The 110414-nt window shown below is 60.2% G+C and carries 115 protein-coding genes and 2 tRNA genes (2 of these 117 cut by a window edge); 50 read left to right on the top strand and 67 right to left on the bottom strand.

Going from position 1 to position 110414, the window contains the following annotated elements; translation table 11 throughout:
• On the top strand, nt 1-19 hold the end of the coding sequence (locus AC1DK3_RS13975; RefSeq protein WP_477192783.1) for an SDR family NAD(P)-dependent oxidoreductase. The gene continues 827 nt to the left of window position 1, outside the view; only the last 19 of its 846 coding nucleotides appear in the window; the start codon falls outside the window, past its left edge; its stop codon occupies nt 17-19.
• A gap of 68 nt (nt 20-87) precedes the next feature.
• Here the strand turns inward: AC1DK3_RS13975 and AC1DK3_RS13970 are convergent, their stop codons facing one another.
• From AC1DK3_RS13970 to AC1DK3_RS13950, 5 genes are all read right to left on the bottom strand, one after another.
• A complete protein-coding gene (locus AC1DK3_RS13970) occupies nt 88-348 on the bottom strand; it encodes a hypothetical protein (protein WP_477192782.1) in 261 nt (86 codons plus the stop codon).
• Nucleotides 349-652: 304 nt separating this feature from the next.
• Nucleotides 653-1888, bottom strand: coding sequence for a GGDEF domain-containing protein (locus AC1DK3_RS13965; protein ID WP_477192781.1), 1236 nt, complete (start codon nt 1886-1888; stop codon nt 653-655).
• Nucleotides 1889-2225: 337 nt separating this feature from the next.
• Nucleotides 2226-3488: an MFS transporter gene (locus AC1DK3_RS13960; protein ID WP_477192780.1), complete on the bottom strand. Its 1263-nt coding sequence runs from the start codon at nt 3486-3488 to the stop codon at nt 2226-2228.
• Between the two features lie 44 nt (nt 3489-3532).
• Nucleotides 3533-3820: a hypothetical protein gene (locus AC1DK3_RS13955; RefSeq protein ID WP_477192779.1), complete on the bottom strand. Its 288-nt coding sequence runs from the start codon at nt 3818-3820 to the stop codon at nt 3533-3535.
• Nucleotides 3821-3840: 20 nt separating this feature from the next.
• Nucleotides 3841-4428: a hypothetical protein gene (locus AC1DK3_RS13950; protein WP_477192778.1), complete on the bottom strand. Its 588-nt coding sequence runs from the start codon at nt 4426-4428 to the stop codon at nt 3841-3843.
• Nucleotides 4429-4617: 189 nt separating this feature from the next.
• On the opposite strand from AC1DK3_RS13950, the gene AC1DK3_RS13945 reads away from it, so the two are divergent.
• Complete coding sequence (locus AC1DK3_RS13945) at nt 4618-4749, top strand: hypothetical protein (RefSeq protein ID WP_280140530.1); 132 nt, start codon at nt 4618-4620, stop codon at nt 4747-4749.
• Nucleotides 4750-4947: 198 nt separating this feature from the next.
• Nucleotides 4948-5070: a hypothetical protein gene (locus tag AC1DK3_RS13940; protein ID WP_477192777.1), complete on the top strand. Its 123-nt coding sequence runs from the start codon at nt 4948-4950 to the stop codon at nt 5068-5070.
• Nucleotides 5071-5152: 82 nt separating this feature from the next.
• Here the strand turns inward: AC1DK3_RS13940 and AC1DK3_RS13935 are convergent, their stop codons facing one another.
• Nucleotides 5153-6187: an energy transducer TonB family protein gene (locus AC1DK3_RS13935; protein WP_477192776.1), complete on the bottom strand. Its 1035-nt coding sequence runs from the start codon at nt 6185-6187 to the stop codon at nt 5153-5155.
• 217 nt (nt 6188-6404) lie between these two features.
• Here AC1DK3_RS13935 and AC1DK3_RS13930 point away from each other — a divergent pair, with 217 nt between their 5' ends.
• The gene (locus AC1DK3_RS13930; protein WP_477192775.1) at nt 6405-7259 is read left to right on the top strand and encodes a DUF72 domain-containing protein; all 855 of its coding nucleotides are present in this window, start codon (nt 6405-6407) and stop codon (nt 7257-7259) included.
• A gap of 109 nt (nt 7260-7368) precedes the next feature.
• Nucleotides 7369-7716 carry a hypothetical protein gene (locus tag AC1DK3_RS13925; protein WP_477192774.1) on the top strand — a complete coding sequence of 116 codons (348 nt, stop codon included), beginning with the start codon at nt 7369-7371 and terminating at the stop codon, nt 7714-7716.
• Nucleotides 7717-7754: 38 nt separating this feature from the next.
• Here the strand turns inward: AC1DK3_RS13925 and msrB are convergent, their stop codons facing one another.
• Nucleotides 7755-8192 carry a peptide-methionine (R)-S-oxide reductase MsrB gene (gene msrB / locus AC1DK3_RS13920; RefSeq protein WP_477192773.1) on the bottom strand — a complete coding sequence of 146 codons (438 nt, stop codon included), beginning with the start codon at nt 8190-8192 and terminating at the stop codon, nt 7755-7757.
• A gap of 622 nt (nt 8193-8814) precedes the next feature.
• Here msrB and AC1DK3_RS13915 point away from each other — a divergent pair.
• The gene (locus AC1DK3_RS13915; RefSeq protein WP_092865184.1) at nt 8815-9099 is read left to right on the top strand and encodes a hypothetical protein; all 285 of its coding nucleotides are present in this window, start codon (nt 8815-8817) and stop codon (nt 9097-9099) included.
• Between the two features lie 98 nt (nt 9100-9197).
• Here AC1DK3_RS13915 and AC1DK3_RS13910 read toward each other — a convergent pair whose 3' ends face one another.
• A complete protein-coding gene (locus AC1DK3_RS13910; RefSeq protein ID WP_477192772.1) occupies nt 9198-9635 on the bottom strand; it encodes a hypothetical protein in 438 nt (145 codons plus the stop codon).
• 294 nt (nt 9636-9929) lie between these two features.
• On the opposite strand from AC1DK3_RS13910, the gene AC1DK3_RS13905 reads away from it, so the two are divergent.
• Nucleotides 9930-10385, top strand: coding sequence for a hypothetical protein (locus tag AC1DK3_RS13905; protein WP_477192771.1), 456 nt, complete (start codon nt 9930-9932; stop codon nt 10383-10385).
• A 4-nt stretch (nt 10386-10389) separates the two neighbouring features.
• On the opposite strand, the gene AC1DK3_RS13900 is transcribed toward AC1DK3_RS13905, so the two are convergent.
• Entirely contained in the window at nt 10390-10671 is a 282-nt protein-coding gene (locus AC1DK3_RS13900; protein WP_477192770.1) for a hypothetical protein, read from the bottom strand.
• Nucleotides 10672-10855: 184 nt separating this feature from the next.
• Between AC1DK3_RS13900 and AC1DK3_RS13895 the strand changes: the two genes are divergently transcribed.
• Together AC1DK3_RS13895 and AC1DK3_RS13890 are read left to right on the top strand one after the other, a co-directional pair.
• Entirely contained in the window at nt 10856-11266 is a 411-nt protein-coding gene (locus AC1DK3_RS13895; protein ID WP_092865173.1) for a thioesterase family protein, read from the top strand.
• A gap of 80 nt (nt 11267-11346) precedes the next feature.
• A complete protein-coding gene (locus tag AC1DK3_RS13890; protein WP_477192769.1) occupies nt 11347-12552 on the top strand; it encodes an EipA family protein in 1206 nt (401 codons plus the stop codon).
• Between the two features lie 63 nt (nt 12553-12615).
• Here AC1DK3_RS13890 and AC1DK3_RS13885 read toward each other — a convergent pair whose 3' ends face one another.
• The 3 genes from AC1DK3_RS13885 to AC1DK3_RS13875 all read right to left on the bottom strand — a co-directional run bounded on the left by AC1DK3_RS13885 (nt 12616) and on the right by AC1DK3_RS13875 (nt 16883).
• Nucleotides 12616-13476, bottom strand: coding sequence for a L,D-transpeptidase (locus AC1DK3_RS13885; RefSeq protein ID WP_477192768.1), 861 nt, complete (start codon nt 13474-13476; stop codon nt 12616-12618).
• Between the two features lie 208 nt (nt 13477-13684).
• Nucleotides 13685-15166, bottom strand: coding sequence for a cryptochrome/photolyase family protein (locus AC1DK3_RS13880; protein ID WP_477192767.1), 1482 nt, complete (start codon nt 15164-15166; stop codon nt 13685-13687).
• Nucleotides 15167-15206: 40 nt separating this feature from the next.
• Nucleotides 15207-16883 carry a tetratricopeptide repeat protein gene (locus AC1DK3_RS13875; protein ID WP_477192766.1) on the bottom strand — a complete coding sequence of 559 codons (1677 nt, stop codon included), beginning with the start codon at nt 16881-16883 and terminating at the stop codon, nt 15207-15209.
• A 181-nt stretch (nt 16884-17064) separates the two neighbouring features.
• On the opposite strand from AC1DK3_RS13875, the gene AC1DK3_RS13870 reads away from it, so the two are divergent.
• On the top strand, nt 17065-17625 hold the full coding sequence (locus tag AC1DK3_RS13870) for a thioesterase family protein (protein WP_477192765.1): 561 nt from the start codon (nt 17065-17067) through the stop codon (nt 17623-17625).
• Here the strand turns inward: AC1DK3_RS13870 and AC1DK3_RS13865 are convergent.
• Nucleotides 17622-19187: an NAD(P)H-hydrate dehydratase gene (locus AC1DK3_RS13865; protein WP_477192764.1), complete on the bottom strand. Its 1566-nt coding sequence runs from the start codon at nt 19185-19187 to the stop codon at nt 17622-17624. The two genes, AC1DK3_RS13870 and AC1DK3_RS13865, sit on opposite strands and share 4 nt — an antisense overlap.
• A gap of 305 nt (nt 19188-19492) precedes the next feature.
• On the opposite strand from AC1DK3_RS13865, the gene AC1DK3_RS13860 reads away from it, so the two are divergent.
• The gene (locus AC1DK3_RS13860; RefSeq protein ID WP_045838054.1) at nt 19493-19831 is read left to right on the top strand and encodes a P-II family nitrogen regulator; all 339 of its coding nucleotides are present in this window, start codon (nt 19493-19495) and stop codon (nt 19829-19831) included.
• A 101-nt stretch (nt 19832-19932) separates the two neighbouring features.
• A complete protein-coding gene (gene glnA / locus AC1DK3_RS13855; RefSeq protein ID WP_477192763.1) occupies nt 19933-21342 on the top strand; it encodes a type I glutamate--ammonia ligase in 1410 nt (469 codons plus the stop codon).
• A 66-nt stretch (nt 21343-21408) separates the two neighbouring features.
• Here the strand turns inward: glnA and AC1DK3_RS13850 are convergent, their stop codons facing one another.
• Nucleotides 21409-21717, bottom strand: coding sequence for a hypothetical protein (locus AC1DK3_RS13850; protein ID WP_477192762.1), 309 nt, complete (start codon nt 21715-21717; stop codon nt 21409-21411).
• A 69-nt stretch (nt 21718-21786) separates the two neighbouring features.
• Nucleotides 21787-22983, bottom strand: coding sequence for an MFS transporter (locus AC1DK3_RS13845; RefSeq protein WP_477192761.1), 1197 nt, complete (start codon nt 22981-22983; stop codon nt 21787-21789).
• A gap of 310 nt (nt 22984-23293) precedes the next feature.
• Between AC1DK3_RS13845 and AC1DK3_RS13840 the strand changes: the two genes are divergently transcribed.
• A complete protein-coding gene (locus tag AC1DK3_RS13840) occupies nt 23294-23749 on the top strand; it encodes a TetR/AcrR family transcriptional regulator C-terminal domain-containing protein (protein ID WP_477192760.1) in 456 nt (151 codons plus the stop codon).
• 5 nt (nt 23750-23754) lie between these two features.
• Here the strand turns inward: AC1DK3_RS13840 and AC1DK3_RS13835 are convergent, their stop codons facing one another.
• The 3 genes from AC1DK3_RS13835 to AC1DK3_RS13825 all read right to left on the bottom strand — a co-directional run bounded on the left by AC1DK3_RS13835 (nt 23755) and on the right by AC1DK3_RS13825 (nt 25937).
• Nucleotides 23755-24861 (bottom strand): pyridoxal phosphate-dependent aminotransferase, encoded by a 1107-nt coding sequence (locus AC1DK3_RS13835; RefSeq protein WP_477192759.1) that lies wholly within the window; start codon nt 24859-24861, stop codon nt 23755-23757.
• A 26-nt stretch (nt 24862-24887) separates the two neighbouring features.
• Nucleotides 24888-25325 (bottom strand): DUF1489 family protein, encoded by a 438-nt coding sequence (locus AC1DK3_RS13830; protein WP_477192758.1) that lies wholly within the window; start codon nt 25323-25325, stop codon nt 24888-24890.
• A 69-nt stretch (nt 25326-25394) separates the two neighbouring features.
• Entirely contained in the window at nt 25395-25937 is a 543-nt protein-coding gene (locus AC1DK3_RS13825) for a hypothetical protein (RefSeq protein WP_477192757.1), read from the bottom strand.
• Nucleotides 25938-26006: 69 nt separating this feature from the next.
• On the opposite strand from AC1DK3_RS13825, the gene AC1DK3_RS13820 reads away from it, so the two are divergent.
• The 5 genes from AC1DK3_RS13820 to AC1DK3_RS13800 all read left to right on the top strand — a co-directional run bounded on the left by AC1DK3_RS13820 (nt 26007) and on the right by AC1DK3_RS13800 (nt 30218).
• Nucleotides 26007-26465 carry a hypothetical protein gene (locus AC1DK3_RS13820; RefSeq protein ID WP_477192756.1) on the top strand — a complete coding sequence of 153 codons (459 nt, stop codon included), beginning with the start codon at nt 26007-26009 and terminating at the stop codon, nt 26463-26465.
• A 51-nt stretch (nt 26466-26516) separates the two neighbouring features.
• Nucleotides 26517-27002 carry a methyltransferase family protein gene (locus AC1DK3_RS13815; RefSeq protein WP_477192755.1) on the top strand — a complete coding sequence of 162 codons (486 nt, stop codon included), beginning with the start codon at nt 26517-26519 and terminating at the stop codon, nt 27000-27002.
• A 13-nt stretch (nt 27003-27015) separates the two neighbouring features.
• Nucleotides 27016-27729, top strand: a complete 714-nt coding sequence (locus tag AC1DK3_RS13810) for a hypothetical protein (RefSeq protein WP_477192754.1) — start codon at nt 27016-27018, stop codon at nt 27727-27729.
• A 95-nt stretch (nt 27730-27824) separates the two neighbouring features.
• Complete coding sequence (locus AC1DK3_RS13805; protein ID WP_477192753.1) at nt 27825-29165, top strand: hypothetical protein; 1341 nt, start codon at nt 27825-27827, stop codon at nt 29163-29165.
• An 81-nt stretch (nt 29166-29246) separates the two neighbouring features.
• Nucleotides 29247-30218 carry a DUF6232 family protein gene (locus AC1DK3_RS13800; protein ID WP_477192752.1) on the top strand — a complete coding sequence of 324 codons (972 nt, stop codon included), beginning with the start codon at nt 29247-29249 and terminating at the stop codon, nt 30216-30218.
• 8 nt (nt 30219-30226) lie between these two features.
• Here AC1DK3_RS13800 and AC1DK3_RS13795 read toward each other — a convergent pair whose 3' ends face one another.
• On the bottom strand, nt 30227-30667 hold the full coding sequence (locus tag AC1DK3_RS13795) for an N-acetyltransferase family protein (protein WP_477192751.1): 441 nt from the start codon (nt 30665-30667) through the stop codon (nt 30227-30229).
• Between the two features lie 239 nt (nt 30668-30906).
• Here AC1DK3_RS13795 and AC1DK3_RS13790 point away from each other — a divergent pair, with 239 nt between their 5' ends.
• Nucleotides 30907-32016, top strand: a complete 1110-nt coding sequence (locus AC1DK3_RS13790) for a polysaccharide deacetylase family protein (protein ID WP_477192750.1) — start codon at nt 30907-30909, stop codon at nt 32014-32016.
• A gap of 116 nt (nt 32017-32132) precedes the next feature.
• Here the strand turns inward: AC1DK3_RS13790 and AC1DK3_RS13785 are convergent, their stop codons facing one another.
• Nucleotides 32133-32690: a DUF1269 domain-containing protein gene (locus AC1DK3_RS13785; RefSeq protein ID WP_477192749.1), complete on the bottom strand. Its 558-nt coding sequence runs from the start codon at nt 32688-32690 to the stop codon at nt 32133-32135.
• A 341-nt stretch (nt 32691-33031) separates the two neighbouring features.
• On the opposite strand from AC1DK3_RS13785, the gene AC1DK3_RS13780 reads away from it, so the two are divergent.
• Nucleotides 33032-34552 carry a Do family serine endopeptidase gene (locus tag AC1DK3_RS13780; protein ID WP_477192748.1) on the top strand — a complete coding sequence of 507 codons (1521 nt, stop codon included), beginning with the start codon at nt 33032-33034 and terminating at the stop codon, nt 34550-34552.
• Between the two features lie 150 nt (nt 34553-34702).
• Here AC1DK3_RS13780 and AC1DK3_RS13775 read toward each other — a convergent pair.
• Nucleotides 34703-34789, bottom strand: a tRNA-Leu gene (locus AC1DK3_RS13775).
• A gap of 148 nt (nt 34790-34937) precedes the next feature.
• Between AC1DK3_RS13775 and lipB the strand changes: the two genes are divergently transcribed.
• Nucleotides 34938-35747 (top strand): lipoyl(octanoyl) transferase LipB, encoded by an 810-nt coding sequence (gene lipB, locus AC1DK3_RS13770; protein ID WP_477192747.1) that lies wholly within the window; start codon nt 34938-34940, stop codon nt 35745-35747.
• A gap of 102 nt (nt 35748-35849) precedes the next feature.
• On the opposite strand, the gene AC1DK3_RS13765 is transcribed toward lipB, so the two are convergent.
• Nucleotides 35850-36227, bottom strand: a complete 378-nt coding sequence (locus AC1DK3_RS13765) for a hypothetical protein (protein WP_477192746.1) — start codon at nt 36225-36227, stop codon at nt 35850-35852.
• A 243-nt stretch (nt 36228-36470) separates the two neighbouring features.
• Between AC1DK3_RS13765 and AC1DK3_RS13760 the strand changes: the two genes are divergently transcribed.
• On the top strand, nt 36471-37319 hold the full coding sequence (locus AC1DK3_RS13760) for a LysR family transcriptional regulator (protein ID WP_477192745.1): 849 nt from the start codon (nt 36471-36473) through the stop codon (nt 37317-37319).
• 173 nt (nt 37320-37492) lie between these two features.
• Here AC1DK3_RS13760 and AC1DK3_RS13755 read toward each other — a convergent pair whose 3' ends face one another.
• The 11 genes from AC1DK3_RS13755 to rpoZ form a co-directional block, all read right to left on the bottom strand.
• The gene (locus tag AC1DK3_RS13755; RefSeq protein WP_477192744.1) at nt 37493-39511 is read right to left on the bottom strand and encodes an acetyl-CoA carboxylase biotin carboxylase subunit; all 2019 of its coding nucleotides are present in this window, start codon (nt 39509-39511) and stop codon (nt 37493-37495) included.
• 215 nt (nt 39512-39726) lie between these two features.
• Nucleotides 39727-40704, bottom strand: a complete 978-nt coding sequence (locus AC1DK3_RS13750) for a hypothetical protein (RefSeq protein WP_477192743.1) — start codon at nt 40702-40704, stop codon at nt 39727-39729.
• 639 nt (nt 40705-41343) lie between these two features.
• Nucleotides 41344-42063, bottom strand: coding sequence for a DNA repair protein RecO (recO, locus tag AC1DK3_RS13745; protein ID WP_477192742.1), 720 nt, complete (start codon nt 42061-42063; stop codon nt 41344-41346).
• 21 nt (nt 42064-42084) lie between these two features.
• Entirely contained in the window at nt 42085-43023 is a 939-nt protein-coding gene (gene era, locus AC1DK3_RS13740; protein WP_477192741.1) for a GTPase Era, read from the bottom strand.
• Nucleotides 43016-43723, bottom strand: a complete 708-nt coding sequence (gene rnc / locus AC1DK3_RS13735) for a ribonuclease III (protein WP_477192740.1) — start codon at nt 43721-43723, stop codon at nt 43016-43018. Before rnc ends, era begins: the two co-directional genes overlap by 8 nt.
• A gap of 21 nt (nt 43724-43744) precedes the next feature.
• Nucleotides 43745-44503, bottom strand: coding sequence for a signal peptidase I (lepB, locus tag AC1DK3_RS13730; RefSeq protein ID WP_477192739.1), 759 nt, complete (start codon nt 44501-44503; stop codon nt 43745-43747).
• A 199-nt stretch (nt 44504-44702) separates the two neighbouring features.
• Nucleotides 44703-45119, bottom strand: a complete 417-nt coding sequence (gene acpS / locus AC1DK3_RS13725; RefSeq protein WP_477192738.1) for a holo-ACP synthase — start codon at nt 45117-45119, stop codon at nt 44703-44705.
• Nucleotides 45116-45931: a pyridoxine 5'-phosphate synthase gene (locus AC1DK3_RS13720; protein WP_477192737.1), complete on the bottom strand. Its 816-nt coding sequence runs from the start codon at nt 45929-45931 to the stop codon at nt 45116-45118. Before AC1DK3_RS13720 ends, acpS begins: the two co-directional genes overlap by 4 nt.
• A gap of 49 nt (nt 45932-45980) precedes the next feature.
• Nucleotides 45981-46535 carry a DUF2062 domain-containing protein gene (locus AC1DK3_RS13715; RefSeq protein ID WP_477192736.1) on the bottom strand — a complete coding sequence of 185 codons (555 nt, stop codon included), beginning with the start codon at nt 46533-46535 and terminating at the stop codon, nt 45981-45983.
• Nucleotides 46536-46592: 57 nt separating this feature from the next.
• Nucleotides 46593-48818, bottom strand: coding sequence for a RelA/SpoT family protein (locus AC1DK3_RS13710; protein ID WP_477192735.1), 2226 nt, complete (start codon nt 48816-48818; stop codon nt 46593-46595).
• 101 nt (nt 48819-48919) lie between these two features.
• Nucleotides 48920-49384, bottom strand: coding sequence for a DNA-directed RNA polymerase subunit omega (rpoZ, locus tag AC1DK3_RS13705; RefSeq protein WP_339083127.1), 465 nt, complete (start codon nt 49382-49384; stop codon nt 48920-48922).
• 396 nt (nt 49385-49780) lie between these two features.
• On the opposite strand from rpoZ, the gene AC1DK3_RS13700 reads away from it, so the two are divergent.
• Nucleotides 49781-50422, top strand: coding sequence for a LabA-like NYN domain-containing protein (locus AC1DK3_RS13700; RefSeq protein WP_477192734.1), 642 nt, complete (start codon nt 49781-49783; stop codon nt 50420-50422).
• Between the two features lie 30 nt (nt 50423-50452).
• A complete protein-coding gene (locus tag AC1DK3_RS13695) occupies nt 50453-51115 on the top strand; it encodes a uracil-DNA glycosylase (RefSeq protein ID WP_477192733.1) in 663 nt (220 codons plus the stop codon).
• Here AC1DK3_RS13695 and AC1DK3_RS13690 read toward each other — a convergent pair.
• Genes AC1DK3_RS13690 through dapA form a run of 4 tightly spaced genes read right to left on the bottom strand, consistent with a single transcriptional unit; the run spans nt 51096 to nt 53614 of the window.
• Nucleotides 51096-51647, bottom strand: a complete 552-nt coding sequence (locus tag AC1DK3_RS13690; RefSeq protein WP_477192732.1) for a peroxiredoxin — start codon at nt 51645-51647, stop codon at nt 51096-51098. The genes AC1DK3_RS13695 and AC1DK3_RS13690 overlap by 20 nt on opposite strands.
• A complete protein-coding gene (locus AC1DK3_RS13685; RefSeq protein WP_477192921.1) occupies nt 51647-52204 on the bottom strand; it encodes a peroxiredoxin in 558 nt (185 codons plus the stop codon). Before AC1DK3_RS13685 ends, AC1DK3_RS13690 begins: the two co-directional genes overlap by 1 nt.
• Nucleotides 52205-52226: 22 nt before the next feature.
• On the bottom strand, nt 52227-52700 hold the full coding sequence (gene smpB, locus AC1DK3_RS13680) for an SsrA-binding protein SmpB (protein WP_477192731.1): 474 nt from the start codon (nt 52698-52700) through the stop codon (nt 52227-52229).
• Between the two features lie 23 nt (nt 52701-52723).
• A complete protein-coding gene (dapA, locus tag AC1DK3_RS13675) occupies nt 52724-53614 on the bottom strand; it encodes a 4-hydroxy-tetrahydrodipicolinate synthase (protein ID WP_477192730.1) in 891 nt (296 codons plus the stop codon).
• A gap of 283 nt (nt 53615-53897) precedes the next feature.
• On the opposite strand from dapA, the gene AC1DK3_RS13670 reads away from it, so the two are divergent.
• Both AC1DK3_RS13670 and AC1DK3_RS13665 read left to right on the top strand, forming a co-directional pair.
• On the top strand, nt 53898-56105 hold the full coding sequence (locus AC1DK3_RS13670; RefSeq protein ID WP_477192729.1) for a lytic transglycosylase domain-containing protein: 2208 nt from the start codon (nt 53898-53900) through the stop codon (nt 56103-56105).
• 30 nt (nt 56106-56135) lie between these two features.
• Nucleotides 56136-57119 (top strand): alpha/beta fold hydrolase, encoded by a 984-nt coding sequence (locus tag AC1DK3_RS13665; protein WP_477192728.1) that lies wholly within the window; start codon nt 56136-56138, stop codon nt 57117-57119.
• Here the strand turns inward: AC1DK3_RS13665 and AC1DK3_RS13660 are convergent.
• The 7 genes from AC1DK3_RS13660 to AC1DK3_RS13630 form a co-directional block, all read right to left on the bottom strand.
• Nucleotides 57059-58897 (bottom strand): hypothetical protein, encoded by a 1839-nt coding sequence (locus AC1DK3_RS13660; protein WP_477192727.1) that lies wholly within the window; start codon nt 58895-58897, stop codon nt 57059-57061. The genes AC1DK3_RS13665 and AC1DK3_RS13660 overlap by 61 nt on opposite strands.
• A gap of 198 nt (nt 58898-59095) precedes the next feature.
• A complete protein-coding gene (locus AC1DK3_RS13655) occupies nt 59096-61198 on the bottom strand; it encodes an OmpA family protein (RefSeq protein WP_477192726.1) in 2103 nt (700 codons plus the stop codon).
• Nucleotides 61199-61602: 404 nt separating this feature from the next.
• Nucleotides 61603-62625, bottom strand: coding sequence for an NAD(P)-dependent oxidoreductase (locus AC1DK3_RS13650; protein WP_477192725.1), 1023 nt, complete (start codon nt 62623-62625; stop codon nt 61603-61605).
• Between the two features lie 146 nt (nt 62626-62771).
• Nucleotides 62772-64106: a c-type cytochrome gene (locus AC1DK3_RS13645; protein ID WP_477192724.1), complete on the bottom strand. Its 1335-nt coding sequence runs from the start codon at nt 64104-64106 to the stop codon at nt 62772-62774.
• Nucleotides 64103-66256: a xanthine dehydrogenase family protein molybdopterin-binding subunit gene (locus tag AC1DK3_RS13640; RefSeq protein ID WP_477192723.1), complete on the bottom strand. Its 2154-nt coding sequence runs from the start codon at nt 66254-66256 to the stop codon at nt 64103-64105. Before AC1DK3_RS13640 ends, AC1DK3_RS13645 begins: the two co-directional genes overlap by 4 nt.
• 11 nt (nt 66257-66267) lie before the next feature.
• Nucleotides 66268-66720 (bottom strand): (2Fe-2S)-binding protein, encoded by a 453-nt coding sequence (locus AC1DK3_RS13635; protein WP_477192722.1) that lies wholly within the window; start codon nt 66718-66720, stop codon nt 66268-66270.
• 164 nt (nt 66721-66884) lie between these two features.
• Nucleotides 66885-67808, bottom strand: a complete 924-nt coding sequence (locus tag AC1DK3_RS13630; RefSeq protein WP_477192721.1) for an alpha/beta fold hydrolase — start codon at nt 67806-67808, stop codon at nt 66885-66887.
• Between the two features lie 373 nt (nt 67809-68181).
• On the opposite strand from AC1DK3_RS13630, the gene AC1DK3_RS13625 reads away from it, so the two are divergent.
• The 4 genes from AC1DK3_RS13625 to AC1DK3_RS13610 all read left to right on the top strand — a co-directional run bounded on the left by AC1DK3_RS13625 (nt 68182) and on the right by AC1DK3_RS13610 (nt 72160).
• Complete coding sequence (locus tag AC1DK3_RS13625) at nt 68182-68847, top strand: DedA family protein (protein ID WP_477192720.1); 666 nt, start codon at nt 68182-68184, stop codon at nt 68845-68847.
• Nucleotides 68848-69037: 190 nt separating this feature from the next.
• Nucleotides 69038-70498: a phenylacetate--CoA ligase family protein gene (locus tag AC1DK3_RS13620; RefSeq protein WP_477192719.1), complete on the top strand. Its 1461-nt coding sequence runs from the start codon at nt 69038-69040 to the stop codon at nt 70496-70498.
• 92 nt (nt 70499-70590) lie between these two features.
• The gene (locus AC1DK3_RS13615; RefSeq protein WP_477192718.1) at nt 70591-70860 is read left to right on the top strand and encodes a hypothetical protein; all 270 of its coding nucleotides are present in this window, start codon (nt 70591-70593) and stop codon (nt 70858-70860) included.
• 292 nt (nt 70861-71152) lie between these two features.
• Nucleotides 71153-72160: a zinc-dependent alcohol dehydrogenase family protein gene (locus AC1DK3_RS13610; protein WP_477192717.1), complete on the top strand. Its 1008-nt coding sequence runs from the start codon at nt 71153-71155 to the stop codon at nt 72158-72160.
• On the opposite strand, the gene AC1DK3_RS13605 is transcribed toward AC1DK3_RS13610, so the two are convergent.
• The 9 genes from AC1DK3_RS13605 to ccoN are packed head-to-tail and all read right to left on the bottom strand — an operon-like array spanning nt 72157 to nt 80693.
• Entirely contained in the window at nt 72157-72852 is a 696-nt protein-coding gene (locus tag AC1DK3_RS13605) for a sulfite exporter TauE/SafE family protein (RefSeq protein WP_477192716.1), read from the bottom strand. The genes AC1DK3_RS13610 and AC1DK3_RS13605 overlap by 4 nt on opposite strands.
• Nucleotides 72845-73030 carry a cbb3-type cytochrome oxidase assembly protein CcoS gene (gene ccoS / locus AC1DK3_RS13600; RefSeq protein WP_477192715.1) on the bottom strand — a complete coding sequence of 62 codons (186 nt, stop codon included), beginning with the start codon at nt 73028-73030 and terminating at the stop codon, nt 72845-72847. The genes AC1DK3_RS13605 and ccoS overlap by 8 nt, the downstream gene beginning before the upstream one ends.
• Entirely contained in the window at nt 73027-75222 is a 2196-nt protein-coding gene (locus tag AC1DK3_RS13595; protein WP_477192714.1) for a heavy metal translocating P-type ATPase, read from the bottom strand. The genes ccoS and AC1DK3_RS13595 overlap by 4 nt, the downstream gene beginning before the upstream one ends.
• On the bottom strand, nt 75207-75695 hold the full coding sequence (locus AC1DK3_RS13590; protein WP_477192713.1) for a FixH family protein: 489 nt from the start codon (nt 75693-75695) through the stop codon (nt 75207-75209). Before AC1DK3_RS13590 ends, AC1DK3_RS13595 begins: the two co-directional genes overlap by 16 nt.
• Nucleotides 75692-77170, bottom strand: coding sequence for a cytochrome c oxidase accessory protein CcoG (gene ccoG, locus AC1DK3_RS13585; protein ID WP_477192712.1), 1479 nt, complete (start codon nt 77168-77170; stop codon nt 75692-75694). Before ccoG ends, AC1DK3_RS13590 begins: the two co-directional genes overlap by 4 nt.
• Nucleotides 77167-78090, bottom strand: a complete 924-nt coding sequence (gene ccoP, locus AC1DK3_RS13580; protein WP_477192711.1) for a cytochrome-c oxidase, cbb3-type subunit III — start codon at nt 78088-78090, stop codon at nt 77167-77169. Before ccoP ends, ccoG begins: the two co-directional genes overlap by 4 nt.
• Nucleotides 78087-78263: a cbb3-type cytochrome c oxidase subunit 3 gene (locus AC1DK3_RS13575; RefSeq protein ID WP_477192710.1), complete on the bottom strand. Its 177-nt coding sequence runs from the start codon at nt 78261-78263 to the stop codon at nt 78087-78089. The genes ccoP and AC1DK3_RS13575 overlap by 4 nt, the downstream gene beginning before the upstream one ends.
• A gap of 13 nt (nt 78264-78276) precedes the next feature.
• A complete protein-coding gene (gene ccoO, locus AC1DK3_RS13570) occupies nt 78277-79014 on the bottom strand; it encodes a cytochrome-c oxidase, cbb3-type subunit II (protein WP_477192709.1) in 738 nt (245 codons plus the stop codon).
• A gap of 14 nt (nt 79015-79028) precedes the next feature.
• The gene (gene ccoN / locus AC1DK3_RS13565) at nt 79029-80693 is read right to left on the bottom strand and encodes a cytochrome-c oxidase, cbb3-type subunit I (protein ID WP_477192708.1); all 1665 of its coding nucleotides are present in this window, start codon (nt 80691-80693) and stop codon (nt 79029-79031) included.
• Nucleotides 80694-80840: 147 nt separating this feature from the next.
• Between ccoN and AC1DK3_RS13560 the strand changes: the two genes are divergently transcribed.
• Together AC1DK3_RS13560 and hemN are read left to right on the top strand one after the other, a co-directional pair.
• Nucleotides 80841-81473, top strand: a complete 633-nt coding sequence (locus tag AC1DK3_RS13560; protein ID WP_477192707.1) for a hemerythrin domain-containing protein — start codon at nt 80841-80843, stop codon at nt 81471-81473.
• 4 nt (nt 81474-81477) lie between these two features.
• Entirely contained in the window at nt 81478-82812 is a 1335-nt protein-coding gene (gene hemN / locus AC1DK3_RS13555) for an oxygen-independent coproporphyrinogen III oxidase (protein ID WP_477192706.1), read from the top strand.
• Between the two features lie 71 nt (nt 82813-82883).
• Here the strand turns inward: hemN and AC1DK3_RS13550 are convergent, their stop codons facing one another.
• Nucleotides 82884-83657: a hypothetical protein gene (locus tag AC1DK3_RS13550; RefSeq protein ID WP_477192705.1), complete on the bottom strand. Its 774-nt coding sequence runs from the start codon at nt 83655-83657 to the stop codon at nt 82884-82886.
• Nucleotides 83658-84001: 344 nt separating this feature from the next.
• Nucleotides 84002-84093 (bottom strand) — tRNA-Ser (locus AC1DK3_RS13545).
• 183 nt (nt 84094-84276) lie between these two features.
• On the opposite strand from AC1DK3_RS13545, the gene AC1DK3_RS13540 reads away from it, so the two are divergent.
• Nucleotides 84277-84882, top strand: a complete 606-nt coding sequence (locus tag AC1DK3_RS13540) for a hypothetical protein (protein WP_477192704.1) — start codon at nt 84277-84279, stop codon at nt 84880-84882.
• Between the two features lie 46 nt (nt 84883-84928).
• On the opposite strand, the gene AC1DK3_RS13535 is transcribed toward AC1DK3_RS13540, so the two are convergent.
• Nucleotides 84929-85198, bottom strand: coding sequence for a sel1 repeat family protein (locus AC1DK3_RS13535; RefSeq protein WP_477192703.1), 270 nt, complete (start codon nt 85196-85198; stop codon nt 84929-84931).
• A gap of 406 nt (nt 85199-85604) precedes the next feature.
• Between AC1DK3_RS13535 and AC1DK3_RS13530 the strand changes: the two genes are divergently transcribed.
• Nucleotides 85605-85874 carry a hypothetical protein gene (locus AC1DK3_RS13530; protein WP_477192702.1) on the top strand — a complete coding sequence of 90 codons (270 nt, stop codon included), beginning with the start codon at nt 85605-85607 and terminating at the stop codon, nt 85872-85874.
• Nucleotides 85875-85893: 19 nt separating this feature from the next.
• Here AC1DK3_RS13530 and AC1DK3_RS13525 read toward each other — a convergent pair whose 3' ends face one another.
• Nucleotides 85894-86538 (bottom strand): glutathione S-transferase family protein, encoded by a 645-nt coding sequence (locus AC1DK3_RS13525; RefSeq protein WP_477192701.1) that lies wholly within the window; start codon nt 86536-86538, stop codon nt 85894-85896.
• An 8-nt stretch (nt 86539-86546) separates the two neighbouring features.
• Nucleotides 86547-87515, bottom strand: coding sequence for a quinone oxidoreductase family protein (locus tag AC1DK3_RS13520; RefSeq protein ID WP_477192700.1), 969 nt, complete (start codon nt 87513-87515; stop codon nt 86547-86549).
• Nucleotides 87516-87672: 157 nt separating this feature from the next.
• Here AC1DK3_RS13520 and AC1DK3_RS13515 point away from each other — a divergent pair, with 157 nt between their 5' ends.
• The 5 genes from AC1DK3_RS13515 to AC1DK3_RS13495 all read left to right on the top strand — a co-directional run bounded on the left by AC1DK3_RS13515 (nt 87673) and on the right by AC1DK3_RS13495 (nt 90858).
• A complete protein-coding gene (locus tag AC1DK3_RS13515) occupies nt 87673-88131 on the top strand; it encodes a hypothetical protein (protein ID WP_477192699.1) in 459 nt (152 codons plus the stop codon).
• A 132-nt stretch (nt 88132-88263) separates the two neighbouring features.
• Entirely contained in the window at nt 88264-88794 is a 531-nt protein-coding gene (locus AC1DK3_RS13510) for a DedA family protein (RefSeq protein ID WP_477192698.1), read from the top strand.
• Between the two features lie 135 nt (nt 88795-88929).
• Nucleotides 88930-89094 carry a hypothetical protein gene (locus AC1DK3_RS13505; RefSeq protein WP_177228042.1) on the top strand — a complete coding sequence of 55 codons (165 nt, stop codon included), beginning with the start codon at nt 88930-88932 and terminating at the stop codon, nt 89092-89094.
• 64 nt (nt 89095-89158) lie between these two features.
• Nucleotides 89159-90526: a cytochrome P450 gene (locus tag AC1DK3_RS13500; RefSeq protein ID WP_477192697.1), complete on the top strand. Its 1368-nt coding sequence runs from the start codon at nt 89159-89161 to the stop codon at nt 90524-90526.
• A gap of 185 nt (nt 90527-90711) precedes the next feature.
• On the top strand, nt 90712-90858 hold the full coding sequence (locus AC1DK3_RS13495; protein ID WP_477192696.1) for a hypothetical protein: 147 nt from the start codon (nt 90712-90714) through the stop codon (nt 90856-90858).
• A 27-nt stretch (nt 90859-90885) separates the two neighbouring features.
• Here the strand turns inward: AC1DK3_RS13495 and gatB are convergent, their stop codons facing one another.
• Genes gatB through gatC form a run of 5 tightly spaced genes read right to left on the bottom strand, consistent with a single transcriptional unit; the run spans nt 90886 to nt 94807 of the window.
• A complete protein-coding gene (gene gatB / locus AC1DK3_RS13490; RefSeq protein WP_477192695.1) occupies nt 90886-92367 on the bottom strand; it encodes an Asp-tRNA(Asn)/Glu-tRNA(Gln) amidotransferase subunit GatB in 1482 nt (493 codons plus the stop codon).
• The gene (locus AC1DK3_RS13485; protein WP_477192694.1) at nt 92364-92672 is read right to left on the bottom strand and encodes a hypothetical protein; all 309 of its coding nucleotides are present in this window, start codon (nt 92670-92672) and stop codon (nt 92364-92366) included. The genes gatB and AC1DK3_RS13485 overlap by 4 nt, the downstream gene beginning before the upstream one ends.
• Nucleotides 92665-92979, bottom strand: coding sequence for a chorismate mutase (locus tag AC1DK3_RS13480; RefSeq protein ID WP_477192693.1), 315 nt, complete (start codon nt 92977-92979; stop codon nt 92665-92667). The genes AC1DK3_RS13485 and AC1DK3_RS13480 overlap by 8 nt, the downstream gene beginning before the upstream one ends.
• Before the next feature lie 37 nt (nt 92980-93016).
• A complete protein-coding gene (gatA, locus tag AC1DK3_RS13475; RefSeq protein WP_477192692.1) occupies nt 93017-94516 on the bottom strand; it encodes an Asp-tRNA(Asn)/Glu-tRNA(Gln) amidotransferase subunit GatA in 1500 nt (499 codons plus the stop codon).
• Nucleotides 94517-94519: 3 nt separating this feature from the next.
• Nucleotides 94520-94807 carry an Asp-tRNA(Asn)/Glu-tRNA(Gln) amidotransferase subunit GatC gene (gatC, locus tag AC1DK3_RS13470; protein WP_477192691.1) on the bottom strand — a complete coding sequence of 96 codons (288 nt, stop codon included), beginning with the start codon at nt 94805-94807 and terminating at the stop codon, nt 94520-94522.
• Nucleotides 94808-95011: 204 nt separating this feature from the next.
• On the opposite strand from gatC, the gene ruvX reads away from it, so the two are divergent.
• From ruvX to dprA, 5 genes are all read left to right on the top strand, one after another.
• Entirely contained in the window at nt 95012-95506 is a 495-nt protein-coding gene (gene ruvX / locus AC1DK3_RS13465; protein WP_477192690.1) for a Holliday junction resolvase RuvX, read from the top strand.
• Nucleotides 95507-95659: 153 nt separating this feature from the next.
• A complete protein-coding gene (locus AC1DK3_RS13460) occupies nt 95660-96634 on the top strand; it encodes an aspartate carbamoyltransferase catalytic subunit (RefSeq protein ID WP_477192689.1) in 975 nt (324 codons plus the stop codon).
• On the top strand, nt 96631-97962 hold the full coding sequence (locus AC1DK3_RS13455; RefSeq protein WP_477192688.1) for a dihydroorotase: 1332 nt from the start codon (nt 96631-96633) through the stop codon (nt 97960-97962). Before AC1DK3_RS13460 ends, AC1DK3_RS13455 begins: the two co-directional genes overlap by 4 nt.
• A 52-nt stretch (nt 97963-98014) precedes the next feature.
• Nucleotides 98015-98647 (top strand): glycerol-3-phosphate 1-O-acyltransferase PlsY, encoded by a 633-nt coding sequence (plsY, locus tag AC1DK3_RS13450; protein ID WP_477192687.1) that lies wholly within the window; start codon nt 98015-98017, stop codon nt 98645-98647.
• Nucleotides 98631-99818 carry a DNA-processing protein DprA gene (gene dprA, locus AC1DK3_RS13445; protein WP_477192686.1) on the top strand — a complete coding sequence of 396 codons (1188 nt, stop codon included), beginning with the start codon at nt 98631-98633 and terminating at the stop codon, nt 99816-99818. Before plsY ends, dprA begins: the two co-directional genes overlap by 17 nt.
• On the opposite strand, the gene AC1DK3_RS13440 is transcribed toward dprA, so the two are convergent.
• A complete protein-coding gene (locus AC1DK3_RS13440; protein ID WP_477192685.1) occupies nt 99815-100138 on the bottom strand; it encodes a hypothetical protein in 324 nt (107 codons plus the stop codon). The two genes, dprA and AC1DK3_RS13440, sit on opposite strands and share 4 nt — an antisense overlap.
• 87 nt (nt 100139-100225) lie before the next feature.
• On the opposite strand from AC1DK3_RS13440, the gene topA reads away from it, so the two are divergent.
• The 5 genes from topA to rpmG all read left to right on the top strand — a co-directional run bounded on the left by topA (nt 100226) and on the right by rpmG (nt 106757).
• Entirely contained in the window at nt 100226-102994 is a 2769-nt protein-coding gene (gene topA / locus AC1DK3_RS13435) for a type I DNA topoisomerase (RefSeq protein ID WP_477192684.1), read from the top strand.
• Between the two features lie 20 nt (nt 102995-103014).
• Nucleotides 103015-105288 (top strand): ribonuclease R, encoded by a 2274-nt coding sequence (gene rnr / locus AC1DK3_RS13430; RefSeq protein WP_477192683.1) that lies wholly within the window; start codon nt 103015-103017, stop codon nt 105286-105288.
• Nucleotides 105289-105347: 59 nt separating this feature from the next.
• A complete protein-coding gene (locus tag AC1DK3_RS13425; RefSeq protein WP_477192682.1) occupies nt 105348-105800 on the top strand; it encodes a DUF983 domain-containing protein in 453 nt (150 codons plus the stop codon).
• A 12-nt stretch (nt 105801-105812) separates the two neighbouring features.
• A complete protein-coding gene (locus tag AC1DK3_RS13420; protein ID WP_477192681.1) occupies nt 105813-106514 on the top strand; it encodes an NUDIX hydrolase in 702 nt (233 codons plus the stop codon).
• A gap of 75 nt (nt 106515-106589) precedes the next feature.
• Entirely contained in the window at nt 106590-106757 is a 168-nt protein-coding gene (gene rpmG, locus AC1DK3_RS13415) for a 50S ribosomal protein L33 (protein ID WP_045836778.1), read from the top strand.
• A gap of 578 nt (nt 106758-107335) precedes the next feature.
• Here rpmG and AC1DK3_RS13410 read toward each other — a convergent pair.
• On the bottom strand, nt 107336-108706 hold the full coding sequence (locus AC1DK3_RS13410) for a PleD family two-component system response regulator (RefSeq protein WP_477192680.1): 1371 nt from the start codon (nt 108704-108706) through the stop codon (nt 107336-107338).
• Between the two features lie 22 nt (nt 108707-108728).
• Nucleotides 108729-109163, bottom strand: coding sequence for a response regulator (locus AC1DK3_RS13405; RefSeq protein ID WP_339083012.1), 435 nt, complete (start codon nt 109161-109163; stop codon nt 108729-108731).
• Nucleotides 109164-109304: 141 nt separating this feature from the next.
• Here AC1DK3_RS13405 and AC1DK3_RS13400 point away from each other — a divergent pair, with 141 nt between their 5' ends.
• Nucleotides 109305-109577, top strand: a complete 273-nt coding sequence (locus AC1DK3_RS13400) for a DUF3572 domain-containing protein (protein ID WP_477192679.1) — start codon at nt 109305-109307, stop codon at nt 109575-109577.
• Between the two features lie 54 nt (nt 109578-109631).
• Here the strand turns inward: AC1DK3_RS13400 and AC1DK3_RS13395 are convergent, their stop codons facing one another.
• Nucleotides 109632-110414 carry the 3' portion of a cell envelope integrity EipB family protein gene (locus tag AC1DK3_RS13395; RefSeq protein WP_477192678.1) on the bottom strand. 87 nt of this gene lie beyond the right edge of the window, so 783 of the gene's 870 nt are visible here — the last part of the coding sequence; the start codon falls outside the window, past its right edge — the gene reads right to left on this strand; it ends in the stop codon at nt 109632-109634.

Raw genomic sequence — 110414 nt, 5'->3', positions numbered from 1 at the left:
GAATAAGGTCCGCTGGTGATCCGGACACAGCAACCCGCCGCCCGCTGACAGCAGGCGGCGGTCGTCGAATATCTTCGAACCAGCTAACTATTGGTGCTCGCGCTTGTAAAGCTCGATGTCGGCCTGCGTGACTTCGCTCGACTTACCGAGCGCATGAATGCAACTCTCGGTCAGCATTTTGCGATGTTCGCGCATGCACTGTCTCGCGGCTTCCGAGCCGACTTTGTTCTGGCTGCAATAGGCTGCGTAGTCGGAACTACACGCATCCTTGACAGCTTGGCTCACCGCGAAAGCACAACCGGACGACAAAGCAAGCGTCACCGCCGCAAAAATTGCGAGCCTCTGCATCTTCGATCTTCCTTCAAAACTATTCCCCAGAGGCAACGCAAATGACGTGACGTTGTTCCGCGGTCAATAGCGACAAACAGAAACGCAACATGGCAAGAGGGATGTGAAGAAAATCGCACGCGTCACACGCATGTTAGAAAACGGCTGATGCATGAAGAATGCGCATATGCATGCATGGAAGTTTAGCATGACGCCGCGAAGGCAGCACACGCCGGTTAGCTATCGCGCATTGGAGTAGGCAGTCTCTTCGAATTCAATTCGATGCAAATGCGCGCGGCCTGGACTTATCGGCACAAGGAGAATTTCACTTCGAACGAAGTTTGCGATCCGGCATCTCGACGATGTCTGCGCTCGGCAGACGTGGCGAAACCTGATTGCGCCCGTTGCGCTTCGCCGCATATAGCGCCGTGTCTGCAGCGGCAATGATAACGCCAACTCGGATCTCGCGGCTGACAAAGGCGGACGCGGCGCCCATGCTCACGGTCACGACTTCGCCCAATGGCAGCGCAGGATGCGGAATTGCGGCGTCTTCGATCGCGCGCCTGATGCGCTCCGAAATTCGGACGGCTGTGGCAAGATCTATCCCGCGCAGAACGAGAATGAATTCTTCCCCGCCGAACCGGAACGCCGCATCGACGTAATCGCGAAGCTCACTCTGAATGATGCCGGCGACGCGCTTCAGGCAAACATCCCCTGCCTGATGACCTGCGGTGTCGTTGAATGACTTGAAGCGGTCGATGTCGACCAGCACGATGGCGAGTTCCTGCCCGGCAGCCTTGCTCTGGTTGCAAGCCTCTATCACTTCGTCGAGCGAGCGGCGGTTGCGAAGACCGGTCAACGGATCGCGACGGGTCTCGAGGTCGAGATCGCGGCGCTGCAGACGTCCGCGCAGAGACAGAAGAAAGTTCATCCGCATTTCACGTTCGAGCACGTACGAGGCGAAGATCGACAGGACGACGGCACAGCCGAAAACGGCATTCGACGAGATCTGATATTCCAGGGGGTAGGCGGGAAGCATCGCCAAGGCGGCGGCGTGGATTGCGAAACACCCGAGACACGCCGCGACCGCGTACCAGAAGCGAACCCGCTCAACCATCGTCACGAAAAGCAGGATCAGGATGATGACTTGGTGCTGAGCGTCGTGGTGCTGACCGTGCGCGACCTGCATCAAATAGAAGTTGCTCCCCGCTCCAAGGATGACGGCGCCTCCCACCACGAGCAATTCGCGCACGGCGACGGGTGGATTGAGGTAGAGAGCCGCGATTATGAGCAATGCAATCGGCGTAACGACCCCGAGACGCACCCACACCGCTATTTGAAAAGTATCGGGCACCGTCAGCCGGTCCGATATCAAAAACAGATTGTAAAGTACGATGCCGAACAAGCCGCCGATAGCGAGTTTCCGGCACCGCTCGGCGGCGCCTTCGCGTTCGAATGCGGTCTCGAGCCGCCGGGGGAACATCAACAACGGGAAGCCAGAGTCAATCGTCCGCTCGACGATCGTCGAGTCGATGCCGGCAGGGATAGAATCGCCCGTCACTCGGTCCACCACACGCAAAACTCTGCCCGGCTCATCAGCATGAGCAAAACCAACGGTAAGACCGGCGCATTAATAGGAGGTACACAGAAGAGCTAAGCCTGGAAGCCGGCGAGCGCCAAGCGGCCTCATTTACGAAATATCGGAACTTAGCTGAAGCCGGTTCAGAACTGGCCCCGCCGATGGCGCCAGAAACTTATGATGTCTTTCAATACGTTGAGAAAGCCAACACCGCGTTCCGCTCCAACTGCCGCGGCCGCTTTCCACTTATCGCTGTTCAGATTACATCGCCGCAACCGCAGGGTATTTTTGGAATAATGCTTGCGCGAAGCTTAAGGTCCTAGCGAGCCACGGCTTCATCAACCGCGGTGCCGGAGGATTGCTGCCGCCGCCCTGCCGGCTTGACCATCAAAAGTAAAAGACCCGCTACCAGGATCATCCCGCTCGCATACTGAAACGTTGCGCTGAACGGAACCTGCTGCTCCTTCAACCGGCCCCCGACGTACGTCATGACACCGCCCGCAGTCGTCCCGGCGAAGTTCAAAAGCCCGTACGCCGTGGCTCGAAAGCGAAAATCGACGACCGTGCACACGGCCGGCATCAGGTTCGCATCGAGAAACCCTTGCGACATGCCCGCGACGACGATGCAGGCGAGAATGACAGGAACATATTCGACGGCTCCCATCAAAAAGAGGAAGGGCGCCGCAATGATAAATCCGATGGCCGGGACAAGTGCACGTGCCCGCACATTCCGACCCGCCCACCAGTCGGAAAGATTGCTCGCAATCAGCATTCCAAAGAACGCCGCGCCGTTGAACGTCATCGGACCATAAACGCCCGCCCACGCCGGTTCGACACCGAGTTCCGCGCGGAAGAATTCTGCAAGCCAATTCCGTACCGGCCAATAAGCGGCGCCATCGAGCACGTTCATCGCAAGGAGCAGCAGAAAACCCGGCGTCGACAGCAGCGTCGAGAACGCGGCGCCGCCCTTCGAAGGAACGTCCACATCCTCAGGCGCCGTCGACTGCGCGCCGTCGGACGAAGCCGGGAAAATGATCGTCAGCAAAAGCGCGTACGCGACGCCGATGGCTCCGATAACGAGAAAGACCGCGCGCCAGCCGAACGCTTCCGCCATGAAGCCGCCAAGGCCCCCGAGCACCGATCCCGCGTACACCCCGCTGAGATGCAAACCCGTTGCCCGGCTGCGTGTCGGTCCGCGGTGATATTCGACGATCAACGCCACGGCGGCAGGCATGTAGAAGGCTTCGCTGACCCCAAGCGTCGCGCGCGCTAGAAGCATGCCTTCGAATGAACTGACGAGCCCGCTGGCAACCGTGGCGACCGACCAGACAACGAGACTGGCCAAAATAACGGGCTTCTTCCCGACCCGGTCGGCGACATAGCCCGCGACAGGCGAAAAGATTCCGTAGACCCAGAGAAAGACGGACGACAGCAGGCCGAATTTCTCGTCACCCAGCCGAAGATCGGCCTTGATCGGACCGGGCATCGTCACGACGAGCTGCCGGTCGAGATAATTGAGCAGCGCGACAGCCCACAGCATGCCGACAATCGCCCACGCTACGCGGCTTGCTTTTGCTGTCATTCCCCACGCCCAAGACCCCGCAGCGACTTACGCCGAAGCCGCCCTCACCGCAACCGGTAGCAGTTATGGAATACGCGGGGCGATCGCGTGACGTCGTACCCGGCGAGGCATTGGACGAGGTAATTTTCGTTGGGCTTCTTGAACAGAATGAAGGTCGACCGGTTGTCGAAATTGCTCGCGTAGCCCGCGATCTCCCAGCCCGACTTCAGGAGCTCTTCAATTGATCCGGCGGATTCTTCCGAGACGGCATCGGCGTAGGCCGCAGTAGCAGACACGACCGGCGCGATCAGAATTCCCGCAATCAATGCGGCGCACGTCATCCGAGCAAACATTGAACACCCTCCCGGCTAGGTCAGCCGTCGGAAGCAAATACCGCGGGTGAGCCCCGGCTCCGGCCACCCAAAGGTAGCATATTGAGACCAAGCAATCCCGCGACCGCGGTCTGCCATGGGACCAATAAGACCGCGCCGCTGTCATATGTATTCGTCATCGGCAACAACAAGCCGAGAACAGCACCCGCCGCGACAGTGCTGAGGAATGCGAGCTTGGTTCTTAGCGAAGGCACGTGGAATGCTGCTCCGGTCCAGGTGATCCCGGCGCCGACAGCACCCGCGACGAAGCCCGCAACATAGGACTTCAGCGCACTGGGCCCCGTCGCCTCGAACAACGGCCCGTCGATCTGGATGGCGACGTTGACCGCCGCTTCCCACGCGATCCACGTTGCCAGGACGACAGTGAGCGCGCCGGCGACGGATGCCGTGCTAAAGCGCCAGACGCCAAAACCCACGACCAGGCCGAACCACAGTCCGGTGAGAACGAGGTAGATGCCGGGGTGCGGAGCCGCGCCGTAGTTGCCACCGATCAGCTGGCTGCCGGTCAGCCCGGACAACAATCCGAGAACAGATAGAATGAAGGCGGGATGGCGAAGAAGCACTGACATGCAGAGCACTCGCGACGATGAGAACGGATCGGATTAAACCGAGCCACAATGGCTGGAGCATGGTCGAGAGAAGGCGGACGCCGGTTATTCAGCGCACTTGGTAACCTGGGAACAACCTTAATCGACTAGACGTTAGTCGACTGCATTCATTCACCTACCCACCGCAGTCAGCACACCGGGAGAAGACCAATGAAAGTCGCCGCTCTTGGAATATGCATTGCCGCGTTGATGCTTGGAGCCTGCCGTCGCGAGACGCCGGAATACACACCGATGAAGCTCGGTGGACCAGCATCGGTTTCTCAAGACGCCCCGCAGCGCTAATCGCATTTTGAAATCGCATAGTGCAGCGCCGGCGCCACGCGTTGAGCGTATCGTCGACGCTGCTTCACTTTGACTATTGAGACCAAGCCTGAGTCGAACTTACCCTTGTCTCAACGTCTGAAGAAACTTTTCGAGGTCACGCACAAGTTGGATCGACGGCGGATTATTCGCTGCATCGATGAACGATTTGGAGCGATCATGACGGAAAAGACCGACGCTATCTTCCTCCTTGCTCTCCTCATTTTGACGATTGTCGGATTGGCCGTTTCGTCGGCCACGCACGCAGAGAACGCAAGCTTCCCGACGGAATATCTTCGCTGATCAATTCTTATTGCAGCGCATGACCGGAAGCGCGAACGGCGCCCCGTGCTTCGTCGTCAAACCGCACGACGAATGAACGATCTCAGTCGTAGATATACGTGACCATGAACGTGCGGTCGGCGAGATTGGAACCGGCAGGCGGTATCGGATAGCTCGTCTGCTTCGCGGCGAACACGACGTCCTGGCTGAGCGACGGATCCTTCGCGCCGGACAGCAGCTTCACCTCGACCACGTTCCCGCTTTCCGAAAGCAGAATCCTGACCGTCACGCGGCCGAGCGCCCCTGTGAGCTGCGGCATCGTCTGTTGCAACGCGCGGATAACTGCCCGGGCAAACGCATCATTGAGGCCCGATCGCGTGATGCCGGGCGGCCGCTGGAATGCGGCTCCGCCCCCGCCCCCGAATGACGGCGCCATCGGTGTCGAAAGATCGAGAGCCGCGAGGTTCTTCTTTTGTGGCTTCACGGGCGGTTTGGACGCCGATTTGTTGGGCGTCGGCTTTTTGGTCTCGGGCTTGGTTTCGGGCTTAGCCTCCGGCTTCGGCGTCGGCTTATCGTTGCTATGCGCCTTCGAAGGATCTTCCGTCTCCAGCGAGAAGAGCTCCGGAGGGATGCTATCGGGACTGACTTCTTCCGGCTTGGCCGCCGCCTCCTCAGTGGGCTTCACCGGGTCCGGCTCCGCAACCTCCTCCGGCACATCCGGAGGCGTCTCAGGCTGCGGCTTCTCCTGCTTTTGCGGCGGAGGGGGAGGTTCAGGCTGAGGCTCTTGCTTGGCTTCTTCCGGCTTTGGAGTTGGAACCGGCTGCGGCGGTGGCTGAGCTTCCTGCGTGGGTGCCTGCGGCCCGGGAGGCGGCGTCACCGGCTCGTCGGCCATCGCGCGGCTCTTGAGATCGGCTTCCGTCACCAGCGAAACGCTGATTGCATCGTCGGCGCCTTTTTCGCTGCCCAGACGCTTGGCATTGCCATTGTGGACGGCGCTGATGAAAAACGAAGCGTGAAAGATCAGAGCGCAAACCAGCGCGATGTAGAAATTGCGCTCGCGATTCGACGTGCCCGTGCCCCAGCGCGTGAAGCCCGCAACAGAAAGACCAGCCGTTTGCGCCACATCCTCGGCAGTCATGTTTCTAAGTTTGATCCCAACGGTAGCAAACTCTTCTTGCCCCGGCCCGAACCAGGAATGATAATTGATCGGCGGAAAAACGCCGAGATGGCATATCCGCGATTATCTTTGATGCGCCCCGAGGTCGCGGGAAAAACCGTTCCATCCAAACTAGGCGATTCGCTGGACCCGATGATTGACGTTCCTTACATCGAGAAAACGGCACGGGCCTCGCTCGATGCCCCGTAAAAGCGCAACCGCCAGTATTCGCGCCAGTATCCGCGCCGGTATCGGCGGATGGACATTCGAACGGTGGCGCGGCGTGTTCTACCCTGACGGCCTTCCACATTCAAAAGAGCTGCCATACGCCAGCCACCATCTCGCCACGATTGAGGTCAACGGCACCTACTATCGCACGCAAAAACCGGCGACGTTCGCAAGCTGGTACAAGGAAAGTCCCGATAATTTTGTCTTTTCCTTGAAGGGCCCCCGTTACACGACGAACCGCCGCGTCCTGGCGGAGGCGGGGGAGTCGATCTCGCGTTTCATCGATTCCGGCATAACCGAACTCGGAGCGAAGCTCGGGCCCCTGCTCTGGCAATTCGCGCCAACAAAAAAGTTCGACGAAGCGGACTTCGGCGCTTTCCTCGATCTCTTGCCAGCGAAGATCGGCGGGCTCAAGTTGAGACATGCGGTCGAACCGCGCCACCCTTCGTTCTGCACGCCCGAATTCATAGAACTCGCGCGGAAGAAATCCGTCGCCATCGTCTTCGCCGATCACGCGACTTACCCCGCGATCGCCGACGTCACGGCCGATTTTGTTTACGCGCGGCTACAGAAAGGCAATGACACGATCCCGACGGCATACAAGCCGAAGGCGCTCGGCGAGTGGGCCGAACGCGCGAAGGTTTGGGCATCCGGCAGCGTGCCGCAAGATATTCCGACGATCGATCCGAAGAACAAGCCCCCGCAGAAATCGCGCGACGTCTTCGTCTACTTCATTCACGAAGGCAAAGTCCGCGCCCCGGCTGCGGCAATGGCCTTTCAAGAGTTGGTCTCGCCATCAGGCAAAGCTGGAAAGCCTCGCGCCTGATCCCGAACGCTATCGGTCGTTCCTCGAGGAACAGGCAGATAATGGTCCTCCGCCCATAACCGCTTGCGCGCAGCTGAGGCTGCTGCCGTGGCGGTCAGGAGATTACCCGATGCTCAGCAACTTCGAAGTCGCGCTTTATTCGTTTTCATTCGTCCTGTTGCCGCTCGCGCTTTACTCGCTGGCGACCGGCTCGGCGCCGCCCGAAAACACTCGGCTGAGAACGTACTACCGCGCCGAGAAGTACCTTGGTCCCACAGGAAACGTCATGCTCGTGGCGCTATGCGGCGCCAATCTCACAAAGCTTGCTATGAATTTCGGGTTCATCCCAGAAGCCAGTCCGGATCTCGACGGACTGATAGCCACGCCCTTCTTGATACTGATGGTCGCTTATTTGGTTCTCTGGATCCGGGCGATAAGGAAAGTTCGCCGGCACGAACACGACGACACGCACGCGTAAGCGGGAACACGCACAAGCGGAAGAAATGCCCGCGCGTTTTACTTCTTTCCCGTCGCTTCGGTTCCACCGGCGCTGCCGTCGCCGGCCTCGTCGAGATTGAGGCAGACGGAGTTGATGCAATAGCGCTTGCCGCTCTCGGTCGGGCCGTCGTCAAAAACGTGGCCGAGATGCGAGCCGCAACGCGCACATGTGATCTCGGTACGAACCATGCCGTGAGTGGAGTCGGTATGATATTCGACCGCGCCCGGAAGCGCCTCGTCGAACGACGGCCAACCCGTGCCTGAATCGAATTTCGCGTCCGACGAAAACAGCGAGTTGCCGCACGCCGCGCACGTAAACGTGCCGTCGCTGTCGACTTCCAGATACTCGCCTGTGAATGGCGGCTCCGTACCCTTTTCGCGCAGCACCCGATACTGCTCGGGAGACAATCGCTTCCGCCACTCAGACTCGTCCATCGGCATCGTTTTCTTGTCCATGCGCCTATATCGTCCAACCACTGTTGACCTTCAAGTGCATACGCTTGGACGTTGGCCGCCGTTACCGGCGGGCTCGCCAATCCGGGCGGCGAACGTAGAAAGGTCTGTCCGGAGGCGGTGTCGCGAAACAGGGGCGCGAATAACAGCCGCTCGGCCAACCCCACCGGTCCATGAGATCCGCATTTTCAGGCGTCAGTCGACCGGAGCGGTACTCCGCACGTGCGTGCTCGACGTCAAATATCGAATCCCCGCTCGCGGCGGCATTCGAAAGCAGTACCGGAAGCACCAACGCGGTCGCGATACGAACAGCGGTCCTCATAGCTCACCCATTCACCTGGTTGTTTATCAGCGAAAATGCCCCTCGTCGCGAGCATCACAATGAATCTAGCGCGACCGCCGCAAGCCCCGCTGCCGCAAGCCGAAACATGGTGAGCAATTCGTTTCGCCGGGACGTTACAGGGGATGAAAACATCAGGATTGGCATAAGCCCACCGCCGTGGAACATCGGTAAATGCCTCGCCTATGCCACGTTGAGGGAGCGAATCTGGTAAATAGGGAGAATAAATCCGGGGCTCCGTGGCGAACGCCGTGCCCCTTCGCCGAAACTCAAGAGGAGCACATAATGTCGGACCGGACCCAACTCGCGATTGGACGCAATTCGATATCCGTACCTCGAATGACGAAAAGGCTCGTTGAAGCCGTCATTGCAACGGGACTGACATCGCTGGTCGCGTTCGCCATTCTGGTATTGAACAACGTGCTGACGAACCGGGGCGGATGGCTCGAAGGGTTCGATGTCTGGCGCGCGTTCATGCGTCAGCCGGCAATCCTGGGAACGATGTTTCTGACGGCCCTCGTCACCGTGATGTTTCTCACTTGGCAGCGCGACCGCCTCACGAAGCGCTGAGACCGGCCGCACAATCGTCAGAAAACAAAAACGGCGAGATTTGATCTCGCCGTTGCCGTTTCAGGAGAATTGTTCGTCAACAGAAGCTGCGGCGTTGATTACTTCTTCAGCGACGCGTTGCACTGGCTGTAATAGCCGCCGCCCTTCTGGATCCACTTGAGCCCACCATTGCCGTTGTTCGCCTTGTTGGCCCTGTATTGATCGAGGCAGGTGTGCATACGGGCCTTGCCCGCCGTTTCCTTGGAATACTTTGTGTCGATTGCCTTGGGGAAGACAGCAGCGCCGCCTGCGGCCGGTGCAGTCGTCTCGGTTTTGGCTGCGGGCTTTTCCTCGGTCGTTGCCGGAGCAGCCGCGTCAGCCGCGGCGCATTCCTTCTTGCGGAATTCGCTCCAGGTCTCGCCGTTCAAAGTGCCGGCAGACTTCGCTGCCTGGTACTTCACGCTGCATTCTTTGGTCGATAGTGCAAAGCTCGGGCTCGCGCCCACGGCGACGAACGCCGCGAACACTGCTGCCGAAACCAGAAAGCGTGACGTCATCTGAATTCTCCTTGGACGGCGCGATGAAGAAGCCGGCCCGCAAAAAACTATATCCCCGCCCAGCAGCAAAGACAAAGACAGGTGTTGCGCTTTCGCATGCCCGGCCACGATATAAGCATTCGGCGATACTGCGGAAATGCGGATTCGGGTCTACTTACTAAAAAGTATAGGCGTAGCCCTCATTTTCGGACAAAGGGAAACTGGTCGAGCCTGTGCCAAACCGTTCCCATGCCGGGATGCGGATCAGGTGCGGAACACCATCAACTTGCCGATACAATTGACGTGGAGGAAGCGATGTCCCTTGGGCGTCAAAAGGGCCTGGGATCTCTAATCGGTGCGATAGCGGCGAGCATGGTCTGGGGGAGCATGTGCTGGGAAGCGGCTGCCGCCGAGCCTCCGGAGGACATCGTGGGCACCACCCGCGCAGCCGTTGCTACCGCCCGCTTGACGCCGCGAGACACCGGGTCCCGCTACGGTCAGGCGTTGGGCGCCTCTGAACTCTGCACGGGTGCAAAGGTAACCGACAAAGCGTCGGCGCTCCCCGCCCTCTATGCGGACGCCGAACTCGAGGAATTCAAGGCGCAGCAAAAGAAGATCTACGACGCCTGGATCAGGGTTAAACATTGCGTTCGCGAGGAAGATCCGAACCAGTGCAAGGTCATCATCGATGAAAGCTGCGCAGCAGCCTTGACGGAGATCGGCCCCAAGGGCACGGCCTTCCCGGGATTGTTGGAATTTTCCCGGCCTTGATAGGCTATCGCCGGAAAAGAACGCATGCGCTCTCGACAACGGCCCATAACATCAGAACGGCGGCTAAAGCCGGAAGCGTGATATTGCCGAGCGCCCCAGTCATCGACAGGCTGGACAACCACGGGCCAAGGTCGACACCGAACGCAAAGCAAGCGTTTCTCACAGCGTCATTGATCTCGCATCGGGCGACCAGCGCGAGGAGAGCGGCCCCGGCAATGCCGGCGAATGGCGCGAGAGCCAGCACCATCGAAAATGCGATCACGAACCAGCGAAAGCGGTGAAGCACGCGTCTCCCCTGAGGTCAGGCAAAACCCTTCTAGTCACCGCCGCATCTTGATCGGGCGAGGGAGCGTTGTGCACCGCATCGGCCAAACGAGGTTAACGTCGCATATAGCCTGTCACTCATCCTCCCTATTGATCTGGCAGATTTCGCGCCTTATGGCCTGCGGGGTGAATAGGAGCGGGCTGAAATGGCTGATTTATCATTGTTGAAAGTGGGCCTTGAAGGATCGGCAAGCGCCCTTGTCACGGAAGAGCGCCTCGCAACGAAGGTCGGCAGCGGTGACGTCCCCGTCTTCGCAAGTCCGATGCTCATTGCCTTGATGGAGGCAGCAGCCGTCGACTGTCTCGACGGGCATCTGCCGGATGATCACCAGAGCCTGGGCGTCCATCTGAACGTAACCCATTCTGCACCCACCCCGATCGGCTTCACCGTTACCGCGAAGGCAACCTTGAAAGCAGTCGACGGACGCAAGCTGACCTTCGATGTCTCTGCCAGCGACGGCGTCGAACAGATTGGATCCGGTGTGCACACGCGAATTGTCGTCGACACCCCTCGCTTTATGGCGCGTCTCGCCGCCAAATCTCTGCCACGACGTTAGAGGAAGCCTGCAGCACTCGTCCCGCTCGCGCTAGTCGCCTTGAGTGCGCCGCACGGCAACACCACCGGAGTTTCTGACTTATGCGATTGTTGCCAGCTCTCTTTGCTCTTGCCGCCTCGCTGGCTGTCGCCGGACAGGCTGCGGCTGCCGAGCCCTGCACCACGAAGGATTTCGCGGCCGCAATTGACCAATCGGGAGCGAGCCTCAGAACGCTGACGCTTGAGGCGCAGCCCAAACTTCAAGAACGGATGCAACGCTATCGGGCCGCTCTCAACCTCAGCGATACCGATTACGAAAACGTGGCGCTGGACGCGATCCAGGACACAACGCTCGATGACCTCGACCAGAAGAGCAGCGCGCTGTTGCTGCGCGTGGATTCGCTCGGCCGCGTGCCGGAGGGCGTACAGCCCGATTGCGCGAAGCTGCAGGAATTGCACGCCGCCGCCGACGAGCTGAATACGGTCATCAAGAGCAAGTCCGACTACATGCTGAAGCGCCTCGATGAGAAGATCACCGAGGCCCAACGTAACGCCCAACCCCAAAAGCCCGTCGCCTCGGCCGTGCCTGCCGCGCCTTCGAAGCCGGCTCAGAATACGCCGCAAAATCCGGCTCCGAGTGCTGCGCCAAAAGCCAAAAAGAGCCCGCCGCCTGAAGTCGCAGCGAAAGCAGCTCCAGCGCCGTCAGAAGGCTGGACCGCGAGCACGAAGCACAATGATGCGAGCGGGCCGCCGGTCGTCGCCATGACCCAGCCGAATGAAGGATTGCCGTTCCCGCCCCCGGCGCCGCTACCTCCGGCGGAAGGCGGCTATACGATCGATGAAATCCGCGACGCGACGCGAGGCTTCTTCGGCACGGTGTCGACGAGCCTTGCGGGCGTCATCGAGCATGCCTTCAAGCAATACGGACGCCCGACAGCTTACGTGCTCGGAATAGAGGGCGGTGGAGCATTCCTGGCCGGCCTCCGCTTTGGTCAGGGCAACTTGTTCATGCGCTCGCAACCCGGCGTCAAAAAAGTCTATTGGCACGGCCCCTCGCTCGGCACCGACTTTGGCGCCTCCGGATCGAGGACGCTTTTCCTCATTTACAATATGGACGATCCGGCTGCGCTCTATCGCAACTTCACGGGGATAGACGGTTCGGCATATTTCGTCGGAGGCGTTGGACTGACTGTTCTCAAGGGCGGACCAGTCATCATGGCGCCGATCCGCTCCGGCGTCGGCATGCGCCTCGGCGCCAACGTCGGATACCTGGGCTTCACCGAAAAGCCGACTTGGAACCCGTTCTAAAGTCCACAAAAGAAAAGGCCCGGAAACACCGGGCCTTTTCTTTTAGAGAAGTCGCATCGCCTCTCAATTGGCGTAACCGTACGTGTTGTAATATTTTTTCGGCCGGGCCGGGGCTTTGTAGACGTACTCGCCATTCTTCTTCCGATAGACCTTCGTCGGTACGCCATCGATGTAGACGTAGGCGTATCCCTTATGGTCTTTCTTTTTCACGGGCGGCGCGTCGTAGGATGAATCGGCGCTTCCCCAGCTGTTGCCCCAGAACCAACCGCCCTGATTGCTATTTGCAACGTCGACCTCCCGGCGCTCCCGATCTCGGCGGCTCGCCACGGCGCCATCACGCCAGTTCGGGCGTCCGTGAACGCTGACGCGCGTCAGCTGCAGCCCGTGGCGCTGGACAAGATTGTAAAAGGTCTTCGCGTTCCCAGGCGCAAGCCGGATGCAGCCGTGAGAAGCCGGCGCGCCGAGCGAACCGACGTGAGACGTGCCATGAACGGCCACGCCGCCATTTATGAAAACGGCATGAGGCATCGGCGCATTATCGTACTTGCGCGAATACCACATCTTGGAGGTCCATTCCGGGCGGAAGTTTCCGGTCGGAGTAGGAAATTGCGCGGTGCCTGATGAGATCGCCCAGGTGAAGCGCTGCTCGCCATTGACCGAAACCGTCATAGTCTGTCGATTGAGATCGACCGAGGCGGTCAGCGTCGGCGGCAGCAACGGCTGCGGCTTTGCAGCGACAGGCGCCGGCTGCTTTGCGGCTTCAGGAGAGGCGGCTTTGCTCGCGTCCCCGAAGAACATCGTCGTGCCAGACTGGGTTTCGGTGGTCTTCGCTGCCGGAGCGTCGGTTCCCGACGGCTCAGCGAGCACCCCGACCGAAGGAACGGCAGCGAAAACAATCGCCGCCAACACAAATGCCCGCAACATCACAACTCCCTACGCAATACGCGACAAGCTTCTTCACACCACGATAATATCCCGAAAGATGCTGAACAGTTAAGAAAATCGCGAATAGATCGCGTCTCATCAAGCCCGGAAATTCAAATAGATTACGAATGTGTTTCTTATATCGCGCGGAGCATTTCACGTCTTATCGTCGCCTTTAACCGATAACGGCTTGAATCCACTCCAATACTCAGTCGAGATTTTCTTTTTTCGAAGTGGTCTTTATTTGCTCATAGGCTTGCAAAGCGCGAACGCGCGCATGGGCATGTTCGACGAGCGGCCGAGGATATGACTTTCCGAGCACAACTCCAGCCTGCGCCAGGGTCTCGGCACTCACCGTCCAAGGCTTGTGAATTGCATCTGCGGCTAAACCTGCGAGTTCTGGCACCCAGCGCCGCACGTATTCGCCATTCGGATCGAACTTCTCGCCCTGCAATACGGGATTGAAGATGCGGAAATACGGCGCTGCATCAGCCCCGCAACCAGCAACCCACTGCCAGCTCGCGGAATTGTTCGCGAGGTCGGCATCGACGAGCGTATCCCAGAACCACGCTTCGCCCGCCGTCCACGGAATAAGCAGATGCTTGACGAGAAATGACGCCACGATCATCCGCGCGCGATTGTGCATGTAGCCCGTGGCCCATAACTCACGCATTCCCGCATCGACGACCGGATAGCCGGTTTTTCCGCGTTGCCACGCCTTCAATTGCCCAGCATCTCCAAGCCAGGGAAATTCCGCGAATTCGCGGCGAAGCGGTTCCTCGGGCAATTTCGGAAAATGAAAAAGCAGCGAATACGAAAACTCGCGCCATACGAGCTCTCGCATGAAAGTCTCGATCGATTGATCGTTCGCGCTCTTTCCGCGTGCCGCGTCCGCTGCCGCCCGCCAGCAGGCAGCAGGTGAGATCTCCCCGAAAGCCAGGTGCGGCGAGAGGCGCGATGTACCGTCCTTATCGAGGTAATTGCGATCTATCGTGTAGGTTGCGAGCCCCGTCTTCGTAAATTCCGCCAGCCGCGCGCGTGCTCCGCTTTCTCCTGGTCGCCATGTCTTGTTGAGCCCACCCGACCAATCAGGGTTCGTCGGAGAAAGTTCCCAGTCGCGAAGATCGTCTGATTCCGGCGCTCGCGCAGGCGCCTTGATCCGATCCGGCGCGGCCGACGCTCTCGGCAGCGTCAGATCTTTCGTGAATGCCCGCCAGAATGGCGTGAAGACCTGATAGGCGCCGCCGGCCTTCGTGCGCGTTTCTTCAGGCGTCCTCAGCAGGCGCCCGCCGTACCGCTTGAACGCGACGCCCATATCATCGAAAGCCAGCTTCAACTGATCTTCCAGCGCCACCGCCGACGGCTCATAGCTTCGCGTAAAATAGACAGCCGTCGCTCCGGTCTCTTCAACGACACGCTTCAGTTCGCGTGCGACCGCGCCACGACGGAGGATCAGCTTTCCGCCGCGAGCAGCGATATCACGAGCGAATGCCTCGATGGTCTTGCCCAGCCACCATCGCGACGCGCCGCCAAGCGCCCACTGGCCCAGCGTTTGATCGTCGAGCGTCTCATCGTCGAGAATGTAAAGGGGAATGACCGGCGAACCGGTCGCGACGGCGGCATTCAACGCCGGATGATCGCGCAGCCGAAAATCATTGCGCAGCCAGACGATGACGGGTGCGCTGCTCATTCATCCCGTCGCAATCTTGCCGTCCGTAACGGCTCCAACATCAGTTCCCGAACAACAGATCGAAAATGGTTTTCGGCTTCGATCGCCGTTGCGAACCGGTATCGCCCGCTTGCCCCGCACCATAAGGGCGCCGCTGACCGACGACGGCGACGTTGACGGGACGAAGCTGATATTGGTCCGTTGCACCATCGACGCTCGCGACCTGCAGGGTATCGCCATCCCACGTCCAGTTGGCCACCCGGTTGCCCAGCCGGTCCGGTTCGATCGCGATGACCTTTGCCGAGGCGATGTCGATGATCGCCGCAAGCTCGGCGTCCTCGAAGCCGCCTTTGACCGCCACCCGGCCACCCGAAAACCGGAGGATCCCGTAGCTGGCGTAGGGCGGCGGCTTGACCTCCCAAGTGAGCAGTTTCGGCAGTCCCGTCCCGGTCATCTCGAGCGGAACGCGTATCTGCGGATACTCTTCGCTCGTCGCCACGTAATCCTTTCCGCTCAGGACGACGTGCCATTTTCCGAGATCGAGCGACGGCACAGGCTTGTCGTCCGCGTCGTCTGGGGGCGCGCCCAGCCGCTTCAGTGCGTCTGCCGCGAAACGCCAGCTCGGGCGTATCTGCAGCACGCGGCGGAGATCCGTTATCGCGGTATCGGCAGCCCCGTTTGCTTCCTCGATCTCGCCGCGCGCCCAAAGCGCTTCCGGCGAGTTGGCATCGAGCTTGATCGCCGTTTGCACGTCCTTGGCGCCAATGTCCGCCTGGCTGTTTTGCTTGTAGACGAAAGCGCGGAAAGCGAATGCGACGGGCGAGCGCGGATCGAGTTCAATCGCGCGGTTGAGGTCGGCATAAGCGTCGTCCGACGCCTCCGCTAAGCCGTTGGCGAGACCGCGTCCCTCGTAGGCTGCGCTGGATTTTCCGTCGAGTTCGATGGCTCGCGAAAAATCCTTGATCGCCGACGCGGTATTGCCGTCGAGCAGATACGCATAGCCGCGAACCACATAAAGCTCGCTGTTGCCGACGTCGAAAGCGACGGCGCGCGAAAGATCTTCGATCGCCTCTTCCCGTTGCGCCACCGCCATGCGTGCCTCGGCGCGGTTTCGATAGGCGGAAGCAAAGCGAGCGTCCGAATTTACCGCGCGCGAAAAATCGCGGATCGCTGCGTGCGGCTTACCGGCTGCGAGGTATGCGAGGCCCCGGCCCGACAGCGGCGGCGCACTCGCCGGCATCAGCTCGATGGCCTTGGTGAAATCGAGAATGGCATCACCGGTTTTACCGGCCTTCATTTTCGCATTGCCGCGGTTCGAATAGGCGGCCGCGTATCCCGGCGCCAGCACGATGGCACGATCGAAATCCTTCAGCGCCTCGCCGTACTGCCCGAGCGCCAACAGCAGATTGCCGCGATTGTTGTAAGCCACGGGGTATTCAGGAAAGAGCTCGACCGCGTGATTGTAGTCTTCGAGCGCCAGCTTGGTTTCGCCGAGCCGCACGTTGGCAACGCCACGGTCATTGAGGATCGTAGCGCGCCGATCGTTGGCAAGCCCCGTATCTTTCAGCGCTTCCGTATAGGTTGTTACGGCTTTCGCAACGTCGCCACGAACGAGCTGGGCCGCGCCCTCCTCGACCTGCGACGGCGAGGAAACACCCTCGGCCGCAAGCGCCGGCCCAATCGCCAGCGGCGAAGCCAATGCAACGAATACCGACGCCGCGCGAAAGCCCCTTTTCATTATCTGAGCCAAATTCCTTTTGGGTGCCTTGGACCGCGATTCATATCTTACACGAGGTAGGGTGCCATTGTGACCCTGGGCCGGGCAATGGCGAATTCCGCTCGCGGCTTCCCGTCCTGTTGACGCATACGTAAAAGCTGCCGTAGGAGGCCCTGGTGCGAGTTGCTCCGGAGACCCGCCGATGAACCTTTGGTTCAGACTGATATGGGTTCTGCTGACGGCGCGCAGCCGCGGCCACCTCGACATACCGCGTCAGACATCCGTGCTGCAATTTCGAGTCTGGCCGCACGACCTCGACATCTCCGCCCATATGAACAACGGCCGCTATCTCACGATGATGGATCTCGGCCGTCTCGATGTCATGGTGCGTTCCGGCCTCTGGCGTCAGGTGCTGAACCACCGCTGGACGCCGATCGCCAGCGCCATCACGATCCGCTTTCAGCGTGAACTAAGACCGTTTCAGAAGTTCCGGCTCGAAACGCGCCTGCTCTGCTGGGACGCGGCACTTGTCGTGATGGAGCAAACGTTCATCATCGACGGCGGCAAGCGTGATGGACAGGCCGCCGCTCGCGCCCTGTTTAAAGGCGGCCTCTACGACCGGAAAGAACGAAAGTTCGTAGAGATCGCCCGGCTGATGGCGCTCCTCGGGGTCTCGGAAGTGAGCCCTCCGTCGACGCCCGAGGTCGAAGCGTTCCTCCACGCCGACGACCAGCTCAAGCAGGCCGGCCGGGTGTCCGGCTAACGTCGACCCCTCGGCTTCTCCGCATGAAGCTTCTGCAGAACCTTGGGCAAAAGGTCCGGAAGATCTTCGGCAATGAGGCCGATCCCGAAAGCGCTGGCCGCTTCGCCGTGCAGCCAAACGGCCGCCGACGCGGCTTCGAACGCCGGCATGCGCTCCGCCAATAACCCTGTAACGAAACCGGCGAGCACGTCGCCCGAGCCCGCCGTCGCGAGCCACGACGGAGCGTTCGAATTGATGATGGCACGCCCGTCGGGCGCCGCGATGACCGTATCCGTGCCCTTGAGAATGACGACGGCCCCTGACTGCTCCGCCGCCGTCCGCGCGCGGTCGACTTTGGAACCGGTAAGCTCACCGAAGAGCCGTTTGAACTCGCCTTCATGCGGCGTCATCACGACCGGCGCGTCTCGCCCTTTGATCGCCGCGAAAAGCGTCGACGGCTGTGCTGGCCCACGATCGCCGTTACGCGCAAGAAATCCCATGCTCGCCTCGGCACGATCTCCGCTGTCCTCTGGATCCGCGAACGACGTGAGAGCATCGGCATCGAGCACCACCGACGCCGATGACTTCAGGATTGCGAGAACATCGGCCGCTGTCTCCGGTCCGACGGACGCGCCCGGACCGATCAGAACGGCGTTGCGCCGTTGGTCCTGGAGGAAGTCCGAAAGCGCCACGGCTCCCGACACCGAGCGAACCATGATCGATGTGACCTGCGTCGCAATGATCGCCGTTGCAGTCGAATTGCCGACAAGCGTGACGACGCCCGCGCCGGCTCTGAGCGCGCCCCGCGCACCAAGTCGCGCCGCGCCCGTCTGCAGCGCCGGACCCGACACGATGACCGCATGACCTCGGTCGTACTTATGGCCTCCGTCCGTCGGCCAATTGAAATCTGAGATCCAGAGCCCGGGCGCATTCTCATGCAAGCGGGGCTTCAGGGTTTCGAGCACGCTTTCGGGGATACCGATGTCTGCAACGGTGACTTCGCCGCAAAGGTCGCGCCCCGGCATCAGGAGATGCCCCGGCTTCTTACGGAAGAACGTGACCGTCCGCCGCGCCTTGATGGCGACACCCCTCACCTCGCCGCTGGCCCCATCGACGCCGCTCGGCACATCGACGGCAAGGACCGGCAGCCCACTGGCGTTGACCGCCTCGACCAATTCAGCCGCATCGCCCTCGATCGGGCGCGAAAGACCGGCGCCAAAAAGCGCATCGATGACGAGATACATGCTCTGCAGAGCATCGGGCGTGGCGGGCCGAATGGGCAATGGCCAGCGCCGGGCCATTTCGGCGGCATCGCCTTTTAATGCGGACTTGTCGCCGAGCAGGAATACACGCACATCGAAGCCGTGATCGCGCAAAAGCCTGGCAGCCACGAACCCGTCACCGCCATTGTTCCCCGGCCCGCAAAGGACCGCGATGCGCGTGTCCGGCCCACGGGTCATAAGCGTGGCCACGTCCGCGACCGCTTTCCCGGCCCGCGCCATAAGGTCCAGACTCGGCGTGCCCCCCGCCTCCGTTAAGCGATCCGCTTCCCCCGTTTCCGCGGGCGTCAGCAATTCATTCATGTCATGTTCCTGGTGCGAGCCTGAGAGGCGAGACGGGGAGCGCCGCGACCTGCCTTTAAATTCAGCGTTTGTTCGGTTGAGACAGAAATGGGCAACGAACTCGCCGGAAAATTATACATCCGGCATCAAATTTAGGCGTATTAAGCGCTCGGCGACGAACTCCGAAGCCGAAACTACACGCTAAGCTGCTGACATATGTGACGTTTTTCAAAAACACCACAGGTGGCACGGCCTCTGCTAGCCTTGGGGCCACTGGGCAAGCGTGAGTTTCCAACGACATGCTGTCCACGATTCAAGGGGCGAAAATGAAAAAGATCGAAGCGATTATAAAGCCCTTCAAGCTCGATGAAGTAAAAGAAGCGCTACAAGAAATCGGCTTGCAAGGCATCACCGTCATCGAGGCAAAAGGGTTCGGCCGCCAGAAGGGCCACACCGAACTTTACCGGGGTGCCGAATATGTCGTCGACTTCCTGCCGAAAGTGAAGATTGAGGTGGTTTTGAGCGACGACATGCTGGACAAGGCTGTCGAGTCCATCCAAAAGGCCGCGAAGACAGGCCGGATCGGCGACGGTAAGATCTTTATCTCGTCCATCGAAGACGCTATTCGCATCCGCACCGGTGAATCCGGGCGAGATGCCATCTAAACCGAACTTTGAAAAAGCTGACCACGCCTGAACTGGCCTTTGTCGGCCCAACGAACCGGCATGCGTGAGTTGTAACGAAACGCCTAGACAGGGGAGTGTCTATGAAAAACGCGAGTGACGTCCTGAAGTTCATCAAGGACAAGGAAGCCAAGTTCGTGGACTTTCGGTTCACGGACACCAAAGGCAAGATGCAGCACGTCACCGCCGACGTCAGTTGCGTCGACGATAGTATCTTCACCGACGGTTACGCCTTCGACGGCTCCTCGATCGCCGGATGGAAGTCGATCGAAGCCTCCGACATGACGTTGATGCCAGATCCGGCAACGGCACATATCGATCCCTTCTTTGCTCAGACGACCGTCGCGATTTTCTGCGACGTGCTCGAGCCCTCGACTGGCCAGCCCTATGAGCGCGATCCGCGCTCGGTCGCCAAGAAGGCCGAAGCCTACATGATGTCGCTTGGCATCGGCGACAAAGTCTACTTCGGCCCGGAAGCCGAATTCTTCATGTTTGACGACGTGCGGTTCTCGACCGACATGTACTCGGTCGGCTTCGAGATCGACTCGAACGAACTGCCGACGAACACCGGCGCAGACATCGAGACCGGAAACCTCGGCCATCGCCCCCGCGTGAAGGGCGGCTACTTCCCCGTTCCCCCGATCGACAGCGCCCAGGACATCCGTTCCGAGATGCTTTCGGTCCTCTCGGAGATGGGCGTTGCCGTCGAAAAGCATCACCACGAAGTTGCAGCCGCCCAGCACGAGCTCGGCGTCAAGTTCGGCCCGATGATCACGATGGCCGATCACATGCAGATCTATAAGTACGTCGTGCACAACGTCGCTCAGGCCTACGGCAAGACGGCGACGTTCATGCCGAAGCCGGTCTACGGCGACAACGGCTCGGGCATGCACGTCCACCAGTCGATCTGGAAGGGCAGCACGCCGATGTTCGCGGGCGACAAGTACGCGGACCTCTCGCAGATGTGCCTCTACTACATCGGCGGCATCCTGAAGCACGCGAAGGCCATCAACGCCTTCACCAATCCGCTGACCAACTCCTACAAGCGTTTGGTTCCGGGCTTCGAAGCCCCCGTGCTGCTAGCCTATTCGGCGCGGAACCGCTCGGCATCGTGCCGCATTCCACACGTCACGAGCCCGAAGGCGAAGCGCATCGAAATCCGCTTCCCCGATCCGGGTGCGAACCCCTACCTCGCCTTCACGGCGATGCTGATGGCCGGCCTCGACGGCATTCAGAACAAGATCGATCCGGGCCCCGCCATGGACAAGAACCTCTACGACTTGCCCCCGGCCGAGCTTGCCAAGATCCCGACCGTCGCGGCCTCGCTTCGCGAAGCTCTCGACAGCCTGGATAAGGATCGCGACTTCCTGAAAGCCGGCGGCGTCATGAACGACGATATGATCGACGCCTACATCGCGCTGCGCATGGAAGAGAACATGCGCTACGAGATGACGCCGCACCCGGTCGAGTACGACATGTACTATTCGGTCTGAGGACTGCTCGGCAGTTTTGAATATGAAGAGGCGGCTCGAAAGGGCCGCTTTTTTTCTATTGTGCGCTCAATAGAAAATCAGGACCCCACCGCACACGGCGATCAGCGCGTAATAGAAAAACCTCTGCTCGCGAACGAGGAACCACGTCACGACACGGCGTGGAATGTCGGACCAGTTGCAGCGGCCAACCGCGCCCAGCGTCAAGCCGAGCACCAGTCCGATAATAAGAGAATTGAACTCAAGCCCCTCGGTCAGGGAGCGCACGCTCTCGGGCACATGACCCGAGAGCCAAGGCAGCAGCGCAAAGAAAGCGGCGACCGTCATGGCGCCGAATGCAAGTACGGAAAAAAACGACAGGATGGACCGCACGATCATGGTCGAACTCGGAGAAAATCGGCAACGCTGAACCTTGCATGAGGCTAGCGCGGAGACGCGAATAAACCGTTAACCATGATCTAGCGCCTCGGCCGCCCACCGGCGTTCCATACGATTGAAGACGAGTAAGGCGATACCGGTAATGACCATCGTCACGATAACGATGGTGACAAAGCCGTGGACGGCATCGTCCATCATCGCCATGCCGGCGCCAATCGGACCGACGAGAGCTCCGAGCTGGTACATGATGATGAATGCTGCGTTCACGGCCGCGAGGCCACTGGCCGATACCCGTTCGCCGATAATGGCAAGGCCCAGCGCATAGAAACCGAGAATAACGCCGCCCATGAGAAAGGCGATCACGTACCCGGCGAGCGGATTGGTGAGTGCCAGCGGCAGCGCGAGAGCCAGCGCAATGAAAAGAACCACCGATACGACCATCATGGCGAAGCGCGAGACGCGGTCCGACAACCAGCCGACCGGATACTGCAGCACGACGCCGCCGACCGTCGTGACGGTGAGCAATGCCAGCGCCGGATACTGCGACCATCCGGCGGCGAGCGCCACGTTGGGGATCAACGAAAGAACGGTGATCTCGGAAAAGCCGCCGACGAACGCAGCGACCATCGCCACCGGAGCCCAGCGAAAAGCAGCAGCGACATTGAGGGTGGTATCGTGCTCGACCATCGGAGCGAGCTGCCGCCCGATCATGACCGGGAACCCGGAAAGACCCGTCACGACCGCTGCGGCGAGAAATGGCAATGGCCCATGGAGACCAAGTGCCTGCAACAAAACTGGTCCGATCGCATAGCCCGCGAAAAAGACCATTGCATAAACTGCGATAATCCGTCCGCGCGTCTCCTCGCGCGTAACCGCATTGATCCACGTCTCGCCAACGAGCCACGGCATCGCAAAGCCGGCACTCATGAGAATACGGATCGCGATCCAGGCCCAGGGCGATTGAAAGAGAGCGAGCGCCAAGAAGCCGAGAGCACCGATCAGGCATCCGCCGACGATCGAGCGAACCGGTCCGAACTTGGCGATCAAGCGGGGCGCGAATGGAAGCGCCAAGAGGATTGCAAAAGGCGGAGCCGCCCCTGCCAGTCCGATCATCCAGCTCGGCTGACCCCACACCTCGAAGGTCAGCGAGGTAAGCGGAAAGCCTATGCCGAATGAAATGCCGGTGCCGAACGAAGTCGAGCAAACGGCTGCGATGCTCAGCAGCCTTTGGCGCTCGGTAATTCCGTCATCGATCGCAGACGTCATATCCCTCGCCGCCCGTTCATTTCAACAGCGTTGGAATAATGCTTGACTTGCCGGTCCGCAAGGGCAAATTTCAACAGTGATGAAAACAAAACACACCCGTGGCAAAAGGGGGCTCCTCGAAGCTGACCTCGTTCGCGCCTCGCTCATGGAAGTTGAGCGCAGTGGCTTGGAGGGATTCGGCCTTCGATGTGCCGCGCGGGCAATTGGCTGCGACGTTGCGACATTGAGTTACCGCTTCGGCTCTAAGGAGGGCCTGGAACGCGCCATTGCTCATCGGTTGCACGAAGAGGTCGCGGCCCCGAAACCACGATTGAAATGGCAGTGCCGCCTCACCGGGCTGGCGAATGCATATCGGCAGGTCGCCAAGCGTTATCCCAACGCCTTCCCGTTGTTGCTCCGCTTCTGGACGACCGGACCGCGCGACATGCAAATAAGCGAAGAATGGCATCAGGCTCTTTATGACGCAGGCCTGCGCGAGGCCGATATTCCACCGGTCGCCTGCGCGACGTATGCAGCTGTACTCGGCGTCTGCTCAGGAGAGATCGGCGGTCTGCTCGACAAACCCAGCGTCGCGACTCTGAGAGAAATTGAAGGGCAGAGCGATCTGCCGCTCACAAAGAAGCTGCTGCCGATTTTTGCCCACCTCAGCGACGACGAGGTTTTCGATACCATGATCGGTATCCTCATCTCGGGCATCGAAACTCGGGTAGCGAAACAGGTCGTGCGGAAGCAGAAGCCGCGAACTCGGAAACCCAAGGGCTCCTGATGACGTCAGGCGTGCACTGAAGCCAGCACACCCGTCAAAGCATCGGCGAAAAGATCGAGGTCTTCATCCTGCCCGCACGAAATGCGGATGAAGTGTTCCAATCCCTTCGCGACCGGCTTTCTGACGAAGACGTCGCTGTCCAATAGGCCGGCAAGCACGCGCGATGCGAACGCGCCATCCGCTCCGCAGTCGACGGCGACAAAGCTCGCGGCCGAAGGAAGCGACGAAAGTCCATTCGCCTCCGCGATTGCCCTGATCCGCCCTCGCGACGCTGCAATCTGTGCGACGGCGCCTTTCAGATAATCCTGATCACGAAGGGCGGCATGAGCGCCAAGCTGCCCCACGCGATTGATCCCGTAGTGATTGCGAACCTTATCGAAGGCTTCAATGGTGCTCCGTTCCCCGACTGCATAACCGATCCGAGCACCCGCAAGCCCGTAAGCCTTCGAGAAGGTCCGATACCGGATGACTTGAGGATTTGAAACGTCGATCGCCGGAGACGTCGGCTCGGGTGCCGTATCGCAATAGGCTTCATCGAGAATGAGCAGAGTTTCTGGAGGAAGCTCCGCAACGAACGCCGCAATGTCGCCAGCCGTCCACCATGTCCCCATCGGACTATTCGGATTGGACACATAAATCAGCGGCGCGCCGGCGGTCTTGGCCGTTTCGATGAGCCGGGGAACGTCCTCGCGAAACGCGCGCATCGGCACCGCATGCACCTTTCCCCCATGCGCCAGAACGTGAAAATTGAAAGTCGGATAGGCGCCGTCGGTCGTGACGACAGGACTGCCCGGCGTCAGAAACAACGAGCATGTGAGACCGAGAAGCCCGTCGATCCCCTCGCCGACCACGACGCACTCAACGGGCACACCGTGATAAGCGGCGATCGCCGAGCGCAATTCATAGCTCTCGGGATCGGCGTACTTCCAATTTTCACCCACCGCCTCGCGCATGGCCGCGACGGCGAGCGGCGACGGCCCGAAAACGCTTTCGTTGGCGCCAAGCCTGGCGCGAAAGGGACGGCCTCGTGCGCGCTCCATCGCCTCGGGACCGACAAACGGAACGAGCTTCGGCAGTGCTGCAACTGTCGGCGTGAATGGCGGGCGGGACATGGATCGCTCAAATAAGAGTTCGATGTTCAGATCAGGCACAAGTCGGCGAGCTTCTTACGCATATCTGCCGGCATCGATGCAATCTGATCGCTTTTGCCTGGCGTGAGATCGGGAGGAGCGTCGTCTGCACTGAGATACCGCCAGCCTTGGAACGCGCGACGAGGGCTCGGGCGGACGGGAATGAGCGGCGGCGCGAAGAGCAGAAGACAGCACGGCGTGCCGTCGTCCTTGGTGCCGTCTTCAAAGCCGACGAGCTTCTGCCGCACGAGAATGACGCCCTTCATGACCCAGTAGATCGAACCGCCGGCGAGCAATTCGGTCGTTCGTTTCGGCGATTGGAACGTTCGATGATAAACGCAGCGCTTGCCGTCGTGGGTCTTATAGGGACGATGTTCGGTCTGCCAGGCGGCCAGATCCTCGATCGTGCTGGCGCCGACGCAGAGCTTGACCAGGTGCAGTGTCATGGGAACCGTTTTTGCACCAGGACAGGGTGCCGGGAAAGGGTAAACGGCAACGGGACGATCCGCATCCGCTCAGGGCTTGGCAACGCAGGTTCCGGCGTACTGGGCGAAAACCGGCTGGCCGAAAAGGCCAAAGTGCCGCGAATGCACGGCCGGAAATTTCCCGGTCGCAGGGTCGCGGTCATAAATGGTCGTAAGATTGAGAAAGCCCTCGTTCACGACCTCGAGGAAATGATTGGCGTTTATCGCCCGTACAATTTTGAGATTGGCGGCTGTGCGCCCATCGAGAATAAGCGACGCCGACTGATGCTCGAGATCGATGCCTCCAATCTCGAACTTCAAGTCCTTTGGCGGAGCGGCTTGATACTTACCGGCATCGTAAGTCCAGGCGTAGCCGTTGTCGAAATCACACGTGACATGCCCCGGTATGTTTTCTTGGGCGAAAGCCGCCGCCGGGCTCGCCAAAAGCGCCACGATCAAAGTTCCAATCCGGCAATTCAGCATCGCAATATTCCGTTTCGCAAGAAGTCCCCTAACCGGCATTCGGAAAACGCCGGGAATCGTAGCAACCTGAACGCGGCCGTCGTCGATGCCGCAGTCGGGTGTCGTCTGCACTCGCGGTTTGCCTTCAGACCGCCGCGGATATGGTATGGGCTGCGACCCTAACCTTTATGGCGAGAGGCCATGCGACCAACAGCTTTATTTATCCTGCTTTCATTGGCGATGGCGTTGCCGTCTGCCGCCCATGCCAAGAAGCAGAAACCGGATACGCCGGACGACAAGCTCAATTGCAAACAGATTTCAGGCCGGATGCAAGTGCGCATTCTGCAACTCCGCGGTTTCGCCGATAGGAAGCAGGCCTCGGGCTTGGCGCGCGGCATACAGGCGGGCATGGCGGCGACGTTCGGTAATCTTTCGCACGGCACCGACCCGCAAGGCGCTTACGCCGAGGATATCAAGTCCCTCCAGGCGTACAATCAGCGCCTCGTCGCGATGGGTTGCAAGAGCTACGACCTCGACTCGGAACTCAACAAGACAGACCTGCTCGCAACTCCGTCGCCGACCATTCCCGCGCCGAAAAAGAAGAAAGCCCCGGCTAGCGCTCAGCCCGCAGCCGCACCGGCGCCCGCGGCAACGAACTGAGGTCCATTACGTCCGGCTGACCAAGGCGGCATTTGGCGATAAGCTAGCCGCATGACTGACCGCGACACTGCTTCCTCCCCTGTGGGAACCGTCATCCCCTGGCCTCCACTGCTGCTGGCCGGCGCAATCGCGCTCGGCTGGACGCTGACGATTGTGGCGCCGTTGCCGTGGCCTGGGATCGACGACGCCCCCGCGCACTGGCTGGGCCTCACTTTCGGAATTCTCGGAATTTTATTGATCGTCTTTGCATTCAGGGCGCTCGCGGCAAATCGAACGACGATCCTGCCGCACAAAGCCCCGACGGTGCTCGTGACGACGGGCCCCTACGTCAGGTTCCGCAATCCGATCTACCTTGGCGAAGTCTTTCTCCTCCTTTATGGAGCCGAGATCACCAAATCGATCTGGTTCGTCGTGGCCGCGGGGCTGTTCGCCGTTCTGGTGACGGCGCTGCAAATCATTCCGGAGGAGCGCCACCTGGAAACGATCTTTGGCGACGCGTATACCGACTATAAATCTCGCACACGGCGCTGGATTTGATATCTGACCCGCCATGAGCACCGATCTCGCCGAAAAGGAACGTGAGTTCATAGCCGCGCTCGCCGAGGACACGGGCCGCGACCTCGCCGGCTGGATGACGGCGATCGGCGAAACCGGCCTCACGCAACGCAACGACATCATCGATTGGCTTCGCCACCAGGGCTTTCAGTTCCAGTGGGCCTCGTGGCTCGAGCGCATTCACCACAACGATGGCCGGCTCATCTATGCCGACACTGGCGGCCAGATGCGAACGGCGAGCCGCCAACCCTCGCCCAGGGACGTGGGGAGGGATGCAACCGAAGAACCACCCGCCCGCGCACGGCCATTCCGCGATTGGAAGCCCCAACCACCGCCGCCTCCTGTGGCGCCAACGCCGCCGCCAGTGATCGGCGACCCGATCCAGAACCTCCTGAGCGACGCCAAAGGCTTGCGGCCACTTGCCGAGCATGTCCTCCGCGAAGTCGGCCGCGCCGTCCCCGCGACCGAATTTGCAGCGACGGCCACATTTGTTATGATGTCCGCCCCCATCCCCTTCGCCGCGTTGCATGCCGGGCCAAAAAAACTGCGTCTTTACGCAAATTTTGGACCTGCGGGCGTCAATCGCAGCATACCCGCGGAACCGGCGAACAAAAGCGCCCCGCCGTTCCGGGAGATGCTGGTGCTGGACGATGTCCGCAACGTCGACGAGGACTTCCAGCGCTTGATCCGCGCGGCAGCGGCTCGATAACAGTGGCGAGCCCCCCGTTCGATTGCATCTACCGTGTACGGCGGGCACCATTGATTTGCCGGAATTTTCGCGCCATTGCGGCTGTGGAGGCGTCGATGTCGGCAAAGCAGGGACCCGCAAGGGCTCGATATCTCGCGATTATTTTGATGCTTGGGCTGTCGAGCGGCGTTAACGCCCAGACCGCGAAGCGCGACGCCATTGCTGATTGGCTGAAGACGGTCGAAGGCAAGACGGCGGCGGAAGCTCCCGAAAACGCGCTCGATCCCACCAAAAAATCGACGAAGCCCGAGATGCCCGCGCCGCCCGCAGCGATCGCCGATCCGCGCGATGGCGATCCCCAGTACGAGCAGGCCAAGGCGCTGATGACCGCGATCGACGCGATCCTGAGGGATGCGGCGACGACGCGTGTGGGCGCGAGTAAACTGCCGAGCCGCGACGAATTCATCATCCCTCCCTTCTGGAAGGAGACGCGCGAAGATCGCAACGCCAAGGTTCGCGATCTCCTCGATGCAGCACTTGCGATCGTTACCAACGCGCCAGTCGTCGAAGTGCAAAAGCGGGTGGAAGTCCTACGTCACAACATCCGCGAACTCGAGGACGCGAACGTCAAGCTGAAGGAGAAGCAGCTCGTTGCCCCAAAAGACGCGACGCTGCCCGGCATCCTGAATGACACGGTCGCCTCGATCGAGGACCAGATTACGGAGAACAAAAAAAGGATCGAAGCAAACCGCGCCGAGATCAAAAGCCAAAAATCCGAGATCGCTTCGGCTCTGAAGAACTCCGGCATCGATCTCGCTCCAGATCAAGTCGATCTGTTGCTCGACAGCGTGCTCTCGGGCGATCTCGTCCGCCTCGTCGCCGTTTTCAACGCGGCGAAAATGATCGACGGGCAACTGGCAAAGCTGATCGGCACGACCGGCGATAACATGGAGGCGGCCCGGCGCTATTTCGCCATGCACGCCGCCCTCTTTGCGATGCTGGTCCAGGCGCAAGACGCGACCATCACGAAAATCGACACGCAGTACCTGCCGAAACTCGACGCCATCATTGCCGACATCGCAGCCGCGCGTACCCGGACGGCCGAATTGATGAAAGCCGAAAATCGGCCCGACCAGCAGCGCGCGCTCGAGTCCAACCGCGCGAGCCAGCAGGTCGCCGACGAAGCGGCAAAAGCATACAAGCGCTATCTGCAGCAGCAGCGCGAACAGATTGCCGGAGCGCGCCTCAAGGCCACGCACGACCTGAAGATCGCGGATAACACCTACGAGACGGTGGAAGCGAGCGTGCAGCTTCGAAATTTGATTCGCGAAAGCTCGACATCGTTCGAAGCAATTCAGAAACTCGAAGCCCCAAGCTTCGAGCAAATCTTCAAAAGCGATGAGTTGCGTAGGGAATTCGAAGATTTGACGCGCAAACTCGACGTCCCCGCGAGCTGAAAAGCCTGTGTAACCGGGCGCCGAGGCTTCTGTTTCCGTGCCGCATCGACTATGTTCCCGCTCGGACTATTACGTTGTCCCATGATCAGGCATGCGATGGTGTTTTCGGGACAGATTAGAGAGAGCGCGGCGGCAACGAAGACGTTCGCTTCGCTGCGTGTCGACCACCGCGTGCTGTCGACGCCGACGCGAACGATCGCGATCTCCAACATTTCGACGGTCAGCGTCGGAACGCACGTCACCGCGCGGCCGACGGCGCTCTTCTGGCTGCTCGCGGCCTTGTTCCTCCTGATGACTTTGGGTTCGATGCGGCCGGACTTCTCATGGGGTCCGCTGACGCCCACCGGCGCGACGGTGGTACTTGGTTTCATTGCACTCGCATTCGCGGGCCTCGCGGTTCGTCCCGAAGATAAAACGCACTATCTGTTGATCTCTTCGAACGATGGGATCCTCTCGCGATTTTCCGCGCCCGACCGCTCCATTCTTGAAGAAGTCCGCAGCATTCTCACCGAGAAGATCAACCGCAACGACGAGTCGATGACGTTCAGCGTCGACTTCGAACGGGGCCAGATCGAAAATCTTGGGCCCGCCCACTCCGGCGGCCGCGCGGCCCAGCCAGGCAATAGCGGCGCCGCTCCGGACCGAAATTCACAGCCTGCCGCTCAGAGACCGCGCCCGGGTCCAGGCCAAGGTCCGGCGGAAATCACCGGCCCTGCGGCCCGTCCGCAGCAGCAGCCGCAACCGCAGCGCGGCCAACCGGCACTGTCATCGGCGTTGAACGGAGCGGCGGCGCCCAGCCAATCGGCCGACGCCTTCATCGATTACACCGGCGTCCTCCCGGCAATCGTCGAAATGCACCGCTTCTATGCGCGCCAGGCAGGCACCCAGCATCTCGAACAACGCCTGTCCGAACTCGAGTTGCTCATGCGCGCCGGAACGCCGACCTCGGCACAGAAAGTCAGGTTGCGCGAGCTTTCCGGCGAGATGTCCCAAATTCTCGGAGCCTATCCGCAAGCCGTCGAACTCTTCGACCACATCGACGGCCTCGTCTGACGAACGCCCTATCGCCGGTACTGGACGAACTCCGTCAGCTGACCGACGCGGTCGTAAAGCTTGCGAGCCGTCGCATTGTCGTCCTGGGTCGCCCAATACGTCCGGTCCGCACCGCGGCGATCCGCTTCCGCGTATGTCGCCGCGATCAGCGCCTGGCCGATGCCCTGCCCGCGCACGTCGGACGCGACGAAGAGATCTTCAAGATAGCAATACCACGTGGTCGACCACGTCGACCGATGGAAGACGAGAGCCGCAATGCCGACGGCGCGTCCCTCGGCGTCGCGAGCGATCAGGGCCATCATGTTGTCCTCTCGGGAGAGAAGACGGCGCCACGTCAGCGCGATCACATCCTTGGGCACGCTCGCCTTGTAGAAAGCGATGTAATCCTGAAAGAGCTTTAGCCACTCTTGCTCGTCGCTTGCCACCACCGGCATGACGCTGACCGCCATCTGCTGCACCTTCCAATTTAACGTTTCTGTGACGCGGTTTGCCTCTATGCAGCACGCGGCACGCGATGTCAGCCGGCCTGCACAACCGCGGTCCTGTCTGCCATTTAACCGGCGCGCCCGTTATCGCGGCTATTCAGTAACAGAAGAAAAGCGATCGATGGCCTGTAATGCCCATTCCTTGAACATTGATGTGCTCGCCCGTACAAGTGCAGCTTCGTTCTGGGCACGAAGCGAGAAAGATGCGGCAACCTTCGATTTACATTGCGGCCTTGGCGTCGCTTTTGGCGCTTGCAGCGTACAATCCGCTTTCGGCCGAGTTCGAAGCCGGAGACTCCGTTAAGTTGGACGCCTGCGCCGGTGATACGACACACTTGGGCGTCTCGCGCGTTGTCGAAATCGACCCGGCAGCGGGCTATGACATTGGCGGCGACATCCGCGGCGCTCAGCAATTGCTCAACGATGGCGAAGTCGTCCTGACGTTCGACGACGGCCCGGCGCGGTCGGTGACGAAGCCAATTCTCAAAGCGCTCGCCGATCAATGCACCAAAGCGACCTTCTTCATGGTCGGCCAGATGGCGCTCTCCGATCCCGCGATGGTGCGGGAAGTAGCGGCTGGCGGGCACACCGTCGGCACGCATACGTGGTCACATAAGAATCTCCGCGCCGTCTCGCTGGCCAAATCCCAGCAGGAAATCGAAGCTTCGATTTCGACGGTATCGCTGGCCAAGGGATCACCAGTCGCGCCCCTTTTCCGCTTTCCCTATCTGAACGGAACCAAGCAGACCTCGAGTTATCTCAAGGACCGGAATATCGGAGCGATCTGGGTTGACGTCGACTCCAAGGACTACCTGACGCGTAGCCCGAAAGTCGTCGAGCAACGCATCCTTGCCCAGCTTGCGAAGACCAAGAAGGGCATCATTTTGATGCACGATATTCACGCGTGGACTGCCGCCATGCTCCCCAATCTATTGAAGGAACTTCAGGAGCGCGGCTTCAAGGTCGTTCACTTCGTGCCCAAGGGACAGATCGAGACGATCGCGTCCTACGACGACGCGGCCCTTAAGGCGATCGCTGCCAAGGCTGCAAGAAAGGCTGCAAATCCGATCGCGACGCGCTCGATCGTATGGCCGATGTCCCCGGCGCCGACGCCGTCGGAGGAAACGGACGTCGCCGCAATGGCACCGCCTGGATCGAAGCACAAAGCGGTCCGCTACAAGAAAATCTCGACCAAGCCGTCGATTTCGGAAGGTCYATCGGGCGAAACTTCGGAATCTCCGGCGTCTGCCGCCAAATCCAAAAAGGGCAGCAAGCCGAAGGAACCGGATTTGCCCTGGTCGTTCTTCAACTGACCGTACGCTAGCCGCACGATGATCGATCGTGCGAACGCGCCGCCTACGCGCGCCGGTGCGGCCCCATGGTCCACGACGCGCTCCGAGCGCAACCCAACAATCGGGTGCCAGAGAATTCACGAGGCCGGATTTGGATTCGGCGGCGGGGCGCCCGCCATTGGCGTTGTTGGTGACGCTTCCGGAGGCGGCATGTGAGCCGAGATTGCCTCTCGCAGAGCTTGCTCCTTCGTATGATCGAGCGACGTCTGCAGCAGCTCGCCGCCCGTGCCTTTGATCGCCTCCAATACCTTGTCTTCCGTCATCTTCCGGATTTCGACAAACAGGGCGGCACTTCCGGGCTTCAGCTTGGACGCGAGCTTCTTCATGAAGTCGTCATTGATGCCATAGTCGGCCAGTGCCCCGCCCAGCGCGCCCGAGGCGACGCCGACTGCCGCGCCCAATAACGGCATCAGAAAGATCAAGCCGACCAAGGTGCCCCAAAAGCCGCCGGTTACAGCGCCAGCCGCCGTCGTATTCAAAAGCTGATTGAGCTTCACCTTGCCGTCTTCACGCCGCACCGCGATGACGGCATCGCCGATCGACAGCAGATACTGATTTTGAAGATCGAGAAGCTTCGCGCGCATTTCCTCGGCTTTCGCCTCGGTCGGATAAACGATGACGATCAGATCGGACATGGCGTTCTCTCCAGCGTTGATGGGCCCCGCGTTGATGAGCGTGCTGATCTTGCGCCGAACGATCCAACTTCATTGCCAAGGAAATAGATCAAATTGGACGATGTCGGCTTGCCCGGCTCATGCGGCAACCATCGCAGGGCGGTAACCATCGCATCTGCATGAACGTTCCGGCCATTCCGGTTTTCGAGAAGCGCGCCGGCGCATCACCATTGCTTTCTGAATTTTAAGGCGTTGGACGGCTTCCGGAAAGATTGGCGCAGGCAAATTTAGAGTTCCCCCGATGCGCCTGAACGCGCACGTCCCTCATTGCATCAGGCCTCATTTATTTAGGAACGACCAAGATGAATGACACGGCAAGCACCCCCAAAGTGAAGGGCATTATCGCTTCGCACAAACGAACGCTGGCAGCCTGCGCCGCAATTATCGCCGCGCTCGGCACGACCGCAGTCTTTGCCAACAATAGCAACCTGCCACGCTCTTCAATGCTGACGCCGGTCGCGAACCTCAGCGCTTCCACTTCCAATGACCAAGGCGAGCCCGGCTTCGCCAACCTCGTCGAACGAGTGAAGCCCGCGGTCGTTTCCGTGTTCGTCAAATCGGAACGGATCGATGACGTCGCAGATGCGGCGGGACAGGACGACGGAGACAATCCGCTTCAGGGTCCGCCTTTCGACTTCCATCAACCCGATCCGCAGTCGGAACAGGGCAATACCGAGCCTCGCAAGCATCTGATGCAAGCGCAGGGCTCCGGCTTCTTCATTTCCGCAGACGGCTATATGATTACCAACAATCACGTCGTGGATCACGCCAAGACCGTCGAGATCGCGATGGAGGACGGAAAGCGCTACCAGGCGAAGGTCGCCGGCACTGACCCGAAAACGGATATCGCCCTTCTGAAAGTGGAGGGATCATCCGACTTCCCGTACGTGCGCTTTGCTTCGCAAGCGCCACGCATCGGTGACTGGGTTGTGGCGATGGGCAATCCGTTCGGCCTAGGCGGCACCGTCACCGCCGGCATCGTGTCCGCCAATGGACGCGACATCGGCGCCGGTCCTTACGATGATTTCATTCAGATCGACGCCCCGATCAATAACGGCAACTCGGGCGGCCCGAGCTTCAACCAGAAGGGCGAAGTCGTCGGCGTGAACACCGCCATATTTTCACCCTCCGGAGGCTCGGTCGGCATCGCGTTCGACATTCCCGCCGAAACAGCAAAGCGCGTTTCCGACCAGCTCAAATCATCGGGTCAGGTCGTACGCGGTTGGATTGGCGTATCGATCCAGCCGGTGACGGCCGATATCGCCGACAGCCTCGGCCTGAAGGAGGCGAGAGGCGCCTTGGTTGACGAGCCGCAAGACGGTGGCCCAGCACTCGCGGCCGGCCTCAAGTCGAAGGACGTGATCGTTTCGGTAGATGGAAGGCCGATCAAGGATGGACGCGACCTTGCCCGCACGATCGCCGCCATCGCGCCCGGAAAAACGATCAGCATAGCCCTCATTCGCGACGGGCACGATAAAACGGTCGACCTGACTGTTGCGGGCTATCCGAGCGGCAAGACGGCTGAGCTCGCGCCGCCTGCCGGCAGCGATACGAAGCTTGGCATGACGCTCGCGCCAGCCAATCAGGTGGAAGGTGCAGGCCCCGACGGAGCCGTCGTGGTGACCATCGATCCCGACGGCAAAGCCGCCGATAAGGGCATCCAGAAAGGCGACATCATCCTCTCTGTCGGAGGCAAATCCGTATCGGGCCCGCACGATGTGACGAAGGCGCTCCAGGAGGCCAGGAACCAGAGCAAGCGCGCCGTTCTGATGCAGTTGAAGACGGCTCAGGGCAATCGCTACGTCGCCATGCCGACCGCTTAAGACCGAGCGCGTTAACATTGGAGGCGGAAAGCGATTCACCACGCCACCGGACGAGCATCGGCACAAAAAAAAACGGAGCCCGCCCGCCAATAGTTGGCGGACGGCTCCGGATGGAAGCCTTGCTCAAGTACGTAAGCACTTGAAAATTAATGGTGCGGTTGAAAGGACTCGAACCTTCACGCCGTTTCCAGCGCTACCACCTCAAGGTAGTGCGTCTACCAATTCCGCCACAACCGCAGTTCAGACCCGTAAGATCTGGAATTCGCGAAGGGCTTGGCGTTGCCCCGTCCCGCGAAGACGCCGACGTAACAGAGCCCTTCCACAAACGCAAGCGGCAGTTTGACAGGATCATGTCGAACTCATCGGCTCGGACTCACTCTATATAATGGGCGGGTCACGAAAGCTCCGCGCCGAGCCGTCGAAACAGCGGTCGTTTCGCCCATTTTCGAGGTCCGCCATCGTCAATGAACCATCCAGATTAACGCCGATGCCATCCAAAATATCGATTGCAAACTCGTCTGCCGCCGTCGATTGGACCGTTAGCAATGGCTACGTCGAATATGATCGCGCCCTCGACATCATGGCGCGACGGACGGCGGCGATCCGGGAGGGCCGAGCGAAGGAACTGGTCTGGCTCTTGGAACATCCGCCGCTCTACACGGCCGGCACGGGTGCGAAGGAAAAGGACCTTCTGAATTCCGGTTCGCTCCCTGTTTATCAAACGAACCGCGGCGGTCAGTTCACCTATCACGGCCCGGGTCAGCGCGTGGTCTATGTGATGCTTGATCTCGAAACGCGCGGCCGCGACATCCGCGAGTTTATCACTCGTCTGGAAACATGGCTGATCAACACCCTCGCCGAGTTCAACGTGACGGGCGAAACCCGGCGTGATCGCGTCGGCATCTGGGTGAGACGGCCGTCAAAGGGCGAAATGATCGAGGACAAGATCGCCGCGATCGGTCTGCGCGTTAGCCGCTGGGTATCGAGCCACGGCATTGCCCTCAACGTCGACCCGGATCTCTCCCAGTTTAGCGGGATCGTCCCGTGCGGCATCCGCGATCATGGCGTGACGAGCTTGGCGGACCTCGGCTTGCCCGTGACGCTTTATGATGTCGACGTCGCACTACGCGGAAGTTTTCAACAGATTTTCGGACCGACGAGGCTCGTTGAGCCGGGCAAAGCGCTGGAAATCTAGTCTGAAAGCGGACGATCGCCCCCGATCGCGGCCCCAAAAAGAAAAAGGCGCCTGCATCCGATGGGGACACAAGCGCCAAACAGGCGATGCCGCAACCTTTCTCTACCTTATCTTCCTCTCTCCCGCTTTCGAGGCGCTGCCAGCGGGCGGCGCGAGCCCCTTTTCGGGAGAATCGTAGTAGAGAAATCCCTCTTCGACCGAGACGCTTTCCGAACCTTCGAGTTCGTACTCGGCATTCACACTATCGTTAAGGCGGATGATGCAGCTCTTCTGACAGACCCCGTCGATCACCTTACCTATTGGCAGAATCTCATCTTGGTGAGATGAGCCCTGGGTGATGGTGAGCTTGACCTCGTTATCACCTCGGTTGGTAATCGTGGCTGCAGAAGCAGCCGAGGTCATAAGAAGAACTGCGATCGCGCTAGCCGTAAGAGCCAGAAGGTCAAAACGGCCGCTCCTGCGATCGCGGCAGAAATTCATTACTTCTTCTTCTTAGCTGCCTTCTTGGCAGGGGCCTTCTTGGCGGCTTTCTTTGCAGCTTTAGCCATTTTGAATCGTCCTTCCGTTTGATCGTTGACAGACGCACGTCTGTCGACCCGACTCGAGTCAGGTCGACTTGACATTGATAAGATTCAAGACAATGCACAAACGAAATTTGACGTTTGGTGATATCGGAAATTTCGATAGATGAGTTTTTCCACGCCTCGATGAGGATCACACGCGATGGACGTCAATCTCGCTCGCACTTTTCTCGTCGTCGCTGAGACTGGAAGCTTCGTCGACACCGCACGCAAACTGAACATTACCCAATCAACCGTCTCCGCACGCATCAAAGGCCTCGAAGACCTGTTGGGACGGCCACTTTTCACGCGTTCCAAGTCCGGCGCGGAACTAACCGGCGCCGGGGAACTCTTCCAGAAGCATGCGCTCGCGATGGTCCGCGTTTGGCAGCAGGCTCAGCTGCAGGTCTCGCTCGCCGATCAGCATCCCGAGCACGTCTCGGTTGGCGCACCGATGAGCCTTTGGGGTGGATTCCTATTGAAATGGGTCACGGGACTGAGGGTTCAGATCCCCGGGATCGCCGTTTCCGCGACTGCCGGCTCGTCACTGATATTGAGCCAGCGTTTGATAGAAGGAACGCTCGATCTCGCGATCATGTACCGGCCCTCGCCTCCCCCGGGCCTGACCATCGAACACCTTTTTGACGAAGAGTTTGTTTTGGTTTCCTCGGCGAAACCGTCAGCGCGGCGCGGAGTTAACGACTATCTGCTCGTCGATTGGGGCGCCGATTTCCTGCAGGATCACGCGGCCGCATTTCCGGAGCACGCCAACCCCGCGATCAGTCTCGATCTCGGACCGATGGGCCTCGATTATCTTCTGGCGAACGAGTGCTCGGGGTATTTTCCGGCGCGAATGGTGCGCAAACTGATCGCGCGCGGCCGGGTGAGAGAGCCCAAACGCGCAAGAAAATTCGTTTACCCGGTCTATATGGTCTATCCAGAAACGCGGAACGAAGAGGCATACGAGCCTATTCTGCGGGGATTGAGGCGAGCGGCCGCGAAGCTCGGCTGATCGCTATCTGTCTTTTGCCTGGCGGCCGGCTCCCCACAGGGGAGTCGCCAGGCACAAAAGTAATCTCTTCCCCGGCGGCCGGCATCGCCAATGTGATGCCGCCAAGCGCAATGTGATCTCTCTTGGGCGGCAGGCCCCGCAGACGTGGACCCGCCAGCCACACACCGGAAAACTTAGGCGAACTCGAGGATGACCGCGTCGACGGCAAGGCTGTCGCCGGGTTTCGCGGCAATCTTTTTCACTTTGCCGTCGCGCTCGGCCTTCAAGATGTTCTCCATCTTCATGGCCTCGACGATCGCCAGATTGTCTCCTGCCTTGACCTCTTGGCCCTCGGAAACGTTCACGGCCTTGACCAAACCCGGCATCGGACACAGCAGGAACTTCGACATGTCGGCCGCAACCTTGACCGGCATCAGCGCGGCAAGCTCGGCCTCTCGCTGCGTGTAAACGTACGTCGGCGCCTGAATGCCGCGATAGGAAAGCGTCATGCCGTTGGAAATTGGACGCACCTGAACGGCGACATCTGCCCCGTCGACCGTACCAAACCAGACGGGTTCGCCCGGCCACCACTCCGACGTGATCTCCATCGTCTTCGTCGGCTGGCCGTCGCCGTCGAGGATCGACACGTAGTAAGGCCCAGGAATCACGCCCAGAACTTCGAGCTCGACCTGCGCCGATCCGATCCTGACGATACGGCGCTTGGCAAAGCTGACCGAGTGGCCCGACATCTGATCCGTGATGTCGCGGCGGCGCGTATTGCCGAGATGATCGATCGTCCCCGCCACCGCGGCGAGCGTGATCAAATCCTTGCCCTCGGGCGCCCGGGGCACAAATCCTTCCGGGTATTCTTCCTTGATGAAGCCCGTCGAAATCTTGCCGGAGCGCCAGCGCGGATGCTGCATCATCGCTGAGACGAACGGCACGTTATGCTGAATGCCGTCAATATAGAACGCGTCGAGAGCGGCCGCTTGCGCATCGATCGCCTCTTCTCGGGTCGGCGCATGCGTGACGAGCTTGGCGATCATCGGGTCATAATACATCGAGATCTCGCCGCCCTCGAAGACGCCGGTGTCGTTCCGAACGGTGACGCCGTCCTTGCTGCCTTCAGCCGGAGGCCGGTACTTAACCAAACGGCCGATCGAAGGCAGGAAATTCCGGAACGGATCTTCAGCGTAGACCCGGCTTTCGACGGCCCAGCCCTTGAGCTTGATGTCCGCCTGCTTGAACGGAAGCTTCTCGCCAGCCGCAACCCGGATCATCTGCTCGACGAGGTCGATGCCGGTCACGAGTTCCGTCACCGGATGTTCGACCTGGAGACGCGTGTTCATTTCAAGAAAATAGAACGAGCGGTCCTGGCCGGCGACGAATTCGACGGTGCCGGCGCTGTCGTAGCCGACGGCCTTCGAGAGGGCGACGGCCTGCTCGCCCATCGCCTTGCGGGTCTTCTCGTCGAGCAACGGTGACGGCGCTTCCTCGAGGACCTTCTGGTTACGGCGCTGAATGGAGCATTCGCGCTCGCCGAGATAAACGACGTTGCCGTGCTTATCGCCCAGCACCTGAATTTCGATGTGGCGGGGGTTCTCGATGAACTTCTCGACGAAGCAACGGTCGTCTCCGAACGACGACTTGGCCTCGGAACGGGCAAGCTCGAAACCTTCCGCCGCTTCTGCTGCGTCGTAGGCGATGCGCATACCCTTGCCACCGCCGCCCGCGGAGGCCTTGATCATGACCGGATAGCCGATCTGGTTCGCGATCTCGACCGCGTGCTTAGCATCCTTGATTTCGCCCATGTAGCCGGGGACGGTCGAGACGTTGGCGGCGGCGGCCGCCTTCTTGCTCTCGATCTTGTCACCCATCGCAGCGATGGCTCTCGGATTGGGCCCGATGAAGACGATGCCGTTTTTCTGAAGCTCGACCGGAAACGCCTCGCGCTCCGAGAGAAATCCGTAGCCCGGATGAACCGCCTCGGCGCCCGTCGCTTTGCAGGCCGCGATGATCTTATCCATCAGCAAGTAGGACTGATTGGCGGGCGCGGGACCGATATGGACAGCCTCGTCCGCCATTTCGACGTGAAGGGCGTCTCGATCGGCATCCGAATAGACCGCGACCGTCTTGATGCCCATTTTGCGCGCCGACTTGATAACGCGGCAGGCGATTTCACCGCGATTGGCAATCAGAATTTTCTTGAACATCGGCGGGTCCCGGTCCTTCCCGTAAGCACTTTCAAGTGCCTCAGCTTGTCGCAAGGCAACACGCCCTTCTAGAGGGTGTGGAAGGCGTCGTAAACACGCCACGAGTAGCCCGATGCCACTAGCTGTGCGATCCGCTGCCGCACGCCTAAAGATCGTTGGCGACCGCCGTTCACCCGGCGGGTCTGGCGGTCGCTGAAGAGAGACGGGTTAACGCCTCAGGCGGCGTCGCCGAGCCGGCAGACGGCCTCGGTGAGGACAGGGTGAATCCGCGGGCTTTCCTGATTCAAATAGGAGACCAGCGCCTTCTCGCTCGGGCTCAAGCGGCCGTCGCGTCCGAGACGGCTGACGAGCCAAGTCGCCTCCGCTTCGGTGATTTCCTCATGCGTGATGATCTCGATGCGCTGATGCTCGAGCCGGGCCAGCGCCCGCTCCTCTGCCGTCTGATCGTGATAGGCGTCCTGCACCGAAGCCAAGTTCGACTGCACCATCGCCAGGAGTGCGGCGAGAACGGACGTCTGCTCTTCCGGCTCCTCGAGGGTCGCTTCCTGCCGAAGCGCCTCCTCACGCGAGGGAACTGCGTAGCCCGATGCCGCCATCATGACGTTCGCGATGGCCTTAACGAAGAGATCGGTCCATGCGGGATTGGGCGCGGACGCCGAAATCGCTTCGTCGATATCGAATAACACGTCGGCTTCCGCGCGCGTCACCGCGACGTTCCCATCACCCGCGAAGGCGTAAAGCATGCGACGGAGAAGATCGACCTCGCCTTCGCTGATCGTGCGGGCTTCGAGAGCTTTGCCATCGCGCAGCGGACCCGCCCCGTCGACGACAGCGTGCTTCACCTGCTCCAGCGCGAACTTGACGAGACTGACCGGCGCCCAGCGCGCCTTGTCGAGGACATTGACGACAAGTTCGAGCTCGGTCTTCGTGTTGACCTTGCCGTCTCTGGAAACGCGATCGATCAACCAATGACCGTTGTCGGCCGTGACGTAGCCGCGCGGCGCTTCCTGATAGACGATATAATCGGTGATGGCCTCGATGAAGAATTCGGGCCACTCGACGTGATACGCATGGCAAGCGTCGTTCAGCGCGAAGAGAATTTCCGCTTCATCCGCCGAGATGATGCCATCATCATAAAAGACGCGCCGCAAATGCAAAATATCGGTCAACCCGATCGTTTGACGCTTTAACATCTCGTTTATCGGCAGCGACCGCAGCCCACTCATCGAATGCCCCCACACCCAGGCCAACTACATGGACTGAAGCGTAGGTCGTGATACTTAATTGCGACTTAAGAGCCGCACGAAATTGGACACCCAAAAGGGCCGTCGATGGCACTGTGGCGCGACCATCACAGACAGCTAAAGACGTTCGGGGGCCGCAGCTCCCCGCTGCGACCCCCGTAACCTCCCGTCATGCTCCCGCGTGCGCGACGGGTAAGTTTCGAAAAGAGTTATCTACACCTCAGAATGAATGGTTGCTGAAGGCTCTCCCGGGCCTCTCGGACACTCGCGTCCGGCGGCCGGCTCCCCAGAGGGGAGTCGCCGGACGCAAGCAAAAATCATCGCAAATAATAAAGCCCGTCCGGAAGGGGGGATTTCCGAACGGGCTCATCCGGCTGAGTGCGGTTCTGGGCGCACGCGGCCAGTGGAATTGCTCCTGCCGGCAGGAGGCAAAACCTCCGCGGCTCGGTCGCTCGCCGCAAAGCCGCGTGATCCCGCAATCACTTCGCTTCGCAGTCGTTAAAAGAAGAACGAATGCCACCCGGACATCCGTCGCCGCGGCGATTGAATAAGCGTCGGTGACCGCGAAAAAATTCCCGCGATCGAACTTCAGGCCGCAAGCTGCGACACGAGCCGCGCGCGCGATTGCGGGAGCGTTTCTCCGCGCGGGAGTAAAAGATGCTTTTCGATGAAATGCCCGGTGAGCGCAAACCCGAGACTGACGTCCTGCGTCGTCACCGCGCCGGATCGCTGCTTCGTCAGGAACTGAGGAAGCGCCAGGAGTTTGTCGCGATAGGGTTCGCCCGCCGATGCCGAGACGGCGCGACCGGACTTCGGCGAAACGTAGATAAGCTGATCGTTGCTCCCCGTTGCCGCGCACTGGCTGAGATCGAGGCCGAAGCCAAGCTCATCGAGGAGCGCCATCTCCCATCTGACGAGAAGCGCCGGCCACACGGTCGCATCATTGAGAAAGCCGAGAACGAACAGCGTGATCTCGTAAAGATTGGGATGCGGATCGCGCTCAGGGAGAAGCCGCGTGAGGGTCGTGATGGAGGAAAGCGCCATCAATGCCTGCGCGTCATCCATCGCCTCGGCGGCGAAAGCGCGGCGCATCTCGACGCTCATGCTCCCGAGCTGGTCGACGAGACGCGCCTTCCATTCCGCATCGATGTGGTTGCCCGGCTGAAGAACAGGACGCAGCCGTCGCGAGCGGCCGCCATGCACGAGCCCCATGTGCCGGCCGTGTGCTCTCGTCCATAGATCGACGATCGCCGCAGTCTCGCCGTGGGGCTTTACCGAAAGAACAATGCCTTCATCGGACCATTGCATATGGGCTCAGGTACCGGCGCCTTACGATTTGGGGAAAGGCAGACCCATTTCCCGATAACGCTCAGGGTCGCTTTCCCAGTTCTCTCGCACTTTGACGAATAGGAACAGATGCACCCGGTGGCCTGCCATTTCCTCGATCGCATGCCGGGCCGTGCTCGAGATTTTCTTGATCGTATCGCCGCCCTTGCCGAGCACGATCTTCTTCTGGCTGTCGCGTTCGACGTAAATCGTCTGTTCGACGCGCGCCGAGCCGTCCTTCAGGCTTTTCCAGTCCGTGGTCTCGACGGTTGTCGTATACGGCAGCTCCTGATGCAGGAAGCGATAGACGCTTTCGCGCGTCATCTCAGCCGCTTGCGTCCGCATCGGCACATCGGTGACATCGTCTTCCGAATAGTGCCACGGCCCCGGAGGTACGAGATTGGCGAGATAGGATCTGAGATCCTGGATGCCCTGACCTTCCGTCGCCGAGATCATGAAAATGCGGTCGGGAGCGAGCTGCTCATCGACCATTTTTGCGAGCGACAAGAGCCTCGGCTTGTCGTCCACGCGGTCAATCTTGTTCAACACGACGATCTTCTTCATGCGAGCTGATTTGAGCCGCTCGATGATGCCCTTTACATCGTCGTCGATGCCGGCTGCCGCATCGATGACGAGCAGAACCGCATCCGCGTCTTCGAGCCCGCCCCATGCCGCGTCGACCATCGCTCGGTCCAGACGGCGCTTCGGAGCAAAGATGCCGGCAGTGTCGATGAAAACGATCTGGCTGTTGCCTTCAATCGCGATACCGCGAATGGGCGCCCGGGTCGTTTGAACTTTGTGAGAGACGATCGCTATCTTCGCGCCGACAAGCGCGTTGGCGAGCGTCGATTTGCCGGCATTGGTCGGCCCGATGATGGCAACGAACCCGCATCGCTGGTCGGCTGCCTCGACCGGTGCAGAACCTGTAGTATTGTTAGACATCGCCTATGCGCGCTCCTACGCCTTCTCGGGTTAGAAGAGCAGTTGCTGCGGCCTGCTCAGCAATGCGCTTCGATGCCCCCTCGCCCTGTGCGGGCGCCTTACCCGCGATCAAGACTTCGGCCGTAAATCGCGGCGCGTGATCCGGCCCGTTGCGCGCGACGACCGTATATCGAGGGAGTGCCAGCCCCTGACCCTGCGCCCATTCCTGTAAGGCCGATTTGGCATCGACCGACACTTCCGGAACGAGTTCGGATTGTTCGCGCCAGAGCCGGTTGACGACGCCGCGCGCCTTCTCGAACCCGCCGTCGATGAATACTGCACCGAGCAGGGCTTCCGCGGCATCGGCAAGGATCGTTGTTTTGTTTCGGCCGCCACTGTCGGCTTCGCTTTCCGAAAGAATGAGATGGTCGCCGAGCCCGATGTTGCGAGCGACCTTGGCGCAGGCCTCCCCGCGGACGAGGCGATTGTAACGCCGGGCGAGTTCGCCCTCGCTCGCATCGGGATACTGCCCGTTGAGCGCCTCCGCGATCGCAAGACCGAGAACGCGATCGCCGATGAATTCCAAGCGTTCGTTATCGAACCGGGCAACTTTCCCGCCGCGAACGCTCGCATGCGTCAGCGCACGCTCCAAGAGCGCGGGATCCTTGAACTTATATCCCAGTTTGGTTTCGAGTTCTTTGAACTTCCGAGGTCTTAGCATGGCGCAAATGCCGCGTGGCGGTCACCGCACGAGATTGAAGAACCTGTCCCAGCGGATGTCAAACGGCCACGTCCAGGGCGCATACCACCGGAAGGCATCGGGCTCATCGACTTTAGCGGAGAAGAAGATGATCTCGGCACGACCGATAAAATTCTCATAAGGGACGAACCCGACGGCGCTTCGAACACGACTGTCGGTGGAATTGTCGCGATTGTCACCCATCATGAAGAAGTGACCCTCAGGAACCTTGTAGACTCCCGTGTTGTCATAGGGTCCATTCGGGTCGCTATCGAGAACTTTGTACTTCACGCCATTCGGAAGTGTCTCCTCAAACACCGGAATGGTCCGCTCCCGGCCCTCCTCGAACGTCGTGAATTCGCCCGCGGGCTCCTTGGGAATGGCAGCACCGTTAATGAAGAGCTGGCCGTTCTTCATCTGAATTTCGTCGCCCGGCAGGCCGATGACCCGCTTGATGTAGTCGGTCGAGTTATCCCGCGGCAGCTTGAAGACGGCGACATCGCCCCGCTTCGGTTCGGCGCCGAAGATCCGCCCTTCGAAGATGTTGGGACTGAACGGGAACGAAAACTTGCTGTAGCCATAGGATAGCTTCGAAACGAAAAGGTAATCGCCGATCAGCAGCGTTTCTTTCATCGAGCCCGAGGGGATATTGAACGGCTGATAAAAGAAGATGCGGACGAACATCGCAATGGCGAGTGCTTCGACGACGATGACGAGTGTTTCAAACCAACTCGATCTCGACGTCTTAATACCAACGCTCATCCGCAGGCTCCTCTGGGCCGCCAGGCGGCATTGGCCGGGGCTCGCTTCTTGTTAGGCGGTCCGCTATAGCGAGTTTGCCCCTGAGCCGCAACGACGGCTACAAACCTGACAAAACCGTAAGGAATAACAGCTACTCAACGCTGGCGGACCGCCCATGTAGCTTAGCGCGTCCAAGACGTTTATAGCCGCGGCGAAATGGTCAGTCGCGTTGATTTTCCTGATCTCTTACCGCGGAAATAATCACGATGGCTTGGGCCATCGGATATTCGTCCGTCAAAGTGACGTCAATGCGGGCCTTGAAGCCCGTCGGTATCAATCGCGCGAGCTGATCGGCCGCGCCCCCCGTGAGCGCCAATGTCGGACGCCCGGACACGGCATTCACGACGCCGATGTCCTTGAGATGCACACCGTAGCGAAATCCGGTCCCAAGAGCCTTCGAACCAGCCTCCTTTGCCGCAAACCGCTTTGCGAAAGTTCGAGCCGAATGCGCCCGTGAGAATGCCTTCCGGCGCTCTTCCGCCGTGAATACACGGTTGAGGAAACGATCGCCAAAGCGCGCGATCGTTCGCTCGATCCGCCGGATATCACAAAGATCGTTGCCGATCCCGATGATCATCCCGCTCCCCGCATGGAGAGCGCTTCTCGCGCCTCATCCATCAGCACGCGCATGCGCCGGACGGCCATGGAAAGGCCGCCGAAGATCGCCTCCCCGATCAGGAAATGCCCGATATTCAGCTCCACGATTTCCGGGATGCGCGCAATCGGCTGCACCGTGTTGTAGGTAAGTCCATGCCCGGCATGAACTTCGAGGCCGGCCGACGCCGCGGCATGCGCCGCTTTCTTGTGCCGCTCGAGTTCGCGGACGACGCCAGCCGCATCGTGGTCGAGAGCGAGATGGCAATATTTGCCGGTATGAAGCTCGACAATGTCGGCGCCGACTGCCGACGCCGCCTCGATCGTCTTGAGATCGGGCTCGATGAACAACGATACCCGAATGCCGGCATCCTTGAGTTTGGCAATCAATGGCTCGAGAGATTTCGCCGACCCTCTGACGTCGAGGCCGCCCTCGGTCGTTCGCTCCTCGCGCCTTTCCGGCACAAGGCAGCACGCGTTCGGCACATGGCGCAACGCAATCTCCAGCATCTCGTCCGTTGCCGCCATTTCCAGATTGAGCGGCCGCGTCAGCTCGTTCTTGAGCCGCGTGATGTCGCTATCGGAAATGTGCCGGCGATCTTCGCGCAGATGCGCGGTGATGCCGTCGGCGCTCCCTTCGATCGCGAGATGAGCCGCGCGCAGCGGATCAGGATGAACACCACCGCGCGCATTTCTGAGCGTCGCGACATGATCGATGTTTACGCCGAGCCGCAACGCGCGAGCGGGCGTTGTCGTCGATTGACTGGTTTCCGGGAGCTTACGGTTAACCGCCACGTGCTTTTGCCACCAATGATGAGGAAAGAACTGCCCTGCCGCCGATCGGTCAGTGGAGCCTGCGGTGCCGTTGGAAAACGCGCACCGCCCGCCGTGTAGGATAGTAGCTAAACACCGCCGCTATCAAGCCGACGAGAAGACCACCGACGATCATCGGCTCGACGATCGGAGATAGATAATCGACGGCCGTATTGAGCGTCTCCGGCGAAGGAGCGCTCAACGTCGCGCCGAGCGCGTTGGCCGTATCGGTAAAATGATCGGCCGCGTAGGCGGGATCCTGCCCGAGAAGAAGCGCCCCCGCGAAGTACGACCCGCTCCAGATAGCCGGCCAACTCAGAGGATTGCCGACAAAGGTCCCGAGCACCGCAGCGGGCATGCTGACGCGAAGGACGAACGCGAGCGCAAAGGCGAGAATGGTCTGGACGCCGAGAAACGGGGTAAAGGCGCTAAAAACGCCGATCGCAAAGCCGAGCGCCACCTGATGCGGCGTCGCGCGAAGAAGAAGTACTCGCCGCCAGAAGAACCGGATTTTCGCGCGCACGGCAGCTGTATTGAACAGCCTGGGACCGTCGCGCTCTCCCGATGCTGTAAGCTTCTCGTTCAACCCACAACGATCCTATCGACTCTTAGAAAAGCAACTATCCAAAACGCATACAATAGCTCACTCGAACAGCCGTTCCACCTTCGCAACTGCGGATTTCGCCCTGAGTCCGGCGACGATGTGGTTCAAATGCACCAAATCGAAAACCTCGAGCTCGATATGCATCACCGTGAAGTCTGCAGCACGGCGCGCCATCTTGATATTGTCGATATTGCCACCCGTCTCGCCGATCACCTTGGCGATTTCGGCCAGTGAACCGGGCGCATTGACCGCGGTGACGCTAATTCGGGCCGGAAAACGCTGCGGCCGCTCGGGATCGACGTCCCAGGTCACGTCGATCCAATGCTCTTCTTCGTACTCCTTCAGACGTGGTGAATGGATCTGAAAGACGCGAATCCCCTCGCCCGGAGCCATGACGCCGACGATCCGGTCCCCCGGAACCGCGCCTCCGGGCTCGAACGCAACCGGCAACTCCTGGCTCGGACCGCCGATCGAAACCGCCGTCGTGTTGTCGATCTCGGCCGTGCGGAACTTGAGGCTGTTGACCTTTTCGATATTGAACCAGCCCTCCTGGTCCCGGGCGCGGCCAAACCGCCGCGTCGGCTTATAGCCCTCGTCTCCCGGCGCTTGCCCTTGCGGCAGGATGGCTGCAACCACGTCTTGAAGCGAAATATCGTTCCGCCCGATCGCCGCCAGTAGATCATCGGCTGTCTTGAAGCCGATCTTCGGCGCCGCGGCCTTAACCTTCTCTTCCGAGTAATCGACCTCGAGTCCGGCAAGCGTGGAATTGACGAGCTGCCGCCCGAGCTCGATGAAACGCCGCCGTTCAGCTTCCCGCGCCGCTCTTCGTATCGCCGCCCGCGCACGCCCGGTAACGGCGAAGGCTTCCCACGCGGCCGGCCGGATGTGCCCCTTCGATGTTTCGATGACGACTTCGTCGCCGTTCCGCAGATGCGTATCGATGGGAACGTGCCGGCCGTTGATGTAGGCGGCAATGGCCTCGTTGCCGATGTCCGTGTGCACCGCATACGCGAAGTCGAGCGGCGTCGCCCCGCGCGGCAGCGCAATGAGCCGGCCCTTCGGCGTGAAGCAAAAAACCTGGTCGTGAAAAAGCTCGAGCTTCGTATGCTCGAGAAATTCTTCCGGGTTCGCAGCTTCGAGCAGCGAAGAAATCATCACGCGGAGGCGGCCATAGGGGCTGTCGTCTCCGTCTATGCCGGCCTCGAACTCATGCCCGTTCACGAGGCCGTGCTGCTGATCCTTGTAGAGCGCGTGAGCCGCGACGCCGAACTCGGCAATATGTTGCATGTCGGAAGTGCGGATTTGCAGCTCGACGCGCTGATGACGCGGACCATAAACGGTCGTGTGAATCGACTGATAATTGTTCCGCTTCGGAGCGGATATGTAATCCTTGAAGCGGCCTGGAACGGTGCTCCATGTCGTGTGCACGATGCCGAGCACCCGGTAGCAGTCTTCGATCGAACTCACGAGGACCCGGAAGCCGTAGATGTCCGAGAGTTGCTCGAGGCTGATCTGCTTATGCTTCATCTTGCTCCAGATGGCATAAGGCTTCTTCTCTCTCCCGAACGTCTCGGCCTTGATGCCGGCGTCGAGGCACTTGCGCGCGATAGCCTGACGGATCTCTTCGACGAGCCCGCGATTGCGCTCGCGCATTTCCGCGAGCTTCTCGGTGAGCGCTTCGTAGGCTTCCGGATGCAGCCAGCGAAAAGCGTGATCCTCGAGTTCCTCGCGGAGCGTCTGCATACCCATCATGCCGGCGAGCGGCGCGTAGATATCGAGCGTCTCCTCCGAATTGCGCCGGCGGCTCTCGGGCCTCATGTGCTCGAGCGTCCGCATGTTGTGCAAACGGTCCGCGAGCTTGACGAGAAGCACGCGGATGTCGCTCGAGATCGCGATTAGAAGCTTGCGGAAGTTTTCCGCCTGTTCCGCCTTTTTGGAAACGAGATCGAGGCGCTTGATCTTCGTCAGGCCGTCGACGAGGCTGCCGATCTCCGGCCCGAACATCTGATCGATTTCGGTTCGCGTCGCATCCGTATCCTCGATCACATCATGAAGCAGCGCCGTCGCAATCGTTGCGTCGTCGAGCTTCAGATCGGTGAGAATGGCCGCCACTTCCAGCGGATGCGAAAAATAGGGCGCGCCCGACGCACGCTTCTGATGGCCGTGCGCCTTCATGGCATAGACGTAGGCGCGATTGAGAAGCGCCTCGTCCGCCTTTGGATCGTACTTGAGAACCCGCTCGACGAGTTCGTATTGCCGCATCATGACCCGCCGCACTCCTTCAGTGCGCAAGCGTAACCGAAGACGCAGCACACATTAAAGTGGATCAGTGCGAGCGTGATGTCGCGACGCTGGTGAATAGAGTATTAGCGGGAACGGTCGCGCGGATCGCGGTCCCGTTCGCGCGAACCCGAACCCGAACCTGATCCCGATCCGATATTGGCCGAAGGCTCCAGCGGGGTCATGCTCTCCAAGCCGCGAAGAAGCTGCTCTTCCGTCATGACGTCGACTTGCGTATCGGACGAAAGATCGTCGCGGCCCAGCATCGGCGCGCGGCGCTCCGGCGGCAGCAACGGTGCTGCAACGGCTTCCGGCTCGTCGACTTCGGTATTTTTCTGGATCGACGAAATCAGCGTTTCGCGCATGTCGTCGGGCGACAGCGTGCGCTCCGCGATTTCGCGCAAGGCGATGACCGGATTCTTGTCGTCATCGGGGGCGATCGTGATCGCGCTGCCGTTGGTTATTGCCCGCGCGCGGTGCGCTGCGAGGAGGACCAATTCAAATCTATTCGGAATCTTGTCGACGCAATCTTCGACGGTGACGCGAGCCATGGGCAGAACCTTCCCTTGGTAAAACTGGCACGTTGTAGGGCATTATAGGGCGCAAACAGCCGATCGGACCGCCTTCCAGCGCCACGCTGATGCCTCTTTGCCACGTAATTGTGGATTAAGCAAGTAGTACACGGGAGAAGCAAAACCAAAATTGCTCACCCGGTAGCATTCCGACTTAATCGGGTTTAAATAGACTAATTGTCACAATTGTTGACTGGCATTCACATCTGGTAACCCTTAGGAAAGCAGAGTTCTACACCGTAGATGCCTGAACCTGCCGTATTTACCTAAGTCAAGTCCTTGTAGCCGATTAGAGAATCGGGCTGTTGACGCCCCCTCCAGCGAGATTACTGGACACTGTTTAGTTCGCACCGTTCCGCTTTTAGGAAACAAAAAATGCATTTTTATCCGACCGAACGACTTGCCCTCTTCATCGACGGCGCGAACCTCTATGCGACCGCCAAGTCTTTAGGCTTCGACATTGACTACAAGCGCCTCCTCGGACTCTTCCGCCAGAAGGGTCAGCTCGTGCGGGCTCTCTATTATACGGCCCTCGCCGAGGAGCAGGAGTATTCATCGATCCGTCCGCTGATAGATTGGTTGGACTACAACGGCTTTTCGATGGTGACAAAGCCGACGAAGGAATTCACCGACGCCACCGGCCGTCGGAAGATCAAAGGCAACATGGATATCGAGCTGGCTGTCGATGCCATGCGTCTGTCCGACAACCTTGATCACATCGTCATTTTCTCGGGCGACGGCGATTTCCGCAGCCTCGTCGCAGCGCTGCAGCAAAAGGGCAAGCGCGTAAGCGTCGTATCGACCCTTCAAACGCAGCCGCCGATGGTCGCCGATGAGTTGCGCCGTCAGGCCGATCAGTTCGTCGACTTGGCCGATCTTGAAGAGCAGGTTGGACGTTCCCAGAGCGGCGGACCCGCTGGTCGTTCGCCACGCCAATATACGGCTCGGGCGCCGCTTTCTCCTGCACGCGACTCCACCTACCTCGGAGACGATGACCTCGCGGAAGAAGAAGTCTAAGAACTTTTTCTTCCACACGAGCATCGACGCATGGCGGCCGGGGCAATGGGCAAGATCGTCTTTGGTCCCGAAGCGCCCCTAAAGTGTACGCGCTGCCCGCGGCTCGTCGCCTACCGCAATGAAAACGAGATCCAGGAACCTGATTGGTTCAACGGAGCGGTGCCGTCCTTTGGCACTGCCCAAGCCCGTCTACTGATCGTCGGCCTGGCGCCCGGACGGAACGGCGCCAACCGCACGGGACGACCGTTCACCGGCGATTACGCCGGAGATCTCCTCTATCAAACGCTGCTCGAATTCGGCTTCGCCAAGGGCAAGTACGACGCTCGCCCCGACGACGGGCTGAAGCTTGTCGACTGCATGATAACGAATGCCGTGCGCTGCGTGCCGCCCCAGAACAAGCCGGAGCCGAGCGAAATCACCAATTGCCGCCCCTTCTTCGAGGCTCGGTTGGCGAATCTGCCTAAATTGAAGGTGATCCTGGCTCTCGGCCGCATAGCCCACGATCAAACGCTGACAACGCTGGCGAAAAGGAAAACGCTGCACCCGTTTGCCCACGGAGCCCGCCACGAGCTGAGCGACGATCGCGTCCTCTACGACAGCTTTCATTGCTCGCGCTACAATACGAACACCCGCCGTCTGACGACCGAGATGTTCCGATCGGTTTTTTCGGAGATCAGGCGCGAGCTGGCCTGAGCGATGCCAGCAATTCCTGCGCATGCGTTGCGGGCGCTTCAACCGGATAGATGACGCGATAGATCACGCCGTTTCGAATGATCATCGTCAGGCGTTTGAGATACGTCGCTCCGCCCGTCTCGAAGCGCGGCAGCTTCAGCGCATCGGCGAACGCCAACGTCTCGTCGCTGAGAAGAAGATACGGGATACCGGCCCGCATCGCAAAAGCCTGCTGGCCCTCAGGCGATTGACTGCTGAGCCCGAAGATCTCGTAGCCGAGAAGCTCGAATTCCTCATGAGCGTCGCGAAATCCTTCCGCCTCCGGCGTCGATCCATGCGCTCCCGGAATGATGTCCCAATCCGGCGGGTTGGCGACACCCGGCGTTCCCGTCATTGGATAAACGAATACGACGGCGCGCTCCTGGTAGCGGGCGAGATTGACGCTTGCGCCTCGTGTCGCCGTGAGCGCGACATCGGGAAGACGCGTCCCCGCGATCAGATGCTTTGCGGCCCCGTCGTCAACGGGTGATGGCCAGGGCGAGTTTGTTTCCATTATCCGCGCTTATTTGACTGAAGCCACGTCAGCACATCGCCGGCATTCCGGTCCGGAGGAAAGACTGGATAAAACGCGTGCGCAACAATCCCCTCGTCGATAACGAGCGCGAGACGCTTGGCGAGCGTGCGCCCATGGACCACCATCATCGGTAACCGCAGAGCGCGCGAAAATTCGAGATCGGCATCGGATAGCAGCGGAAACGGCAGATGTAGGCGCTCCGCGACTTCTCGCTGATAGGCGCTATCCTGCGTGGAAAAACCGTAAACGTAGTCGGCTCCGGCCGCCCGCAAATCCGCGTAAAGATCTCGAAATGCACATGTCTGGGGCGTGCAGCCGCGCGCGCCGGGAATCTGATCCCAGCCGTCGGGAAGCGCCACGCCGGGCCGGCCGGTCATTGGATAAACGAAAACAATCGTTCGCCCCGGCAGTCGCGCCAGATGGATCGTAGAACCATCAGTTGCGGTCAGAGCGATATCGGGCAAGGCAAAGCCGGTGAGATGGCGGACGCCGCCATCGTCGATAGGACGTGGAAGGCTCGCCCAATCGACATCCATGAAGTTGGCATCCGCCACGACTTCAGCCCTTCTCTCGCATCAGGCGTGCCTTCTGACGATTCCAATCGCGCTTGGCCGCATCCTGACGCTTGTCGGAATGGTTCTTGCCTTCCGCCAAACCGATCTTGACCTTCGCCCGGCCCTTCTCGTTGAAATAAAGTTCGAGCGGAACGAGCGTCATTCCTTTGCGTTCGATCGCAATGCCGATCTTGTGAATCTCGGTCGCATGCATGAGAAGACGCCGTTTGCGGCGCGGCTCATGCGGGAAAAGCGCGGCTCCGGGATATTCGGCGATGTAGCTGTTGATCAGCCAGACGCCGCCGTCCTCAACCGACGCGTAGCTCTCCGCGATATTCGACTGACCACGGCGAAGCGATTTCACTTCCGATCCGAGAAGCTGGATGCCCGCTTCCCAGCTATCGGTAATGAAATACTCGTGCCGCGCCTTGCGGTTCTCGGCGACCAGCGTGGTGCCGTCGTCGCGTTTCGAAGCCATCGATCAATTCTTTCCGGCAGCCGTCACTCGGCGGCTTTTGCGTCGAGGAGATCGAGGCGCAGAAGAACTGCGTCTATCGCCCGGCGGCTCGCCTCGGAGACAGGAACCATGGGGAGGCGCATATCCGGCGTCCCAAATCCGAGCCGCGAAACGGCATACTTTACGGGCGCCGGGTTCGTCTCGATGAAGAGAATTTCATGCAGCGGCATCAACCGGTCCTGCAGCGCCAGCGCCTTCTTGAAGTCTCCGGCCATGCACGCATTTTGAAACTCGGCGCAGAGCCGCGGCGCAACGTTCGAGGCGACGGAAATACAGCCATGACCGCCGTGCGCCATGAAGGCGAGCGCCGTCGCGTCTTCGCCCGAGAGCTGGCAAAACTCGGTTCCCAGTGCAGCACGCGTCTGCGATGGGCGTGCGAGGTTCGCCGTCGCATCCTTGACGCCGACGACATTCTTCAATTCGAAACAACGCCCCATGGTTGCGACCGACATGTCGACGACCGACCGGCTCGGAATGTTGTAGATAACGATCGGAATGTTGATGGCGTCGTTGATCGCCTTGAAGTGCTGATAGAGGCCTTCCTGGCTCGGCTTGTTGTAGTAGGGCGTAACGATGAGCACGCCGTCCGCTCCAACTTCCTCGGCATATTGCGAAAGCTCGACAGCCTCATCCGTCGAGTTGGAACCCGTACCGGCAATCACGGGAACGCGCTTCTTCGCGGCTTCGACGGCGAGCTCTATGACGCGCTTATGTTCATCGTGATCGAGCGTCGGGCTTTCACCCGTCGTTCCGACAGGCACGAGACCGTGCGTACCTTCGCTGATCTGCCAATCGATGAACCGCGTAAACGCAGCTTCGTCCACCTTCCCGTTACGAAAAGGCGTAATGAGTGCCGTGATTGAACCTTTGAACATGCCGTCGCCTTAACTTGAAAAGACCGTGACGAACACCGCTCGATGCTGCGCCTTGGCCTTGCTCGGGAAAATCTACGTGGAAAGACTCATGCCGTCATGGCCATGGGTCACCGTCTCGCCGCACGCGCGTGCCACCTCGTACGGATTGAACCGCTTGCTTCAGCCGCCATGTCTCCGCTTAATACGGTCTAACGTTGCTGATGAGGCAAGCGGCGCGACATTAGGCGCTCGGAAAGCCCGCCGCAAGATCGGCCGGGTGGGGCGTTCCATCCTAAAGGAAGCGATGCATCTAACCCCCAATCATACAATACTAATCGGCTCGCTTTCGCGCGCTCTGCCGAAATTCGCGACGGCCTTCGCGATCCTTGGGTTTGCCCTCGCGAGCGCGTCCGCCAGAGCCGAATCGGCGCAGAAACCTGTGCCTGCACCCCAGCTCCTGCCGGCCGAAAAGGACCAGCTCCGCAAGTTCGATGCGGCCCTCGCGCCACTTTTATCGATCTCCCCTGATTCGGGAGACGTCGAAGCCCTCCGCCAGGCGCTAGCCGCCGTTCGCGCTGACGACATCGGCCGCTTTGCGGAAGCGAAAGAAAAAATTAACGACCCTGTAATCCGCAAGCTCGCTGATTGGCTCCGCTTGCGGGCCGGGCTCGGCGAACCGCCGGACTATCGGAAGTTCTTAAAGGACAATCCGGATTGGCCAGACCGGCCAACGCTGACACAGCGCTTCGAAGAAGCGCTGTTCACGCACGGCGGCAGCGCGGCGAACATCAAGAGCTACTACCAAAATACCATGCCCCAGACCGGCGCGGGCTATGCGGCCTTGGCCTCGGCCAATCTCGCTGATGGCTCAACGGGAGAGGCACGAAAGCTCGCCGTGCAGGTATGGCGCGAGATGAGCATTCCCCCGTCATTGGAAAACGGTTTTCTCGATCGCTTCGGCAAGTTGTTGTCGCCCGCCGATCACAAATGGCGCTTCGACCGGCTGGTGACGGACGATGTCCGCTATGCGGGAAAGCGCGCCGATCGCGTCGCTCTCGCACACCGCCTCATTCCGCTTCTGCCCGAGAGCGAGCGCAAAAGGGCCACAGCCCGCCTTGCCGTATTCAATCGAGCGTCGAATGCGCAGGCGCTGATGAATGCTCTTCCGCCCGGCAGTCGCGACGACACGGGTCTGGCCTTTCATAAAGTGCAACTTCTGCGCAAAGCCGGAAAAACCGAGGAAGCCGCGGCAATCATCCTCGCCATTCCACCCAACCCGGACAAAATCGCAGCGCTTGACGAATGGTGGTCCGAACGGCGCGACCTTGCCTATGGCGCGCTGAAGCTCGGCAACGCCAAACTCGCCTATGATCTCGTCAACGAGGCGGGGCCGTTATCGGTCAATCCGCGCAAAGACCAGACGTTCTTGGCCGGGTGGATCGCGTTCCGATACCTCAATAAGCCCGATGTTGCTCGGCGGCACTTCACGGATATGGCGGCGGCAGCCGATGGTCCCTTGAGCCGCGCCAAGGCAGCCTATTGGCTCGGCCGCGTGGCCGACGCACGCGGTGATAGGCCGGAGGCAGTGAAGCAGTACCGAGTGGCCGCGAAGAACCCGGATACCTTCCACGGCCTGCTCTCCATGCAAATGCTCGAACCGAACCGTTCGAGCCTCGAGATGTCGCCGCCCGCCTACCCGACAGCCGATCAAATTCAAAAGTTGCTGTCGTCTGATTCAGCGAAAGCCCTGGTGATCGCGCGTAAAGCCAATCTCCAACGGGAAATTACCCGCACGCTGCTCGCCGGCCTTCGCAACTCCGGGAACACCGAAGCCGAGGTTGGAATGGTGGCCTATCTCGCGGATGCTCTGGGCGATCCGCAGATGTCGCTGCGCATTTCCAAGGTCGCGATCGGCAAGGGGCAAAACCTGCTGACCTACGGGTATCCGCTGAAACCCTTCCCGGGTTACGCGCCATTGCGGGCGCCGCCCGAGCTTCCGCTCCTGCTCGGCATCGCGCGTCAGGAAACCGAATTCGATTTTCAAACTGTTTCCGGCGCAGGCGCCAAGGGGCTCTTGCAGGTGATGACGCCGACGGCGCATCACGTATGCCGCGACTACAAGATCAAATGTGCAATCCCTCGCCTCCTTTCGGACCCCCCGTACAATGTGATGATCGCATCCGCCTATATCGCCGATCGCATGGATGACTTCGGCGGCTCATATGTGCTGGGCCTTGCAGGCTACAACGCCGGACCCGGACGAGCCCGGCAGTGGATCCGGGAAAACGGCGACCCGCGCGATCCCAACGTCGATACCATCGACTGGATCGAACGCATCCCGATCACCGAGACGCGGGAATACGTCACGAAGGTTTTGGCGAACATCCAAATCTACCGGGCCCGGCTCGGCATGAAAAATCCGCTTCGGTTGAAGCAGGATCTCCTGCGCGATCGCGGCGACACGAAAATGCCGGGCGACACTCAAGGCGTTGCTGAAAACAACGACGGTTGAAACCTTCAGAACAAAGGCGACGGCACACGAATGGCGACCGGGCAAGAATTCGAGGAAATCTACTTCACCTGCCGCGACGGGCTGCGTCTCTATGGCCGGCACTACCGGTCGCAAACCCTATCGCGCGCGCGTCCCGTGCTTTGCCTCGCTGGCTTGACGCGCAACAGCCGCGATTTTCATGACGTTGCCATCGCCTTGAGCCGAGGCGCCGTACCTCGCGACGTCTTCACGCTCGACACGCGCGGGCGCGGCCTTTCCGATCACGATGCCAATTGGAAGAACTACGCCGTGCCGATCGAGACGCAGGACGTCATCGATTTCCTGACGATGCTCGGTCTGCATAACGTCGGCGTCATCGGCACCTCGCGAGGCGGCCTTGTCAGCATGGTGTTGGCAGCCGTCCAGCCGTCGTTGATCGGAGCGGTCGTGTTGAACGACATCGGCCCCGTCATCGATGCGGAAGGCTTGGCCCGGATAGCCGGCTACGTCGGCCGCGTTCCGCTCGCGAAGAACTGGGACGACGCGACGCGCATCGTCGGCGATCTCTTCCGCCACGACTTTCCCAAGATGACGGATAAGGATTTCGAAGCCGTCGCCCGCCAGCTCTTCAATGAACGGAAGGGAAAGCCCGCGCGAGGATACGATCCCAAATTGGCGAATTGTTTATCCGTTCTCGACGGCCCAATACCGGAGCTATGGCCGCAGTTCGAAGCAATGAAGCGCGTCCCGGTGCTCGTCATCCGTGGTGCGAATACCGACCTTCTCTCGGAAAAGACGGTCGAAGAAATGCGCCAGCGCCATCCCCGGCTCAAATCCCTCACCGTTCCCGACGAAGGCCACGCGCCGCTATTGCGGGATGCGCCGACGATATCGGCAATCGCATCGTTTTTCGCCGAGACGGACGAGCCGCGTGACGGAGCGCGTTACGGAACGCTATCGCGCAGCGATTTTGGTCACGTCTCGCGGCTGGTATCGACCTCGCCTCTGTCGACGCGCCGCGAAAATTCGGTCTGACCGCCGCTCGCCAGGATGCGCGCCTGCTCCACCCAGTTCTCGCGTTCGATCCGGCCCTTGAATTCGAGGCTTCGGCTGATGCGATCGATGTCGCCGCTCGTCCAGTTCGCGATCTGGTCGTAAGTGCCGACGCCTAAGGCGTTCAGCCGCTTCTCGATCAAGACGCCAATGCCACGGATGCGCTTGAGATCGTCGTGCGATCCATCGGCCTCGCTCTGTGGCGGTGCGCTTTCTTCAGCCTTGGCGTCGGCGCCAGCTTCGGCTTTGGGTTCTGCTTTGACGACCGGAGCCGGCGCTGCGGCGCCGTTCCGCTCTCTGATCGCGTCGGTGATCCTCGCAGGGATCGAGATCTTCGGATCGACCTTGGAGAGCGGCGAAATCGGCTCGATGGGCTTCAGGCCGCGCGTTACGCTGGCGGATGCAGCGGCGATTGCAGCGGCAGCAGCAGCAGCCATTTCCGCGACCGACCGCCCCTGGCTCGCAGCAGCGACACCAGACAAATCCGTCCGCTCTTCGCGGTTCGGCTGAGACGCCGGGGGACCGCCGTCGGTTTCAGCCTTTTGCCCGCGATCGTTATCCGTCGTGGACTTGGGTGCGGCAGCCGCAGCACTCGATTTGAGCGCCGCCAAACGGTTGCGCGAATAATACGTCTCCCCGCCCTTGGCGAGAATTTGCGCCTGCTCGACCCATTGCTCGCGATCGATCCGGCCGGGAATTTGAAGATCCTGCCCATACCGTTTGACGTCAGCCTGAGTCCACGCCGCCATGTCTTCGAAATAGTTGACGCCTGCTGCCTTCAGCTTCTGTTCGATGTCGCTGTCGATCGCGCGAATACGCTGAAAGTCGTCACCGCCCTCGACTGCCTTCGAGACCGGCGGAGCGACGATCTTAGGCGCGGGCGCTGGTGCGGGCTCTTGCTTTCGTTCCGGCTTCGGTTCGGGCTCAGGTTGCAACTCGGGCTCGATCGCGGCTGGCGTCTCCGCTTTCGACACCGGCGCATCGGAATATCCGAGAATCGGCGATTCAAGCGGCACATTTTCCATTGCCACTTCCGCAGGCTCGGCCGCGGCCTCTGCGGGCGCTTCCGTCTTTTCCTGCTCGACGCTCTTTCGAGAAAACGCTCCGGGCATCATGACGGAAGCAGCCGCGGCAGCCTTCGCGGCGGCCACAGCGCCGGCAGCGGCCGCCGTCGTCGCGTCACGCAATCTCGCGGCGAGACCGCCGGGCCGTTCCGTTTTCGTGACAGGCTCAGGTTCACGTTCAGGCTCAGGCAGCGAAGGCGGCGCTTCTTCCGCGATAACCGCCGGAGCTTCCGGCTCGAGTTCCGGCGGCGCCACAGGCTCCGGCGGCTTTGGCTGATACATCCCCGTTACGGGCTTCAACACCGAGGGACGCAATTCGACGATTGCGCGCCGGGGAACACCTTCGTTGGGATCCGGCCCGATCAGCGCCCGCAAGAAACGCGAAGGGTCGAGCACCTTCGGAGCGGGCCGCGGCTCCGGCCGCCGCAAGACGTCGATCTTAGGCTGCACGGGGTCGATCGCTCGCGGCGCGACCGGCGGCGGCATACGAGACGCGGCGCGGCCACGAACGGGCGGCGGCGACGGCGACATCACCGGAGGGCGAACAGGCACCTCGAGCTGAACCGGCGCCAAAATACCTTCGGGAATATCCGCAGACGAGCCGAGGGCTACCCGCTTCACAAGGCAAGCAACGAAGGCGCCCGCAAAATACGATGCGAGCAAAAGTAGGAATGTCTGCAACAGGAGGTACGTCATTTCCTACCTAATCGAATGCCCAACAATTCGCCCTGCACTTCCTTCAGCACGTCCAAGATCGGCCAACGTCGGCACCTCAGGATTTCTTGGCGCCGCACGATACCCACCCGGCAACGAGCCCCAGCGCAAATGCTGCTGCCATCCACCAGATCAATTTCATGAACAGATAATCCATAGTTGCTTTCCCCGGCGTTCGTCTCAGTTGACCCGGACGGTGAATTCGATACGGCGATTTTTGGCGCGGCCTGCGTCCGTAGAATTGTCGCCGATCGGCCGCGTTGCCCCGTAGCCGATCGTTGTCAGGCGGCGGCCATCGACGCCGTTCAGTGAAAGAAAATCCGCGACCGCACGCGCCCGGCGATCGGCGAGCCGCGAATTGCGCTCATCCGTCCCCTCAGCGTCCGTGTGCCCTTCGATTTGAATGCTGAAGTTCGGACACTCGTTCGCGATCTGAGCGAGATCCTTCAGCGTCTGCGTGCTGTCGGGCGTCAAATCCGCCTTCGCTCGCTCGAAGTTGATCGTGCCCTTGGCGGTCGTCTGGCGCATCAGCGTCTGGCAGCTGTCGGCCGCTTTCTCGTCGACCGACATGATCGTGATTTCATCGCGGCTTTTGAAGCCCGGCGGCAAATCCGTCGAAAGCACGCTGCGGATATCATTGGCGACTTGCTCGCTCTCCGCCGCTCCCTTGATCACGAGTTCCTTGCCTGAAATCGTAACTTCGCCGTTGCGCAACCGCGCCATTTCTTCAAGGCCGAGATGCGCCGCCGACGACCAAGGCTCAGATGCGGCGCCGACGATCTTCATGTTGTCGGTGACGTTCGACCCCGCATAGATCTGCTGCGCGATCTCAACGAGACGCAAGCGCGACGCGTCATCAGGAGCCTCGCCGCCGATCGTCACCATGCCGTTGGCTTCGCGGGTCGCCTTCCACGTGAGGTCAGTCTTCAGCTGGCCCGTGAATGCTATATTCGTCGTCGTTTCGCACGTCTGGCCTGCGGCGGCCTTTACATCGCCCGGAACCGATTGCGAGGCCGCATAATCGTCGGTCTCACCCGAAACCACGAGCCGGCGATCGGTGAGGATGGATTTGCCTTTCTTGAGACGCGGCAACGACGCGAGGCCCGCGACGACGCACTGCTGCCACCCGTCGGGCGCGCCAGGAGCCACCTGCGATTTGTCGTTCAGCTGCCGCCCGGGAAACCGCGCCTTCACCGCATCGATGAGCGCCGCCCGCGCCGCTTCGCTCGGCATCATGCCGACGAGATCGAGCGCCGCACCTTCGTTCACGATGCCCATCACATAGCCGCCGCCCGGCACGACGATATCCGGCTTCGAGAAGCGGATTTGATCGATGATCCGGAAGTTTTGCGGCACCTGGAGCTTCAACGTCTTTTTGACAGCCGAAGCGATCTGCTCGTCGGCTGCCTCGCCCGAGAAGGTCAGCTCGCGGTCGGCGATCGAAGCCTCGCCCAGCCGAAGTTGCGCCAGCTGTTCGAGCGCGATCGAAGCGGCCTTCCCCCATCCATCGGGAGCACCGGCAGCGATATCCGTGCGATCAGAGATCGACATTGTGGAAAAGAGCGATTTCGTGCGCGCGCCGAGCTTCTCCCGCTCTTCGTCGGAAGGCGCAAAACCTGAGACCGCGATCCCCGAGCCGCTCTTCTTTATCGACCATACGAAGGGCCGGGCGATGGGCAGCGCGATATCTTCACGCGCAAGGCCAACACCAGCCGGTCGCCGTGTTGCGAGTGCCGTCTTGATCTCCCGATAGGCAGCCGATGTCTTCGCCTCGCCCTTGATCGACAAATTGAGATTGGCGAGTTCCGCCTCGCCGCGCTTCAACCCCGAAAGGCTGCGCACGCTGAAGACCGCACCCGTAAGCCACTGGCGCCGGTCGATCGAGCCACGCGCCAAGCGCATCTCGTCGGAAACTTCGCTACCCGGAAAGGCGCTGCGGGCAGCATCGATAAGCTCCCGTCTCGCGTCCTCCGACGGAACGTTTCCCGCGAGCCGCACGGCGCCGGCGCCTGGCGAAATAACCGACCAGCGATAGTCTGCAACGCTATCGATGAGTTCGGATCTGTCGCTGGCGACACGGACGCCCCAGACGTTCTCCAAAGAGGCGAGTGCCTTGTCCGGATCGCGCTCTTCCGGCGCCTTCCCCATCAGCACGACGTCGCGGCCGACGAAGCGAAGGCTGGCCCAATCGAAACCCGCGCGCTTTAGCGCTTCGCCCGAGCGGTGCGCGAGATCGTACTCGATACCGTCATGTTCGAGTTGGACGGCAACCCAAGTCAACATTGCAATCGGGACGAGTCCCAAAAGCCAATATGATGGATTGCAGCGCATGCGCAGGCGACTCCGAATACTTACAGACGACGAAAGGGAGCGGACGAGCAAAACCCACTGGTGGGAAGCGATGCGCTAACCCGCCAACGTGGCCTACTCTGATCCGAACGGATCCCCTCGCCCCAAGTATAGACAAGTGGGAACGCCATTCCAAGCCGCGCCGAGCTCATGCAGCGTCCGCTAACCATCTGAGAGAAAAAGAAATCTTTCGCCCCCTGCGGAAGCGATCACAGCCTGTGGCTCAAGTACCGCTTAATACTTTTTACTTGCACCCCTTCGCGGCAACGGCGTGGCGGCAGGGCCGAACTTACAAAACTGCCAGTGGATCGCGGGGAGCTATTCAGACGCGACACACGCTAAGGAGCGTAGCCCGGGGGAAGGACAACCACCGAAAGGCCTGCAGCTCGCAATACCCCGGCCTCGTCCGCCTCCCCGCTCGGCTCGAGCGCCACGCGCATTCTGATCCGCACGACGCGGCCGCCTTGGGCACTCGCCGCCACGATGTTGTCGATGACGGCCTGAGCATCTTGTGCCCGTGCCCCGACCGGATATCTCCGGGCTTCGCGGCGGGCGAACTCCGTCACGGCAGCCGGAACGTCTTCGTCGAAGAAAATATGGTCGGCGCCGCGCAGCGTTCTGACCGCTCCAAGCGTCAGACCTTCCGCACCGCCGGGGCCGATTTCGATGATGACGACCGGGTGGCGGCGGTCTTCAGCCGCAACATCGCCCATCAACTGATCGAGATCCGCTGGCGTCGGTCCGCGATCGGCATTGCGTATCGCGAAGTCCGTGAACCGCTGCCAGAAGCGCCGCTTCTTCTCCATGGTGTCGCCGAGGCGATCGCTGTCGCGCCGTAAGGTTCGCGCAGCCTCGGCCCAGCTCTTGAAGCTTTCCGGCAGCAGCCCTTCGATGAGCGAGCGGATCGCCTGACCGAAGACGGGCGCCGCGCCGTCCGTCGAGATCCCGACGACAAGGGGCGAACGATTGACGATCGCGCCAAACTGAAAATCACAGAATGCCGGACGATCGACGACGTTGACAGGCACGCCGGCTGCGCGAGCGGCAGCCGCGAATTCCGCAGCCTCCGTGTCGTCGCCCAAGGCGCCGACCGCGAGCGCCGCGGATCTCAGATCCTCCGGCGTCCAGCGGCGATCCTTCAAGACAAGCCGGCCGTTGGGAGGCGAGGCCGCCAGTTCCCGAAAACCTTCGGCAAAGCTCTCCGCGAACACTTCGACATGGGCGCCCGCGGCCGACAGAAGCTCGGCCTTCCACAGCGACGGTTCACCTCCGCCCGCCAGAACGACCCGCTTGCCGTCGAGCTTGAAGAAAACGGGGAGCACCGCCAGCGCCGCGATGCGGTGGGCAACAGGATCGGACACGCTCGGTCTTTCGTCTTGCATTGAGGATCACACGCGCCGCAACCCGGCGCCCGTGAGACGCCGGAAGGCTCTCGTGTTCCTATCGGCCGGACGCCGAACGAACAAGGTTTTCTGAGCGTGTCGGGCGCGGAAGCTCACAATGCCGTCTATTGCGACGCCTGCTGGCCGATTTTCGTCACCTCTTCAGCCGTAACGCTGGACTTCGCGGCACCGAAACGCGCGGTGACGTAGTTGACGACAGCGGCAATTTCTTCCGGCGAATAGGCTTTGCCGAATGCCGGCATCGTAACCTCGCCGGTTGGCGAGTGGCGGGTCACGCCCCAGATCACGGCTTGTGCGACATTCCTCGCGCTCGGATCGTTGATGGCACGGCCGCCGACGAAGTTCGCGTACGACCGGACAGGGCTTTCACCCGACCATCCGTGACAGGCCGCGCAGGCACCCGCGAAAATCATCGCGCCACGCTCGTTTTCGGAAATCTCATGCGCTTTCGGAAACGCTGAGGCCAGCGTCGTTTTGGGGACCGGAAGCTCCGGGTCGGAAATCGGCGGAATTGTTTTCAAATACGTCACGAGCGCTTTGATGTCTTCGGGCTCCAAATGCATCAGGCTCATATCGATGGCCTCGCCCATGGGTCCGGAAGCCGTCCCCAAGCCTTCCACGTGGCCATGCGCGAGAAACTTCGCCGTCGTGTCCGGGTCCCAGCTGCCGATGCCGGTCTCATTGTCTTGCGTTATGTTGTAGGCCTTCCACCCGGCCGTCACCGCGCCTGCGAATTTTTTGCGGTTGTTCAGCGCCTGCATAAGATTGCGCGGCGTATGGCACTCGCCGCAATGGCCCAGCGCTTCGGCCAGATATGCACCGCGATTCCATTCCGCGCTTTGTTTCGGATCGGGCCGGAACCGCTCGTCGCTATTGTAGAGGAGCGACCAGAACACCATCCCCCAACGTTGATTGAATGGGAAAGCAAGTGTGTTCGGCGGGGCCTCGCGACGGACCGGGGCAAGGCTGAACAGATAGGCCTTGATTGCCAGCACATCGTCATCGGCCAACAACGTATAAGATGTGTAGGGAAATGCCGGATAAAGGCGCGACCCGTCAGGCGCGATGCCCTTATGGACGGCATTCAGGAAGTCGGCATCGGTCCACTTGCCGATACCCGTTTCCTTATCGGGTGTGATGTTGGGCGAGTAGAGCGTGCCGAACGGAAGATTGAAAGCAAGGCCGCCAGCATAAGGTTCGCCGCCCTTGGCCGTATGACACGCCTCGCAATCGGCCGCGCGCGTCAGATACTTTCCGCGCGAAACGAGATCGTCTTTTGCTAGCTTCGCCGGAACGCCCGTCGGATTGCCGTCCGTGTAATCGGAAAGGGCGACCGAGCCACCCTTTGCAAATGCCATCGGCCCCGGCACGTAGATGATCCAGACTGCAGCGATGAGTATGATAACTGCGAGAAGCGCCAACCAATACGATCGCTTCATGCCGGCTTTCTCCCCGCGAGCACGTCGCGGTCGATTGGCAACCTTCGCAATCGAACCCCTGTCGCCGCGAAAAGCGCATTCGTAAGAGCTGGCGGGGCGGCGGTCGTTCCCGTTTCGCCGATCCCCCCGGGATACTCCGTGCTGGAGATCAGATGCACCTCGATTTTCGGCGCTTCATTGATCCGCAGCATCCGGTAGTCATGGAAATTGCTCTGCTCGACGCGCCCCTTCGTGATCGTTATTTCCCCGAACAACGCCGCGGTCAGACCGAAAATGAGTCCGCCTTCGAGCTGAGCGACGATGGTGTCGGGATTGACGGCGATACCGCTATCGACGGCCGAAACGAACCGGTGCACGCGAACTTCGCCGTTCTCATCGACTTCCGCCTCGCAAACGGTCGCAATGAAGCTACCGAAAGCCGTTTGAGCGGAGATGCCTCTCGCGGTGCGCGCAGGAAGTGCCCCACCCCAGCCGGATTTCGACGCAGCGAGCTGAACGGCAGCCTTGAGGCGCGGCGTAGCGTCGAGCATGTTAAGCCGATACGCGACGGGGTCCGCGCCGGCCCGGTGGGCGAGTTCATCGATGAAACTTTCGCTCGCAAAGAAATTATTGTTCGGCCCGACTCCGCGCCAGAACCCCGTCGGAACCGCCGGCGCCTCCGCCCGAACGTACTCCACCCGAACGTTGGGAACGCCGTAAGGGTTATCGGTCGCGCCGTCGACGGCGTCGATATCGATGCCTTTCTGAAACGCCGGAGGCAGCCAGCGGGCAATGATCGCCGCGCCCGTGATCCGTTGTGTCCAGCCGGTGACCTTGCCGTCCTTCACGCTCGCCGCGAGCGCATCGTGATAGACTGGCCGGTAGACATCGTGCTGCATGTCCTCTTCACGCCGCCAAACGACCTTCACTGGCCCCTCGACGTGCTGAGCGATCCGCGCCGCTTTGACCGCCATATCGGGCTCGAGCCGTCGACCGAACCCGCCACCGATCAGGAAATTGTGCGCCGTCACTTTTTCGGTCGGCAATCCGAGCGCTTTGGCGACCTCCGACTGAACGCGTGCGATAACCTGCGTTCCGGTCCAGATCTCACAGGCGTCTTTGGTGAAGTGGACGGTGCAGTTGAGCGGCTCCATCGCCGCGTGGGCGAGAAACGGCAATTCGTAGACCGCTTCGTATCGCTCGCCGGCGGCGAAAGCGGCTTTGACGTCGCCCTGTTCTTTGGCGACGACGCCCTCGCCCTTGCTGGCATTCCGCAAAGCATCCCAGACTTCGGCAGACCCAATAGCAACGTTCGGTCCCTCGTCCCACGTGATGTCCAGCGCATCGAGGCCCTGCATCGCAGTCCACGTCGAGTCGCCGACCACCGCGACAAGATCATCCAGCACGACGACCTGACGAACGCCTTTTATGGCCTTGGCCCTGGTATCGTCGACGCGCCCGACTTTGCCGCCGAATACCGGACATTCCGCGACCGTCGCAAATTGAACGCCAGCCGGCATCACGTCGATGCCATACTGGGCTGTACCGTTGGCCTTCTCCGGCGTGTCCTTGCGCTTGATCGGCTTGCCGATCAGCGTGAAGTCTTTGAGCGGCTTGAGCGACGGATCGCTGGGCGGCTTCTGGGTTGCAGCTTGCGCGGCGAGTGCTCCAAAGCCGAGCTTACGCCCGCTTCCGTCGTGGATCACCTCGCTATTCGACGCCCGGCAGCTCGACGGCTCGACGTCCCATTGTTGCGCGGCAGCGGCGACAAGCATTGCTCGCCCGGTAGCGCCAGCTTTGCGAAGTGGCATCCAGAAAGCCCGCACCGAAGTCGAGCCGCCCGTCGCTTGAATGTGAAACACCGGATTGGCGTAAAGCTTCTCGTCGGGCGGCGCGTGCTCCAGAACGACCTTATTGAAGTCAGCGTCGAGTTCATCCGCCAGGATCATCCCGACGCTCGTATAAATCCCTTGCCCCATCTCGACTTGCGGCATGACGAGCGTCACGACATCGTCGTTGCCGACGCGGATGAACCCATTAGGCGCAAAGCTCTGATCTGCCGCGCGCGCAGTCGGCAGGCGAAAACTGACAAGCAAAACGCCCGCAGCTCCCGCCTTGAGAAGATCTCGGCGAGAAAGGGGGCTTGCCTCGGAGGCGAAGTTTCTTTGCATATGAACCTCCGTCATGCCGCTCCAGCTTTTTTAATCGCCGCGCGAATGCGGACGTAGGTACCGCAGCGGCAGATATTCCCGGCCATCGCCGCGTCGATGTCGTCATCACTGGGATTGGACGTATGGGCAAGCAGCGCCGCCGCCGACATGATCTGCCCGGACTGGCAATAGCCGCACTGGATGACCTCGAGATCCAGCCATGCCTTCTGAACCTTGGCACCGGCATCCGTCGCACCGATGCCTTCGATTGTCGTAATCGCGCGGTCGCCGACGGAGCCGATCGGCAGCTGACACGAGCGCACCGCCTCGCCGTCGACATGAACGGTGCAGGCTCCGCACTGAGCGATGCCGCATCCGAACTTTGTGCCTGTCATTCCCAGTAAATCGCGGAGCGCCCACAGAAGAGGCGTGTCGGGGGAAGTATCAACGTCTCTGGACTGACCGTTGATTTTCAGAGAGATCATCACGTGCTCCCGGCGCTTGAATGATCAATGCATTGCTCGCCGACGAAATCGCACGATGCCGCGCGACATCCTTCGAGTTTACACGTTTATATTACAGATATAATTCAAACGATCCAAGCGACGAAAAAGCCGGGATAATCGGCGTTTCTCTGCCACCGATATAGTCAGGCCGCATGATCGGTATGCGTTCTTTGATGCGCGCTATTCTCTGCCTTCGACAAATACGAAACGATCGTTCGAGCGACTGGCGGCGCGAAGAGGATATTGCGATGGCCGAAGCCCGCATACGGAAGCAATTCCGCACCATCAGCTTCCGAAACGATCTCTTCGGCACATCGAAACGAAACCTCGTGGTCCTCGCGGTCATGTACGACAAGGGATTCGCACCCCGTCGCCCGCAAAAGCTTGACGACGGTGAAGCTGTTGAGCGAGCGGCCTGATATGCGCTCCAGCCGCGCCTCGAACGCGCGCCGTCCCGCGCCATCAAGACCCCACCGCTCCGCAAACTCACCCGTAACTTCCGGAAGCCTATTCGGACTGGCAACGAGAACGATACGCGGCGTCGCAAGGGCATAGGGCATTGGTGGTCGCCCTTCGGCGGCAACGAGCGAGACCATGCCGCCGAACGAATGCGCAACGATCGCGCTGAGCGGGCCAAACCGGCGGCCAATGATTGCGGTCGCACGCGCACATGCGATGAGATTGGTCGAACGTTCGCCGCTGAGCCCATGCGCCGGCAGATCGAACAGAACGACGCGGTATCCCGCCCGCCTTATCGGCTCGGCAAGAGCCGTCATAAATGAAGCTTCGCCAGTCCATCCGTGCACGACGAGTACGGTGCCCAACGCAACTCTGCGGTCCGGCTCGAAGATATAGGCTTGAATAGCGGCGACCGGCGTCGCGATCCGGCGCCAGTGGGCATTGCGCAAATGAAACCGCGCCCGCTGCGCGAGCTGCGAATGGTTGGCAGCGCGGTAATACGACAATTCCGGCATGCAAAAGAGCCGAAAAGCCGCGTCGCCGGCGAGGCCAGCTGGAAGATGCGACAGGGACCGTCCGGCCCATGCTTTTTTAGGCACCCAGATCATTCTCTATTTCTGAAATCGGAGTTCCAAATGCGCAAGACCGCCCGCCCGATCAATTTGCTGCAATGGTTGACAGCTTGTTGCACCGCTTCTTTGATCAGCCAAACACGACCCTAGGATTTGTTAATACGGCGATAACCTTCAATAGGTTCCACCGTCGGCTTCAAAGCGAGGCGACGCACGCTGAAACAAAGTACGCTGTTCATATTCGGCGGATTGGTGGAGGGCACGCGCCCGCTGTTGCAGCTGGACTGCTATTCCGCCGATGCAGTGCTCGTCCGCGCTCCCTAAGTCTTGATTATCGGCACAATGATCCTCCATTAGCGGACCACTCGCCTCGACGGCCTTTTGCCCAGCCCCCAAAAAGGAACGGCTATTGATATCGCCAGCAGAGTTGCATCATCTTTTTGAAACGTACGGCATCTGGACCGTTGCCATCATCGTCGGGCTCGAAAGCTTGGGCATTCCGTTGCCGGGCGAGGCGGTGCTGATCATCGCGTCGATCTATGCCGCCACCCACGACGGCAACATCGCCATGGTCATCGCGGCAGCGACCATCGGCGCTATCGTCGGCGACAACATCGGCTATCTCATCGGCCGTGAATTCGGTTATCCGCTGGTTTTGAAATTCGGCTCCTATCTCGGCTTGACCGAAGGCCGCATAAAGCTCGGTCAATTCCTTTTCCAGAAACACGGCGGCAAGGTCGTATTCTTCGGACGTTTTTTTGCCGTTCTTCGGTTCCTCGCAGCCTTACTGGCGGGCATCAATCGCCTGGCGTGGCCGAGGTTTCTTGTGGCCAACGCACTCGGAGGCCTCGTTTGGGCGAGTATCGTCGGTATGTCCGCCTACACCTTGGGCCGCAGCATTCACGAGGTACAGGGGCCGCTCGGGGCCATCGCAATCGCGATTGCAATTGGAATAGTGATCGCAATCTTCGTTTACCTAAAGCGCCACGAAGCGGAACTTCAAGCCGAGGCCGAAGCTTCACTACCGGGCCCACTCCCTGGCCTTCGCACGGGAGAACCGCCGACCGTCGGCTGAGCGCCTCAAAACGATCTCAAAATCAACGACCCCAACCCAAACAGATCGGAGTGATATCCTTGAATAATCAGGATGGAGCAGACATTTCGATTTACCGGCCGTTATCGCCTGGGGAACGATGTTGCCCGCTTTTCGCCCGTGTTAGCCGCGTATCAATGATCTCTGGAACCATCTCGAAGGCATATCTCATATGAGAGGATTTCTCGCCGCCGCTTACGATCAACTGAAGCTGGCGCTTGCTATCCGTTCGCTTCTGCCCCCGCGTCCGGGCGACCTCGCAGCCCGCGCGAAGGCCAAGGAAGAGCGCTTCCGCCATTTGCTGCAATACGCCTATGACAATTCCCCCTACTATCGAAAGAAGTTCCAGGGGATCGATCTGAAAACCTGCGCCATTACTGATCTTCCAACCCTCACGAAGGTCGAGATGATGGCAAATCTCGACGACATCTTCACCGACCGCGACCTTCGCCGCGCCGACCTTGAACGTTTCATGTTGGACCCCGCCAACATCGGCGCCTACTTCAAAGACAAATTCGCCGTCTGCCACACCTCGGGAAGCCAGGGGCAACCGGCGATCATCGTTCAAGACAAGCCCGCGATTTTGACGACCTTTGCGGCCCAGTTCGCACGCGGCAAGAAATTGAGCCGGCGGTTTCTGCCGCACCTCCAGCGCCTGTTCAATCCGGCGCGCTTCTCGATCATCACGCAAAAGCCGGGGTTTTACCCAAGCAGCACATTCTTCAATTATTTCCCCGAACGCGCGCGCCGCTTCCTCAAGTTGCAGCGTCTCTCGGTATTCGATCCGCCCGACGTGCTTGTCGCGAAGTTGAATGAATTTCAGCCGAACTTCATCACCGGCTACACGAGCTCTCTCGAGACGATCACGCGCGAACTCCAAGCGGGACGCCTGAAGCGTCCCCGCGATCTCGAGCAAATGATGAACATCAGCGAGCCGCTCCCCGAGCCCATCGCGCAACGCGTGGAAAAAGCTTTCGGAGTGCACATTACGAACGTCTACAGCATGGCCGAATGCATGGCCCTCACCTGCGGATGCCAGACGACGCACGGCAGCCACCTCAACGACGAACTCGCGTTCCTCGAAGTCGTCGACGCAACCGGCAAGCCCGTTCCGAACGGCACGCAGGGAAGCAAGGTGCTTCTGACGAACCTGTACAATATGGCCCAGCCCATCATCCGCTATGAGATCGACGACATGGTCACGATCAGCGCGACGCCGTGCGACTGCGGAAGTCTCCTGCCCCTCGTCAAGGCCGTCCAAGGACGATCGAAGGATCAATTCTGGGTTAACGTCGACGGCGAGATCCGCGATCTTCCGTATTATGTTTTTCTCCTCGCCCTCCACAACGAGACGAGGCTGGCCGAGCATCAATTTCTTCAGACCGGCGTTAACCGGTTCGTTCTGCGCGCCGCAGCCTTGCCCGGCCAAACGCTATCCGTCGAGAAACTCCGGCAGTACATCCAACAGTCGGTGACGGCGGAGGGGCTTGCGAATGTCATCCACTTCGACATCGAACTGGTGGATCGCATTCTCCCGGAGGAATCCGGAAAGGTCCGTCGCGCAAAGAACATGTTCGGTCCCCCGCCGGCATCGCCTGAGCTTGAAGGACGGCCAGCTGCCGAAGTCCGCTGAGAGAAGCGCGGCCCCGTTGCCCCTTTCTTGCGAGGAACCCCAGCTGACAAATCCAGTTGAATGGATGCGGCTTTCTTTGCGGAGTATCAGTCATGACCAGAAAAATGCTGAAGATCGTCGACGGTCCCGACAAGCCTGCGTTGCGGTGTGCATTGGCATATCCTGATAGCGAGCGGGTTCACTTCATTCTTGAGGGTGACGCGACAGACGCAACGATCGCGCGCATCGAGGAGCAGGCGGAAGGTTTTACTTTCGAGATCAACGGCTGGCTAACGACCGGCGTTCACAAAGGCGAGACGTTCCTGGGGATTTACAGTGTGGAGACGCGGTCCGGGCAGATCGCTCTTGGCATCGGCGCTTAATCTCGTGGGGGGCCGCCTAAACCGCGCGGCCCTTTTTCAATCCCCTGCCTGATCTGCCTATTTCGTGAAATGCTCGCTTGCGGCGGGCTCACTGAATAACCTCTGCGCGTGGCTGATCCTCACCTGACAGTTCGCTTTTTGATCCATTGCATCCAGCCGCCCCGCCGGAAGACGTATCCCGAACCTCAGGCCGCACTCTCCGCGTGCTCGACAACTTAACACAATACGATAAGAGATCGACGCGCCTGCGCGATCGCGAGGGGACGCCTTATGAGAAGACGGGACACGTGAAATGAAAGCGATCAAAATCACCGCTCCTGGCGGATTGAACAACCTGGCCCTCGTCGATCTCGCGGATCCGGGCAAAGCCGGGCGTGGCGAAATCCGCGTTCGCATTCATGGTAGTTCGCTCAACTTTCACGACTACCTCGTCGCGACCGGAAAAATGCAGACGGCCGATGGACGAATTCCGATGTCCGACGGCGCAGGCGTCGTCGAGGACGTGGGTGAAGGCGTCACGGAATTCAAAGTCGGTGACCACGTCGTATCCTGCTTTTTCCCGCTTTGGCAGGATGGTCCGCCCGACGTCGACAACTTCGCCTCGACCCCGGGTGACGGCATCGATGGCTACGCTTGCGAAGTCGTCGTGCGCCAGGCGAATTGGTTCACCCACGCGCCCAAAGGCTACAGCCATGCCGAAGCGGCAACGCTCACAACCGCCGGGCTGACGGCATGGCGCGCGCTCGTGGTCGATGGCCACCTGAAAGCCGGCGACACCGTTCTCATTCAAGGCACCGGTGGCGTATCGATTTTCGCCCTGCAGCTCGCCAAGGCGATGGGTGCCGAGGTGATCGTCACGTCCTCATCTGACGAGAAGCTCGAACGCGCCCGCGCGCTCGGCGCCGATCACCTGATCAACTACAAGTCCGTACCGCAGTGGAGCGATCGCGTTCGCGAACTCACGGGCGGACGCGGCGTCGATCACGTTGTCGAAGTCGGTGGGCCGGGTACGCTACCGCAATCCATCGCATCGGTCGCAATCGGCGGGCACATCTCGTTGATAGGCGTGCTCACCGGCCTCTCCGGCGAAGTCCCGACCTTTTTGCTGATGGCGAGGCAGGCGCGCCTAAAGGGTCTTATCGTCGGCAGCCGGCGGGAGCAGATTGAATTCACCCGCGCACTTGACGCCACAGGCATACGCCCAGTGATCGACCGCAGCTTCCGCCTCGCGGAAATCGCCGATGCGTTCCGGCTGCAAGAAGGGGCCAGTCACTTCGGTAAGATCTGCCTGGAATTCTAACGGCTCACCGCACACAGCACACTGGCGAAATGCTGCGGAAAGTAGACGATGGCGACACCGGCCGACATGAGGGCACCGCCAGCCAAAAGATTGAGCCTCGTACCTCCGGTCCGCCTGTTGAGCCACGAGATCCCATAAGCTGATGCAATCACGGCCGGCACGGTGCCGGCGCCGAAGCCGAGCATGAAAGTCGCGCCTTGCACGCCCGTGCGCGTCAGAGTTGCCAGCAACGCCGCGCCGTAAACCATCGGGCAGGCATTGAGCCCCCAAACGATGCCGAGTATGACGGGGGCTAAGTATCGGCTCTGCCCGGCAGGACGCAGCAGGGAGTTTACCCTGGACGCGAGAACCTCCATGCCATGATCGATGAAGGCCAGCCTCGGCATCAGCCCGGCGAGCACCAGCCCCATCCATAACAGCGACGCACCCGCCGCCCATTGCAGCACGATCGGGCTCTGCATCGGCATGTGAGAAAGAATATCACCGCCAAAAGCTCCGGCCGCGGCGCCGATTGCCGTGTAAGTCAAAATGCGCCCGGCCTGCATCAGTAGGAGATTGAGACTTCTATCTCCGGAAGTTTTCGCGCCGAGCAGCAGGTTCGCTCCGCAGGCAATGCCACCGCACATCGCGCCGCAATGGAACGCGCTGGCAAGCCCGACAGCAATCCCGCTGAAGAAGCTCTCGCTAAACATCGTCGGCTCGGCTCCGATCCGATTCCGTCTCCATGCGATCGTTGTCATCGCTGATCGCGCGCCACTTGGCGCCTTCGAGATCGTCGAATTGGCCGCTGCGAAGTGCCCAGAGGAAGGCGGCGAGCCCCATCATGCCGAGCGTCAGCGCCGCAGGAATGAGCCAGGCAAGCGACGTCATACCGATGCTCCGACGTTTGGAAGGCGCAATGCCTTCGAGCGAAGACGAAGCGCATTAGCCGTGACCATGATCGACGATCCCGACATGGCCAGCGCGGCAATCAAAGGCGTCACGTAGCCCGCCATCGCGAGCGGCACGAAAATCGAATTGTAGAGAATTGCGATCGCAAAGTTCTGCAACGCTAGACGGCGTGCGGCCTTGGCGACCGACAGCGTCTCAATGACCGGCCGAAGAACGTCGCCTTGAAAAACGGCGTCCGCCGTGGTCTGCGCGATGTCGATGGCGGATGCCGGCGACAGCGAGGCATGTCCGGCAGCAAGCGCCGGCGCATCGTTGAGCCCGTCGCCGACCATCAGCGTCTTGTATCCCCGCGCCTTCAAGACTTCGATCGCGTCCAGCTTCTGGTCTGGACGAACCTCAGCAGTCCAATCCTCGATGCCGCAAGCCGCAGCCGTTTGCGCAACGGCGGCGCGCCGGTCTCCGGATAACAGTCTGACGAGATATCCTGCGTGCCGGAGTTCAGAAACGCACGCGGCCGCGTCCTTCCGTAGTTCATCCACGAAGTTGAAGCCGACAGCGGGCTTGCCTTCGGCCGCGTACCAGATCGACGTGTTCCGATCCTTGACGCCGGCCCAGGCAGCCGACCCGACCTTCTCCTCGAAGCCCATTGACGTCGTGACGAGCCCCGAACCCGGAACTTCTTCGACGCCCTCGACAGCGCGCGTTTGAATGCCCTCCGCACGTGCAGCCTTGGTCAACGCTTGCGCGAAAGGATGTTTGCTCATCCCTGCAATCGATCCTGCCCGGCCCAGAGCAGCCGCATCGACGCCATCGCTCGTCTCGAGCCGCAACTCTCCCGTCGTCAGAGTCCCCGTCTTGTCGAAGACGACGCAATCAATCTCGGCGAGACGTTCGAGCCCGTCAGGAGCTTTGACAATAACGCCTTTGCTGAACAGACGGCTCATCGCAGCGACCTGGACAGCGGGCACGGCGAGAGCCAAGGCGCACGGGCACGTAATGATGAGAACAGCGATTGCGTGCGTGAGAGATTGATCCCACGGCGCGCCGAGCACCATCCATAGGATGAACGTGAGCAGTCCGAGAACATGGACCGCGGGCGCGTAAATTTGCGAGGCGCGATCTGCAAGCCGGACATAGCGGCCGCGGCTTTGCTCGGCGTTGAGCATCAAGCGGCTAATTTCGCTCAGGAGCGTGTTGTCTTCCGCGGCAGTAATGCGCACGCGCAGGGTGCCGGCACAATTGATCGTACCCGCATAAACGGAATCGCCGATGGAAACGGCGCGCGGCCGCGTTTCGCCACTGATAAGACTCTCGTCGATATCGCTCTGGCCGGAGATCACCTGCCCGTCACCCGCAATGCGCTCGCCCGCGGCGACGGCGATGATCATGCCCGGCTTGAGCGCGCTCGCAAGCACGAGCTTGGTTGATTGATCCGGAGCGACGAGTGTCCCGTTCGTCGCCCTGAGACCAATCAGGTTCTCGGCCGCTCCACGCGCCTTGGTCCGCATGCGTTCGTCGAGCACTCTGCCGATCAGCAAAAAGAACAAGAGCGTCGTCGCGGCATCGAAGTAGATCTGCTCCGAACCGCGCATCGTCTGAAACAGACTCATGCCCGTCGCCAGCAGCACGCCGAGCGAAATGGGCACATCCATGTTGAGGCGCCGTGATCTCAATGCCGCAAGCGCCGACTTGAAGAAGGGTTGACCTGCGTAAGCGACGGCGGGCAGCGCGATGAGCGCGGATAGCCAATGGAACAGATCCATGAGGGAGCTGTCCATGTCGCTGACCTCTCCGGACCAGACCGCCACGGAAAGCATCATGATGTTCCCGGCCGCAAAACCGGCAACACCGAGACGAGGGAGAAGCTCGCTCACACGCGCGGCCTGCTCCGTCTCTGCGTTCGCGATCAGGGCCGAAGCCCGAAATCCCGCATGCTCGAGAGCTGCCGTCAGGTCGATCGTAGAGCTGAGAGACGGGTCGACCACGACGGATACGCGCTTGGTCGTCAGGTTTGCGCGGGCCGCATCGACGCCACGCAGGGCGCGCAGCGTATTTTCAACCGAACGGATGCAGTTCCCACAAACGATGCCCGGGACCGAAAGCACGATAGTCTGCCGCGCCTCTGCGCCCGGCGCCTGCGCTGCAAGCCCGGCGTCTAGGGCTGCTTCCATATCCGTTCCCTCGATCTGTAAACGGCCTTGTCCTTCTCCAAAGCGGTGACGGAAAGCGTCCACGAGCCTTCCGAAAGTCCCGAAATGTCGGCGGCGTAAGTCCCGTTCCCCGTGGGCACCAAGTCAAAACGGCGATCGAATATGTCCGTTGTCGCGCGACCGATTTCCGCCTTCACGAGCAAACCATCGATGGGTTGCCGGTTCTCATCCGTCAACGCAATCGCAAGGCGGCCGGTCTTGGAATCGAACGTTCGGCTTTCATGCCACCCGAGCCGGTTCTGGTCCGCTTCTTCCTGGAGCGTTCGATTGTAGGCCACGCCTTTGCGATAAGCGTCGGCTGTGTCGCCGCTGAACGTAGAAACGGCTTTGGTGATCAAAACCGCATCCACGGCCGTTACCGTCAGAAAGAACCCGGCCAGCATAGCGAAGACATGCCACCCGCGAAGTGAACCTTTCGATACTGCAACGCTCATGACGGACTCCTGAATGTCGTGGCGCGTGATGCCGTCTCGCCGCCCTCCACATCCTGCAGTTCGATCGTAACGGGCTCGGCATCCGACCTCAGTTCCTTCCTTTGTGCGCCCGAGAGCATGAGGAAGACTTTGACGGCTCTGACTTCTGATGGGCCGACTTCTATCATCGGGTCAGCGCCGTCGAACTCCACGAATTTCGGCTGAAGGCCAGGCGGCCCGATGAAGCGCAACTTGAAGTGCCGTGCCCGCTCGACCTTGTTCGCGATCTTGATCATGTAGCCGTTGCGCAGTCCGCCGTCGCTCAACACGACGAAAAATGGATTGCGATCCTGGATGACGCTGAACTCGAAGTCGGCACGATTGAGCAGCGACCATCCCATAAGAGACGCCACAAACGCGATCATAGCCGTATAAAGCATCGTGCGAGGACGAATGATCCGCCAGCCCTCGCGCGGCGCGTTTGTGGCGTTGGAAAGGTTGCCGATAGTCGTATAGGCGATGAGTTCACGCGGCCGGCCGACGCGATCCATGATCTCGTTGCACGCATCGATGCAGAGCGCACACTGGATACATTCGAGCTGCGATCCGTCGCGAATGTCGATGCCCATCGGACAGACCGCGACGCAGGCCTTGCAGTCGATGCAGTCGCCGCGACCATCCCACGTCGTGCCCGTCTTGTGGGCGCCGCGCGGCTCACCCCGAAGCTCGCGATAGGAAATGAGAAGCGAATCGCGATCGACCATCGCGCCCTGAATGCGTGGCCAAGGACACATGTAAATACAGACCTGCTCACGGGCGAGCCCACCAAGCAGATAAGTCGTCAGCGTAAACAGTCCGAGGAAGAAATAGGCGACGGTCGGTGCCGTACCGTGCATCAGTTCAATGGCAAGTGTCGGCGCATCACCGAAATAGAAGACCAGCGCACCGCCCGTTGCGACCGAGATCGCCAGCCACGACAGATGAGTTATCGATTTCTTCCAGATCTTTTCGAATGACCACGGCTGGGCATCGAGGCGCAACTGCGCATTGCGATCGCCTTGCCAGAAACGCTCGACGGCAATCATCAGGTCTGTCCAGACCGTTTGCGGGCAAGCGTATCCGCACCACATGCGGCCGGCGATCGAAGTGACGAGAAAGAGGGTCAGCGCTCCGAGAACAAGGAGCCCAGTGACGTAGTAGAATTCTTGCGCCCAGATTTCGATGGGGCCGAACAACAGGCGCTGATTGGCGAAGTCGAACAGGATGGCCTGATCGGGCAAGCCCTCTCCGCGATTCCACCGCAACCACGGCACGACGTAGTAGACGGCGAGCGTAACCGCCATCACAATCCACTTGATGCCGCGAAATGGTCCTCGCGCACGCCTTGGATAGATTTTCTTTCGCGGCACGTAGTCCGACTGCCGCGGAGGCGACGGCGGCGTTGGGCGCCCCTCGTCTCCGATCAGAAACTTGTTCGGTCGGTCCATCGTGTTCATTTCGGCTTTTCCGCGCCTGGCGCGGGAGCGGAGGCACTCGCAGCATCGGCTTGCCCTCCGCCGAGGGAATAGACAAAGAGCGTCAGCATTTTTACCGCGACCGGATCGAGACGCTCGGACCACGCCGGCATCGCGCCGCCACGCCCGGTTCGGATGCTCTGCATCACGGCCTCTTGCGAGCTGCCGTAAAGCCAGATGGCGTCCGTCAGGTTGGGCGCACCCATATCCTGATTGCCTTTGCCGTGATCGCCATGGCACGCGGCACAGTTGTCAGCAAAAATCTGCGCGCCTCTCTTTGCCGCTTCTTGATCGACATCGAGATGCGAGAACGAGCGGACGAAATTTGCGGCGTCTCGGATCTGCGCCTCATCGAGAATCTTGTCTGTTCCGAAGTGGGGCATCGAGCTGTCGTGTGCGTTCGGATTGCCGCTTCTTATGCCGAAGGCGATGGTCGTATGGATTTTTTCGAGATCGCCGCCCCAAAGCCAGTCGTCATCGTTGAGGTTAGGATAGCCGATGCCGCCCTGCGCCCCGCGCCCGTGGCAACCGGCGCAATTCTCGCCGAACAGCGCCCCACCGCCCGCAATCGAGAACTGAAACAGCTCGTCATTCTTGCGAACGTCGGCGAGCGGCATCTGGGCGATCTGCGTGCGATATTTCGCGTGGCCTGATTTCCACGCCTCGATATCTCGCTGCACCTGATCCCGCTGGCTGTAGTTCAGCACGCCCTTCGTGTAGCCGTTGATCGTCGGCCACGCGGGATACACAATCCAATACCCGATGGCCCACACGATCGAGACATAGAAGGTATAGAGCCACCATCTGGGCAGCGGCTTATTGAGCTCGTAGATATCGCCATCCCAAACATGTCCGGTCGTCTCGACACCCGTCACTTCGTCGATTTTTTTGGGATGGCTCATCGTTTATCCTCATCGGCCGGGAGCATATCGGCGCGAAACGGGATTTCCGAAGCCGCCACGAACTTGGCTTTGTTGCTTCTGCGGAAGGCGTAGATGTATGCCGCGACCATGATGCTGGCAAAAATAGCGAGCGACACAATCTGCGTGACCATTTGAATGTCTTCGTAGGCCAAGGCCGAACTCCCGTTATCGAAGGTTTGGACCGCTCGCATCGAACTTCGTGAAGTCGACGAGCGTGCCGAGCATTTGCAGATAGGCGATGACGGCATCGAGTTCCGTGGGCTCGACGTTTTCCCCCGGCGACTGGCCATCGAACTTGCGCACCTGCGCCTTCGGGTAGCGCGCGACGAGCGCCTTTGCTTCTTTGGTGTCGGGCGATATCTGTGCGACGACGTCCTTACCCGCACCCGCAATCATCTCGTCGCTATAAGGAACGCCAAGCTCCTTCAACGCCTTCATGCGCTTCGAAATGTTCGAGTAATCGAGAAGCGTGCGGTCGAGAAACGCGTAGCCCGGCATGATGGAAGCCGGCACGACCGACCGCGGATCGCGCATATGCTCGACATGCCAGGCGTCCGAATACTTGCCGCCGACGCGCGCAAGGTCTGGCCCCGTTCGCTTCGAGCCCCACTGGAACGGATGGTCGTACATGCTTTCCGCAGCCAGAGAGTAGTGGCCGTAGCGTTCGACCTCGTCGCGCAGCGAGCGGATCATTTGGCTGTGACAGTTATAGCAGCCCTCGCGCACGTAGATGTCGCGACCGGCAAGCTCGAGCGGCGAATAGGGCCGCATGCCCTGCACCTTCTCGATCGTCGACTGCACGTAGAACAGCGGCGCGATCTCGACGATGCCGCCGATCGAAACGACAATCAGCGAACCGATCAGAAGTATGATCGAGTTTCGCTCAAAAATGGCGTGGTTCACGACTATCGCTCCTGTTATTCGGCTGGCATTGCGACGACGCCGGGACGCAGCTCAGGCGCCGCCGCGACCGTCGGCTGATCACGGACGTCGACCGGTTGATCGCCGCGGATTGTGCGCCAGACGTTGTAGGCCATGATCAGCCCGCCGAGCAGGAACAGCGCACCGCCGGCCGCGCGAATGACATACGGCCAGTGCATCGCCTCGACGGTTTCGATGAAGGAGTATTTGAGGAAGCCGAGACGGTCGTAAGCACGCCACATGAGCCCCTGCGTAATCCCCGCAACCCACATCGACGAGATGTAGAGAACGATGCCGATCATCGCGAGCCAGAAGTGCCACTCGACGAGCTTCATCGAGTACAGGCCTTGCCGCTTCCACAGCCATGGCACCAGACAGTAGACGGCGCCGAACGAGATCATGCCGACCCAGCCGAGCGCGCCGGAATGGACGTGTCCGATCGTCCAGTCCGTGTAGTGCGAGAGCGAGTTGACTTCCTTGATGGACATCAGCGGCCCTTCGAACGTCGACATTCCGTAGAACGCCACGCTGACGACGAGCAGACGAATGACTGGATCGGTCCTGAGCTTGTCCCACGCCCCGGAGAGCGTCATGAGCCCGTTGATCATGCCGCCCCACGACGGCATCCAGAGCATGATCGAGAACGTCATGCCGAGCGTCTGCGCCCATTCGGGAAGCGCGGTGTAGTGGAGGTGGTGCGGTCCCGCCCAGATGTAGAGGAAGATCAGCGACCAGAAGTGCACGATCGACAAACGGTAGGAATAGACCGGCCGTTCGGCGCGCTTCGGAATGAAGTAATACATGATGCCGAGAAACCCGGCTGTCAGAAAGAACCCAACGGCATTGTGCCCGTACCACCATTGCGTCATGGCGCCCTGAACGCCGGGAAAGAGCGGATAGCTCAGCGTCCCGAGAAACGACACGGGCAGCGCCAGGTTATTGACGATATGCAGCATCGCGACTGTCACGATGAAGGCCAGGAAGAACCAGTTCGCGACGTAAATGTGCGGCTCTTGGCGACCCTTCAGCGTACCGAGAAATACGAGGAGATAGGCGACCCATACGACCGTCAGCAATATGTCGGTGTACCATTCGGGCTCCGCATACTCCTTCCCTTGCGTCACGCCCATCAAGTAGCCGGTCGCCGCGATAACGATGAAAAGCTGATACCCCCAGACGACGAACCACGGCGTCCATTTGCCAGGGAGCCGGGCCTGGCTTGTGCGCTGAACGACATAAAGTGACGTCGCGATGAGAGCATTCCCGCCGAACGCGAAAATGACGGCCGAGGTATGAACCGGCCGCAGGCGCCCGAAGTTGGTCCACGGCAAATCTAAGTTCAGCGCCGGAAACGAAAGTTGCCAAGCGAGAATATCGCCAACGAGAAATCCGGCGACACCCCAGAAAACGCACGCGACCGTCGCAACGCGAATGGGACCGTCGAAGTAGCCGGAACGCTTCTCCTGTCTGAGGTTCGTCGGATGCGTTGCAACGTAGAAGCCGGCTGCCACCGCCGTCGCCAACACCATGAGCCCATGGAGCCGAAGGATCTCCTCCTCTCCGGCAAGCGCGAACACAAGACCGACCGCGCCGATGATGACTGCGCTTATCAGCGCCAGCGTATCGCTGAGCCCAGAGCGCTCGTCCAATACGTCCTGCAAAGCTGCCTCCCGATCCCAATACGGGACGCACAATCCGACAACGGGCAGCCGACAACCTTGATCTAAGTCATGTTCGTCACGGAGGGCGGCATTAGAAATACCGCATCGATAAAAATGCGGCCTCGCGTTTTTCGAGGGGGTTCACTCATGACGGATGCCAGCGGCGCAAATCGACTGGATGATTCTGGTGTCTGCCGGACGCCCCATCCCCTGGAGATTATTGAGGAGGAGCACGCCCTGCAGTTGGAGTTGTGCGCTCTTCTGGAAAGTATCGCCGACAGCCTACCGGCCAAGCTCGAGCCAGCGTTGGCCGTGATCGCGATCTCTATTCTGAAGGGAAGCGTAAAGGCGCACACGAAGTTCGAGGAAGACGCGCTTTTCCCGATTCTCAGAGGGCGGTTGTCGCCGAACGACACCGTCGTTCAGGCACTGGCGTGCCTTAGCCAGCAACACGAGTGCGACGAAGACATCGCCGACGAACTCGTCGAGGCGCTAACGAACGCGTTGCAAAGCAGCGCGCCACAAGACCCAGAGACGCTTGGCTACATTCTTCGCGGCTATTTTGAAAACCAGCGCCGCCATATCGCATGGGAAGAAAGCGTCGTTTTGCCGGCCGCACGCAAAGCGCTGACCGTCGAAGACCTCGCACGCCTTCAGGAATGGATCATGACGAGCGACCATCCCCGTTGCATCAGAATACCGCTGCTGACGCTCAGAGCCGGGACATCATCATCGTCAATCTGCGGTAAATGCCCCTCCTCGCTCCGGCAGGAGAAATAACGGGATGTCTCCAGATTTCGTACGCCGCATGAGCACTCCCGTTCCAAGATATACGAGCTATCCGACCGCCGCTCAGTTTCGAGATACCGTCGGCGCTGAGGACTTCGCAGCAGCTCTGACCAAATTGGCGGACGACACGCCGTTTTCGCTCTACGTGCATGTGCCGTTCTGCAAGAAGCTTTGCTGGTACTGCGGCTGCAATATGAAGGTTGCACGCACCAAGGAGCCGGTCGTCCGCTATTTGAAAGCTCTCGAAGGCGAACTGCTGGCACTCGCACGGCTTGGGCTCTCCAAGCACAAGATTTCATATATGCATTGGGGCGGCGGCTCGCCCAACATCCTGACCGGCGAGCAGGTTTTCGCGTTGGCGGCGCGCGTTCGTGACTCTTTCGAGATCGACGCCAACGCCGAATTCGCCGTCGAGATCGACCCGCGTGAATCGAGCGCGTCTCTTGCGCAGGCGCTGAAGCGCGCAGGCGTCAATCGCGTATCGATTGGCGTCCAGGATTTCGACCCCGCTGTTCAGGCCGCCATCAATCGGTTGCAGTCGTTCGAAGTGACGTCGGCCTGCATAGATACTTTGCGGGATGCCGGGATCGACAAGATCAACGTCGATCTCGTTTATGGATTGCCGCTGCAGACCCGATCTGGAATAGAGTCGACCGTCGAGCAGGTTCTTTCGCTGCGCCCAAATCGGGTCGCGCTATTTGGATACGCGCACCTGCCCGCGCGCTTCGCACACCAACCGATTATTGATTCCAAGACGCTCCCCGACAGCGTCGAACGCTTTGCCCAGTCCCAAAGAGCCGCCCGCATACTCAACGCAGCAGGATACGTCCAGGTCGGCATCGACCATTACGCCCTGAAGGACGATCCGTTGGCGCGCGGACCCGTTCGCCGCAACTTCCAAGGATATACGACAGATACGTCGGAAACCCTCGTCGGCATCGGAGCGTCGGCCATCTCCAGCCTCGGCAGCGCATATTTTCAGAACGTGTCGTCTCCGGCCGAATATGAAAAGCGTATTGCAGCGACGGGGTTCGCCACGACAAGAGGCGTCAAACTGACGGACGAAGATTGCGTTCGACGCTACGTCATCGCGAAATTGATGTGCGACTTCAGCTTTTCCGAATCTGACATCCGCGAGCGCTTCGGAGCATTAGCATCGCACGTCATTCTGGAAGGCCGAGAGATGGTCGAGGCAGACACCGCAGGTCTTCTGGAGAAGGTCGAGGGCGGTTTCGTAGTAACACCCCGCGGCCAAGCATTTGTGAGAAGCATTGCGGCGTGCTTCGATACCTATCTCTACTCTGAAACGCGCGCCTCGCCCGCGATCTAGACGGTGCTTATCCGTTCCATATGAGCGGGCACCTACTCCGCTCACTGCGGATACGCGACGGCATTTGACAATCAATCTTCCAGAGACCGGGGGCTACCTGCAGCGATCTGACCAAGGGGCACCCCCGCGCCATGGCCAGCTGAAAGAAACTTCGCTGCGCATTGCATGGTAGCGATTTGGCTATACTCAGCGGCGGCCTTCGCTTCCGTGACAGACGAAGGGCGCGCGTCCCCGTCAATAACCTTGAGCATCCCATCAAGAGCGATTTTTGTCGCGAAGTATGCTTCTGCGCACGACTCTATCGCTTTTCGAAGCCCATCTGTCTGTTCGCTATTTAAGCCCGAAGGCGGAACGAGACTGCGAACGGAATAATGTGCAGCGCGACACGCGGCGCTAGCTGTGGAAGCTATCTCATATGCAAGATATCGGTCATTCTGCTCAAGAGCTTGTAAGACCTTTTTCCGGCTACCATCGCATTTCTTTCCTTCTCCGGTAATCTTCGTCCAAAGTTGCACGATCTCTTTGTGCACTTCTTCGGTCGCGGCCTTTTCTTTTGCCTTTGCTTGCGCTTCGACCTCGGCCTTTGATTTCTCAACCTCCGCGATCCGCGCTTTAGCCGCTTCTTCCGCCTTGGCTTTCTGCTCCGGTGTCGGCTCGGGCATCGTCATAGCGAACCCGAAGAATGCCGCGACGAATGTGGCCAGAGAGATTGAAGCGATCCGTTTCCGACTAGGCCGTTCTTTCCTGCCAAACCGAAATATCGAGGGCACAATTAGCCCGATGATCCCACCGAAGAACGAGACCAAGAAAACAAGCGCGAAAAGTGCCGCTAAAAATTCCACCATATCCCCCCTGGGATTACAACTCACATTGAGTAGTACGGCACAACGATTCGGCAAGCCACGGCGAATAAATAGCGAGCTCAAGGCTCGACGTTTCATCAGAGCCGTTGAGATTGATTGGTAGGAATTAGAAGTAACGCGTCGCCGCCCGTTCGATCGGACGCCAGCTACCGTTGTGACGACGCTAACAACCGGCGCGCGCTTCGCGCGTGTCGACGCGGAACAGTCGATGTTCCGGGCACGAGGTAATTCGGGTCGAGAAAGCTGGTTCTTTCGTCGTTAACGCCCCACAGACACGTACGGACAGTGCCGCGTTGCAAGACTCAGATGGGGATGTGCCAATGCTATGGCGGAGACGCAGGGATTCGAACCCTGGATACGCTTTAGGGCGTATGACGATTTAGCAAACCGTTGCCTTCAGCCACTCGGCCACGTCTCCCCAAATCAATGGGCAAGTGCCCCTATAGAGGCCACGCCAGCGCAATGCAAGACGCGACCTGAGAATGCACATGCGTGATGTGGACCATCGCTGGCCGTCGCCGCAAAGTCGTCCTAGTGTCCTGAAAGCAATACTCCTCCATTGGAAACGGGCTGAGCCGTGCACTCTTGCTTCAAAATACAGTTGAGTATCTGGGTTTCGGCGCTTCTGGGGTCGGCTGCAGCTAACGCGACCGAACTCTGCGTCAAATGCTCAGCCCCCGAGGCGAGCTATGCCTGCGTCGTCAATGGCACGTCGAATGCCACGATAGACACGGTGGCCAAGCTGTACTGCATCACCACGCTCGCGAAGGCAGGGGCCCACGAGAGCTGCTCGGTAGACCGGACAGTGACCGCACCGTGCCCAGGCGAACGGAGGGAGCTTCCCGTTCCGGCGGCTCTGGACAGTCAAGAGACCGAAGATCAGCCGCAAACCGATACTCCTCCCGGCTTGGCGAAGCCAAACCAAGGTGCAGCCGCGACAACGCCCGAAGAGTCCCACACGCCGGGGACGCTGGCAAACCCGGCCGAAGCGCCGCACGATCAGTCCAATGGCGCGCCTGCGAACGAGCAGCCGCCTAAAACCGTGCAGGAAATGGTCGAGAAAAGCACCGGACTGAGCGATACCCAGAAGTCCGCTGGCGAAGCCGCAAAATCGGCAAGCACCGCACTCGGAAAAGCTGGAGCAGCAGTGGGCGGCGCCGCCAAGAGTTCTTGGAAGTGCCTCTCGTCGTTCTTCACGAACTGCTGACACCGCATAAAAGCGATGCCGCACCCAATGCGTCACATGGTCGACGTCAATGGACGGAGACTAGCCACTCGCGGGCCAATTTCTGTGCTTTGATGATGTCGGCCTTGCTCATGTCGGTCGCGACTTCCGACCGATAGCGCTTCGCCTCGTCGTTGCCTTTGCTCGCGGCGATATTGAACCACTTATGAGCTTGAACGAGGTCGACGGCTCCATCGCGTCCCGTGCAGCAACTGAGACCGAGCTCGAAAAAGGCATCCGACTGGTCGCCCTGAGCTGAGTAATCGATTTGACGCGACAACACGTCCATACGTGCCATGTGAAAACACTCCAACAGCCGCCATCGCACTCTTCATGTCGTAAGGCGGCTAAGCCATGCGCTCGCAATAGACGAACGCACCCGAACCATGGCAGGCGTTGGATGAAAACTCGTAAAAGGCCGAACAAATTTGCTTTAACAACAAGCAAAAATTGCCTTATGCACCGCTAATTTTCGACCCGGATCGGAACATTTTGTCCGAAGTGCGACGACTGGTGATTAGACAGTAAGAAGGGTTGCCACCCTTTCCTAACCATGCTTCAAAAAGGTGGCCGCGGCGCGTCAATCGAACGACGGGGTTTGAATGTTCAGCCGGGGTTCAGCCGCGTGCTGGTAACCTTAAATTTCTGGGCCGGAAATCGGTCTTGAGGAGGGTTCGGGCTGCTCGCAGTCTGAGTGAGGGATTATGGATCAATCGGTAGTCTGCCGCTCGTTGGCGGCTGCAGGGTTCCTTTTGCTTGCGGGTTGCGCACAGCAAGGATCACACCCCGCCTACATCGGATTGTCGGATCTGTCCGGCGACGACTTCTTGGGAAATTCCGTAACCGCCCATTCCGGCGAGACATCCCAAGCACTTCGGCACGTACAGTCGAACAAGGTGCTGAGCGCAATGGCGTTCCAAACAGTAACCGGACGAACAGTCGATCCTGAAAGCCTCATCGGTCGCGGCGAATAATTGCCGATCCATCCGCCGCTCATACTTTCTTCACAGCCAAGCCCTTGATGACCGCCGGCCGCTGACCGATGTCTCCGAGCCACCGCTCGACATTCGGAAACTTGCCGATGTCCTGCCCCAGCTTCTCCCACATCCGCACCCACGTGAAACTGGCGATGTCCGCGATCGAATACTTCCCCGCGATATAGGGGCGATCGCTCAGCCGCTTGTCCAACACGCCGAATAGGCGTTCGACCTCTTTCGTATAGCGATCGATCGCGAAGGGAATTTTCTCCGGCGCATAGGTGCGGAAGTAATTGCACTGCCCAGCCATTGGACCGAGGCCTGTCGCACTCCAGAATAGCCATTGATCGACCTCGGCCTTCGCCCGCTCGCTGGACGGATAGAACGCACCGAACTTCCGGCCGAGATATTGAAGAATGGCGCCCGATTCAAAAAGCGCGAGTGGCTGACCATCAGGCCCATCGGGATCGACGATGGCTGGAATCTTATTGTTGGGCGAAATTGCCAAGAATTCGGGCGCCAACTGCTCGCCCTTGCCTATATCGACGAACGTCACCCCGTAAGGCACGCCAAGTTCCTCGAGCATGATGGAAATCTTCAAGCCATTGGGCGTCGGCCAAAAATGGAGCGCGATCGGCTCTTCGTCTCCGTCGTCCAGCATATCACTCCTTAGGGAATGAGAATGATCGAACCCGTCGTGCGCCGGGCCTCGAGATCGCGATGCGCATCGGCGGCGCGGCTCAACGGGTATCGATGATTGATGGCGATCCGAATCTGTTTGCTGAGCACCATCTCGAACAGTTCTGCAGCGTTGTCCTCAAGATCCCTAGAAGTTGCCGTATAAGCCAAAAGCGTCGGGCGCGTGGCGAAAAGAGACCCTTTCAGCGCCGTCAGCGGGAAAGGCGGCACGGCCCCTGACGAGTTGCCGAACGACACCCAAAGCCCCCTGGGCTTCAAGCAATCGAGCGACTGCGGAAAGGTGTCCTTGCCGATGGAGTCGTACACGACATCGCATCCGTTCCCGCTGGTGTACTCGCGCACACCGCTGACGAAATCATCCCGCTTTGTATTGATCGTATACGTGCAGCCGTTCTCCATCGCGAGCGCGGCTTTCTCGTCCGAGCTGACGGTTCCGATGATCGTGGCCCCGAGAGCATGCGCCCACTGGCACGCGATGAGACCGACGCCACCCGCAGCGGCATGCAGCAGCATCGTCGTCTCGGGTCCGACGCGATACATTTCACGCAGCAGGTAGCGAACGGTCATGCCTTGCAGCAGCATCGCGGCAGCGGTGTCGTAGTCGATGCCGTCTGGTAACTTCACGAGCCGGTCGGCCCGCACGGCGCGAACCTCAGCGTAGCCTCCGATGGAGCCGGCATAAGCTGCTCTGTCGCCGACCTTGAATCGGCTGACGCCGGAACCGACGGCAATCACATCGCCCGCACCTTCCGAACCGATGATGGCTGGCAAGCTCGGCAGCTTGTAGAGACCATTCCGATGATAGACATCGATGAAGTTGACGCCGATAGCACGTTGCCGAAGCAGCACTTCGCCCGGCGCCGGATCAGCAACGGGCACCTCCTCGTAGACGAGCGCTTCCGGCCCCCCGTTTGCGTGCACCCGAACTGCAAATGGCATGTCGTAGGCTCCTCTCGGATGATCTCTGGTCTAGAGATGCCGTTCTGCGGCGAATCCCGCTAGTGGCTTGACACGGGCCACATCTTAGACCCCCGTTCGCCACGAGCCTGCCACGCTGGCTTTCTACCGCCAGAGGGAAACGAAAACGGAAATTACCTTGAATCATTTCGAACATGCGCTGCACACCAGAAAATCGAACGCCGCCATGGCGCTTTTGCTCGCAACCTTCGCGGCGGCTGGCTGTGCTGGCAATGAAGCTGCATTGGGCGATCCGGCACGTGGATTGAAATGCGTCGACGACAGCAACGTCTGCATCAGCCAGCGCAAAATGGTCTACGATTCATACATGACCGACCCTTCCCGCGCTTGGGTGAAACAGCCCGCTGGCCCTCACGAATATGCCTCCGGCGTGCGTCTCATGGCGTTCAGCAGAAAGCGCAAAGAACTGAATTGCAACGAGCTGGCGCACGGCAAGGCAGAGGCCGACCGGGGCCCATCCGCCCTCAGCGGAGGCGCTTACGTCGGCTTGACCACAGGACAAATTGCACGCGCTGCGATGCTCGCGCGCGAAGTTTCGCGTGAACTTGCGCAAGAAATCGCGCGCCGGTGCCGCTAGACTTGAACCCGGCGATCCTGCTTCCTATGTGGCCGTGACACCAGGGGAACGCCGAACGAGCGCCCGCCAGGGCACCGGAACGAACGGGCCGGCTCGCGGGCTAATAATAAACTCCAACGCGAAAGTCGCTAGATGGGCGTGCAGGACTTCGTCGATGCCACTGTTGCGTATGTGAGATTGCACCAGGAATGGGCCGTTCCGATAGCGTTCGCCGTCGCATTCCTCGAAAGCTTTTGCTTTCTTTCCATCCTCTGGCCGGGCACCGCCATACTGATCGGCATCTCCGCTCTGCTCGCCCAAAGCGGTGTGGAACTCGACGTCCTTTGGCCGGCGATTGTAGCCGCTGGCGTCGGCGGCGCGCTTGGCTACGCCATCTCCTATTGGATCGGGCTCTACTACAAGGATGGTATTCGCGAGGTCTGGCCGTTCAAGCGCAATCCCGAACTGGTCGACCGTGGCCAGTCATTCTTTGCGCGGTGGGGAGCCCTGAGCGTGTTTTTCGGGCACTTCTTCGGGCCCGTCCGGGCCATCATCCCGGTCATCGCGGGGATGTACGCAATGCCGCAATGGCAATTTCAGTTGGCTAACGTCGTCTCCGCCTTTATTTGGGCGGCGGGCGTGATTGCACCGGCCTATTTCGGCCTGAGCTATCTCCTGCACTAGCCGGCGCCGAGGCATTCGGCCCGCAAAATGACGGCCGTACTTGCACGAACAGGCGCGATCCCGTAGAGGATCGCCCAACTGTTGCGCCAGGGCGCAGCGTCGAATCCTTACATTCCACCTCTCGAGGCCTGTTTCATGTCTAAGACGTCGCTCAAGAATGTTCAAAAGCAGAAGAAAAAGGCCAAGCGCACCATTCCGCGGGCGCCGCAGACCCGTATTCAGGGCAACACGACCGGCGTTCGCACGCGCCTGAAGAAGCTTGCAGGCCAGGCCCGCGCTAAGAAAGCAGCATCGGCCTAGATAGAGGCGCAGTCGCTCACTACGTTCTCTGTCTGCCTGCGTGAATGGTGACGCGAGTAACGACATGACGACGACTGCGTTCTACCCGCCGACGGTCACGCCGTCCGCGCGCGCACTGCCCCTACTTCCGTTCCTAGGCCGTTTTGTCCGCAATCCGTTGCGGGCAATTCCGCGCGCCGTCTACCATGAGCCCATCGTAACCTACGGCGGCAAGCGCCCGCTGATAGCGTGGGTTACGGGTCCCGCGCTCGTCGAAAATATCCTTCTCAAGAACGCCGAGCAGTTTCCGAAAACGCGGCTCGATCGTCGCGTCCTGAAGCCGATCATCGGCAACGGGCTGTTGACCGCGCAGGGCGAGAGTTGGCGCTGGCAGCGTAAAGTCGCGAGCCCGCCCTTCAGGCACGCCGAGCTTCTCGGCTATGTGCCGACAATGGTCGACGCCGCCGTCAATTGCGTGATGCGTTGGAGATCGCGCGGACCCGCGCCGTTCGTCACCAACGTCGAAGAAGACCTGACGGAAACGACGTTCTCCATCATCGCCCGAACGATATTGGCAGGCGTCAGCAAGCGCGATGGCGACGTTATAAAGCGCGCGGGGCGCGCCTATCTCGATCCGATCTCCTGGGAAGTCGCGGCGTCGCTCTTGCAGCTTCCGGAGACCGTCTGGCATCCGGGCAAGGGCCGCATGCGGCGAGCCGCTGTGGAATTGCGGGCAATCGTCGGAAATCTCGTCGCCCAGCGCCGCGCGGACGGCTCGACCGGTTCCGACCTCGTCGCGCGCATGCTGGCGGCGAAGGATCCCGATACCGGCGAACCGATGTCAGACGAAATGATCGCCGATAACCTCGCGACGTTTCTGTTTGCCGGCCACGAAACGACCGCGAAGGCTTTGACGTGGACGCTCTACGTTTTGGCGCGTGCGCCGGAATGGCAAACCCGTGTACGCGAAGAACTCGATGCTGTGATCGGCTCAGGCCCCGTCGATGCCGCGGCGATCGCCAAGCTGCCCGTCACGTCGCGCGTTTTGAAAGAGGTCATGCGCCTCTATCCGTCGGCCCCCGTCATGACCCGCGTGAACGCCGAAGACGTAGACATCGGAGGGATCTTTCTTCCCAAACCCACGCTGATCGTCATCCCGATCTTTGCAATTCATCGCCACAGATCACTCTGGCAAGATCCCGATCGCTTCGACCCGGACCGGTTTCTGCCCGAGAACGAAGCACGCTACCCCCGCACCCAGTTCATGCCCTTCGGATACGGACAGCGCGTGTGCATAGGCTCGTCCTTCGCCATACTCGAAGCGACGGCAATTCTCGCGACGCTGCTGCGAAACGTCAGCTTCGAATGGGACGGACGGCACCTGCCGGAGCCCGTGAGCCGCGTCACGCTTCGCCCGAAAGGCGGCATGCCGTTGATCGTTCGGCCCCTGTAACGGGCACGGTGTAACGGGCCCGATCCGAAGGCCGCGCTGCGGCAACCGCTGTTAACTTCGCGTTTACCACGAGTTACTGGATCGCAAATATCGTCGTGCCATTTGTCGTGGACGCGTGAGCAGAGATTCAAACTCTTACTGCTATGTTTTGTCGCATCGGAACACCAGCCTCCAAGGAGAGGCCAATGACAACGACAAAAATCGCTTACGGGATCGCAGCCATCGTGCCGTTCGGCCTCGTCATATTGGCGTGCATCGGCATTACACACGTTGCCCTGATCGGCCTTCGCGAACGCAAGGCGAGACGCCTCGCCCTTCAGAAAGCGTTCTGACGCCTCCCCGGCGGCTGCAAAAGACCGTCAGATTCCGAGCTTGGCTTTCAGGATCTCGTTGACCGCCGCAGGGTTCGCCTTGCCGCCGGTCGACTTCATCACCTGACCGACAAACCAGCCCAGCATCGATGGCTTGGCCTTCGCTTGTTCGACCTTTTCGGGATTGGCCGCGATGATGGCGTCGACGGCCTGCTCGATGGCGCCGGTGTCGGTCACCTGCTTCATGCCACGCTTGTCGACGATCTCGGCCGGATCGCCGCCTTCGGTCCAAACGATCTCGAAAAGATCCTTGGCGATCTTCCCCGAAATGGCATTCGAGCCGATGAGATCGACGATGGCGCCCAGCTGCGCCGCGGAAACTGGCGAATCTTCGATCGATTTGCCTTCTTTGTTCAAGCGCCCGAACAGCTCGTTGATCACCCAGTTCGCGGCGACCTTGCCATCGCGGCCTCCCGCGACCTTCTCGAAATAATCGGCGGATGCCCGTTCCGCGACGAGCACGTCGGCGTCGTAACCTGAAAGCCCAAAGCTCTCGATGAAGCGCGCACGCTTTTCGTCGGGGAGTTCCGGCAGCTTCGATTTCAGCTCTTCGACATAGTCGTTCGAAAACTCGAGCGGCAGAAGGTCGGGATCGGGGAAGTAGCGATAGTCGTGCGCTTCCTCTTTCGACCGCATCGAACGCGTCTCGCCCTTCACGGCATCGAAGAGACGCGTTTCCTGATCGATCTTCCCGCCGTCTTCGATGATGTCGATCTGGCGCCGCGCCTCATATTCGATCGCCTGACCGATGAAGCGGATGGAGTTGACGTTCTTGATCTCGCAGCGCGTGCCGAGCTTGTCGCCAGGCTTCCTGACCGAAACGTTGACGTCGGCGCGCAAGTTGCCCTTGTCCATGTCGCCGTCGGACGTACCGAGGTAACGCAAGATGCTGCGCATCTTCGTGACGTAGGCCTGCGCCTGCTTCGACGACCTGAGATCGGGCTTCGAGACGATTTCCATCAACGCGACGCCCGAACGATTGAGGTCGACGTAGGAATAATCGGGGTGCTGATCGTGGAGCGACTTGCCCGCGTCCTGCTCGAGATGCAGCCGCTCGACACCGATGGTCAGCGTCTCGCCATCGACCGAGATCTCGACTTCGCCTTCGCCGACGATCGGCTGCTTGTACTGCGAGATCTGGTAGCCCTGCGGCAGGTCGGGATAGAAGTAGTTCTTCCGGTCGAAAACGCTTCGGTTGTTGATCTGAGCCTTGAGACCGAGACCGGTGCGGATGGCCTGCGCCACGCACTCGCGATTGATCACGGGCAACATGCCGGGCATCGCGGCGTCGACCAGCGAGACGTGGCTGTTCGGCGGCGCACCGAACCCCGTCGAAGACCCCGAAAAGAGCTTCGAATTCGACGCGACCTGTGCGTGCACTTCAAGGCCGATGACGACTTCCCAGTCACCTGTCGCACCCTCGATGTAGTTTTTGGACTTCGGCTTTTCAGCGATTTTCTGAGAGTTCATTTCTGGCCTCCAGTCGATCCCTTGGTCGCATAGCCGATGCCGGCGTAAACGAGGCCTGCAATGAGCGACGTTGTGAAAACGCCAGCGATTGCGCGGCCGAGCGTCGGAGCGTCCCAAAGGCGCAAGAATGTTACCACGTAGAGCAACGCCGCTCCGGCGGCCGCGCCGGCAAAAGCCGCGAGCATGATTTTGGCTTTCTCATCCGCGCGCCGCCCAAGCATGAAGGCGACGATGATCGTTGCGGGATTGAGCACGCCATAAAGGAAAACTTCAATCAGTGGCACGTCGGGTTGGAAATCAGGCACCGTCTACTCCCGACTTTTGGGTATCGTTTTGGACTTGTCTCAACTTTTCTTCTTCGAACTGGACAAACCAGCCGATCATGTTCCGCCACTGGGCGCCGACCATCTCGACCATCTCGGGTGGCAAACCCTTCTCCGCGGCTTGGGCCTTGACGCGATCGATCACCTGCTGAATGCGCCACGGAACGATGGCGCCTTCGCTCGAATTCATCTTGAGCTGCCACGCGCGGTCGACGTAGCCGAAGCGCTCTGCGATGAGATCGACCAAGGCCGCATCGATGCGATCGATTTCAGTGCGCACCTGGGACATGTCTGCGCATTCCCACGGCCGTTTCGGATCCATGATTTCAGCCCTTCATCCACCAAGCGTCCGGCACGGATAGGCGGCCGGCTGCATACTCGATAACCTGAGCAGTTCGAAACAGCGTTTCCTCGTCGAACGGCTTGCCGATCAGCTGCAGACCGAGCGGCGTTCCTTCCGATGAGAGACCGCCCGGAACCGACATACCCGGCAGCCCTGCCATGTTCACGGTGACCGTAAAGATATCTTCAAGATACATCGCCAACGGATCGCCGGTCTTCTCGCCGAACGCGAATGCCGGCGACGGTGTCGTCGGCGTCAGGACGACGTCGACCTTATTCCAGGCATCGTCGAAATCGCGCTTGATCAGCGTCCGAACCTTCTGTGCCTTGAGATAGTAGGCGTCGTAGTAGCCCGCCGAAAGAACATACGTGCCGATCAGGATCCGTCGGCGCACTTCGTTGCCGAAGCCCTGATGGCGCGTATTCTCATAGGTGTCGATCAGATTGTCGCCGTTGACGCGCAGGCCGTAACGCACGCCGTCGTAACGCGCGAGGTTCGATGAACACTCGGCCGGCGCCACGATGTAATAGGCCGGCAACGCATATTTCGTGTGCGGCAGCGAGATGTCGTGGATCGTCGCGCCCGCTGACTTGAGCCACGCGATCCCGTCGTCCCAGAGCTTCTGGATCTCGGGCGACATGCCTTCGACACGATATTCCCGGGGGATGCCGACCCTGAGCCCTTTTACGCCTTTGCCAAGCACCGCTTCGTAATCGGGAACAGGCGCGTCGACCGACGTCGTATCCTTGGGGTCGTGGCTCGCCATGGCCTTGAGCATGATCGCAGCATCGCGCACTGTCTTGCCGATGGGTCCGGCCTGATCGAGCGACGACGCGAATGCGACGATGCCCCAGCGCGAGCAGCGGCCGTAGGTCGGCTTTATGCCGACGGTGCCGGTAAGCGCGGCCGGCTGCCGGATCGAGCCGCCCGTGTCCGTTGCCGTCGCAGCTAAACAGAGGCCTGCGGCGACAGCAGCCGAAGAGCCACCCGACGAGCCGCCCGGAACGAGCTTGTCGGTCGAAAGCTTGCCGTCCTTGCCCTTGCGCCGCCAGGGACTGACGACGTTACCGAAAGCGCTCGTCTCGTTCGACGAACCCATCGCGAATTCGTCGTTGTTGAGCTTGCCGAGCATGACCGCACCGGCGTCCCACAAATTTTGTCCGACGGTCGATTCGTAGGTCGGATGGAATTCACCGAGGATATTCGAGCACGCCGTCGTGCGGATGCCGCGCGTGCAGAAAAGATCCTTATTGCCGATCGGCAAGCCTTCGAGGGGACGAGCATTGCCGGCCGCAATGCGCTTGTCGCTATCCTTGGCCTGCACGCGCGCATGCTCCGGCGTCTGCAGAACGTAGGCATTGAGCGCAGGGTTGGCTGTCTCGATTGCGGAAATGAACGCATCGGTCAGCTCGAGCGCCGTAAACGTCTTTTTCGCCAAGCCGTCGCGGGCCTCGGCCATCGTCAATTTTGTAAGATCCGTCACCAGCTACTCCACGACCTTCGGCACCACGAAGAAATTGTCCTCGGCAAGCGGCGCGTTCGCCACGATCTGATCCGCGATCTCACCGTCGGTGACGACATCGTCCCGCATCTTGAGCTTCTGCGCGACGACGCGCGTCATGGGCTCGACGTTGCTCGTATCGACCTCGTCGAGTTGCGCCACCCAGTCGAGGATGCCCGAGAGCTCTTTCTCGAGTCCCTTGGCTTCAGTATCGCTGATTTTGATCCGGGCGAGGCGCGCGATACGGCGAACGGTCGCTTCGTCGACCTGCATGGAAAGTTCCCTTCAAGGAAATCGGGGGATATTGCGAAGCTCTCTTACCCGCCCTCCCCGCTTCAATGCAACCGGCGGTACTATCTGAGGGACCCTCAGTGGGTTAAACCGACGGCCAAGGGCGGCAAACGATGCCAATTTGCCGCCGAAGCTGGTAGAGGCAGCTTCGCAATCCTCCCCTTACACATATTCAGGCATGCCTTAATGAACCAGTCGGCCGCCCCAGCGATCCCGGGCCGCACCACGGAAGATCAGCACGAATTCCGCGCCATCACGGCTGGACGCCTCATTGGCATCGATGCGGGCACCAAAACGCTGGGCCTCGCCCTGTCGGACGTTCGGCGCACGATAGCCTCCCCCCTTGAAACGATCCGCAGGACCAAGTTCACGGCCGACGCGGTCCGTCTCTTCGCCCTGGTCACAGAGCACGGCGTCGCTGGGCTGGTGCTGGGTCTCCCCCGCAATATGGACGGGACGGAGGGTCCCCGCGCACAGGCGACCCGGGCTCTTGCGCGCAATCTCAATAAAATGTCGCCGCTGCCTATACTGCTATGGGACGAACGGCTGACGACCGCAGAAGCGCAACGAATGTTGATCGACGCCGATCAGACGCGCAAACGCCGCGCCGAGGTGATCGACAAGCTGGCCGCAACGATCATCCTCCAGAGCGCGCTTGATCGCCTGAATAACAAGGACTAATCGGCCACGGGACAACGACCCGACGCCCCGCCCTGCCTCGCTTCGCGACGATCCGCACCCGGATCGCACTTCACGCGCTGTTAAGCCCCTTTGGGATTGATGTCGTTCCCCTGCTTGCGGCCCCGCAAGACTCCCCCTATAGAAACGCCTTTAATGACATCCAAATCGAATACCAATGCGCTGAAAGTTTTTCCGCGCCGCCACCTGCTGACCTGCGAGGGTCTGTCGGCCAACGAAATCAATTTCTTGCTCGACCTCGCGGACAAGAACGCGGATCACATCCGTAATAACGGCCGCAAGCGCGACGTCCTGGCCGGGCGGACGATCATCAACCTCTTCTTCGAATCGTCGACACGAACCCAAGCCTCGTTCGAAATGGCGGGGAAGCGGTTGAGCGCCGACGTGATGAACATGAACGTCGCGACGTCGTCGGTCACGAAGGGCGAGACGCTCATCGATACCGCCGTGACGCTGAACGCGATGCGCCCAGACATCATCGTCGTCCGCCATCATGCGGCCGGCGCGGTCGAACTCCTGTCTCAGAAGGTCGATTGCTCTGTCATCAACGCCGGAGACGGCGCACACCAGCATCCGACGCAGGCCCTTCTCGACGCGCTGACCATCCGCCGGGCAAAAGGCCGTATCGCCGGTCTGACGGTCGCGATCTGCGGCGATATCGTCCACTCGCGGGTTGCCAGATCCAATATCAACGTCTTGAATGCACTCGGCGCCCGCGTGCGGCTCATCGCGCCGACGACCTTGCTGCCGTCATCTCCCGAGCGCCTCGGCTGCGAAGTCTTCACCGACATGTGGAAAGGCATCGAAGGCGTCGACATCGTCATGATGCTCCGCCTCCAACGCGAACGGATGGATGCCTCATACGTCCCGTCGACGCGCGAATTCTTCCATTTCTTCGGGCTCGATCATGAGAAACTGGCCCGCGCCAAGCCCGACGCCCTCGTCATGCATCCCGGTCCGATGAACCGCGGCGTGGAAATCGCCTCGACCGTCGCCGATCATTCCAAAAGTGTTATCCGCGAACAGGTTGAAATGGGCGTAGCCGTCAGAATGGCCGTACTCGAAGCGCTATCGGCGCACCTTCCGGGCTTCGCGGAGGACGCCCAATGAGAAAGCCGATCGAAAAGCCCAAAAGCCTCGGCACCGCCACTGTCTTCATCAACGCCCGCCTCGTCGATCCGGCTTCGAACCGCGATGAGCCCGGCGGACTTCTCGTCAAAGACGGCATGATCGTCGACCTCGGCGCGCACCTCAGGCGCAACGCTCCCGAAGGGGCGAACGTGATCGATTGCAAAGGCAATGTCTTGGCGCCCGGCTTGATAGACGCGCAGGTCTTCACCGGCGAACCCGGCTACGAGCACCGCGAGACGCTTAAGACGGCAAGTCACGCCGCCGCGGCCGGTGGCGTGACCACGATCGTCGTCATGCCCGACACGAACCCGGTGATCGACCAGGTCGCGCTTGTCGACTTCATTCAGCGCCGTGCCCGCGACAACGCCCTGGTGCACGTCCAAACCATGGCTGCGATGACGAAGGGCCTGCAGGGCGAGGAGATGACCGAAATCGGTCTTCTGAAGCGCGCCGGAGCCATTGGTTTTTCGAACGGCAAATCGAGCGTCGTCAACACCCGCGTCATGCGCAATATCCTGAGCTACGCCAAGGATTTCAATGCGCTCGTGGTCCACCACACGGAAGACCCTTATCTCTCGAGCGGCTCGATGAACTCGGGCGAAGTCGCCTCCCGCCTCGGACTGCCCGGCATATCCAAAATCGCCGAGACGATCATGCTGGAACGGGACGTTCGCCTCGTTGAAATGACGGGCGGCCGTTACCACGCATCGACCATCAGCTGCCAGGAAAGCCTGGACGTCGTCAAAAGCGCCAAGGCGAGAAAGCTTCCCGTCAGCTGCGGTGTCTCGATCAATCACCTGACGCTGAACGAAAATGATATCGGGCCATATCGTACGTTCTTCAAAATGCGTCCTCCGTTGCGCAAGGAAGAAGATCGCGTCGCGATGGTTCAGGGGGTCGCCAACGGCGATATCGACGTCGTCGTATCGAGCCATGATCCGCAGGACGCCGACACCAAGCGCCGTCCGTTTGCCGAAGCCGCAGATGGCGCCGTCGGTCTCGAAACGTTGCTTTCCGCCGCCCTGCGCCTCGTCCATTCGGGAGACATCACGCTCTCGGCAATGCTGAAGGCGATGACCATCAATCCCGCACGGCTCTTGGGGCTGCACTCGGGGCGGCTCGCTAAAGGCGCCATCGCGGATCTGGTGTTGTTCGATCCGGGCGAACCTTGGGTCGTCGACAAAGACCGCTTGCGCTCCCGTTCGAAGAACACGCCCTTCGACGAAGCCAAAATGCAGGGACGCGTGCTGAGGACGATGGTTGCCGGGCAAACGGTCTACGAATACGCTGGCGTCGAACGCACGTAGACCTTTCCTCTCCCCTGCCACCCCAGCGGACCTTGCGAAAAAGATTTAGGCCATGAGCTCCTTGTTACCTTTGGCAGTGCTGACGGACAGCGGCTCGCCGCTTGAAATCGCGCCCGCATTGGTCATCGGTTACGTGCTGGGCTCGATCCCGTTCGGCCTGCTCCTCACCCGTGCAGCGGGGCTCGGCGATATCCGGAGCATCGGCTCCGGCAATATCGGCGCGACCAATGTCCTGCGAACCGGCAACAAAGGTCTCGCGGCGGCGACCCTTCTTCTCGACGCCGCGAAGGGTGCTGTCGCCGTGCTGATCGCGAGACATTTTCTGGGCGAGACGCCCGCAATGCTCGCAGGTCTCGGCGCCTTCATCGGCCACATCTTTCCGGTTTGGCTGGGGTTCAAAGGTGGCAAGGGCGTCGCGACATACCTTGGCGTCTTGATTGCGCTCGCATGGCAGTGCGCCGCCGTCTTTGCCGTTCTTTGGTTGTCTGTCGCCGCACTGACACGAATATCTTCTCTCGCGGCAATCGTCGCCACCGTCGCCGCGCCTATCGCCGCCTGGATATTGGGAGACGCCAATCTGGCGGCGATTGTCGCGATCATGAGCCTCATCATTCTCATCAAGCATCGCGCCAACATCGAACGCCTGATCGCGGGAGAGGAACCGAGCATTGGCTCCAAGCCCTGACGAGCCGCAGCTCTTCCGCCCCGCACCGTTGCCGACGGCAGAGCTTTCCGATGAGGAGAGACTGGCCTGTCTGAGGTTGATCAGATCGGAGAACGTCGGACCCGTAACCTTCCGTGATCTCATCAATCACTACGGCGGCGCCACGAACGCGCTCGAAGCCCTACCTGCACTTTCCCGGCGAGGCGGCTCCGGCCGGACGATCCGGATCTGCCCGAAAGCCGACGCGGAACGCGAACTCGAAGCAGCCCGGCGAATAGGCGCGACGCCCCTCTTCACGATTGAGCCGAACTATCCGGCTCTTCTCGCCCGTATCGAAGCCCCGCCGCCGATGCTCTACATCAAAGGCAATCACGAGTTTCTGAACGTTCCCGCCGTCGCAATCGTCGGATCGCGGCAATGTTCCGCGGCCGGCGTGCAGTTGACCCGCCTCTTCGCGGCCCAGTTGGCCGAAGCTGGCTTCGTCATTGTCTCCGGCCTCGCGCGCGGCATCGATCGGGCAGCGCACGAGACGACATTGAAAAGCGGCACCGTCGCCGTTGTCGCCGGCGGCATAGATTGGATCTATCCGCCTGAACATGCCGAATTGCAGGCCCGCATCGGGAGTGAAGGCTGCTTGGTCACCGAGCGGCCGCCGGGCCTTCAGCCGCGCGACAAGGACTTCCCTCGCCGAAACCGCATCATCGCAGGGTTGGTCAATGGCGTCGTCATCGTGGAGGCCGCGGCGCGTTCCGGTACCCTCGTAACGGCCCGCTACGCCAATGACCTCGGCCGCGAGGTCTTCGCAATCCCCGGGCATCCTCTGGATCCCCGAGCGGAAGGGACGAACAACCTGATCAAGCAGGGTGCCACGCTCGTCACCGAAGCCGCGGAGGTTGTAGAAATTCTTCGCCCCATCCTGGGTTTCGAGGAGCGCCGCTACGATTATACGCTGCCCATCGAACCGCGGGCAGCTGAACCAGCCTCAGCGAAACCTCCAACGGCCGAGCTTGCGCCGGAAGAAGTCTCGAAAGCCGTCCTCTCGGCACTCGGACCAGCCCCCGTCACCGTCGACGCCATCGCGCGCAACGCCGGTTTGACGATCCAGGCGGTTCAAATTGCCCTCCTTGAGCTCGATCTCGGAGGCCGGATCGAGCGGCAGGGACATAGCCTCGTCGCACTGAAAGGCGTCTAGCTTTGATGGCGATCCGTCTCGCGCCGCGCCTCGGCATGCGAAATCGCCAGCATGCGGGATAATTTTCGGCACCCCTCACGCTCGGCCATGAGCTGTAATTCGCCTAACAAATCAGCGAGGTATTCTAGATGATCTCGCCTTTCACCGCCCGACCGGCCGGAATTTCCACTATTCTGCAACGCTTCCATCACCCTTGAGAAATTCCCCGTCCAATCTATATGATTAATGTATACCATTCTCGCAATGGTCGCAATCTTAATAATAACACAACTTTTGGTCGTAACAACCTGGGATTTGACAGCGCTGCGGCGATCAACCATGTTCCGGCCCCGCCGCGAGGCGGCGAATGAAGGCCGCTTACCCGTCGACCCGACGGACAGAGCGCGGCCCAGGAGCGAAATCGCCAGATGAACGTCGTCATCGTCGAATCCGCCGCTAAGGCCAAGACGATCAATAAATATTTGGGCTCAGGCTACAAGGTCATCGCGTCCTACGGGCACGTGCGCGACCTGCCTGCGAAGGACGGCTCCGTCGAGCCCGACCAAGATTTCGCGATGCACTGGGAAGTGGATCCGAAGTCCCAGAAGATCATGCGCGAGATCGCCGAGGCGCTCAAAAAAGCCGACAAATTGATCCTCGCGACCGACCCTGATCGCGAAGGCGAAGCCATTTCCTGGCACATCCTCCAAATTCTCAATCAGAAAAAGGCTCTGAATAAGAACACTGAGGTTGAACGGGTCGCCTTCAACGCCATCACCAAGCAATCGATCCTCGCCGCGCTCAAGGAGCCGCGCAAGATCGACGAACCCCTGGTTGACGCCTATTTGGCGCGCCGCGCCCTCGATTACCTCGTCGGCTTTACGCTCTCGCCCGTACTCTGGCGGAAGCTGCCCGGCTCCCGGTCGGCCGGCCGCGTGCAGTCCGTCGCCCTCCGTCTCGTCTGCGACCGCGAGGCCGAGATCGAGGCCTTCAAAACCGACGAATACTGGACGATCGAGGCGCAACTCTCGACTGCCAAGGGCGAAGACGTCAGATCCCGCCTTGTCGCGATCGATGGAACGACGCTCAAGAAGCTCGACATCAAGGACGAAGCGACGGCGACTGCCATCAGGAAAGCGCTGATGGGCCAGAATTTCCGCGTCGCGTCGGTCGAGAAGAAAGCCACGAAGCGCAATCCCTTCCCGCCGTTCACGACGTCGACATTGCAGATGGACGCGTCTCGCAAGCTTGGCTTCTCAGCGAAGCAGACGATGCAGATCGCCCAGCGCCTCTATGAAGGTGTCGATATCGGCGGCGAGACCGTCGGCCTCATTACTTATATGCGAACGGACGGCGTCCAGATCGTGCCGGAAGCGGTCGGCCACATCCGCGACGTGATTTCTGCCGAGTACGGCAAGAACTACACGCCCTTTGCACGCGAATACAAAACCAAGGCCAAGAACGCCCAGGAAGCGCACGAGGCCATCCGCCCGACCGACCCGCGCCGCAAGCCCGATCAGGTTCGGAAATACCTCGAAAAGGATCAGGCCGCTCTTTATGATCTGATCTGGAAGCGCGCCATCTCGAGCCAGATGGCCCCTGCCGATATCGAGCAGACGGCTGCCGAGATCGAGGTCAAGGGTGCCGACGGCAAGGCCTATGGCATGCGGGCGAATGGCTCCGTCCTCATGTTCGACGGCTTCCTCAAGGTCTACGAAGAAGGCCGCGACGACCGCGTCCTCACGATCCCCAAGGGCAAGGATGATCCGTCCGACGACGATAGCGAGAATCGCCGTCTTCCGGCGCTCGCCGTTGGCGATCAGCTAAAAGAGAAAGAGGTCAGCGCCGACCAGCACTTCACGCAACCCCCGCCCCGCTTCTCGGAAGCGACGCTGGTGAAGCGGATGGAAGAGCTCGGCATCGGCCGGCCGTCGACCTATGCGTCGACGATGGCCGTGCTCGTCGACCGCGATTACGTGCGCATCGAAAAGAAACGTCTTGTTCCCGAGGACAAAGGACGCCTCGTCATCGCGTTCCTCGAAAGCTTCTTCAAGAAATACGTCGAATTCGACTTCACGGCCGAGCTCGAGGAAAAACTCGATCTCATCTCCAACAACGAACTTGCCTACAAGGACGTGCTGCGTGACTTCTGGCGCGACTTCATGGCGGCCGTCGGAGAGATCAAGGATCTGCGCGTCGGTGACGTTCTCGAAGCGCTGAACGAAATGCTTGGACCGCACGTCTTCCCGGACAAGGGAGACGGCAGCGATCCACGCCTTTGCCCGAAGTGCGGATCGGGACGCCTGAGCCTCAAGATTTCCGGCAAGTACGGCGCCTTCATCGGCTGCGGCAACTATCCGGAGTGCAACTATACGCGGCAGCTGACCCAGTCTGCCGACGGCGACGCCAACGCGCTCGACGGCAAGGTGCTCGGATATAATGACGAAGGCGTTGCGGTCACGCTGCGCACCGGCCGGTTCGGACCTTACATCCAGCTCGGCGAGGCAGCAGGCGACGAAAAGCCGAAGCGCTCGAGCATCCCGAAGGGCATCGACGCCGCGACGCTCGATTTCGAAAAGGCGCTGCAGCTCCTGTCGCTTCCGCGCGAAGTGGGTCAGCATCCCGACGAAGGCGGCGCGATCACCGCAGGTCTCGGCCGGTTCGGGCCGTTTATTGTTCACGAGAACGGCGGAGCCAAAACCTACGTCAATCTCGAAAGCATCGAGGACGTATTCACCATCGGCCTCAACCGGGCCGTAACGCTGATTGCCGAAAAGCGCGCCGGCGGCGGCAAGAGCCGCTTCCAGCGGAATGCACCGAAGGTTCTGAAAGATCTCGGCGCGCATCCGAGCGAAGGCGGCGCTGTGCAAGTGCTGGAGGGCCGTTACGGGCCCTACGTCACGCACAACAAAGTCAACGCCACGGTGCCGCGCGCGAAGGACCCCGCATCCCTCACGATGGATGAGGCGGTGTCGCTTCTGGCCGAGCGTGTCGCCAACGGCGGCGGCAAGAAGTCGAAACCGGCACGCGCAGCGAAGCCGAAGGCGACGAAAGCGGCAAAGCCGGACAAAGCCGAAACGGGGGCGCCTGCTGAACGCAAGGCTGCCAAGCCTGCGGCTGCAAAGAAACCTGCAGCTGCAAAAAAGCCGGCGAAAGCCGCCGCTCCCGCAAAGAAACTCGCTAGGGCTAAGGCCTGATCGCAAACACGAGGCGCCAGGTGGCCCGCAAATCTAAAGTGACGCGAGCTCCTGCAAATGGCGGACTTCCGAGCAAAGAGCAGATCCTCGACTTTCTGAATTCCGCTCAGGGGAAGGCCGGAAAGCGGGAGATCGCGCGCGCCTTCGGCGTCGGCGGCGGCGCCCGCATCGCATTGAAGCGTCTGCTCGCCGAAATGTCGGAAGAAGGCACGCTCGCGGGCGACAAAAAGCACATGCGTGAGAAGGGCAAACTGCCGCCCACCACGACGCTTGAAGTCACCGGCCGCGACAAGGACGGCGATCTCATCGCCAAGCCGCTGCACTGGGAAGAAAACGACGGCAAGCGGCCGGTCATTCGTATCGTGGCCGATGGACAAGGACGCGCCGTTGACATCGGCGTCGGCGATCACATTTTGGCGCGGCTCCACAAGCTTCCGCGCGGAAGCGGGCTAGCGTCATACGAAGCAACGCCGATCAAGAAGCTGCCACGCGAGAAGCGCCGCCTTCTCGGCATCTACCGCGCATCGAACCGCGGCGGCGGCACCATCGAGCCGATCGATCGGAAAGAATTGAAGAGCTGGCAAATTCTGCCTGACGATACCGGCGGCGCCAGCGACGGCGATCTCGTTCGCTTCCAATTGAACCGCAGCGGACGTTTCGCGACGCCCCGCGCCGAGATCGTCGAAAGCCTCGGCAATCCCGACGATCAGCGAAAGATATCGCTAATCGCCATTCATGCCCACGGCATCCCGGAAGATTTCCCCGAGTCGGTCATTCAGGAATGCGAGACGCTTCCGGCGCCGACCATGAAAGGCCGCACCGATCTTCGCGACATTCAGCTCCTCACCATCGATCCGATGGATGCCCGCGATCATGACGACGCCGTCCACGCCGCGGCCGACACCGACGGAAAAAACTCAGGCGGCTTCGTCGTAATCGTCGCCATTGCCGACGTCGCTCACTATATCCGCCCCGGCTCGAAGCTCGACCGCGAAGCGCAACTCCGTGGCAACTCCGTCTATTTCCCCGACCGCGTCGTGCCGATGCTGCCGGAGAAAATATCGAACGATCTTTGTTCGCTGCGTGAACTCGAAGAGCGCCCTACCCTCGCCGTCCGCATGGTGTTCGACAAGCACGGCGAGAAGCGCAGCCACACCTTCCTGCGCGCCATGATGAAATCGGCCGCCAAGCTTTCGTATCAGGAAGCGCAGGCCGCAATCGACGGCGACCCGTCGGAAAAATGTCAGCCTCTCATAGAGACCGCGCTGAAGCCGCTATGGGCGGCTTACAGAGCCGTCGCGAAGGCGCGTGACAAGCGTGGCCCTCTCGACCTGGATCTTCCTGAGCGCAAAATCCTTCTCAATGCCGAAGGCAAAGTCGATCGCGTCGTGACGCCCCAGCGATTGGAGGCGCATCGCCTGATCGAAGAGTTCATGATCCAGGCGAACGTTGCAGCCGCCGAGACGCTCGAGGAAAAACGACTTCCGCTCGTCTACCGCGTGCACGACGCGCCGAGCCCCGAGAAATTGAAGGGCCTCAGAGACTTTCTCGAAACGCTCGACATGAAAGTCCCGCACGCCGGTGCGCTGAAGCCGGAAGCTTTCAATCGCGTCCTCGAGCAGGCGAAGGATCTGCCCGTTCCCGATCTCATCAATGAAGTGATCCTGCGCTCGCAGTCGCAGGCCGAATACAATCCGAAGAATATCGGGCATTTCGGTCTGAACCTCGTCCGCTACGCGCACTTCACGTCTCCGATCCGCCGCTACGCCGATTTGATCGTGCACCGCGCACTGATCCGCGCGCTCGGTCTGGGTTCCGATGGACTGAGCGACGACGAAATCCCGCGCCTCGCAAGCATCGCGAAAGCAATTTCGGATACCGAGCGTCGCGCCATGTCCGCCGAGCGTGAAACGACCGATCGCCTGATCGCCGCTCACCTCGCCGACAAGGTCGGCGCGACATTCCATGGCCGCATCGCCGGCGTTACGCGGTCCGGTCTCTTCGTGAAACTCAAGGATACCGGAGCCGACGGCTACATTCCGATTTCCAGTCTCGGCAACGATTACTACCACCACGTCGAGGCGGCTCACGCTTTGATCGGCGCCCGTTCCGGTACAGGCTATCGGCTCGGCGATACGGTCGAGGTCCGACTGCTGGAGGCAATCCCCTCCGCCGGTGCGCTACGATTTGAAATGCTGACCGAGCCGACCAAGGGAAATTTCGCTTCGAAGTCGATCGGCAATCGCAACGCTCGGCCGCGAAAGTCGCAGAAATTCCGGGGCCGGGGTCGATAACGCCGCAGAAAGACGCCCCGACCCTTGACCATCGCGCCGCGACGCCCCATCAAATGCTCATGCTCGATACCGCAGGCAACATCCCCGTCGCAAACGATGGCACAGATCGAAATGTCAGGCGGGCATTGAGCCGCGGCTGGAATCAGAAGTGCCCGAACTGCGGTGAGGGAAAGCTTTACGGCAAGTACTTGAAGGTCAATGACCTCTGCCCGGCTTGCGGAACCGAACTTTTCCATCAGCGCGCCGACGACGCTCCGCCCTATTTCGTCATGACGATCACCGCACACGTCATCGTCGCCGGCATCATCATTGTCGAGAGGCTCTATTCACCGCCGACGTGGGTACAGCTTGCGATCTGGATGCCGGCGCTCATACTGCTGAGCTTATGGCTGTTGCCGCGCGTGAAGGGATCACTCGTCGGATATCAGTGGGCCCTTCGCATGCATGGCTTCGGGGATCCGAATGAGGACAAGCCCGAGGAATGGCCACCGTCGCCGCCCGCGGCCACCTGACAACCCGCCGCGATGTCTGAAGTATTCAGTGACCAACTGACTGAAACGCCGATCCGCGACGCAGCGTGCCTCGTTGTCGTCGACACCTCCGGGCCCGAACCCACACTTCTGATGGGACGCCGCCACGCCAGCCAAATCTTTCTCCCCGACAAATGGGTGTTTCCCGGCGGCCGCGTGGAGGAAGACGATCGCGCACTCGCCGATCGGTTCGCGGGCGCTTTCATGCCGGCGAACCTGGCACACGCAATCAAGCCCTTCGCGCTGGCGGCCGTTCGCGAACTCTGTGAGGAAACCGGTCTCGTAATTGGCACGAAGAGCCTATTCGAGCATCAGAGCGCGGGCTGGGAGGCTTTTGCAGCCTCGGGGCATAGCCCATCCCCCGCCGAGCTGCTGCCGTTTGCGCGCGCCATTACGCCCCCCGGACGCGTCCGCCGCTACGACACTTGGTTTTTCGTGACGAAGGCGAATGCAGTCTCTGGGAATTTTACGCCGCCCGACGGCGAGCTGCTCGATCTGGGTTGGTTTACCATTTCGAAGGCCGCCGATCTCGACCTGCCGCGGATCACCAAATATGTACTCGACGACGTCGCAGCGCTTCTTCTGGACGATCCAGAATTGAGCGGCACACGCGAATTCCTGCCGTTCTATTATTCGGCCGGATCCGTCTATCGTCGCGATCTAATATCCTGTAAAGTCGCACCTCCGCCGCCTTGACACGGCAAAGTTCGCGCGTATGTTGCGCGCTTCATCGCCAAGGTTCATTGGCGCTTTCACTTAGGGCCAAGATCGATGGCGAAACCCGTTACACAAAAAATCAAATTGCTCTCGTCTGCCGGCACCGGCTTCTTCTACGTCACGAAGAAGAACCCGCGCACGTCGACCGAGAAGCTCGTATTCAAGAAATACGATCCGGTCGTGCGCAAGCACGTGGAATTCAAGGAAACCAAGATCAAGTAGGCGCGTTAAACGCCAGCCTACACTGGTTTGTTTTTGATAAAATCGATGTGTTGAAGGGACCCTGGCTGAAAGCGGCCAGGGCCTAAAGCAAACTCGGCAGCGGGGTAAATCGTTCCGAGACAGCTTCGCGACCCTGGCCACAACCGGGCGAGGTTCAAAGAGGGCGTTGTTCCTCACCCAGCTTCGCGATCGACCCTCTGCAACCGTTCGAGGAGGCCACTCGTGTGGTCGCTCGGTTCGATCATACCCACTCTATCAGGCTATGCGGCGGGCCCAATAGCGCGGGATTTCTCGGTCGCCATCCAAACAGCATGCTGCAGGCTTCGCGACCAATAAATCTGACGTAATGTTCTTGTTATCCCCACGTCGTTATTGAAATTGGTGCCAGAATACAGTGCGGAAAGCAACAACTGCTTTACTGTGTCGCCAACGCAACGATTCGACCGAAACGGCAGCGTTTCGTTGGCTGACTAAACGCCCGTAAATAATGAGAAATTGGCCTGGGATCAGCAACGTTCAAAACGTTGCATCAGCACAATTGCGCAACAGCAACGACCCCGTCGTCCCGAAAGTCTCAGTTACGCCGCATCGGCGACGACCCGATTTCGTCCGCGCCTTTTGGCGATGTAGAGCGCACAATCCGCACGCTTGAACATCGTCTCGGGAGTGTCGTCAGACGTTTCCAGCGTGCCGATCCCGACGCTCGCCGTCACGCGGATGCTTCTGCCGTCACCGATCGCGAATTCATCGGATGCCACGCACGCGCGCAATCGCTCGCCGACTTGGTAGGCGTGCGTGAGATCAGTGTCCGGCATGATGATAACGAACTCTTCGCCCCCGAGCCGGCACGCAAGATCTATCCCGCGCGTATTCCGCCGAAGGCGTACAGAAAACTCTCTGAGCACAGCATCGCCGACGTCGTGACCGTACGTGTCGTTGACGTTCTTGAAATGGTCGATGTCGGCAACGAGCATCGATAGGTTGCGGCCGGTGCGGATCGCTTCCGAGACTAATGTTCGAAGATGCCCTTCCATGTAACGGCGGTTATGAAGCCCCGTCAGTGAGTCGGTGATTGCCTGCTCGACGCTCTCAGCGAGGCGATGCCGCAGGAAATCCGAATGGCGCTTCCGCTTGATCTGCGTCTTCACGCGCGCGAGCAGCTCGTGCCGGTCGATCGGACGCATCAGATAGTCGTTAACGCCCATATCGAGCCCGCGGAGCAGGCGCGCCTCGTCTCCCGGCTCGACCAGCATGATGACCGGCAGATGCCGTGTACGCTCGAGCGAACGCACTTGCGAGCAAAGCCTCAAGCCGTCGGCCCCCTGCAACGACAAACTCACGATCAGCAGATCGAAATTGCCCTCCGCGAGCCGCACCAGCGCTGTCTGCGCATCGCGCTCCGCGTAGGTGTCGTTGGCTTTGGATAGAACTTCGAGAAGGCGCGCCGCCGAACGGGGATGGTCGTCGACCAGCATGACCCGGCCCGACCTCGCGGAAAGCGCCCGTGCGAGCGAGCCATCGTCCGGAATGCCCATGTCCTTGCCAGTCGAGGCACGCATGATCATTTCGTCGTTCAGCATCTTGAGGCGCGCGAGATTTTTCACGCGCGTAACGAGTGCGATGTCATCGACGGGCTTGGTAAGGAAATCGTCGGCGCCGCTTTCGAGGCCAAGGACCTTATCGGACGGCTGATCGAGTGCCGTGACCATGACGACGGGAATGTGATGGGTCGCGTGACTGCCCTTGATGCGGCGGCACACCTCGAAACCGTCCATGCCGGGCATCATGACGTCGAGCAGCACGACGTCGATGCTTTCGCGCGCCAGAATGTCGAGAGCCTGCTGCCCGCTGTTGGCGGTGAGAACTTCGAAATACTCCGCCTGCAGCCTCGCCTCGAGAAGCTTCACATTGGCAAGAATATCATCGACGACGAGTACGCGGGCTGTCATGGATCACAAATCTGGATACGAACTACGGCTTCGACGGGCCGATGAACTTTCGAACGGTTTCGAGAAACGCCATCACCGAAATCGGCTTCGAAATGTAAGCTTCGCAACCACCTGACCGAATCCTTTCCTCGTCCCCCTTCATCGCGAAAGCCGTTACTGCGACGATCGGAATTTCGCGGAGACTGTCATCGTCCTTCAGCCATCTCGTCACCTCGAGGCCGGAAACTTCAGGCAACTGGATGTCCATCAAGATGAGATCGGGACGGTGCTTGCGCGCGAGTTCGAGCGCGTCGAAGCCATTTCGCGTCTGGATCGTCTTGTAGCCGTGCGCAACGAGGAGGTCGTTGAAGAGCTTCATATTGAGCTCATTGTCTTCGACGATCAGAACAGATCGCACCGTTGGCCGCGGCTCAGGCACGCGACGCTCGACGTTCGTTCCGGATTCCTGATACGTCATTAAACCGCCCACTCTCCATCGCGGTCGTTTTGCACCGATTCTCGCACAAACCCTGGGTCATCTTTGCCTCGAAAGCCGTAACCAACAGTTAACATCAGCCTCCGCATAGGAAACGCAATGCTTCGCTCCAGATCAAAACCTATGACTAAGGATGATGCGGAGGCCGTAGCGTTGCAGGTGCTGGCATTCCTGCTCGCCGACCCAAATCAAACTTCGCGTTTTCTTTCATTGACTGGGCTTTCACCTGACGATCTTCGAGGCGTCGCCAGTTCGCGCGAGCTGCAAGCAGCAATGTTCGACTACATTCTTTCAGACGAAGGACTGTTGCTGTCGTTCTGCCAGGAAGCCGGCATCGACCCCGCGGTCATGGGCCCGGCCCATCAACTCCTGACAGGACCAATCGATTTCTCATAATCGCATCGCCCGAGATCGCATTGCCCGAGGGGCCGCGATTGGATTGCGAACTGGCTAGTGTGCGTCCTTCGTTTCCGGGCACTTGCCCGGCGTGAGCGCCGTCAGTTCCTTAAGCTCGCCCCTGATGGAGAACTCACCGTAATCAATCTTCAGATTGCTCGTGACGCCATTTTCGAAATAGCGAAACGATAACTCATAGGACGGCGTTTGATCGCTCTTGTCCTTGCCGGCCTCGAAATAACTGATCGTCATTGGCCAAGAATCGACGCTCGCCAGAATGTCTGCACCTTTGAAGGAAGCCGGGACAGTCTTGGTGCTTCTGTCGAACTTTTTGCCAATGACAGTATTGGTCAAATAATATTTCTCGCCTTGCTCCGACCCGTCATAGAGGTTGGCCGCAAACATCTTCACGCCGCTCTTGGCCGCCTGAACCAACATCGAAGCATGCTGCATCGGAAAATAAATATCTGTCGGCAACGAAACGCGTTTTTTTGCGGGCTTCACGAGATCTACGCCGACGACCGGCGTCGCACCCTTCGAACGCGCAGCATCCCCTTGGCTCGTATCTGCGAGCTTATCGTTCTGATATTGCGTAGAAGAAAACCTGAGCTTCTTCGCGTCGGCCTCTTCCCAGCTCGAGTTCCTGAGATCGCTGAGCGTCTCGGTTCCTTCCTGGTTCGTCATCACCGTCACGAAACGCATGTTCTGCGTATAGCCGTCGCACTGCGAGCCGCTGAGCTCATAAACCATCCGGCCAGCAACGCCCGTCACGCCCGAGGCCGCCGTTGAGTCTCCCATCGAAAGCTCGTAGACCGCTCGATGTGGGGCGAATGGGAT

Source organism: Hyphomicrobium sp. 01T421, assembly GCF_056398805.1.
Note: the sequence above shows the minus strand (reverse complement) of the source record. Positions and strands in the feature narration are given on the sequence as shown.

What these genes read in the sequence shown, in the direction of transcription:
- AC1DK3_RS13830 (WP_477192758.1), bottom strand. Translation starts at nt 25,325, where the DNA reads ATGACACTGCACCTGGTCAAGCTCTGCGTCGGCGCCAGCACGATCGAG.
- ruvX (WP_477192690.1), top strand. Translation starts at nt 95,012, where the DNA reads ATGAACCAGTCGGCCGCCCCAGCGATCCCGGGCCGCACCACGGAAGAT.
- gatB (WP_477192695.1), bottom strand. Translation starts at nt 92,367, where the DNA reads ATGAACTCTCAGAAAATCGCTGAAAAGCCGAAGTCCAAAAACTACATC.
- AC1DK3_RS13425 (WP_477192682.1), top strand. Translation starts at nt 105,348, where the DNA reads ATGCTCGATACCGCAGGCAACATCCCCGTCGCAAACGATGGCACAGAT.
- AC1DK3_RS13865 (WP_477192764.1), bottom strand. Translation starts at nt 19,187, where the DNA reads ATGAATGAATTGCTGACGCCCGCGGAAACGGGGGAAGCGGATCGCTTA.
- AC1DK3_RS13765 (WP_477192746.1), bottom strand. Translation starts at nt 36,227, where the DNA reads ATGAATTTCTGCCGCGATCGCAGGAGCGGCCGTTTTGACCTTCTGGCT.
- ccoP (WP_477192711.1), bottom strand. Translation starts at nt 78,090, where the DNA reads ATGAGCCATCCCAAAAAAATCGACGAAGTGACGGGTGTCGAGACGACC.
- AC1DK3_RS13815 (WP_477192755.1), top strand. Translation starts at nt 26,517, where the DNA reads ATGACTGACCGCGACACTGCTTCCTCCCCTGTGGGAACCGTCATCCCC.
- AC1DK3_RS13440 (WP_477192685.1), bottom strand. Translation starts at nt 100,138, where the DNA reads ATGGTTGATCGCCGCAGCGCTGTCAAATCCCAGGTTGTTACGACCAAA.
- rpoZ (WP_339083127.1), bottom strand. Translation starts at nt 49,384, where the DNA reads ATGGCTCGCGTCACCGTCGAAGATTGCGTCGACAAGATTCCGAATAGA.
- AC1DK3_RS13860 (WP_045838054.1), top strand. Translation starts at nt 19,493, where the DNA reads ATGAAAAAGATCGAAGCGATTATAAAGCCCTTCAAGCTCGATGAAGTA.
- AC1DK3_RS13785 (WP_477192749.1), bottom strand. Translation starts at nt 32,690, where the DNA reads ATGTCCGATCTGATCGTCATCGTTTATCCGACCGAGGCGAAAGCCGAG.
- AC1DK3_RS13930 (WP_477192775.1), top strand. Translation starts at nt 6,405, where the DNA reads ATGCCCCGTAAAAGCGCAACCGCCAGTATTCGCGCCAGTATCCGCGCC.
- ccoS (WP_477192715.1), bottom strand. Translation starts at nt 73,030, where the DNA reads ATGACGTCGCTTGCCTGGCTCATTCCTGCGGCGCTGACGCTCGGCATG.
- AC1DK3_RS13940 (WP_477192777.1), top strand. Translation starts at nt 4,948, where the DNA reads ATGACGGAAAAGACCGACGCTATCTTCCTCCTTGCTCTCCTCATTTTG.
- AC1DK3_RS13850 (WP_477192762.1), bottom strand. Translation starts at nt 21,717, where the DNA reads ATGATCGTGCGGTCCATCCTGTCGTTTTTTTCCGTACTTGCATTCGGC.
- AC1DK3_RS13760 (WP_477192745.1), top strand. Translation starts at nt 36,471, where the DNA reads ATGGACGTCAATCTCGCTCGCACTTTTCTCGTCGTCGCTGAGACTGGA.
- AC1DK3_RS13895 (WP_092865173.1), top strand. Translation starts at nt 10,856, where the DNA reads ATGGCTGATTTATCATTGTTGAAAGTGGGCCTTGAAGGATCGGCAAGC.
- dapA (WP_477192730.1), bottom strand. Translation starts at nt 53,614, where the DNA reads ATGTTCAAAGGTTCAATCACGGCACTCATTACGCCTTTTCGTAACGGG.
- AC1DK3_RS13810 (WP_477192754.1), top strand. Translation starts at nt 27,016, where the DNA reads ATGAGCACCGATCTCGCCGAAAAGGAACGTGAGTTCATAGCCGCGCTC.
- AC1DK3_RS13645 (WP_477192724.1), bottom strand. Translation starts at nt 64,106, where the DNA reads ATGAAGCGATCGTATTGGTTGGCGCTTCTCGCAGTTATCATACTCATC.
- AC1DK3_RS13500 (WP_477192697.1), top strand. Translation starts at nt 89,159, where the DNA reads ATGACGACGACTGCGTTCTACCCGCCGACGGTCACGCCGTCCGCGCGC.
- AC1DK3_RS13560 (WP_477192707.1), top strand. Translation starts at nt 80,841, where the DNA reads ATGACGGATGCCAGCGGCGCAAATCGACTGGATGATTCTGGTGTCTGC.
- AC1DK3_RS13640 (WP_477192723.1), bottom strand. Translation starts at nt 66,256, where the DNA reads ATGCAAAGAAACTTCGCCTCCGAGGCAAGCCCCCTTTCTCGCCGAGAT.
- rpmG (WP_045836778.1), top strand. Translation starts at nt 106,590, where the DNA reads ATGGCGAAACCCGTTACACAAAAAATCAAATTGCTCTCGTCTGCCGGC.
- AC1DK3_RS13525 (WP_477192701.1), bottom strand. Translation starts at nt 86,538, where the DNA reads ATGCTGGACGACGGAGACGAAGAGCCGATCGCGCTCCATTTTTGGCCG.
- ccoG (WP_477192712.1), bottom strand. Translation starts at nt 77,170, where the DNA reads ATGAACACGATGGACCGACCGAACAAGTTTCTGATCGGAGACGAGGGG.
- AC1DK3_RS13635 (WP_477192722.1), bottom strand. Translation starts at nt 66,720, where the DNA reads ATGATCTCTCTGAAAATCAACGGTCAGTCCAGAGACGTTGATACTTCC.
- AC1DK3_RS13665 (WP_477192728.1), top strand. Translation starts at nt 56,136, where the DNA reads ATGGCGACCGGGCAAGAATTCGAGGAAATCTACTTCACCTGCCGCGAC.
- AC1DK3_RS13410 (WP_477192680.1), bottom strand. Translation starts at nt 108,706, where the DNA reads ATGACAGCCCGCGTACTCGTCGTCGATGATATTCTTGCCAATGTGAAG.
- AC1DK3_RS13535 (WP_477192703.1), bottom strand. Translation starts at nt 85,198, where the DNA reads ATGGCACGTATGGACGTGTTGTCGCGTCAAATCGATTACTCAGCTCAG.
- acpS (WP_477192738.1), bottom strand. Translation starts at nt 45,119, where the DNA reads ATGATCATCGGGATCGGCAACGATCTTTGTGATATCCGGCGGATCGAG.
- AC1DK3_RS13875 (WP_477192766.1), bottom strand. Translation starts at nt 16,883, where the DNA reads ATGAAAAGGGGCTTTCGCGCGGCGTCGGTATTCGTTGCATTGGCTTCG.
- plsY (WP_477192687.1), top strand. Translation starts at nt 98,015, where the DNA reads ATGAGCTCCTTGTTACCTTTGGCAGTGCTGACGGACAGCGGCTCGCCG.
- AC1DK3_RS13670 (WP_477192729.1), top strand. Translation starts at nt 53,898, where the DNA reads ATGCATCTAACCCCCAATCATACAATACTAATCGGCTCGCTTTCGCGC.
- AC1DK3_RS13550 (WP_477192705.1), bottom strand. Translation starts at nt 83,657, where the DNA reads ATGGTGGAATTTTTAGCGGCACTTTTCGCGCTTGTTTTCTTGGTCTCG.
- hemN (WP_477192706.1), top strand. Translation starts at nt 81,478, where the DNA reads ATGTCTCCAGATTTCGTACGCCGCATGAGCACTCCCGTTCCAAGATAT.
- AC1DK3_RS13750 (WP_477192743.1), bottom strand. Translation starts at nt 40,704, where the DNA reads ATGTTAAAGCGTCAAACGATCGGGTTGACCGATATTTTGCATTTGCGG.
- gatC (WP_477192691.1), bottom strand. Translation starts at nt 94,807, where the DNA reads ATGCAGGTCGACGAAGCGACCGTTCGCCGTATCGCGCGCCTCGCCCGG.
- lepB (WP_477192739.1), bottom strand. Translation starts at nt 44,503, where the DNA reads ATGAGCGTTGGTATTAAGACGTCGAGATCGAGTTGGTTTGAAACACTC.
- AC1DK3_RS13510 (WP_477192698.1), top strand. Translation starts at nt 88,264, where the DNA reads ATGGGCGTGCAGGACTTCGTCGATGCCACTGTTGCGTATGTGAGATTG.
- AC1DK3_RS13700 (WP_477192734.1), top strand. Translation starts at nt 49,781, where the DNA reads ATGCATTTTTATCCGACCGAACGACTTGCCCTCTTCATCGACGGCGCG.
- AC1DK3_RS13820 (WP_477192756.1), top strand. Translation starts at nt 26,007, where the DNA reads ATGCGACCAACAGCTTTATTTATCCTGCTTTCATTGGCGATGGCGTTG.
- recO (WP_477192742.1), bottom strand. Translation starts at nt 42,063, where the DNA reads ATGCAATGGTCCGATGAAGGCATTGTTCTTTCGGTAAAGCCCCACGGC.
- AC1DK3_RS13530 (WP_477192702.1), top strand. Translation starts at nt 85,605, where the DNA reads ATGGATCAATCGGTAGTCTGCCGCTCGTTGGCGGCTGCAGGGTTCCTT.
- AC1DK3_RS13800 (WP_477192752.1), top strand. Translation starts at nt 29,247, where the DNA reads ATGATCAGGCATGCGATGGTGTTTTCGGGACAGATTAGAGAGAGCGCG.
- AC1DK3_RS13950 (WP_477192778.1), bottom strand. Translation starts at nt 4,428, where the DNA reads ATGTCAGTGCTTCTTCGCCATCCCGCCTTCATTCTATCTGTTCTCGGA.
- rnc (WP_477192740.1), bottom strand. Translation starts at nt 43,723, where the DNA reads ATGCTAAGACCTCGGAAGTTCAAAGAACTCGAAACCAAACTGGGATAT.
- AC1DK3_RS13455 (WP_477192688.1), top strand. Translation starts at nt 96,631, where the DNA reads ATGAGAAAGCCGATCGAAAAGCCCAAAAGCCTCGGCACCGCCACTGTC.
- AC1DK3_RS13880 (WP_477192767.1), bottom strand. Translation starts at nt 15,166, where the DNA reads ATGAGCAGCGCACCCGTCATCGTCTGGCTGCGCAATGATTTTCGGCTG.
- AC1DK3_RS13935 (WP_477192776.1), bottom strand. Translation starts at nt 6,187, where the DNA reads ATGACTGCCGAGGATGTGGCGCAAACGGCTGGTCTTTCTGTTGCGGGC.
- AC1DK3_RS13925 (WP_477192774.1), top strand. Translation starts at nt 7,369, where the DNA reads ATGCTCAGCAACTTCGAAGTCGCGCTTTATTCGTTTTCATTCGTCCTG.
- AC1DK3_RS13890 (WP_477192769.1), top strand. Translation starts at nt 11,347, where the DNA reads ATGCGATTGTTGCCAGCTCTCTTTGCTCTTGCCGCCTCGCTGGCTGTC.
- AC1DK3_RS13630 (WP_477192721.1), bottom strand. Translation starts at nt 67,808, where the DNA reads ATGATCTGGGTGCCTAAAAAAGCATGGGCCGGACGGTCCCTGTCGCAT.
- AC1DK3_RS13655 (WP_477192726.1), bottom strand. Translation starts at nt 61,198, where the DNA reads ATGTTGACTTGGGTTGCCGTCCAACTCGAACATGACGGTATCGAGTAC.
- era (WP_477192741.1), bottom strand. Translation starts at nt 43,023, where the DNA reads ATGTCTAACAATACTACAGGTTCTGCACCGGTCGAGGCAGCCGACCAG.
- AC1DK3_RS13660 (WP_477192727.1), bottom strand. Translation starts at nt 58,897, where the DNA reads ATGACGTACCTCCTGTTGCAGACATTCCTACTTTTGCTCGCATCGTAT.
- glnA (WP_477192763.1), top strand. Translation starts at nt 19,933, where the DNA reads ATGAAAAACGCGAGTGACGTCCTGAAGTTCATCAAGGACAAGGAAGCC.
- AC1DK3_RS13690 (WP_477192732.1), bottom strand. Translation starts at nt 51,647, where the DNA reads ATGGAAACAAACTCGCCCTGGCCATCACCCGTTGACGACGGGGCCGCA.
- AC1DK3_RS13420 (WP_477192681.1), top strand. Translation starts at nt 105,813, where the DNA reads ATGTCTGAAGTATTCAGTGACCAACTGACTGAAACGCCGATCCGCGAC.
- AC1DK3_RS13755 (WP_477192744.1), bottom strand. Translation starts at nt 39,511, where the DNA reads ATGTTCAAGAAAATTCTGATTGCCAATCGCGGTGAAATCGCCTGCCGC.
- AC1DK3_RS13945 (WP_280140530.1), top strand. Translation starts at nt 4,618, where the DNA reads ATGAAAGTCGCCGCTCTTGGAATATGCATTGCCGCGTTGATGCTTGGA.
- AC1DK3_RS13620 (WP_477192719.1), top strand. Translation starts at nt 69,038, where the DNA reads ATGAGAGGATTTCTCGCCGCCGCTTACGATCAACTGAAGCTGGCGCTT.
- AC1DK3_RS13960 (WP_477192780.1), bottom strand. Translation starts at nt 3,488, where the DNA reads ATGACAGCAAAAGCAAGCCGCGTAGCGTGGGCGATTGTCGGCATGCTG.
- AC1DK3_RS13915 (WP_092865184.1), top strand. Translation starts at nt 8,815, where the DNA reads ATGTCGGACCGGACCCAACTCGCGATTGGACGCAATTCGATATCCGTA.
- AC1DK3_RS13970 (WP_477192782.1), bottom strand. Translation starts at nt 348, where the DNA reads ATGCAGAGGCTCGCAATTTTTGCGGCGGTGACGCTTGCTTTGTCGTCC.
- AC1DK3_RS13460 (WP_477192689.1), top strand. Translation starts at nt 95,660, where the DNA reads ATGACATCCAAATCGAATACCAATGCGCTGAAAGTTTTTCCGCGCCGC.
- smpB (WP_477192731.1), bottom strand. Translation starts at nt 52,700, where the DNA reads ATGGCTTCGAAACGCGACGACGGCACCACGCTGGTCGCCGAGAACCGC.
- AC1DK3_RS13495 (WP_477192696.1), top strand. Translation starts at nt 90,712, where the DNA reads ATGACAACGACAAAAATCGCTTACGGGATCGCAGCCATCGTGCCGTTC.
- AC1DK3_RS13590 (WP_477192713.1), bottom strand. Translation starts at nt 75,695, where the DNA reads ATGAGCGTTGCAGTATCGAAAGGTTCACTTCGCGGGTGGCATGTCTTC.
- AC1DK3_RS13685 (WP_477192921.1), bottom strand. Translation starts at nt 52,204, where the DNA reads ATGGATGTCGATTGGGCGAGCCTTCCACGTCCTATCGACGATGGCGGC.
- AC1DK3_RS13695 (WP_477192733.1), top strand. Translation starts at nt 50,453, where the DNA reads ATGGCGGCCGGGGCAATGGGCAAGATCGTCTTTGGTCCCGAAGCGCCC.
- AC1DK3_RS13505 (WP_177228042.1), top strand. Translation starts at nt 88,930, where the DNA reads ATGTCTAAGACGTCGCTCAAGAATGTTCAAAAGCAGAAGAAAAAGGCC.
- AC1DK3_RS13400 (WP_477192679.1), top strand. Translation starts at nt 109,305, where the DNA reads ATGACTAAGGATGATGCGGAGGCCGTAGCGTTGCAGGTGCTGGCATTC.
- AC1DK3_RS13520 (WP_477192700.1), bottom strand. Translation starts at nt 87,515, where the DNA reads ATGCCATTTGCAGTTCGGGTGCACGCAAACGGGGGGCCGGAAGCGCTC.
- AC1DK3_RS13605 (WP_477192716.1), bottom strand. Translation starts at nt 72,852, where the DNA reads ATGTTTAGCGAGAGCTTCTTCAGCGGGATTGCTGTCGGGCTTGCCAGC.
- AC1DK3_RS13710 (WP_477192735.1), bottom strand. Translation starts at nt 48,818, where the DNA reads ATGATGCGGCAATACGAACTCGTCGAGCGGGTTCTCAAGTACGATCCA.
- lipB (WP_477192747.1), top strand. Translation starts at nt 34,938, where the DNA reads ATGGGCGGGTCACGAAAGCTCCGCGCCGAGCCGTCGAAACAGCGGTCG.
- AC1DK3_RS13885 (WP_477192768.1), bottom strand. Translation starts at nt 13,476, where the DNA reads ATGTTGCGGGCATTTGTGTTGGCGGCGATTGTTTTCGCTGCCGTTCCT.
- AC1DK3_RS13595 (WP_477192714.1), bottom strand. Translation starts at nt 75,222, where the DNA reads ATGGAAGCAGCCCTAGACGCCGGGCTTGCAGCGCAGGCGCCGGGCGCA.
- msrB (WP_477192773.1), bottom strand. Translation starts at nt 8,192, where the DNA reads ATGGACAAGAAAACGATGCCGATGGACGAGTCTGAGTGGCGGAAGCGA.
- AC1DK3_RS13870 (WP_477192765.1), top strand. Translation starts at nt 17,065, where the DNA reads ATGAACCTTTGGTTCAGACTGATATGGGTTCTGCTGACGGCGCGCAGC.
- AC1DK3_RS13795 (WP_477192751.1), bottom strand. Translation starts at nt 30,667, where the DNA reads ATGGCGGTCAGCGTCATGCCGGTGGTGGCAAGCGACGAGCAAGAGTGG.
- AC1DK3_RS13480 (WP_477192693.1), bottom strand. Translation starts at nt 92,979, where the DNA reads ATGTCCCAGGTGCGCACTGAAATCGATCGCATCGATGCGGCCTTGGTC.
- AC1DK3_RS13615 (WP_477192718.1), top strand. Translation starts at nt 70,591, where the DNA reads ATGACCAGAAAAATGCTGAAGATCGTCGACGGTCCCGACAAGCCTGCG.
- topA (WP_477192684.1), top strand. Translation starts at nt 100,226, where the DNA reads ATGAACGTCGTCATCGTCGAATCCGCCGCTAAGGCCAAGACGATCAAT.
- AC1DK3_RS13405 (WP_339083012.1), bottom strand. Translation starts at nt 109,163, where the DNA reads ATGACGTATCAGGAATCCGGAACGAACGTCGAGCGTCGCGTGCCTGAG.
- AC1DK3_RS13835 (WP_477192759.1), bottom strand. Translation starts at nt 24,861, where the DNA reads ATGTCCCGCCCGCCATTCACGCCGACAGTTGCAGCACTGCCGAAGCTC.
- AC1DK3_RS13955 (WP_477192779.1), bottom strand. Translation starts at nt 3,820, where the DNA reads ATGTTTGCTCGGATGACGTGCGCCGCATTGATTGCGGGAATTCTGATC.
- AC1DK3_RS13805 (WP_477192753.1), top strand. Translation starts at nt 27,825, where the DNA reads ATGTCGGCAAAGCAGGGACCCGCAAGGGCTCGATATCTCGCGATTATT.
- AC1DK3_RS13610 (WP_477192717.1), top strand. Translation starts at nt 71,153, where the DNA reads ATGAAAGCGATCAAAATCACCGCTCCTGGCGGATTGAACAACCTGGCC.
- AC1DK3_RS13910 (WP_477192772.1), bottom strand. Translation starts at nt 9,635, where the DNA reads ATGACGTCACGCTTTCTGGTTTCGGCAGCAGTGTTCGCGGCGTTCGTC.
- AC1DK3_RS13780 (WP_477192748.1), top strand. Translation starts at nt 33,032, where the DNA reads ATGAATGACACGGCAAGCACCCCCAAAGTGAAGGGCATTATCGCTTCG.
- AC1DK3_RS13905 (WP_477192771.1), top strand. Translation starts at nt 9,930, where the DNA reads ATGTCCCTTGGGCGTCAAAAGGGCCTGGGATCTCTAATCGGTGCGATA.
- AC1DK3_RS13845 (WP_477192761.1), bottom strand. Translation starts at nt 22,983, where the DNA reads ATGACGTCTGCGATCGATGACGGAATTACCGAGCGCCAAAGGCTGCTG.